81 protein-coding genes, 1 tRNA gene and 4 pseudogenes (1 of these 86 running past the window's edge) are annotated in these 96,213 nt (G+C 58.9%); 52 read left to right on the top strand and 34 right to left on the bottom strand.

Going from position 1 to position 96,213, the window contains the following annotated elements; genetic code table 11:
- The 5 genes from CEY09_RS23805 to CEY09_RS23825 all read right to left on the bottom strand — a co-directional run.
- On the bottom strand, nucleotides 1–520 hold the 5' portion of the coding sequence (locus tag CEY09_RS23805; RefSeq protein ID WP_006222871.1) for a LysR family transcriptional regulator. 389 nt of this gene lie to the left of the window's left edge; the window shows 520 of its 909 coding nt (coding positions 1–520); it begins with the start codon at nucleotides 518–520; the stop codon falls past the left edge of the window.
- A gap of 10 nt (nucleotides 521–530) precedes the next feature.
- Nucleotides 531–1,616, bottom strand: a complete 1,086-nt coding sequence (locus tag CEY09_RS23810) for an ABC transporter ATP-binding protein (RefSeq protein ID WP_006222872.1) — start codon at nucleotides 1,614–1,616, stop codon at nucleotides 531–533.
- Entirely contained in the window at nucleotides 1,613–3,325 is a 1,713-nt protein-coding gene (locus CEY09_RS23815; protein WP_088590509.1) for an ABC transporter permease, read from the bottom strand. Before CEY09_RS23815 ends, CEY09_RS23810 begins: the two co-directional genes overlap by 4 nt.
- A gap of 82 nt (nucleotides 3,326–3,407) precedes the next feature.
- Entirely contained in the window at nucleotides 3,408–4,733 is a 1,326-nt protein-coding gene (locus CEY09_RS23820; protein ID WP_088590510.1) for an ABC transporter substrate-binding protein, read from the bottom strand.
- A gap of 125 nt (nucleotides 4,734–4,858) precedes the next feature.
- Nucleotides 4,859–5,278: a FlxA-like family protein gene (locus CEY09_RS23825; protein WP_088590511.1), complete on the bottom strand. Its 420-nt coding sequence runs from the start codon at nucleotides 5,276–5,278 to the stop codon at nucleotides 4,859–4,861.
- A gap of 138 nt (nucleotides 5,279–5,416) precedes the next feature.
- Between CEY09_RS23825 and CEY09_RS23830 the strand changes: the two genes are divergently transcribed.
- Entirely contained in the window at nucleotides 5,417–6,739 is a 1,323-nt protein-coding gene (locus CEY09_RS23830; protein WP_006222877.1) for a solute carrier family 23 protein, read from the top strand.
- Nucleotides 6,740–6,762: 23 nt separating this feature from the next.
- Here CEY09_RS23830 and CEY09_RS23835 read toward each other — a convergent pair whose 3' ends face one another.
- The gene (locus CEY09_RS23835; protein ID WP_088590512.1) at nucleotides 6,763–8,382 is read right to left on the bottom strand and encodes a methyl-accepting chemotaxis protein; all 1,620 of its coding nucleotides are present in this window, start codon (nucleotides 8,380–8,382) and stop codon (nucleotides 6,763–6,765) included.
- 647 nt (nucleotides 8,383–9,029) lie between these two features.
- On the opposite strand from CEY09_RS23835, the gene greA reads away from it, so the two are divergent.
- On the top strand, nucleotides 9,030–9,506 hold the full coding sequence (gene greA, locus CEY09_RS23840; protein ID WP_006222879.1) for a transcription elongation factor GreA: 477 nt from the start codon (nucleotides 9,030–9,032) through the stop codon (nucleotides 9,504–9,506).
- Nucleotides 9,507–9,635: 129 nt separating this feature from the next.
- On the opposite strand, the gene CEY09_RS23845 is transcribed toward greA, so the two are convergent.
- Nucleotides 9,636–10,238, bottom strand: coding sequence for a YhbY family RNA-binding protein (locus tag CEY09_RS23845; protein WP_088590513.1), 603 nt, complete (start codon nucleotides 10,236–10,238; stop codon nucleotides 9,636–9,638).
- An 18-nt stretch (nucleotides 10,239–10,256) separates the two neighbouring features.
- Between CEY09_RS23845 and CEY09_RS23850 the strand changes: the two genes are divergently transcribed.
- The 5 genes from CEY09_RS23850 (at nucleotide 10,257) to CEY09_RS23870 (ending at nucleotide 16,222) form a co-directional block, all read left to right on the top strand.
- Nucleotides 10,257–10,889, top strand: coding sequence for an RlmE family RNA methyltransferase (locus CEY09_RS23850; protein WP_006222881.1), 633 nt, complete (start codon nucleotides 10,257–10,259; stop codon nucleotides 10,887–10,889).
- 219 nt (nucleotides 10,890–11,108) lie between these two features.
- On the top strand, nucleotides 11,109–12,998 hold the full coding sequence (ftsH, locus tag CEY09_RS23855) for an ATP-dependent zinc metalloprotease FtsH (RefSeq protein ID WP_088590514.1): 1,890 nt from the start codon (nucleotides 11,109–11,111) through the stop codon (nucleotides 12,996–12,998).
- An 18-nt stretch (nucleotides 12,999–13,016) separates the two neighbouring features.
- A complete protein-coding gene (gene folP / locus CEY09_RS23860) occupies nucleotides 13,017–13,862 on the top strand; it encodes a dihydropteroate synthase (RefSeq protein ID WP_088590515.1) in 846 nt (281 codons plus the stop codon).
- A complete protein-coding gene (glmM, locus tag CEY09_RS23865) occupies nucleotides 13,859–15,202 on the top strand; it encodes a phosphoglucosamine mutase (protein WP_006222884.1) in 1,344 nt (447 codons plus the stop codon). Before folP ends, glmM begins: the two co-directional genes overlap by 4 nt.
- 213 nt (nucleotides 15,203–15,415) lie before the next feature.
- Entirely contained in the window at nucleotides 15,416–16,222 is an 807-nt protein-coding gene (locus CEY09_RS23870; RefSeq protein ID WP_088590516.1) for a GNAT family N-acetyltransferase, read from the top strand.
- Between the two features lie 203 nt (nucleotides 16,223–16,425).
- Here the strand turns inward: CEY09_RS23870 and ppx are convergent, their stop codons facing one another.
- The gene (ppx, locus tag CEY09_RS23875) at nucleotides 16,426–17,913 is read right to left on the bottom strand and encodes an exopolyphosphatase (protein WP_006222886.1); all 1,488 of its coding nucleotides are present in this window, start codon (nucleotides 17,911–17,913) and stop codon (nucleotides 16,426–16,428) included.
- Between the two features lie 219 nt (nucleotides 17,914–18,132).
- Here ppx and ppk1 point away from each other — a divergent pair, with 219 nt between their 5' ends.
- The 6 genes from ppk1 to CEY09_RS23905 all read left to right on the top strand — a co-directional run bounded on the left by ppk1 (nucleotide 18,133) and on the right by CEY09_RS23905 (nucleotide 24,714).
- Nucleotides 18,133–20,208: a polyphosphate kinase 1 gene (gene ppk1, locus CEY09_RS23880; RefSeq protein ID WP_035212371.1), complete on the top strand. Its 2,076-nt coding sequence runs from the start codon at nucleotides 18,133–18,135 to the stop codon at nucleotides 20,206–20,208.
- 219 nt (nucleotides 20,209–20,427) lie between these two features.
- A complete protein-coding gene (gene pstS, locus CEY09_RS23885; protein ID WP_088590517.1) occupies nucleotides 20,428–21,468 on the top strand; it encodes a phosphate ABC transporter substrate-binding protein PstS in 1,041 nt (346 codons plus the stop codon).
- 159 nt (nucleotides 21,469–21,627) lie between these two features.
- Nucleotides 21,628–22,644, top strand: coding sequence for a phosphate ABC transporter permease subunit PstC (gene pstC, locus CEY09_RS23890; protein ID WP_035212374.1), 1,017 nt, complete (start codon nucleotides 21,628–21,630; stop codon nucleotides 22,642–22,644).
- A 26-nt stretch (nucleotides 22,645–22,670) separates the two neighbouring features.
- Nucleotides 22,671–23,525, top strand: coding sequence for a phosphate ABC transporter permease PstA (gene pstA, locus CEY09_RS23895; protein ID WP_006222890.1), 855 nt, complete (start codon nucleotides 22,671–22,673; stop codon nucleotides 23,523–23,525).
- 48 nt (nucleotides 23,526–23,573) lie between these two features.
- Nucleotides 23,574–24,350, top strand: coding sequence for a phosphate ABC transporter ATP-binding protein PstB (gene pstB / locus CEY09_RS23900; protein WP_006222891.1), 777 nt, complete (start codon nucleotides 23,574–23,576; stop codon nucleotides 24,348–24,350).
- Between the two features lie 287 nt (nucleotides 24,351–24,637).
- Nucleotides 24,638–24,714: transfer RNA gene (locus CEY09_RS23905), tRNA-Pro, on the top strand.
- A gap of 68 nt (nucleotides 24,715–24,782) precedes the next feature.
- Here the strand turns inward: CEY09_RS23905 and CEY09_RS23910 are convergent.
- On the bottom strand, nucleotides 24,783–25,499 hold the full coding sequence (locus tag CEY09_RS23910) for a hypothetical protein (protein ID WP_113914610.1): 717 nt from the start codon (nucleotides 25,497–25,499) through the stop codon (nucleotides 24,783–24,785).
- Between the two features lie 450 nt (nucleotides 25,500–25,949).
- On the opposite strand from CEY09_RS23910, the gene CEY09_RS23915 reads away from it, so the two are divergent.
- Nucleotides 25,950–26,132 (top strand): helix-turn-helix transcriptional regulator, encoded by a 183-nt coding sequence (locus CEY09_RS23915; protein ID WP_088590519.1) that lies wholly within the window; start codon nucleotides 25,950–25,952, stop codon nucleotides 26,130–26,132.
- A gap of 316 nt (nucleotides 26,133–26,448) precedes the next feature.
- On the top strand, nucleotides 26,449–27,012 hold the full coding sequence (locus tag CEY09_RS23920) for a rolling circle replication-associated protein (protein ID WP_088590520.1): 564 nt from the start codon (nucleotides 26,449–26,451) through the stop codon (nucleotides 27,010–27,012).
- Nucleotides 27,013–27,146: 134 nt separating this feature from the next.
- On the opposite strand, the gene CEY09_RS23925 is transcribed toward CEY09_RS23920, so the two are convergent.
- Nucleotides 27,147–27,533, bottom strand: coding sequence for a hypothetical protein (locus CEY09_RS23925; protein WP_234818380.1), 387 nt, complete (start codon nucleotides 27,531–27,533; stop codon nucleotides 27,147–27,149).
- Nucleotides 27,534–28,201: 668 nt separating this feature from the next.
- On the opposite strand from CEY09_RS23925, the gene CEY09_RS23930 reads away from it, so the two are divergent.
- A complete protein-coding gene (locus CEY09_RS23930; protein ID WP_088590522.1) occupies nucleotides 28,202–28,531 on the top strand; it encodes a helix-turn-helix domain-containing protein in 330 nt (109 codons plus the stop codon).
- On the opposite strand, the gene CEY09_RS23935 is transcribed toward CEY09_RS23930, so the two are convergent.
- The 4 genes from CEY09_RS23935 to CEY09_RS23950 form a co-directional block, all read right to left on the bottom strand.
- Nucleotides 28,528–29,460: a recombination directionality factor gene (locus tag CEY09_RS23935; RefSeq protein ID WP_088590523.1), complete on the bottom strand. Its 933-nt coding sequence runs from the start codon at nucleotides 29,458–29,460 to the stop codon at nucleotides 28,528–28,530. The two genes, CEY09_RS23930 and CEY09_RS23935, sit on opposite strands and share 4 nt — an antisense overlap.
- 33 nt (nucleotides 29,461–29,493) lie before the next feature.
- Nucleotides 29,494–30,483: a YqaJ viral recombinase family nuclease gene (locus tag CEY09_RS23940; protein WP_088590569.1), complete on the bottom strand. Its 990-nt coding sequence runs from the start codon at nucleotides 30,481–30,483 to the stop codon at nucleotides 29,494–29,496.
- A 102-nt stretch (nucleotides 30,484–30,585) separates the two neighbouring features.
- On the bottom strand, nucleotides 30,586–31,551 hold the full coding sequence (locus tag CEY09_RS23945; protein ID WP_088590524.1) for a DUF932 domain-containing protein: 966 nt from the start codon (nucleotides 31,549–31,551) through the stop codon (nucleotides 30,586–30,588).
- 119 nt (nucleotides 31,552–31,670) lie between these two features.
- Complete coding sequence (locus tag CEY09_RS23950; RefSeq protein ID WP_088590570.1) at nucleotides 31,671–32,006, bottom strand: hypothetical protein; 336 nt, start codon at nucleotides 32,004–32,006, stop codon at nucleotides 31,671–31,673.
- A gap of 504 nt (nucleotides 32,007–32,510) precedes the next feature.
- Here CEY09_RS23950 and CEY09_RS23955 point away from each other — a divergent pair.
- From CEY09_RS23955 to CEY09_RS23960, 3 genes and pseudogenes are all read left to right on the top strand, one after another.
- On the top strand, nucleotides 32,511–34,067 hold the full coding sequence (locus CEY09_RS23955; RefSeq protein ID WP_088590525.1) for a tetratricopeptide repeat protein: 1,557 nt from the start codon (nucleotides 32,511–32,513) through the stop codon (nucleotides 34,065–34,067).
- Nucleotides 34,068–34,558: 491 nt separating this feature from the next.
- Nucleotides 34,559–34,669, top strand: a pseudogene (locus CEY09_RS32825) (hypothetical protein); the annotation flags it as partial.
- A 49-nt stretch (nucleotides 34,670–34,718) separates the two neighbouring features.
- Nucleotides 34,719–35,348: pseudogene (locus tag CEY09_RS23960) on the top strand (transposase); the annotation flags it as partial.
- Nucleotides 35,349–35,592: 244 nt separating this feature from the next.
- On the opposite strand, the gene CEY09_RS32010 reads toward CEY09_RS23960, so the two are convergent.
- Nucleotides 35,593–36,120, bottom strand: a complete 528-nt coding sequence (locus tag CEY09_RS32010; RefSeq protein ID WP_143219574.1) for a hypothetical protein — start codon at nucleotides 36,118–36,120, stop codon at nucleotides 35,593–35,595.
- A gap of 790 nt (nucleotides 36,121–36,910) precedes the next feature.
- Here CEY09_RS32010 and CEY09_RS23970 point away from each other — a divergent pair.
- From CEY09_RS23970 to CEY09_RS23980, 3 genes are all read left to right on the top strand, one after another.
- Nucleotides 36,911–37,273 (top strand): hypothetical protein, encoded by a 363-nt coding sequence (locus tag CEY09_RS23970; protein WP_088590526.1) that lies wholly within the window; start codon nucleotides 36,911–36,913, stop codon nucleotides 37,271–37,273.
- Nucleotides 37,270–37,641: a hypothetical protein gene (locus CEY09_RS23975; RefSeq protein ID WP_088590527.1), complete on the top strand. Its 372-nt coding sequence runs from the start codon at nucleotides 37,270–37,272 to the stop codon at nucleotides 37,639–37,641. The genes CEY09_RS23970 and CEY09_RS23975 overlap by 4 nt, the downstream gene beginning before the upstream one ends.
- Nucleotides 37,642–37,895: 254 nt before the next feature.
- Nucleotides 37,896–38,867, top strand: coding sequence for a hypothetical protein (locus CEY09_RS23980; RefSeq protein WP_088590528.1), 972 nt, complete (start codon nucleotides 37,896–37,898; stop codon nucleotides 38,865–38,867).
- Nucleotides 38,868–38,959: 92 nt separating this feature from the next.
- On the opposite strand, the gene CEY09_RS32200 is transcribed toward CEY09_RS23980, so the two are convergent.
- A complete protein-coding gene (locus CEY09_RS32200) occupies nucleotides 38,960–39,379 on the bottom strand; it encodes a hypothetical protein (RefSeq protein ID WP_158218682.1) in 420 nt (139 codons plus the stop codon).
- A 323-nt stretch (nucleotides 39,380–39,702) separates the two neighbouring features.
- Between CEY09_RS32200 and CEY09_RS23990 the strand changes: the two genes are divergently transcribed.
- The 4 genes from CEY09_RS23990 (at nucleotide 39,703) to CEY09_RS32800 (ending at nucleotide 44,488) form a co-directional block, all read left to right on the top strand.
- Nucleotides 39,703–42,066: a KAP family P-loop NTPase fold protein gene (locus tag CEY09_RS23990; RefSeq protein WP_088590530.1), complete on the top strand. Its 2,364-nt coding sequence runs from the start codon at nucleotides 39,703–39,705 to the stop codon at nucleotides 42,064–42,066.
- Nucleotides 42,067–42,246: 180 nt separating this feature from the next.
- The gene (locus CEY09_RS32020) at nucleotides 42,247–43,500 is read left to right on the top strand and encodes a hypothetical protein (RefSeq protein WP_143219575.1); all 1,254 of its coding nucleotides are present in this window, start codon (nucleotides 42,247–42,249) and stop codon (nucleotides 43,498–43,500) included.
- A gap of 233 nt (nucleotides 43,501–43,733) precedes the next feature.
- Nucleotides 43,734–44,282: a hypothetical protein gene (locus CEY09_RS32025; RefSeq protein WP_143219576.1), complete on the top strand. Its 549-nt coding sequence runs from the start codon at nucleotides 43,734–43,736 to the stop codon at nucleotides 44,280–44,282.
- Nucleotides 44,213–44,488, top strand: coding sequence for an HNH endonuclease (locus tag CEY09_RS32800; protein WP_377785575.1), 276 nt, complete (start codon nucleotides 44,213–44,215; stop codon nucleotides 44,486–44,488). The genes CEY09_RS32025 and CEY09_RS32800 overlap by 70 nt, the downstream gene beginning before the upstream one ends.
- A 91-nt stretch (nucleotides 44,489–44,579) precedes the next feature.
- Here the strand turns inward: CEY09_RS32800 and CEY09_RS24010 are convergent, their stop codons facing one another.
- Nucleotides 44,580–45,209: a hypothetical protein gene (locus CEY09_RS24010; RefSeq protein ID WP_143219577.1), complete on the bottom strand. Its 630-nt coding sequence runs from the start codon at nucleotides 45,207–45,209 to the stop codon at nucleotides 44,580–44,582.
- A 126-nt stretch (nucleotides 45,210–45,335) separates the two neighbouring features.
- A pseudogene (locus CEY09_RS24015) lies at nucleotides 45,336–45,599 on the bottom strand (transposase); the annotation flags it as partial.
- Nucleotides 45,600–46,286: 687 nt separating this feature from the next.
- On the opposite strand from CEY09_RS24015, the gene kwaA reads away from it, so the two are divergent.
- A complete protein-coding gene (gene kwaA, locus CEY09_RS24020) occupies nucleotides 46,287–46,874 on the top strand; it encodes an anti-phage protein KwaA (protein ID WP_088590536.1) in 588 nt (195 codons plus the stop codon).
- Complete coding sequence (gene kwaB, locus CEY09_RS24025; RefSeq protein WP_088590537.1) at nucleotides 46,871–47,839, top strand: anti-phage protein KwaB; 969 nt, start codon at nucleotides 46,871–46,873, stop codon at nucleotides 47,837–47,839. The genes kwaA and kwaB overlap by 4 nt, the downstream gene beginning before the upstream one ends.
- Before the next feature lie 160 nt (nucleotides 47,840–47,999).
- On the opposite strand, the gene CEY09_RS24030 is transcribed toward kwaB, so the two are convergent.
- The 4 genes from CEY09_RS24030 to CEY09_RS24045 form a co-directional block, all read right to left on the bottom strand.
- On the bottom strand, nucleotides 48,000–48,797 hold the full coding sequence (locus CEY09_RS24030; protein ID WP_088590538.1) for an endonuclease: 798 nt from the start codon (nucleotides 48,795–48,797) through the stop codon (nucleotides 48,000–48,002).
- Entirely contained in the window at nucleotides 48,794–50,068 is a 1,275-nt protein-coding gene (locus CEY09_RS24035) for a DNA cytosine methyltransferase (RefSeq protein ID WP_088590539.1), read from the bottom strand. The genes CEY09_RS24030 and CEY09_RS24035 overlap by 4 nt, the downstream gene beginning before the upstream one ends.
- A gap of 81 nt (nucleotides 50,069–50,149) precedes the next feature.
- Nucleotides 50,150–50,560 (bottom strand): very short patch repair endonuclease, encoded by a 411-nt coding sequence (locus CEY09_RS24040; RefSeq protein ID WP_088590540.1) that lies wholly within the window; start codon nucleotides 50,558–50,560, stop codon nucleotides 50,150–50,152.
- Nucleotides 50,561–50,776: 216 nt separating this feature from the next.
- A complete protein-coding gene (locus CEY09_RS24045) occupies nucleotides 50,777–52,186 on the bottom strand; it encodes a tyrosine-type recombinase/integrase (RefSeq protein WP_088590541.1) in 1,410 nt (469 codons plus the stop codon).
- A gap of 2,629 nt (nucleotides 52,187–54,815) precedes the next feature.
- Here CEY09_RS24045 and CEY09_RS24050 point away from each other — a divergent pair.
- The 5 genes from CEY09_RS24050 to CEY09_RS24070 all read left to right on the top strand — a co-directional run bounded on the left by CEY09_RS24050 (nucleotide 54,816) and on the right by CEY09_RS24070 (nucleotide 64,038).
- A complete protein-coding gene (locus tag CEY09_RS24050; protein ID WP_045953033.1) occupies nucleotides 54,816–57,746 on the top strand; it encodes a DEAD/DEAH box helicase in 2,931 nt (976 codons plus the stop codon).
- A 201-nt stretch (nucleotides 57,747–57,947) separates the two neighbouring features.
- On the top strand, nucleotides 57,948–58,574 hold the full coding sequence (locus CEY09_RS24055; RefSeq protein WP_197541467.1) for a hypothetical protein: 627 nt from the start codon (nucleotides 57,948–57,950) through the stop codon (nucleotides 58,572–58,574).
- A 21-nt stretch (nucleotides 58,575–58,595) separates the two neighbouring features.
- Nucleotides 58,596–59,705, top strand: coding sequence for a helix-turn-helix domain-containing protein (locus CEY09_RS24060; protein ID WP_045953034.1), 1,110 nt, complete (start codon nucleotides 58,596–58,598; stop codon nucleotides 59,703–59,705).
- A gap of 1,401 nt (nucleotides 59,706–61,106) precedes the next feature.
- Entirely contained in the window at nucleotides 61,107–63,368 is a 2,262-nt protein-coding gene (locus tag CEY09_RS24065) for a PhoX family protein (RefSeq protein ID WP_088590571.1), read from the top strand.
- 190 nt (nucleotides 63,369–63,558) lie between these two features.
- Complete coding sequence (locus tag CEY09_RS24070) at nucleotides 63,559–64,038, top strand: ArsR/SmtB family transcription factor (RefSeq protein ID WP_223283384.1); 480 nt, start codon at nucleotides 63,559–63,561, stop codon at nucleotides 64,036–64,038.
- On the opposite strand, the gene moaA is transcribed toward CEY09_RS24070, so the two are convergent.
- From moaA to CEY09_RS24090, 4 genes are read right to left on the bottom strand one after another with little or no spacing between them, the layout of a single operon-like run.
- A complete protein-coding gene (gene moaA, locus CEY09_RS24075; RefSeq protein WP_088590543.1) occupies nucleotides 64,035–65,129 on the bottom strand; it encodes a GTP 3',8-cyclase MoaA in 1,095 nt (364 codons plus the stop codon). The genes CEY09_RS24070 and moaA overlap by 4 nt on opposite strands.
- An 8-nt stretch (nucleotides 65,130–65,137) precedes the next feature.
- A complete protein-coding gene (locus CEY09_RS24080) occupies nucleotides 65,138–65,467 on the bottom strand; it encodes a c-type cytochrome (protein ID WP_006224616.1) in 330 nt (109 codons plus the stop codon).
- Nucleotides 65,468–65,495: 28 nt separating this feature from the next.
- Complete coding sequence (locus tag CEY09_RS24085) at nucleotides 65,496–67,979, bottom strand: arsenate reductase (azurin) large subunit (protein ID WP_088590544.1); 2,484 nt, start codon at nucleotides 67,977–67,979, stop codon at nucleotides 65,496–65,498.
- A gap of 14 nt (nucleotides 67,980–67,993) precedes the next feature.
- Nucleotides 67,994–68,524, bottom strand: coding sequence for an arsenate reductase (azurin) small subunit (locus tag CEY09_RS24090; protein ID WP_088590545.1), 531 nt, complete (start codon nucleotides 68,522–68,524; stop codon nucleotides 67,994–67,996).
- Between the two features lie 282 nt (nucleotides 68,525–68,806).
- Between CEY09_RS24090 and CEY09_RS24095 the strand changes: the two genes are divergently transcribed.
- From CEY09_RS24095 to CEY09_RS24115, 5 genes are all read left to right on the top strand, one after another.
- Nucleotides 68,807–69,574: a substrate-binding domain-containing protein gene (locus tag CEY09_RS24095; RefSeq protein WP_234818383.1), complete on the top strand. Its 768-nt coding sequence runs from the start codon at nucleotides 68,807–68,809 to the stop codon at nucleotides 69,572–69,574.
- Nucleotides 69,571–71,088, top strand: coding sequence for a sensor histidine kinase (locus CEY09_RS24100; protein ID WP_088590547.1), 1,518 nt, complete (start codon nucleotides 69,571–69,573; stop codon nucleotides 71,086–71,088). The genes CEY09_RS24095 and CEY09_RS24100 overlap by 4 nt, the downstream gene beginning before the upstream one ends.
- Nucleotides 71,089–71,105: 17 nt before the next feature.
- The gene (locus CEY09_RS24105) at nucleotides 71,106–72,434 is read left to right on the top strand and encodes a sigma-54-dependent transcriptional regulator (protein ID WP_088590548.1); all 1,329 of its coding nucleotides are present in this window, start codon (nucleotides 71,106–71,108) and stop codon (nucleotides 72,432–72,434) included.
- A gap of 33 nt (nucleotides 72,435–72,467) precedes the next feature.
- Nucleotides 72,468–72,959 carry a MarR family winged helix-turn-helix transcriptional regulator gene (locus CEY09_RS24110; RefSeq protein ID WP_088590549.1) on the top strand — a complete coding sequence of 164 codons (492 nt, stop codon included), beginning with the start codon at nucleotides 72,468–72,470 and terminating at the stop codon, nucleotides 72,957–72,959.
- A gap of 105 nt (nucleotides 72,960–73,064) precedes the next feature.
- The gene (locus tag CEY09_RS24115; protein WP_088590550.1) at nucleotides 73,065–74,342 is read left to right on the top strand and encodes an FAD-dependent oxidoreductase; all 1,278 of its coding nucleotides are present in this window, start codon (nucleotides 73,065–73,067) and stop codon (nucleotides 74,340–74,342) included.
- An 87-nt stretch (nucleotides 74,343–74,429) separates the two neighbouring features.
- Here CEY09_RS24115 and CEY09_RS24120 read toward each other — a convergent pair whose 3' ends face one another.
- From CEY09_RS24120 to CEY09_RS24145, 6 genes are all read right to left on the bottom strand, one after another.
- Nucleotides 74,430–74,849 (bottom strand): universal stress protein, encoded by a 420-nt coding sequence (locus CEY09_RS24120; RefSeq protein WP_234818384.1) that lies wholly within the window; start codon nucleotides 74,847–74,849, stop codon nucleotides 74,430–74,432.
- 192 nt (nucleotides 74,850–75,041) lie between these two features.
- Entirely contained in the window at nucleotides 75,042–75,794 is a 753-nt protein-coding gene (gene arsH, locus CEY09_RS24125) for an arsenical resistance protein ArsH (protein WP_088590551.1), read from the bottom strand.
- A 10-nt stretch (nucleotides 75,795–75,804) separates the two neighbouring features.
- Nucleotides 75,805–77,004, bottom strand: coding sequence for an MFS transporter (locus CEY09_RS24130; protein ID WP_205736601.1), 1,200 nt, complete (start codon nucleotides 77,002–77,004; stop codon nucleotides 75,805–75,807).
- A 60-nt stretch (nucleotides 77,005–77,064) separates the two neighbouring features.
- Nucleotides 77,065–77,490, bottom strand: a complete 426-nt coding sequence (gene arsC / locus CEY09_RS24135; protein WP_088590553.1) for an arsenate reductase (glutaredoxin) — start codon at nucleotides 77,488–77,490, stop codon at nucleotides 77,065–77,067.
- A gap of 8 nt (nucleotides 77,491–77,498) precedes the next feature.
- Entirely contained in the window at nucleotides 77,499–78,584 is a 1,086-nt protein-coding gene (locus tag CEY09_RS24140; protein ID WP_088590554.1) for an ArsO family NAD(P)H-dependent flavin-containing monooxygenase, read from the bottom strand.
- Nucleotides 78,584–78,907: an ArsR/SmtB family transcription factor gene (locus CEY09_RS24145; protein WP_088590555.1), complete on the bottom strand. Its 324-nt coding sequence runs from the start codon at nucleotides 78,905–78,907 to the stop codon at nucleotides 78,584–78,586. Before CEY09_RS24145 ends, CEY09_RS24140 begins: the two co-directional genes overlap by 1 nt.
- Nucleotides 78,908–79,018: 111 nt before the next feature.
- Here CEY09_RS24145 and CEY09_RS24150 point away from each other — a divergent pair, with 111 nt between their 5' ends.
- The 11 genes from CEY09_RS24150 (at nucleotide 79,019) to CEY09_RS24200 (ending at nucleotide 89,492) form a co-directional block, all read left to right on the top strand.
- A complete protein-coding gene (locus tag CEY09_RS24150; RefSeq protein ID WP_088590556.1) occupies nucleotides 79,019–79,468 on the top strand; it encodes an ArsR/SmtB family transcription factor in 450 nt (149 codons plus the stop codon).
- A 100-nt stretch (nucleotides 79,469–79,568) separates the two neighbouring features.
- Nucleotides 79,569–80,591: a phosphate ABC transporter substrate-binding protein PstS gene (pstS, locus tag CEY09_RS24155; RefSeq protein WP_088590557.1), complete on the top strand. Its 1,023-nt coding sequence runs from the start codon at nucleotides 79,569–79,571 to the stop codon at nucleotides 80,589–80,591.
- A 96-nt stretch (nucleotides 80,592–80,687) separates the two neighbouring features.
- Nucleotides 80,688–81,677: a phosphate ABC transporter permease subunit PstC gene (pstC, locus tag CEY09_RS24160; RefSeq protein ID WP_088590558.1), complete on the top strand. Its 990-nt coding sequence runs from the start codon at nucleotides 80,688–80,690 to the stop codon at nucleotides 81,675–81,677.
- A complete protein-coding gene (pstA, locus tag CEY09_RS24165) occupies nucleotides 81,674–82,534 on the top strand; it encodes a phosphate ABC transporter permease PstA (protein ID WP_088590559.1) in 861 nt (286 codons plus the stop codon). The genes pstC (CEY09_RS24160) and pstA (CEY09_RS24165) overlap by 4 nt, the downstream gene beginning before the upstream one ends.
- A gap of 67 nt (nucleotides 82,535–82,601) precedes the next feature.
- On the top strand, nucleotides 82,602–83,378 hold the full coding sequence (gene pstB / locus CEY09_RS24170; protein ID WP_191295212.1) for a phosphate ABC transporter ATP-binding protein PstB: 777 nt from the start codon (nucleotides 82,602–82,604) through the stop codon (nucleotides 83,376–83,378).
- A 61-nt stretch (nucleotides 83,379–83,439) separates the two neighbouring features.
- Nucleotides 83,440–83,802, top strand: a complete 363-nt coding sequence (locus tag CEY09_RS24175) for an ArsR/SmtB family transcription factor (RefSeq protein WP_165867852.1) — start codon at nucleotides 83,440–83,442, stop codon at nucleotides 83,800–83,802.
- 12 nt (nucleotides 83,803–83,814) lie between these two features.
- Nucleotides 83,815–84,321 (top strand): arsenate reductase ArsC, encoded by a 507-nt coding sequence (locus CEY09_RS24180; protein ID WP_088590561.1) that lies wholly within the window; start codon nucleotides 83,815–83,817, stop codon nucleotides 84,319–84,321.
- A 78-nt stretch (nucleotides 84,322–84,399) separates the two neighbouring features.
- Complete coding sequence (gene arsD, locus CEY09_RS24185; RefSeq protein ID WP_088590562.1) at nucleotides 84,400–84,759, top strand: arsenite efflux transporter metallochaperone ArsD; 360 nt, start codon at nucleotides 84,400–84,402, stop codon at nucleotides 84,757–84,759.
- Nucleotides 84,760–84,769: 10 nt separating this feature from the next.
- Nucleotides 84,770–86,554, top strand: coding sequence for an arsenical pump-driving ATPase (arsA, locus tag CEY09_RS24190; RefSeq protein ID WP_088590563.1), 1,785 nt, complete (start codon nucleotides 84,770–84,772; stop codon nucleotides 86,552–86,554).
- Between the two features lie 63 nt (nucleotides 86,555–86,617).
- Nucleotides 86,618–87,898 carry an arsenic transporter gene (locus CEY09_RS24195; RefSeq protein ID WP_088590564.1) on the top strand — a complete coding sequence of 427 codons (1,281 nt, stop codon included), beginning with the start codon at nucleotides 86,618–86,620 and terminating at the stop codon, nucleotides 87,896–87,898.
- 148 nt (nucleotides 87,899–88,046) lie between these two features.
- Nucleotides 88,047–89,492: an IS1182 family transposase gene (locus tag CEY09_RS24200; protein WP_088590574.1), complete on the top strand. Its 1,446-nt coding sequence runs from the start codon at nucleotides 88,047–88,049 to the stop codon at nucleotides 89,490–89,492.
- A 340-nt stretch (nucleotides 89,493–89,832) separates the two neighbouring features.
- On the opposite strand, the gene CEY09_RS32030 is transcribed toward CEY09_RS24200, so the two are convergent.
- Nucleotides 89,833–90,948, bottom strand: coding sequence for an SAVED domain-containing protein (locus tag CEY09_RS32030; RefSeq protein WP_108627538.1), 1,116 nt, complete (start codon nucleotides 90,946–90,948; stop codon nucleotides 89,833–89,835).
- Nucleotides 90,949–90,953: 5 nt separating this feature from the next.
- Nucleotides 90,954–92,519: a nucleotidyltransferase gene (locus tag CEY09_RS24205; protein WP_158218684.1), complete on the bottom strand. Its 1,566-nt coding sequence runs from the start codon at nucleotides 92,517–92,519 to the stop codon at nucleotides 90,954–90,956.
- A gap of 590 nt (nucleotides 92,520–93,109) precedes the next feature.
- Between CEY09_RS24205 and CEY09_RS24210 the strand changes: the two genes are divergently transcribed.
- The 3 genes and pseudogenes from CEY09_RS24210 to CEY09_RS24220 form a co-directional block, all read left to right on the top strand.
- A complete protein-coding gene (locus CEY09_RS24210) occupies nucleotides 93,110–93,583 on the top strand; it encodes a JAB domain-containing protein (protein WP_088590565.1) in 474 nt (157 codons plus the stop codon).
- Entirely contained in the window at nucleotides 93,510–94,760 is a 1,251-nt protein-coding gene (locus tag CEY09_RS24215; RefSeq protein ID WP_088590566.1) for an IS256 family transposase, read from the top strand. Before CEY09_RS24210 ends, CEY09_RS24215 begins: the two co-directional genes overlap by 74 nt.
- Nucleotides 94,761–95,030: 270 nt before the next feature.
- Nucleotides 95,031–96,213: pseudogene (locus CEY09_RS24220) on the top strand (phage tail protein); the annotation flags it as partial.

Here is a 96,213-nt window from a genome sequence, read left to right on the forward strand (position 1 = left end):
GTTCCTTCGGCATGGCGATGCGGTAACGCACGCTGCGCAACGGCAGCCACAGCACACCCCGCGGCGGGTTGGCGGCAATCGTCAGCGCGGCGGGAAGGCGGCCCGTGCTGACCTGTTCGGCCAGCGTGGCGGCAGGTAGCGTCTGGGTCTTCAGTTCCACCAGCGGCAGCCGCTGGTTCACGGCGGAGGCCAATTCGCCCAGGCGCAGGAAATCCGGCATTTCACTGGGCACGCCCAGTTCCACCACCCCGTGCAGGCTGCCTTGCAGTTGCTGCGCTTCGGATTTGAGTTGCGCGCCCAGCACCAGCAGGGATTCCGCCGTGGGCAACAACACTTCGCCCGCCTTGGCCAGCGCCAGCCGCCCGCCACTGCGGTCGAACAGCGCCACGCCCAGGCTCTGCTCCAGCGCCTTGATCTGCGCGGTGACCGCAGGCTGGGTCAGCGACAGCGCTTCGGCCGCCTTCGTCAGGTTGCCCAGCCGGGCGACCGTGACGAAGGCGCGGATCTGATAGATTTCCATGGCCGCAAGTTTAGGCCGCGAGCAGCCGGACTTGGGTAGGTTCCAACCCGATCGAAACCGGCGCGCCGGCAGGGAAGGGCGACAGCCCGGCCAGGTGCGACTGGTCTGCGGTCAGCCGCTGTTCGCCGATCAGCACCTGATAGCGCGTGAATTCGCCCAGGAATTCACTGCTTTCGACAACGCCCGGCAGCCAGACGTAGCGTGCGTCGCCCAGGCCGTCGGCCATTTCGATCTGCACCGTGTGGGGTCGAAAGCTGGCCGCCAGCCGGGAGGCCGCCGGCGCCTCGGCGGTCAGCGGCAAGTGCAGGTCGCCAATGCCTTCCACCGCCAGCACCACGCTGCCGCTCGTGCGCTCGCGCACATCGCCTTCCAGCACGTTCATCGTGCCCACGAAGTTGGCGACGAAGCGGTTCACCGGATAGTCGAACAGCGTGCTGGGCGCGCCGATCTGCTGCACCACGCCGTGGTCCAGCACGGCCATGCGGTCGGCGGTGGTCATCGCCTCTTCCTGGTCGTGCGTGACGAAGATGGTTGTGATGCCCAGCCGCCGCTGCAAACTGAGCAGGTCCTGGCGCATCTGCACGCGCAGCTTCTTGTCCAGGTTTGATAGGGGCTCGTCCAGCAGCAGCACCTGCGGCTCGATGACGATGGTGCGGGCCAGCGCCACGCGCTGCTGTTGCCCGCCCGACAACTGGTTGGGGCGGCGCTTGCCGTATTGCGACAGGCCCACGAGCTCAAGCGCCGCTTCCACCTTGGCGCGGATCTCCGCCTTTGGCAGCTTGCGCTCGACCAGACCGAAGGCCACGTTGTCCCACACCGTCATGTGCGGCCACAGCGCGTAGTTCTGGAACACCATGCCGATGTTGCGGTCCCAGGGCGGCGTGCCGCTGATGTCCTTGCCGTCCACCAGCAACTGCCCCGCGCTATGCCGGTTGAAGCCGGCGATCAGCCGCAGCAGCGTGGACTTGCCCGACCCCGACGGCCCCAGCAGGGCGAAGAACTCGCCGGGCTCGATGTTGATGTTCACATCCTTGAGCACTTCCGTCTTGCCATAGGACAGGCGGATGTTGCGGCATTCGACGCTGACTTTCTTCATGCGGATTCCCCTTCATTGCGTGCCGGACGCTGGCGCGACTGCGCGCGCTCCACCAGCAAGTGCGATACATACGTGCCGATGGCCACCGCGGCCACCGCCAGCACGCCGAGTGCGGCGCCCGGGCCCCGGCCCGCCGCGCTTTGCATATACAGATAGATGCCGTAGCTCATGGGCGCCTGGCTGTCTTTCGTGACCAGCATGATGGTGGCTGACAGTTCTACCGCGGCCGTCACGAAGCTGGTCACGAAGCCTGCCAGCATGCCGCCGGCCATCAAGGGCACCACCACGCGCCGTATCGTGCTCATGCGGGTGGCGCCCAGCGATTGCGCCGCCTCTTCCAGCGAGACGTTGATCTGCTGCAGCGACGCCACGCATGACCGCAGCGCGTAGGGCAGCCGCCTGACCGAGTACGCGATCATGATGATGATCCACGACGAAGTCAGCAAGGTGCCGGTACCGGGCAGCTCGATGCCGCGGAACGTGCGCAAAAACCCGATCGCCAGCACGATGCCGGGAATCGCCAGCGCGGCCGATGCCATGAAGTCCAGCCATTGGCGCGCCGGCAGGCGGGTGCGCAGCATCAGGTAGGCGATGGCAGTGCCCAGGATGACGTCCACCCCCGCCGCCAGGCCGCAATAGAGCAGGGTGTTGGCAATCATGCCCTGGGATTCGGAGAACACGGCCGAGTAATGAGCCAGCGTATAGCCGTCAGGCAGCGGCGCGAAGCTCCAGACGCTCGCCAGCGACAACAGCAGCACGCCCATGTGCGGCGACAGCACCAACATCAGCACCAGGATGATCCACCCATAGGCCAGCACGCTTTCCACCGGGCGCAGCTTGCGCTTCTGGATGGAGTTGCCGCCCTTTTGCAGGGTGGAGTAGTCGCGGCCCTTGAGCACGCGCGCCGACAGCCACAGCGCCAGGATCGAGAACGCGATCATGATCACGCTGATCACGTACCCCAACGGGTCTTCCAGCCCCACCTGCGTGATGCGCAGATAGGCCTGCGGGGCCAGCATGTTGGTCGTGCCCAGCACCAATGGCGTGCCCAGGTCGTCGAACACTTTGACGAACACCAGCGATGTGCCAGCCACATACCCCGGCAACGCCAGCGGGAAGATCACGCGACGGAACAGGCGGAACCCGCGTGAGCCCAGGTTGAAGGCGGCTTCCTCCATGGCACCGTCGATGTTGCGCAGCGCCACGACGAGGTTCATCAGGATGAACGGGAAGTAATGCAGGGCCTCAACGAAGATGACGCCATTCAGCCCTTCCATGAACGGGATCGTGAAGCCGAACCAATCGTTCAGCAGCAGGTTGACGCTGCCCGAGCGGCCGAAGATCAGCTGCATCGCGACCGCGCCCACGAAGGGCGGCATGATCAGCGGCAGCACGCCGAGCGTCTGGATGATCAGCGCGCCGCGGAACTCAAAGCGCACGGTGAAGTACGCCAGCGGAACGGCGATCAGCGACGCCAGCAGCGCCGACCAGCCCGCGACGTACAGGCTGTTGAAAAAGGCTTCCTTCATCAGCGGCTGGTTGAAGAACGCGCCGAAGTGGCCCATCGTGAAGCTGCCGTCGGCGTTCACGAAGGCGCTGTAGAACACCGTGCCCACGGGCACGGCCAGGAAAAGCAGCAGAAAGCCGAACACCAGCAGCGCCGTCAATACGGGGCCGGCGGGCAGGCGTGAGTGGCCCGAAGAATTCATCGAGATTCCCGAAATCGTTGCCAGGGGACCGCGGCGCGGCGCACGGGAGCTGTCCCGTGCGCTGCCGCGCGCGTCATGCGGGTTAGAGCGCTGCGGCCTGTTTGGCCAGCTTGACCGCTTCTTCGTAGTTCGCCTTGGACTTGCCGTTCCACTCACCTTCCAGCTGGGTGATCTGCTGGTTCACGGCCGAGTCCTTCTTGTTGCCGGCGAAGATCGCCAGGAAGGCCGGATCGGCGGCTTTCTTGCCGTCGACCAGCGGGGCCCAGGTCAGCTTGCGGGCCTGCGCCAGCAGCTCGGCGGCGCGGCCGCTCTTGGCCTTGTCGCCCAGCTTGGCTTCGGCGTCGTAGATCGCCTTGGTGGCAGCCTGCAGTTCCTTCAGGCGGAACGTGACGGTCTGGTCGTACAGCGATTGCACGACGTAGTAGCGCGTCTGCGACAGGTCGGCGTTGAACTGCACCTTGCTGCGTTTGGCAATCTCAGCCGGGTCGGGATAGCCCGCCGGCACCTTGCCGGCCAGCGCCGAATACGGCAGCACCGGCAGCCGCGAGATCTTCGGTTCAAGCAGCAGTTCCTGGCCGGCCTGGCTAAGCGTGAAGGCAATGAACTTCTTGCCTTCCTCGGTGTTCTTCGCGCCTTCGATCAACGCGATGTTGGCGGGCACGATGGCGGTTTCGGAGGGGTAGACGAATTCCACCGGGAACTTGGAATACTTGCTGGACAGGCCGAAGAAGTCGATGACCGGGCCGGCGCCGAATTGGCCGTTGTTCACGCCATCCGGCACCCCGAACGACCGCTCAGTGACGGCGCTGCTGTTGCCGGACATGCGCAGCAAGGTGCTCCAGCCCTCATCCCACCCTTCGCCCTGCAGAATGGTCTCCACGGTCAGGTGCATCGTGCCCGAGCGCGACGGCGAGGTGATGCCGACATGGCCGAACCACTGCGGCGACAACAGGTCCTTCCATTCCACGGGGGCCGGAATCTTGTGCGCCGCGATATAGCGTGTGTTGTAGACGATGCCGTAGCCCGCCAGCGCCTGCCCCAGGTACATGCCGCCCGGGTCGTTGATGGGGTAGTTGCCGATCTTGTCCGGCACGTCTTTGTTCGCCACGTCGGACGATTTGGCCAGCAGCTTGTCGCGGCCCAGCACTTCGAAGGCGTCCGGGGCGCTGGCCCAGAACACTTCCGGGCGTTGGCCGGCGGGCGTTTCGCGCACATAGGCGATGCCCGACACCGTATTCTTGTTCAGGATTTCCAGCGTGATGCCGGGATTGGCCTTTTCAAAGGCGCTCTTGTAGGCCTGGGTCAGGTCTTTGGGAAACGACGTGATGACCGTGACGGTGCCGGCCAGGGCCGGTGCCGCGCAGGCGGCCAGCAGGGCTCCTGCAAGGGCTGTGCGCATTGCATGCATGGTTTGTCTCCGTAGTTTTTGATTTGTCCGGAGACAGTAATGTCTGACCTGCTATGCGTCCAATCAGAAATTTTGATGCGCGTCATCAGTGCGGGCGCCGGAGAGCCGGCACCCGCCGTCGCGTATCAGGCCGTCGTCGAAACGCCGCCTTTTGCGGCGCGCGCCTGTTGCGCCATCACTTGCGCGATCTGGCCTTGGATCTGCACCGCTTGGCCGTTCAACGCCAGCAGCTGTTGCGCCTTCATTTCGTCGGACATCCCGCTGGCCTTGACCTTGGCGATCTGGTCCATGACCCGCTTGAGCTGCTTCTGGAGTTCCTTGATCTGGCGGGTGTACTCATCGTCATTGTCGGTTTCTTCGCTGGCGCTCGTGGCGCCCACGCCCATCCCGCCCGGCGCATTGACGCGGATCTTGCCGTCCGCGGTGAGCGAGGTCGCGTCGCCGGCCGTGGCCGACTTGGCTTCCTTGTTGGCCTGGATCCGTTCGGCCCACAGGTCGGCCAGCGGGTTGTTCCGGGAGATGCCGTTGATGGGGGTGGTCGCCATGCTTGCTCCTGCTGCCAAGTTGGATTTCGGGGTTTCCACTAGTACGGCATTCTGGCGGCAAACTTAAACATTGCCGCCCCTTCGCGGCCCCCTTTACACTGGCGCCCGCTCATACCCAACACCTATTTTGGGAAACCCATGTCCAATTCTTATTTTCCGCGCTGGCGCCTGGCGGACGACGCCGAGCCGGGCGTCATCATTGCACCCGATGAACGGCTGTCCTGGCCCAAGAACGTCGCCATGGGCGCGCAGCACGTGGTGGCCATGTTCGGCTCGACCGTGCTGGCGCCGCTGCTGATGGGTTTCGACCCCAATGTCGCCATCCTGATGTCCGGTATCGGCACGCTGATCTTCTTCCTGTTCGTCGGCGGCCGCGTGCCCAGCTATCTGGGGTCCAGCTTTGCCTTCATCGGCGGGGTTATCGCGGTGACGGGGTATGCCGGCGGCGGGGCCAACGCCAATATCGGCGTGGCGCTGGGCGCCATCATCGCCTGCGGCCTGGCCTACACGCTGATCGGCGTCATCGTCTGGATCGTCAATGCGCGTGCGGGCGGCGGCGCCAATTGGATCGATACGCTCATGCCGCCCGTCGTGACGGGCGCCGTCGTGGCGGTCATTGGCCTGAACCTGGCCCCGATCGCCGCCAAGGGTGCCATGGGCGCCTCGGGCTTCGACACCTTCATGGCCCTGGTCACCATTGTTTGCGTGGGTGGCATCGCCGTCTACACGAAAGGCATGGTCCAGCGCCTCTTGATCCTGGTCGGACTGATCCTGGCTTGCGTGGTGTACGCGGTGCTGGCCAACGGCATGGGCATGGGCAAGCCAATCGACTTCTCGGGTGTGGCCGCCGCAGCCTGGATCGGCCTGCCGCATTTTGCCGCGCCGGTCTTCAAGGCCGAGGCAATGGGCCTGATCGTGCCGGTGGCCATCATCCTGGTGGCGGAAAACCTGGGCCACGTGAAGGCGGTCAGTGCAATGACCGGCCAGGACCTGGACCGCTACCTGGGCCGCGCCTTCGTGGGCGACGGCGTGGCTACGATGGTCTCGGGCGCCGTGGGCGGCACCGGCGTCACCACCTATGCCGAGAACATCGGCGTAATGGCGGTGACCCGCATCTATTCCACGCTGGTGTTCGTGGTGGCGGCCCTGATTGCCGTCGTACTGGGCTTTTCGCCGAAGTTCGGCGCGCTGATCCAGACCATTCCGGGTCCGGTCCTGGGCGGCATGTCGGTGGTGGTGTTCGGGCTGATCGCCATCGCCGGCGCTCGCATCTGGGTCGTCAACCAGGTGGATTTCAGCGATAACCGCAACCTGATCGTGGCCGCCGTCACACTGGTGCTGGGCGCGGGCGACTTCACGATCAAGCTGGGCGACTTCATGCTGGGCGGCATCGGCACCGCCACCTTCGGCGCCATCATCCTGTACGCCTTGCTGCGCCGCAGGAAGCCGGCGGCGGCCTGATCCCGGCGCGGGGGCCGCGGCGGTCAGGACCGGGAAAGCCGCGCCGCCTGCTTCACCCCGGACACCCGGGCCGGGGCGGCCTCGATCACCTGACCTGATTGCGTCTTGAACACCGCGGTGGCCTCCGACAGGCGCCGCGCCTGTTCCTCCATCGCGGAAGCGGCGGCCGACGCCTGTTCCACCAGCGCGGCGTTCTGTTGCGTCACCTCGTCCATTTGCGATACGGCCATCGTGACCTGATCGATCCCACCTGCCTGCTCGGTCGACGCGGCCGAGATTTCGCCCATGATGTCTGTTACGCGCTGCACCGACGCCACGATTTCCTGCATGGTCTGGCCAGCGGCAGACACCTGGGCCGAGCCGGCCTTGACTGTGTCCACCGAGGCTTCGATCAGGGCCTTGATCTCCTTGGCCGCCTGCGCGGCGCGCTGCGCCAGCGTGCGGACCTCGCCCGCCACGACGGCAAACCCCTTGCCCTGTTCCCCAGCACGGGCAGCCTCCACGGCGGCGTTCAACGCCAGGATGTTGGTCTGGAAGGCGATGCCGTCGATGACAGACACGATGTCGGAAATCTTGCGCGAACTCTCCGAAATCCCCTGCATGGTGGCGACCACCTGGCCCACGTTGTCGCCGCCGCGCTGCGCGACCTGCATGCTGACCGCGGCCAGCTGGTTCGCCTGGGCGGCGTTTTCGGCGTTCTGCTTTACGGTGGCGGCAAGCTCTTCCATCGTCGCGGCAGTCTCCTCCAGGGCTGCGGCCTGCTCCTCGGTGCGCGTCGACAGGTTGGCGTTGCCGGCAGCGATCTCCGCCGCGCCCACATTGATTTCCTCGACGCCTTGGCGCACGGACACCACCGTGCGCGTCAGGCCCTCCTGCATGCGCTTTAACGCGGCGAACAAGGTGCCGATCTCGTTGTTGGAGCGGGTTTCGATCCGGGTGGTCAGGTCGCCGCTGGCGATGCGGTCGAAGTGCCGGCCAGCCTCCTGCAGGGGCTGCAGCACGCCGCGCCGAATGAAGGTCCAGCACAGGGCGGTCAGCAGCAACGCAACCGTCAGCAGGGCGATCGCCGAGATCCGGGCATTGGAATAGGTGGCTTGCGAACTGGCCAGCACGCCGTCGCTGCGCTCTTGCACACGGGCCAGGAAGGTCTTCATGTCCCTGACGAAATTGGCGTCGGCCTGGCGGGTCTTGCCGACGTCCTGCTGGTACTTGGCCGGCGCGCGTTCCTTGATGGCCGCGCTTAGCGTGTCCAATAGCGATGCATATTCCGTGAAACGCCCCTGCAGGATCACCGCCAGCGCCTGGCCGCGTTCGCTCTTGGGTACTTCCATGTATAGCGCGAAGCGCTCACGGGCCTGCGCCAGTTCCCGCCCGGCCTCCTGTTCGGCCGTGCTGGCCTGTTCGGCGTTGCCGGCCAGGATGCCCGCCAGCGCGTCGTCCAGCGCCATCCGCGTGCGCAGCAGGGCGCCATTGGCTTCGTATAGGGGATCGACCTGGTGCACCGCCACGGTATTCAGGTCTTCGATCTCGCGGACGCTATTGTCCGCGTTCATCCAGCTCAACCCGCAGGCGAGCGCCAGCGCGATGACAAAGCACGCCAGCACCAGCAGCATGCCCGTTCGGACTTTCAGTTTTTCCAGCATGAGAGCTCCTCTTTCATGAACGCGATCTTCAGCGTGCAGGCAGGCGTTGCCCACCGGCCCTGCGGCTGAAGGGGGCGGACGTCGAGCCGGATGACTGCGATGCGTCCGCCTGAAACTTGCAAGCACGCACAATCCATCGTTCGCGCGGCAGCATCTGCCGCGTAGCCCGCAACACTTGAATTAAGAGAAGCGCCGGTTACTGCTGTTTGTATGTAATTGTTATTAGTCTTGCTAGTTGTTATTTATACCGTCGATATCGAGGTTGCCGGGCGGGTTTTTTTGTAAACCCACTATTGGGAATACAAAAAACTATCGACAAGTATCTTTTCCGCAACGCGAGGGGCGGGTGCCTAGGCGCGGCCAAGAGGTGCGCTCAAGGATTTTGGGGAAAACCGCCTGTTTTAGCGGGTTACGGCGGTGAATTGCGCCGAAAAGCACGTTTTCTGCCCCGGCTTGCAATTCCGGTGGACTTTGACCACAATATGACCTTGATTGCCCCGGTTCCGACCCGAGCCGGGGTTTTGTTTTGGTCGTCCGCGCCGCAGGTCCTGCCCACAAGGCAACAGACCCCATGCGCGCGCCTGGGTAACGACCTTCACCGAGAACGCTCCTTCGGGGCGTTTTTCTACTTTTGTTTGGGAAACGACATGTCTGCCATTCCTTTGACCGTGCGCGGGGCCGAGCGCTTGCAAGAAGAGCTCCACCGGCTGAAAACCGTGGAACGTCCTGCCGTGATTAACGCGATCGCCGAGGCGCGTGCGCAGGGTGATCTGTCGGAAAATGCCGAATACGATGCCGCTCGCGAGCGCCAAGGTTTCATCGAGGGTCGGATTGCCGAACTCGAAGGCACGCTTTCCAATGCCCATCTGATCGATCCGTCTTCCCTGGAAGCCGAAGGCCGCGCCGTGTTTGGTGCCACCGTCGACATCGAAGACCTGGATTCGGGCGACCGCGTCACGTACCAAATCGTCGGCGACGTTGAAGCCGACATCAAGTCGAATCTGATTTCCGTGTCGAGCCCGGTGGCGCGCGCGCTGATCGGCAAGAGCGAAGGCGATGTCGTCGAGGTCAAGGCCCCGGCTGGCGTTCGCGAGTATGAAGTTCTGGGCGTGCGTTACATCTAACGCATCCACCCAAGCAGGTAGCTGTCAAAACACCATAGTCCGAACCCTGCGTTCGTCTTGATTCCGCGGTACAGTCGCGGATCGCTATGGTGGACCGGGCGCGTAAAGCGCCCGTTTTTGTGCCCAGCCTTACCTTTTCGACGTCTTGCGGCTGGTGCCGCTGCGTGCCCCGGCCCGAAGGCTGAGTGCGCTGCCGGCGCGACGAGGAATGCCGTGGCCGCTGTCAGTAGCGCGTTTGTTGCTGGGACGCATGGGCTTGCCGTTCTTATTGAGCTGGTCCTGCGGCACGAAGCGGGTTTTGGCCGGCTTGGGCTCTTCGGACTCGCTGCGGCGCGGACGTTTGCCCAGGGTCTTGCCTTCGGCGGCCAGCTTCTTGGGCGTGTAGGGCTCGGAGGCGCGGCGCTTGGCAGGGGCTTCGGGCTCCCTGGCGGCCAGCGCGGCAGGCTTGACGTTGCCGGCCAGCGGGCGGAAAAGAATCAGGGTCTTGCCCAGGTGATGCACCGGGGCGCAGGACAGAGTGTCGCAAATCGTCGACAACATGGTGTCGCGGGCCTCGCGGTCGTCGCCACCGGCGCGTACCTTGATAAGGCCGTGCGAAGACAGTGCCAGGTCGATTTCCTTGAGCACGGCTTCGGTCAGGCCATTGTCGCCAATCAGGACGACGGGGCGCAGGGGGTGGGCGGCGGACCGAAGGTCGCTGCGCTCACGAGAGGTAAGTTCTAATATAGGCATGCGTGGAATTGTACGGTAATGGCCAAGAATAAATTCTCTAAAGACTGGATTCACCAGCACATCAATGATCCCTATGTGAAGCTGGCGCAACAGAAGGGCTATCGGGCCCGTGGCGCGTTCAAGCTGATCGAGCTTCTGGATAATGAAAAGCTGCTGCGCCGGGGCGACCTGGTCGTGGACCTGGGTTCATCGCCCGGCAGCTGGTCCCAAGTGGTGCGAGAGCGCCTGACGGGGCCGGGCGGGATCGTGGACGGACGTATTATTGCGCTGGACATGCTTCCCATGGAACCCATTGCGGGCGTGGAATTCATCCAGGGCGACTTCCGCGAAGATGAAGTCCTGAAACAATTGGAAGACATGGTCGGATCGCACGCGGTGGACCTTGTTATTTCAGACATGGCCCCCAACTTGTCAGGCGTGGGGATTGCCGACGCCGCGCGCATCCAGCATGTTTGCGACTTGGCGATGGAGTTTTCCCGCGCTCACCTCAAGCCCGACGGGGTGCTGATCGTCAAAGCTTTCCACGGCAGCGGTTTTTCGCAGATCGTGCAAAGCTTCAAGCAGCACTTCAAGCGGGTGGTCGAGCGCAAGCCGAAGGCGTCGAGGGCGAAGTCCTCTGAAACCTTTCTGGTTGCCCGCGATCTGAAGTAACCCCGGTCCGGGGCCTGTTGCTCCGGAACCCAAAAAAAACGCTACCTGCTTGGCGAGACAACGACCTAACAAATCACGAATCAGACGTAAATACACGGGCCCCAGGGATCCCAGGACGCAATTGGGTCCAACAGGGTAGAATGGGCTATTGACATACTTGTGACTGTGCCATATGCGGGTGCGCGGTCGCCGGTCGGAATCGAAAGCAGGAGATCGACCTTGAATAATTCATTTTCGAAAGTCGCTGTCTGGATGGTGATAGCCCTCGTGCTATTTACCGTCTTCAAACAGTTCGACGGACGCGCTCAGACCCAGGACGGCGTGACCTACACGCAGTTCATGGACGACGCCAAGGCGGGACGTATCCGCAAGGTCGACGTTCAGGGCGACGTGCTGTACGTCACCCCGGACGCGGGCCGCGCCTATACGCTGACTTCGCCGGGCGACCTCTGGATGGTCTCCGATCTGCTGAAGTACGGCGTGCAGGTGTCCGGCAAGCCGCGCGAAGAGCAATCGCTGCTGATGAGCATCTTCGTGTCGTGGTTCCCCATGCTGCTGTTGATCGGCGTTTGGGTGTTCTTCATGCGACAGATGCAAGGGGGCGGCAGGGGCGGCGCGTTCAGCTTCGGCAAGTCCCGCGCCCGCATGCTTGACGAAAACACCAACCAGATCACGTTCGCTGACGTCGCCGGCTGCGATGAAGCCAAGGAAGACGTCCAGGAACTGGTCGACTTCCTGCGCGACCCGAGCAAGTTCCAGAAGCTGGGCGGCCGTATTCCGCGCGGCGTGCTGATGGTCGGCTCGCCCGGTACCGGTAAGACGCTGCTGGCCAAGGCCATCGCCGGCGAAGCCAAGGTTCCGTTCTTCAGCATCTCGGGTTCCGATTTCGTTGAAATGTTCGTCGGCGTGGGCGCTGCCCGCGTGCGCGACATGTTCGAAAACGCCAAGAAGCACGCTCCCTGCATCATCTTCATCGACGAAATCGATGCGGTGGGCCGTCAGCGTGGCGCCGGCCTGGGTGGCGGCAACGACGAACGCGAACAGACCCTGAACCAGATGCTGGTGGAAATGGACGGGTTCGAATCCGGCCAGGGCGTCATCGTGATCGCTGCCACCAACCGTCCCGACGTCCTGGACCCGGCCTTGCTGCGTCCGGGCCGTTTCGACCGCCAGGTGGTTGTGCCGCTGCCCGATATCCGTGGCCGCGAGCAGATCCTGAAGGTCCACATGCGCAAGGTTCCGCTGTCGCCTAATGTCGACGCGACCATCCTGGCGCGCGGCTGCCCCGGTTTCTCGGGCGCCGACCTGGCCAACCTGGTCAACGAAGCCGCTCTGTTCGCCGCGCGCCGCAATGGCCGCACGGTGGATATGTCCGACTTCGAAAAGGCCAAGGACAAGATCATCATGGGCGCCGAGCGCCGCTCCATCGTGATGCCCGAAGAGGAACGCAAGAACACCGCGTACCACGAATCCGGCCACGCGATCGTTGCCCGCATGCTGCCCAAGACCGACCCGGTCCACAAGGTCACCATCATCCCGCGCGGCCGTGCGCTGGGCGTGACGATGCAGTTGCCCGAAACCGACCGCTACAGCATGGACAAGGGCCGCTTGCTGTCCACCATCGCCGTGCTGTTCGGCGGCCGCATCGCTGAAGAGCTCTTCATGGACCAGATGACGACGGGCGCCTCGAACGACTTCGAACGTGCCACCGCCATCGCCCGCGACATCGTCACGCGCTACGGCATGACCGACGAACTGGGCCCCATGGTTTACGCCGAGAACGAAGGCGAAGTTTTCCTGGGCCGCAGCGTCACCAAGACGACGCACATGTCCGAAGCCACCATGCAGAAGGTGGACACCGAGATCCGCCGCATCATCGACGAGCAGTACGGCGTGGCGCGCAAGATCCTGGAAGAGAACCGCGACAAGGTCGAAGTGATGACGTCGGCCCTGCTGGAATGGGAAACCATCGACGCAGACCAGATCAACGACATCATCGAAGGCCGTCCGCCGCGTCCCCCGAAGACGCCGCAAGGCCCGTCGGATTCGGCCGACACGCCGCCGACCACCGGCCTGGCAGCTGGCGGTAGCACGGCAGCAGCTGTCTGAGGTTTTTTGTCCTGAGTTATGGCAAATAACTTTCTTTGCGGGCGCTTCGAGTTTGATCTCGAGCGCCCGCTTGTCATGGGTATCGTCAATGTCACGCCGGATTCCTTTTCCGACGGCGGCCAGCACGACGATACGGATTCCGCAGTGGCGCATGCGCGCCAGTTGATCGAAGAGGGCGCGCAGATCCTGGATCTGGGCGGCGAGTCCACGCGCCCGGGCGCTGACCCGGTCTCGGTGGCGGACGAACTGGACCGGCTGCTGCCGGTGATCGAAGCGCTGCGCGATTGCGGCGTGCCGTTGTCCATCGACACTTTCAAGCCGGAAGTCATGCGCGCCACGCTGGATGCGGGGGCGGACATGATCAACGACATCTACGGATTCAGGCAGCCTGGCGCGATCGAGGCCGTGGCGCAATCGCGCTGCGGGCTATGCGTGATGCATATGAAGGGCGAGCCTCGCACGATGCAGGCCAGCCCGCCTGAATACGCCGACCTGATCGGCGAAATCGGACTCTTCCTGGGCGCACGCGCGCAAAAGCTGCGTGCGGCCTGGATCGATCCCCGCCGTATCGTGCTGGATCCGGGCTTCGGTTTCGGCAAGACGGCGGACCAGAATTTTCAATTATTGCGCCGGCTATCCAGCCTGCGCAGCACGGGTTATCCATTGCTGATCGGCCTGTCGCGTAAAAACATGATCGGCCAGGCCACTGGCCGGCCCGTTGGCGACAGGTTGTCCGGCAGCATTGCCGCTGCGCTTGCCTGTGTGTCCCGGGGGGCATCTATCGTGCGTGTGCACGATGTCGCTGCCACCGTGGATGCCCTTAAGGTATGGCACGCGGCTGAACAAGGAGCAATCAGTTCATGATTCGACGCAAGTATTTTGGTACGGATGGAGTGCGTGGTGAAGTCGGCGGTCCGGTGATCAACGCCGAATTCGCCTTGCGCCTGGGTTACGCGGCTGGCCGCGTGCTGGCGCGCGAACACGCGGCGCGCGGCGGCAGCCGTCCGCAGGTCGTGATCGGCAAGGACACCCGCATTTCGGGCTACATGCTGGAATCCGCCCTGGAAGCCGGCTTGTCGGCCGCGGGCATCGATGTGTTGCTGGCCGGGCCGATCCCGACGCCCGCCGTGGCCTACCTGACCCGGGCGCTGCGCCTGGTGGCGGGTATCGTCATCAGCGCGTCGCACAACCCTTACCAGGACAACGGCATCAAGTTCTTCTCGGCGCAGGGCATGAAGCTGCCCGACGAGATCGAAGCCGACATCGAAGCCGCGTTGGACGAGCCGCTGGGCTGCGTCTCCTCCGAGGGCCTGGGCCGCGCGCGGCGCATGGCAGATTCGCAGGGCCGCTACATCGAATTCTGCAAGAGCACGTTCCCCAACGACCTCGACTTGAACGGCATGAAGATCGTGGTGGACGCCGCGCATGGCGCCGCCTACAACATCGCGCCGCACGTGTTCCGGGAGTTGGGCGCCGAGGTGCATGCGATTGGCGTGCACCCAGACGGCTTCAATATCAACAAGGGCGTGGGTGCCTTGCACCCCGAAATGCTGGTGCAGGAAGTGAAGGCCCGTGGCGCCCAGCTGGGTATCGCGTTGGACGGTGACGCCGACCGCCTGCAGGTAGTGGATGGCGACGGCCGCATCTATAACGGCGACGAACTCCTGTACGCGATCGTTCGTGAACGCATGCAGCGCAACAAGGTGGACGGCGTGGTCGGCACGCTGATGACCAACTTCGGTTTCGAGCGTGAGATGGAGCGCCTGGGCGTGGGCTTCGAGCGCGCCAACGTGGGCGACCGCTACGTGCTGGAGCAGATGCAGTCGCGCGGTTGGCTTTACGGCGGCGAAAGCTCCGGCCATCTGCTGTGCCTGGATTGCCATTCGACGGGCGACGGCATCATCGCTGCGCTGCAGGTGCTGACGGCGCTGCGCCGCAACAACGTGTCAATGGCGCAATGGGTCGGCGATCTGCGCATGTATCCGCAGAAGATGATCAACGTGCCGCTTGCCCCGGGCCAGGACTGGAAAACGCATGCTGGCCTGACCGCCGCGCGCAAGGCGGTCGAGGCTGAATTGGGCGGCCGCGGCCGCATCCTGATCCGCGCGTCGGGGACGGAACCGAAATTGCGGCTGATGGTCGAAGCCGAGGATGAATCCCTTGCCGTGTCGTGCGCCGAGAAGCTTGCCGCCAGTCTGGGGTAAGTGCGATAAGCCTATTTGGACGAAAGCCACCCACCGTCAGCGGGGGTGGCTTTTGTGCATTCAGGGTCGGTATTCAATTGTAAAGTTTTGTCGAGATTTGCCTAAAGTTGACCTATCTCCCCCGAACTAAACTTCATAGTCACGTAACATATTGGTCAAGTCTTTGACATACAGGGCGTCCACACTGACTGGACTCTCTAGGAGCTTCGCGCAATGCTGGAACTAGCACGCATCAACCCAAGCCGTAATCCCGCCGAACCATTTACGGGCGCCGCCCCGAAGGTGCTGGCGGTCGGCCTGGCGCGCACAGCTGAAGAAATCGAGCAGATTCAGCGTCTGCGCTACGAGGTCTTCACTGAGGATATGGGCGTGGTATTTCCCGATGCCCAGGATGGTATCGAACACGATCGCTTCGATCCCTTCTGCGAACACCTGATGGTCCGCGAGATGGACACGGGCCGCATCGTCGGCACGTACCGGATCCTGACGCCTGAAAAGGCGCGGGAGGCGGGTGGGTACTACTCGCAATCTGAATTCGATCTATCGGGCCTCGGTTCAATCCGCGACAACCTGGTCGAAGTCGGCCGGTCGTGTACGCACGCGGACTATCGCAACGGCGCCGTCATCATGCTGCTGTGGTCCGGCCTGGCCGAGTACCTGCGCCGTGGCGGTTACGAGTACGTGCTGGGTTGCGCAAGCGTCAGCCTGCGCGACGATGGCGTGACCGCCGCGGAAGTCTGGCGCACCATTTCCAAGCAGCTGCCGCAGGACAATGAGCCGCGAGTCATGCCGCTGCACCGGTATCCGGTGGAAAAGCTGAACAGCTCGTTGCCGGCCCGGGTGCCGCCGCTGATCAAGGGTTACCTTAAGCTGGGGGCCAAGGTTTGCGGTGAACCCGCCTGGGACCCGGATTTCAATGCCGCGGACTTTCCGGTTTTGCTGAAAATGGACCGCATGGACGAGCGTTACCGCCGCCACTTCGGCCTGGATCAACCTGCTGCCGTGAACGGCCAGCGCTGATCATCATGCGCCGCCTGATCCGTCGTATGAAGATCAGATTGATACGGCGGGCCACGCGGCCCTTGCGCATGGAGCTCAAGCAGCTCCATCGCCAGACGGATCTGTCGCCGTTCTGAAGAAAAAAACGGGCGATGGCTTTGCAGCCATCGCCCGTGTTGTTTTTACCGCCAAGCCGCCTTTTCGCCGGCTTGACGGCTATCCGATCAGAATTCCAGCAATTCGAACGAAAACCCCACCTTGTTCCATTCCGCTTCTTCCGCACGCAGCGTGAAGTCGCTTAACGGGTGCTGGGCCAGCCATTCGCGGTTGACGCGCACCACGATGGAGTTGTCGCGGACCGAGGCGGTCAGCGGCAGTGGTTCGATTTCGCCGCGGCGGCGGAACAGCAGGACGGCCAGGCGCAGGCTCAGGATGGCCTTCCACTGCGGACGCGTGCGGATCAGCGGTTCCAGCTTGGTCAGCTTGCCTTGATGGCCCAGCGCCAACAGGGCCAGCAACTGCTGGTCGGCGCGGGAGAAGCCTGGCATGTCGGCGTTTTCCAGCACGTACGCCGTGTGCTTGTGGTACGCGTTGTGCGCGATGGACAGGCCCACTTCGTGCAGGTCCGCGGCCCATCCCAGGGCCGGACGCAGCTCGGCGCGCTCAGGGCCTTCGGGGAACATGGCGTCGAACAGCGTCAATGCAGCGTGGCGCACGCGGCGGGCCTGGTTCACGTCGACGTGGTAGCGCTTCATGAACTGGCGCACCGATTCGTCGCGCTTGTCGTGTTCGTCGTCGCGGCCCAGCAGGTCGTACAGCACGCCCAGGCGCAGCGCGCCGTCACCCGTGTGCATGACCTCGATGCCCAGTTCATCGAACAGCGCGCTCATGATGGCCAGCCCGCCGGGCAGCACGTCGGAGCGCTCGATCTTGATGCCGGGCAGTTCGGACGGGATGACTCGGCCCGAACGCACGATGCGGTCTTTCAGCTTGGCCAGGCCCGCGCGGGTGATGCCGCGGTCGGAAAAGCGGCTTTCGGTCAGGATCGCGAACAGCGCCTTGGCAGTGCCGGAAGAGCCATAAGCCTCTTTCCAGCCCATCTTGCGGTACTGCTTGGCGATGACTTCGATTTCGCGCCGGGCGGCCAGTTCGGCCTGCTTCATCTGGTGCGCATCCACCACGCCGTCCGAGAAGAACTGGCGGCTGTAGCTGACGCAGCCCATGTACAGCGAGGACATCAGACCGGGTTCGTGGCCCTTGCCGATGATGACTTCGGTTGAACCGCCGCCGATGTCGATGACCAGCCGCTTGTTGGGCGAGGGGGGCAGGGTGTGGACCACGCCCGAGAATATCAGGCGGGCCTCTTCGCGGCCGGCGATGACTTCGATGGGAAAGCCCAGGGCGGCTTCGGCGCGCGGCAGGAAGTCCCGCGTGTTGCGGGCGACCCGGAAGGTATTGGTAGCAACCGCGCGGACGCGATTGGGGTGGAAACTGCGCAGGCGGTCGCCAAAACGTTCCAGGACGGCGATGGCGCGCTCGATGGCGTCGTCGCCAAGGCGCTTTTCGGCATCCAGGCCGGCGGCAAGCCGGACGGTTTCCTTGAGACGATCGATCTGATAGATCTGGGGCGTACCGTCCTGTTGAACGATGCGTCCGATGGAGAGGCGGAAGCTGTTGGACCCGAGGTCCACCGCGGCCAGAAGTTGATCCATGCGGCTCGTGATTTAGGCTTTGAGGTGGCCTGATTATAGAGACCCCATATGACAGTGCCCTGAGCTACGGGTTTTCGCTTATGGAACAGGGGCTTGGCGGAAAGAAGGCGTGCGCTATACGTCCCGATTTTGGCGTACGCTACGCTTTTGGCGTCGTGTCATAGAACCGTCACTTATTTGCAGTAAAACTCCACGCTCCCTTTACGTATGGAATCCGGTATGCCCACACGCCCGCCTGGCGAGCCCTTGCTCATGAATCGCGAGTTGTCGCTGCTCAAATTCAACGACCGTGTGCTGGCGATGGCGGAAAATCCGAAGACGCCTTTGCTGGAACGTCTGCGGTACGTGTGTATCGTCAGTTCGAATCTGGACGAGTTCTTCGAGATCCGGATCTCCAGCCTGAAAGAGCAGCAGCGCCAGTCGCCCAATATGGTCGGCCCCGACGGCATGACGCCCGACCAGGCGTTCGAAAACGTCCAGCAGGCGGTGCACGCCCTGGTTGCGCGTCAGTACAACCTGCTGAACGACGAGATCCTGCCGGCCATGCAGGCCGAGGGCATCACCCTGCATCACGCGTCCGAATGGAACGCCGAGCAGCAGGAGTGGGCGCGCGACGTGTTCAACCGCGACGTGATGCCGCTTTTGACCCCGATCGGGCTGGACCCGGCGCACCCGTTTCCCCGCGTCTACAACAAGAGCCTGAATTTCATCGTGTCGCTGGCCGGGGCCGATGCCTTCGGCCGCCAGGCCTCGATTGCCGTGGTGCAGGCGCCGCGCGCGCTGCCGCGCCTGATCAAGATGCCGCCGGCGCTGTCCGGCCACCCCGAAGGTTTCATCCTGCTGACGTCCTTGCTGCGCGCCTTCGTGGGCGAGCTGTTCCCGGGGCTGGAGATGCTGGGCTGCTACCAGTGGCGGGTCACGCGCAACAGCGACCTGTTCGTGGACGAGGAAGAAGTCACCAACCTGCGCCATGCGCTGCAGGGCGAGCTGTCGCAGCGCAACTTCGGCGCCGCCGTGCGGCTGGAAATCGACAAGCTGACGCCCGTTGAGCTGGAAACCTTCCTGCAACGCGAGTTTTCGCTGACGGCCCAGGACACCTACCGCGTGCCGGGGCCGGTGAACCTGTCGCGCCTGATGCAGCTGTGCAATTCGGATCTGCGGCCCGACCTGCTGTTCCCGGACTACCGTGCGCCGGTGCCTGCCCCCTTCGACCGGGTAGGCGACAAGCCGTCCGAGCTGTTCGAAGCGGTGGCCGAGCAGGATCGCCTGCTGCACCATCCCTACCAGTCTTTCCAGCCTGTCATCGACTTCCTGACGGCGGCCGCGCTGGATCCGGACGTGATGGCGATTAAGCAGACCATCTACCGCACCGGCGAGGATTCCGAGCTGATGAAGATCCTGCTGGCCGCCGCGCGCGCCGGCAAGGAAGTGACGGTGGTGGTGGAGCTGATGGCGCGCTTTGACGAGCAGACCAACATCAACTGGGCGTCCAAGCTGGAAGAGGTGGGCGCGCACGTGGTGTACGGTGTCGTGGCGCACAAGACCCACGCCAAGATGGCGGTGGTGCTGCGCCGCGAAAACGGCCGTCTGCGCCGCTACGCGCACTTGGGCACCGGCAATTACCATCCGCGCACGGCCAGGCTGTACACCGACTTCGGGCTGCTGACCGCGGACCCGAAGCTGTGCGAGGACATGGACAAGGTTTTCGCGCAATTGACCGGACTGGGCGCGCGTCGTTCGCTCAAGGCCCTGATGCAGTCTCCTTTCACCATGCACGACGGGATGGTGGCGCTGATCCGCGCCGAGGCCCGCGCGGCCAAGGCGGGCAAGCGTTCGCGCATCATGGCCAAGATGAATTCGCTGCTGGAAGAGCAGATCATCGAAGAGCTCTACAAGGCCAGCCAGGCTGGCGTGAAGATCGACTTGATCGTGCGTGGCGTCTGCGCGCTGCGGGCCGGCGTGCCGGGGCTGTCCGAGAACATCCGGGTGCGCTCCATCGTAGGGCGCTTCCTGGAGCATTCGCGGGTGTTCTATTTCTATGCGGATGGCGAGGAAACGGTTTATCTGTCGTCGGCGGACTGGATGGACCGCAATTTCTTCCGTCGTGTGGAAATCGCTTTCCCGATTTATGACAAGACCTTGAAGAAGCGCGTGGTCGACGAGGCGTTCACGTATGCGCTGCGCGACAACCAGCTGGCCTGGCAACAGCAGCCCGATGGCGATTACGCCCGGGTCAAGAGCCGCCGCGAACCGTTCAACCTGCATCTGTACCTGATGCAGAAACTGGGCGTGTAACCCGCCTGCCTGTCACACGGGGAATCGTCCCTGAATATCGCGGCCGCCCTGTTTTTCAGGGCGGCCGCGGTGTTTTTAGGGGGTGAAAACGGTGTCGCATGAAGCGTATGTGACTGTCACTATCTTGTCACGTTGGGCTTCTAAGATGCGAGGGTCGCTGAAAGACAGGCACCGAAAAAGCCTGACCAGACTCCTCCAACGAGCACAGAAGGAACCCTGATGTTCAAACGTGTCTTCAAACAAGTTTCCCTGGGTGTCGCGCTGAGCGCCGCCGTCTTCGCCGTCCAGGCCGCCGATGTGACCGGCGCCGGCGCATCGTTCCCGTACCCCATCTACGCCAAGTGGGCTTCCGACTACAAGGCTGCCACCAACAACGCGGTCAACTACCAGTCGATCGGTTCGGGCGGCGGCCAGCAGCAGATCATCGCCAAGACCGTCGATTTCGGCGCTTCGGACGATCCCATGAAGGCGGCTGACCTGGAAAAGAACGGCCTGCTGCAATTCCCGGCCGTGATCGGCGGTACCGTGGCTGTCGTCAACGTCGACGGCGTCGAACCGGGCAAGCTGAAGCTGTCGGGCCCGGTGCTGGCCGACATCTTCCTGGGCAAGATCAAGAAGTGGGACGACAGCGCCATCAAGGCCCTGAACCCCGACCTCAAGCTGCCCTCGGCCGACATCATCGTCGTGCACCGTTCGGACGGCTCGGGCACCACCTTCGGCTGGACCAACTACCTGTCCAAGGTGTCGGCTGACTGGAAGTCGCAAGTCGGTGAAGGCAAGGCCGTCAAGTGGCCCGTGGGTCAAGGCGGCAAGGGCAACGAAGGCGTCGCCGCCTACGTCGGCCAGCTCAAGAACTCGATCGGCTACGTGGAATACGCCTACGCCAAGCAGAACAAGCTGGCCTGGACGCAGCTGCAGAACAAGGAAGGCAAGTTTGTTCAGCCGGAGCAGAAGGCATTCGCCGCTGCGGCCGCCAACGCCGACTGGAAGAGCGCGCCGGGCATGGGCGTGGTCCTGACCGACGAGCCGGGTGCCGATTCGTGGCCCGTCACCGCCGCCACCTTCATCCTGATCCACAAGTCGCAAGACAAGCCGGCTCAGGGCAAGGCCGTGCTGGAGTTCTTCGACTGGGCGTTCAAGAACGGCGCCAAGTCGGCTGAAACGATGGACTACGTGCCGCTGCCGGAAGCCGTCACCAAGGAAATCCGCGCCGCTTGGGGCGAAGTGAAGGCTGCCGACGGCAAGGCCGTCTGGAAGTAGGATGGGTGTAGCGCGCGAGAACTCTGGCAAGGACGCAGATCTCTCCTCGCGCGCAACCCATCAAGCGGCCGCCCCTAGCACTCTGCCAGCAGAAGAAAAGGGGCGGTCTGCCGCAAGACCTCCCGTTGTTCCCCCAGGTTACCTAAGGAAAGTCCATCCATGAGCGCGGTAATGGATAATAGTGTGCCGCTTTCGCCCAGCGTGGCGGACTCCGTGACTACCGGCACGCCTTCGCCTATGAAGCAAAATAAAAATGCGCTGATGGATGCGCTTTTCAAGAATCTGACCCGCCTGTTCGCCTTCCTGGTGTTCATCCTGCTGGCGGCGATTCTCGTATCCCTGATCTACGGCAGCCGCGAATCGCTGGCCAAATACGGCCTGTCGTTCCTGTGGCTGAACGACTGGGATCCCGTCAATCAGAACTACGGCGCGGTGGTGCCGATCATCGGCACGCTGCTGACCTCGGCCATTGCGCTGATCATCGCGGTGCCCGTCTCGTTCGGCATCGCCATCTTCCTGACCGAGTTGTCGCCGACCTGGCTGCGCCGCCCGCTGGGCACCGCCGTGGAAATGCTGGCCGCGATTCCGTCGATCATCTACGGCATGTGGGGCCTGTTCGTCTTCGTGCCGGTGTTCCAGCAGTACGTGCAGCCCTTCCTGATCGCCACTCTGGGCAGCGTGCCCGTCATTGGGGGCATCTTCGCGGGTCCGCCGTTCGGCATCGGCATCTTCACGGCTGGCCTGATCCTGTCGATCATGATCATCCCGTTCATCGCTGCGGTGATGCGCGACGTGTTCGAACTGGTGCCGGCGATGCTGAAGGAATCGGCCTACGGCCTGGGCAGCACGACCTGGGAAGTGATGTGGCGCGTGGTACTGCCCTTCACCAAGTCGGGCGTCATCGGCGGCATCATGCTGGGCCTGGGCCGCGCGCTCGGCGAGACGATGGCCGTCACGTTCGTGATCGGCAACGCTTTCAAGTGGTCCGGTTCGCTATTCTCTCCGGGCAACTCGATCGCGTCGGCCTTGGCCAACGAATTCAATGAAGCGGGCGGCATCCAGAAGTCGGCGTTGCTGGAACTGGGCCTGATCCTGTTCCTGATCACGACGATCGTGCTGGCCCTGGCCAAGGTGCTGCTGGTTCGCCTGTCTGCCGGCGAAGGCAAGAAGACCTGACCCGACGCGAGCACAAGGAAAAGATCATGGCTGTCTCCGTACTCAATATGCAGAATGGCATCTACCGCCGGCGCCGCGTGGTCAACCGCATCATGCTGGCGGTGTCCCTCGGAACCCTGGCGTTCGGGCTGTTCTGGCTGTTCTGGATCATTCTGACACTGCTGACCAAGGGCGCGCCCGCGCTGTCGTACACGCTGTTCACGGAGATCACGCCGCCGCCGGGGCAAACCGGCGGCCTGATCAACGCGATTTTCGGCAGCGTGGTGATGGCAGGCGTGGGCACGCTGATCGGCACGCCAGTCGGCATCCTGGCCGGCACCTACCTGGCCGAATACGGCCAGCGTGGCTGGCTGGCTCCCGCGACGCGCTTCTTGAACGACGTGCTGCTGTCGGCGCCGTCCATCATCATCGGCCTGTTCATCTACGCCGTGTACGTGGCGCAGGTGGGGCACTACTCCGGTTGGGCGGGGGCACTTGCGCTGTCCATCCTGGTGATTCCGGTGGTGGTGCGCACCACCGACAACATGCTGCTGCTGGTGCCCAACAGCCTGCGCGAAGCCGCGGCGGCGCTGGGTTGCCCCAAATGGCGCATGATCACCCTGGTGTGCTATCGCGCCGCCAAGACCGGCATCATCACCGGCGTGCTGCTGGCCATTGCCCGGATCTCGGGCGAGACCGCGCCGCTGCTGTTCACCGCGCTGTCCAACCAGTTCATGTCGTTCAACATGAATGCGCCGATGGCCAACCTGCCGGTCGTGATCTACCAATACGCCGCCAGCCCCTTCAAGGACTGGAACGACCTGGCCTGGGCCGGGGCCACGCTGATTACGTTGCTGGTGCTGGGCATCAACATCATTGCCCGCAACATGTTCCGCAAGTAAAGATCGCTTTGCCGGCGCGCATGGCGCGCCGGAGCCAAGGGAAGAGAAATGGAAAACACCGCTACCGCCGTCAAGAACAAGATCGAGGTCAAGAACCTGAACTTCTACTACGGCAAGTTCCATGCGATCCGCAATGTGAACATGTCGATCCAGGAGAAGAAGGTCACGGCCTTCATCGGCCCGTCGGGCTGCGGCAAGTCGACGCTTCTGCGCACGTTCAACCGCATGTTCGAGCTCTACCCGGGCCAGCGCGCCGAAGGCGAAATCATGCTGGACGGCGAAAACCTGCTGACCACCAAGACCGATATTTCGCTGATCCGCGCCAAGGTCGGCATGGTGTTCCAGAAGCCCACGCCGTTCCCGATGAGCATCTACGACAACATCGCCTTCGGCGTGCGCCTGTTCGAACGCCTGTCCAAGGGCGAGATGGACGAGCGCGTGGAATGGGCGCTGAGCAAGGCCGCGCTGTGGAACGAAGTGAAGGACAAGCTGCATCAAAGCGGCAACAGCCTGTCGGGCGGCCAGCAACAGCGCCTGTGCATCGCGCGCGGCGTGGCCATCAAACCGGAAGTGCTGCTGCTGGACGAGCCGTGCTCGGCGCTTGACCCGATTTCCACCGCCAAGATCGAAGAGCTGATCGCCGAACTGAAGAACGACTACACGGTCGTGATCGTGACGCACAACATGCAGCAGGCGGCCCGCTGCTCGGACTACACCGCCTACATGTACCTGGGCGAGTTGATGGAATTCGGCCAGACCGACCAGATCTTCGTGAAGCCTTCGCGCAAGGAAACCGAAGACTACATCACGGGCCGTTTCGGCTGATCGCGTTTCGGATCGGTTCCAGATGCAAAACGGCGCGCCTGATGGGCGCGCCGTTTTGCATTGGGCGCATCGGAATCAGGCGGAGGTATTCGCCATGTGTTTCCCGATGAATGTCGATGCGTGGTTTTGCCCGAAGGAGGGCCCCCGGCCATGCGACAGCAGCTGCAATTAATTCAGGCTTGAACTATATGGGTGTCAGCCAGGGGGTCGGAAGTCCGGCTGGCTGGGACCGATTTGGCGGGGATGCCTCCCCGCCCGGGTGGGATTCTGGTATAGTTGCCACCCTTCGGGGCGTAGCGCAGCCTGGTAGCGCATCTGCTTTGGGAGCAGAGGGTCGTGAGTTCGAATCCCACCGCCCCGACCAAAAAAATCAAGGCCTTACAGAGGTTGCTCTGTAAGGCCTTTTTCTTTTGTGGGTTTTTACCCCACCTTTTACCCCACCCGTTTTCCGGGCGGGCTACCTATGCCCGGCGCACGATGAACGGCATCGAGAAGTAGCTTGTCGAAGACCTCCTTCTTCGTCATGCCCCACGTCGCTGCAAGTTGCGCCAAAGCTGCTGCTGCTTCGGCCGACAGCAGGACATTGGTTTGCTTCTTCCCAACTTGGTTTTTCTTGGTCTCGAGGTTCTTCCAGAATTTCTTGATTTGCTCTAAGTGATGACGACGCTCGCCTAATCTTAGATCAGCGGCATCCCAGAAGGATGCGAGTTCATCGTAGTTCTGGAACGGGGCTGCCGGGAGTGGGCCGGTTGCGTCTAGTGAGTTGGCTGCACGCGCGGCATACCACTCCCACGCAGTCTTGCATCGCGCCTTCTCACTAGGCCCGTGAAACCATCGAAAGTGTTGATCATTGTGGCGCAAGCTGGCCCAGTCAGCTTCCATGCGCTGCAGCATGGACAGCTTGTACTCGCAAGCTCCAAGTTCGAGGTCAATGAGCGCAACCAACGTTTCCCAGTCACTAAGGATCCGTGGGAGCTCTTGCAATGCCGGATGCCTGCGCTTCGCAAACTCGTTGATCATCCACCTAACGGCGCGGGAATCGTTCTCGATCTTTGGTAGCTTGGCAGCCGGCAGCATCTCTGCGGGCTTCTTGTGTCTGAGTCGCTCGATGTGCTGACTACCGATGCGCTTACTGATGATCTTACCCATGTCTGGAGCTAGGTAGTCATCTGGCCCGAGTTCCACCTCATGGCGCGTGTGCCACCACAACCACAGAAGGTCGCGCTGGTCCAGTTCCCAGTCTGGAAAGTGGTGGCTTAACGGGGCCTTGTTCGTAGGTGTTCTCCCGTACTGGCCAACTCCTCGATATGTGACTGCCATCTAATTGTCCAACAAGAAATGCCAGGAAATTCCTTAATAGTAGCGAAGAAATTCAGGGGGAATTCGTAGGAAATAGACTAGAAATACATGCTTAATCTGCCAATTTTTGTCTATGGAGCAGCACTGCTACAGGCCTCTATGCTGCGGAGATGGCTCGTCTTCACCTCGGTCGCGTCGGCTGACTGAGAGCAACCTGATCGTTTGAGCTGCTGAGGATTTGATCGAGCAAAAAAAACACTGGTCGCTGATGGTCTGGACCAACCAGACAGGATCGCTACCATGCGCCTCATTCGACTCTCCGACGTTAGCCACGCAACAGGCTTGCGCCGATCAACCATCTACAAGTACATCGCCGATGGGCTCTTTCCCAAAGCCGTTCCTCTTGGGGGCGGCCGTGTCGCATGGGTAGAGCATGAGGTTCAGGACTGGATAGTGAAGCGCGTCCGCGCACGGGAAGCGTGAACAATCGTGTTTGGCATAGCTGTGGAGCGCGTGCGCCACAGCTATGCCGATATGCCGCTATCGAAAATAAGTCTCCATGTGGTCGGGGACCTGGATAGGTCAGAAGGCGCGGGCTCTCCAGCGATATCGCCCTTTGTCCCCATCGGCATCTGAGCATCCTGCTGTTGCTTCCTATGGAATAGATAGATGAGGATGGTAGTTGGGACTCCAAAGAGCGAAGCTGAGGCGCCTAATGACTCCGGCTGAGGGCTCGCTAAACGCAAGTTGCTTTTTATCGCCACGACCAATCTGTTGAGCAAACACATGGAGCCTCAACATGAACGGAACGCGGCAGCCCCCTCTTCTGGAGCAACGCGGCATCGAATTGGAGAAACGACTGTACGAGATGCGCTCGCGGTATCTGGTCCTGTTTCTCACGCTGAACTACAAGCCTGAGCATCGAGGGCGCATCACTCTTGACGATCTGCGCCGCCATCGCGATCAGCTGCTGAAAAACGCGCAGAGCAATGCGCTACTTGGCGGGATCAAGGCCTACATCTGGAAGATCGAGGAGGGCGGCAAAGCGGGCCTCCACCTTCACTTCCTAGTTTTCTATTCGGGGGCATATCGAGGCGATGTCCACATCGCCAAGTCTATTGGCGAGTACTGGGAAACCACCGTTACGCAAGGGCTGGGAGCCTACTGGAGCAGCAACAGCACCGCTAGTAAGGAGAGGCTCGCCGAACGAGGGCTGCCCGTTGGCGTAGGGCAAGTAGATCGAAAGGATCAGCAGGGACGGGAAGGCGTTCTCCAAGTGATTCGGTATCTTGCTAAGCCTGGTCAAGAAATTGATGGGCGCCCAGGGCATGGACGCACGTTTGGCATGAGCCTCATGCCGTGAACGTAGCCGATGTGGGTAGCACCTGACTTCTGCCAAGTAAGTCGCAGCAGGTTGCCCTGTCATGAAATCGCGTCTCCCTGTGCAAAGGAAGACGCAATCCTTTCCGGACCTGGTTCAGCGTGGGGTGCGCGACCTCAATCGCAGTTACGCAGATCCTGAAGATCGAAGTCGGAGCTCTTGGCCCATCCAATGACCTTCCCCGCAACACTGTCCGGGTTGGCCAGATCGTAGTCAGGAACGGTGACAAGCTGGATGTAGCCACCCTTTGCTGCGGCCTTCACGGAAAAGGCCATAAGGGCTTGGAGAGACTGCTTACTGGAGGATTCGTCCGGGCTGGTGTAGATGAAGACAGGACGCTTGAGCTTCATCATCCCGGCTTTGGTGATCTCCGTCTTCGGGAAGACGCATTGACCCAGGTAGCTCGCTGCCTGAAGAGGGGAGGTCATAAGAACGGCACCTGAGATGGTGATGACTGCAATGAGACTTTTCATTTTTGCTGTTCCGTAAAAGAAATCAGCCATGCGTGAGCATGGCTAATGGAGAAGATGCCTGGGGCATTTCTGATGTTTCTATTTTTCCGGGCAGCGCGAGTCAGAAAGTGAACTTCCAATTCTGGCCGCCTGCCGTAACCACGACCTCTGCGACCGTACATGGCTCAGAAAAGACGTCCGTGGATTGGCCGACTTTCAAATTTCGCGTCACTGTCGGGTTTCGGACTTTGCAATTTCCTCTGTTTACCTGGACGTTCTCGATGACGACTTGATCCGCTCGGGCTGTGATGTGAATTCTTGCGCTGCCAATCGGGCTCGATGGATTGAACGCTTCTATCGTGATGGGCGCTTCAGATTGGCTGCAAGCGCTTAACGTGTACGAGAGCATGGCTGTTGCAAGCAGGCCTCGGTAGGCGAATGTATTACTCATTTTTCATCGTGCGTAAAAGGTTAAGGTCAGGTCGTGCGACTGCTAGGTCAAGCGGAAAAAAGGATCTTGCGAACGTGCGTTGGCCCAAGGCCTGGCGGACTCTCTGCTCTAGCCTTGCATCCTGGTTCTTCGTCATACCCCACTTCGTCAACGGAGATCTGGCCATGACAAGCGGAATTGAATATGACTAATTGTAGTGTATACACATCAATAACTGATGTGTATAAAACGTCGTTAATTGGACTACGAAAGGGCAGCATCCCCTTTCATGTCTACCAATCGCCCTGCCGTCTCTAGTGCCCAACCGGCCCCCATCTCCGTTGCTCTCGGCAAGCGGCTCAAGCAATGCCGTCACGCTGCTGAAAAATCTCAGGAGACCTTGGCGTTTGAGGCCCATGTGGATCGGACCTACATTTCGGCAATCGAGCGGGGGGTAGCGAATCCCTCGGTCGAGACATTGGCGAACATATGCCATGCCTTGAACATGACACTGGCTGAACTGTTTGCGCCATTGGACGAAGTGCCGCTGGCGCCTACAGGTGATCGCCGGACAAACGCGGCATCGCCGCCCGAAATCAAGCGAAGTCGGTTTCGCTAGGTGAGAGATGCATCGACACCGTGTCTTCCGATAGTGGCTAGTTGCTCGGCCTTCGTCTTGAGCTTGCTTGCCAGGGAAGGGTTCGTCGGCATCGTAGACGTGGTTTCGGAGGTGGGTCCGTCTGTTTGCTGATCAGGAAAGAATTCTTCCACTACGGCGGGCACATCCTCGACAGACTCTTCGAAGGACCCGTTGGCGAACCCGCGGTGCGCTGCTTCGTCCAGCGCAGCCTGGTCGAAGCCTGCCTCTTTCCGTCTGGCATCCCTGCGTTGCGCCTCTTTGATGGCATATTCGAGTGTTGTTCCAGCCGCCACGACCAGATCGACGTAGTAGATCGCGGTGCGGAAGCTCGGCGTGGTTGATTTGCCGCGCAGGCGCAGCTCCAGTGGCATGCAAGCCAGCAGGCCCCCAGAGACGGCATGGAAATAGCGCATTCGTGCCGCCAGCGTCCTGATCGAGTTGTAGGAGGTGGTGCGAAGGACAAATGCGCCCAACTCGTCTTGGTCTCCGATAACGACATACAGCCGTCCATACGGCTTGCATTTCCGATTGTGGAAGGCGCAATTCTCGGGAGTATGGCAGGGCAGCGTCTGCATTCCTTCGTCGGTGTCTCGCCGGCAGTTCTCGCCGTTGCCTACGCAAATCGGCCTTCCGTTTTCCCGGTTGAAGTAGGAATACTGGGCGCGCAGGTTCAGGTCGGGGTGGTTGAAGGGGAGCTGGATGTCGATGGTCCTTAGCTTGTCCCCGCCACGCATCTTGCGCTGTACTTCGTCCTGGGGATGAAGGAGCCAGCCGTCGCGGGTTTGCACCTGAGTTGTGATGGTGAACTGATCTTCTTTCTCGGGGAGCCGCTTGCCATTCTTTTCGACAATGCGGCCAATAGAAATCCGCCCAACCACGGGCGGGGTGATCGCCAAGCCCTTGAGCATGGGGGTCTCCTGTGAAAGTTGCGGTGTCTGGTGTCAATCCCGGATCAAAAATCGGCGCGTCCCGGGCTTGGTGGTGGCGTATTCGACAGCCAGCTCGGGATGGTTCAACAGCAAGAGGTCGGTATTGATTGTCGTGCTGTCTTGGCTGCGCCTATACAGCACGCGGCCCGTCTCAAAGCGGGCCTCGGACGAATCCCCCATCGCCTGCTGAATACGTTGCTTGAGCCTTTCTGCCTGTTCCTCCCGCACCTTGATGTCAGCACGCAGATTGACTAAATCGGCAAAGATTGCCGAAAGCGTGCGGTCGTCGCAGAAGTCCACCGCGGAAGCATTGCCGGGGTACAGCACGCGCAGGGCACGGTCTGCCGATTCGGAGCCATCGGCTGGGGGCGGAGTGTCGCTGGTAACGTACTGCCAGAACCTGGCCTCCAAGGTGATGAGACGTGAGATCAGGTCGTCATCGCGTTTGATGTGATGGACCTCCAGTCGCTGACCGCAAATCAAGACGGCCACGTCAGCCGACAGCTTGCCGGTGACAGCGAGTTGGTGCTGTACTTGTAGCTGCACGTATTCTGGTACGCCGTCTTGCCAAAGCCTGGCTCCAAACTCGCCCGCCGTTTTGCATTCCAGAACTTGCACGAGGGGCGTCCCGATCACCTCCCGGTCGAGGTTGGCGAGCATGAAAGGGAACTGCGGATGTTGCAGGACGGCATTGACCTTGCGGACTCTGTTGCCAGTCTGTTGGGTATAGGCCGCTGCGACGATGGGTTCCAGGAACGTTCCCCAATACGTCGGATGGGTCGTATCTTTGGGGTCTGGTTTGGGCAGCGCGGCGTCACGCCCGGTTTTCTCCATCCAAAGCTCAAGAGGAGACTTGTAGGGGGAGAGGCCTACGGCAGCGGCAGCGTCGGAGCCGCCGATGCCGGTCTTGCGCACTTCCAGCCAATCGGTGCGTTCGATCTTGCGGGTGTCGATCAGGCGTAAGGCAGGCCGGTTTTCGGGGTGGCGTTTCGGTAAAGCCATGATGGGAACCTCCAAAATAACGAAGCCCGGCCAGCGCATAAGCGCTGGCCGGGCTTCATAGGGGATGACGGGAAGGGGGAGCGGTTTCGGCTGTGCCGATATTCACGCCACAAGCTTCAACGCCTCGTCCAGGGCCTTCTGCTTGAGAGCCGCGCCAGCGCCAAACCACGCTGCGTCCAAGCGGTGGTCGCCGGAGCGAGCTCGCCGGTGATGATCGATGAATTCCGTGACGCTGTTGAGCAAGCCCCAGGCTGTTCCGGATGCCGAGGCCATCTCAGAACCCTTGCCGCGTCCGGCGTAGAGTTCCAGCACGGTCTTCAAAGCTCGGTCGTTGACGGCGGTCGTGCTGCCCTCAGCGGTGGGGTTGATGGGGTAGGTCAGCACTCGGCGCAAGATGACTTCCACCGCATCGTCCTTCACCTTGCATTCGGCCATAGCCTTCATGCGGGCCATGAACGCATCCCAGGACGAGACTGCAATGCCAAGTTGGCGTTTGACGGCCTGCGGGTCGAACTGGCTACGGTGGGGCACCTTGACTACGCCATCACCGTTACGCAAGGCAATCGCGAGCGTGTTGTTGCAGACCACGCGAACAGACGTGAATTGGGCCGTGGTCGCGAGCGAGCCATCGCAGGCGGTAGCCAGTAGCAAGTAACCGTTCACCCGGTCACGGCCCTTGAGGCAGGCCGATTGGCCGGTACGGGCGAGCGCCCACAACTTGCGGCCTTCCTTGAGAACGCCAGCGGTTTCCAGTTCGAAGCCGCCCGCTTCGGTCAGATCGCGGTAGAACTCCAATACGTCATGAGGTTGTACGACTTGGAAGCGCTTGGAGACGACCGATAGTGGGGCCTTGGTGTCCGAACGGTAGAGCACTTTCTGCTCCGGGAATGCGTGGATTGAACCTAGCCCGTTATCACTGGCGACATAGCGGACGTCTGCCGATTCGATATGCCAGGCCATACCGGCCTGCTGCGCCCATATTTCTAGCGGCGAATTGGGTGAAAGTTGGTTTCCCAGCCCGTGCCAGGGTCGTTGGCCAATGTAGGCCATCGTTTGTACGAGGTGCATGGTTGCCCCTTGGATGAGGTGACGTTGTGGGGATAAAAAGGGCAAACGGCCCACAGCCCTAAAAAGGGGCTGTAGGGCATTCGCGAGGGGGAGAGGAAAAAACGAAGTGGTGGCTAGCTCTATACCCGATGTCGTTTGCCAAAGGTATGGCCGCAGGCCTGGCAAGTATGGTTATCTAGCAAGGCTTCGTCGACTTGCTCGCCGAGGGCTGCGCCAGCAACGCCGCCCGCGGCGCCACCGATCAAGGCGCCCATGATGGCGCCGGCCATGCCGCCGAATAGCGAGCCGATTGGCCCGACGATCAGGCCTAGCGCGGCCCCGGTTTCTGCGCCGCCCAGGGCTGTAGCGATACTACTAGCTGCGCCAGCAGTGGAGCCGACAACTGTGCCGGTCTTACGGCCATAATCGTGGGTAATGATGTGCTGCGAACCGCAGCGGGGGCAGGACTGGGACATATCAACCTCTTGGATAGTGAAAGCAGACCGGCGCTGCTCAAGCCTCGGAGAGATGCTCGAATAAGTGATATGTGAGTGAAAATTTCTAAAGTGAAAGTGCATCTCCGGGTTTCGGACCCGACAAAAATAGTTCGTCCTAGGTTGTCTGCGTTCGAACCGAAGCGTTGTCACTTCCAGCGCCATGGTCACTACGGACCAGGCTTTGCGATGCACTTACTCAGTTCCCTTGTCGGCAAGAGTCAGTGAACCTGCAGTCTGCAAGCCGCCGCAAAACGCACTTGACGATTCAATAAGCTGACTGCCCGTCTTATCCCTTGATTCTCTAGCAGATCTGCTCTAAGGTATGGCCTCTGGCTAAGCGGCTCGAAGAGCCTAAGGTGAGCCGGGGCATCCCTCCCCTACCGAATCGCCTTCTGTGACACCAGCATCTGAGCTCAATGCAGCTCGCATATTGCTATGGTTCTAACTCGATATTGGGGGGGGGATTAGATATCGGAGTTAGCCATGATCGACAAAGATCAGTTCAGCTCGTTCGTTAAAGCCCTTCAGCAGTACCTCAAGCAACACTATCCTGACTTCGATCACAGCCTCAGTGCTGTACGCGAGCTCGTGTCTCATGCGCTTGCAGACAGGCCCAGCAATGGGCTCATGAATGATCAGCTCAAACACTCCCCTATCCCCTTCGGCGCTGCGGCATTCGAACGCTTGAGCTTCGCAGTAAAGCAGGCGTATGGGATCTCGATGCCAGAAGAAATCTGGCGCTGGCCACTTCCCGCGGCCTTTAAGCTCAGCCCAGCGGAGCGCATTGAGATCTGGCAAGCCGCGCTGAAGCACACCCTGAGCAAGACGGAGGTCGACGGCGTGTGGCGTGACAGCTTTGTCGACGCTGAGCCGTACATAAAGCCTATGGGTGATGGCAAATGGGCGGTGTGCAGCCGCTCGCCAGTGCCATTCTGGCTCTGCCGGGATGTGTTCACTCCGGAGTGGGTTACTCGTCGAGACGCTGATAATTCCATTGCCGATGACACCGCAGGACGCGAGCTGAAGGATCGCTCATTCCACGCTGGACTGTCAGCCCTTTGGAAGAAAGACTACGGCACGGCCCGTCAGCGCTTTCAGGAAGCACAGGAGAAAGGACATCCTGCGGCCGCCTTCAACCTTGGCTGGATGTACAGCGAAGGGTTAGGCCAGGGCCGTGATTTCACCAAAGCAGCCGAGCTGTACCAGCGTGCAGCCGAACTCGGGGTTCTCACTGCCCACCACAACCTGGGCCGGATGTACCTGGAGGGGGGGGAGCTCTTTCCCAAAAGCATCCCCGACGCTATCCAGCATTTTGAGCTGGCTGCTGAGGGCGGCATCGCCGCTTCGATCGGCTGCCTGGGAATGATCTACCTCAATGGCAATGGGGTGCCCGAAGACCGGAATCGTGCCATCGACTTGCTGATGCGTGCCGCTTCTCTGGGCGACGATCACAGCCTCAATACGGTAGCGACCATCCTCGACCATCAGAACGGTGGCGCCTCCACACCTGAGTCCTTTGCTCTGTACCGGATGGCTGCTCGCTCAGCCCGTGAGCTCAATCACGTCATGCCTATCTACAATCTGGGGTTGTGCTTCCTGCATGGCAACGGAGTTGGCAGAAATGTCGTGAAAGCGCGGCGACTGTTCCGTATAGCTGCCAACGCGGGCGATGCCGACGCTGCAATGAATCTGGGCCTGATGTACCTAAACGGCGAGGGCACCCCGGTTGACTCGCTTGAAGCACGGTATTGGCTCGAAATGTCTGCAGCCCATGGGAACGCCGATGCGCTCAATGCGTTGGGCGCGATCGAATTCAATGGTCAGTGCGGTGCGGCGAATCATCGCTTGGCCTGGCTTCTTTTCTCGAAGGCCGCCCAAATGGGCTCCGCAATCGGGCTGACTAACCAAGCGCGGTGTCTGGTAACCGGCCAAGGGGTCGAGCAGGATGTTGGGCTGGCCTATGAGCTCCTTAAACAGGCGGAAGCCCAAGGGTACCCAATGGCCCGTGAAATGCGTATCCAGTGGCAGGCCCAGATATGACATCCTTCCTGGATAACGTCTTTGACGGCGTAGAAGTGGCGGACGAGGGCCTCACCTGCAGCCAGTGTGGTTGTAAGTTTTCGCTGCATGAATTCGAGTTCGTTGACACAGAATTTGACGATGTCGAGTGCCGCTGTCCGAGCTGCCAGTTCTGTGCTGACCTAGATGGTCATCCCTGTGATTACTGCGCAGAGCCTGCAGCGCACGCCTTAGGCTCAACTTTCTACTGCGAAGAGCACTTTGAAGATCTAGTGGGCGACTGATCCCATCAAGTGCCGACACTGCCGCCATCCGCCACCGACATGGAGGGTGGCGGAATCTCACTGAAAAAAAGGGATGGATTTATTTTTCCGGCCAAAACGCGTGCTACCGGCCGACAGCAACTCTCTCCCACCGGCTGATTCTGGCCGATTCTGTTGAAAAACTCGCGGCCGTCTCGGTCGTCTGGCAGAATTTGCAAAGCGCCAACGAGTTCGGAGAGCACCGACATGATGGGTCATCAAGCGAGCGGGCAAGAGCGGTTGTTCTACGCCTTCAACCTTGAAGACGTCGTTCCGCCGACCCATCTTCTTAGAGCCATCGATCGCTGTCTGGATCTGAAGGAACTCCACCAACACCTGGCGGAGCACTACAGTCATACGGGCCGTCCGGCAGTCACGGTGGACGGCCGCCCCAGGCGGTCCCGCATTCTTCGCTTATTCGACAAACTATCTGATCGATACCGAGCATGGCGTGATCCTCGACGTCGAAGCCACCCCTGCACATCGCACCGCAGAAGTGGACTCTACCAAGACGATGGTGGATCGTGTCGAGGAACGATTCGACATCACCCCTGAACGGCTCATAGGCGATACCGCTTACGGCATGGCTCCGATGCTGGCGTGGATGGTGCAAGATAAGGGGATCGAGCCGCACGTCCCCGTCTGGGACAAAACCCAGCGCAAGGACGACAGTCTATCGAGCAACGACTTCGAATGGATGGCGAGGCCAACGAATATCGTTGCCCCGAGGGCCATGCACTGCGCAGCGAGCGGCGCATGTTCAAGATCGAACGCAATCATGTCACCAAGGCGGGCACCGTAATCTACCGAGCCAGCAAAACGGACTGCAGTAAGTGCTCGATGAAGCCGCAATGCTGCCCCTATACGCCGATGCGCAAGATCGCTCGCAGCATTCACGAGGATGCACGCGATGTAGCCAGGCGTATTCACGCTTGCAGCAGCCGTTCAGAACCTACGTCGTCTTGCGATGCTTACCTCTCCGGGGCCACCGGTTCAGGGCACAGGTGCGCCCAGTTCTCCTAGCTTTAGAGGTGGCTTCTGCCCGGTGAGTTTGCCTTTGTTCCATGGCACACGATGGCCAACGGTGACATTCGTGGATTCCATGACAATCTCCTTTCGCGTAAAGGGAGATTCAGTGTGCTCCTACGGAGGGTCGCTATCCGACCCTAGTCAGACGTTCAGGAATGTAGAGGTGAGCCGCCTGCGGTGCTTGTCGCTCAGGTCCGCGACTGCAAAGCTAGGCATTAGGTTGTAAACCCTACCCAACGATTTTCAAGCGAATATCGAAGCCATGTGCCGTCTCGCGCATGCAGCCAGTAACCGACCCAAGAATTGTCTAGGTCAAACTCATTCAAGAAATCATCTCGTACCGAGATAAGTACCCCAGAAAACTCTGTGCCAAGATCAAAGATTAGTCGCACGCGCTCGTTGGCCTCAACGGTGAACCCAACCTGCTGGAGACTCAAGTCCCATATGTAGAGCCCGTCAATGCTGGATGCAATGTTGGGATTCTTTGATGTGGCTACCCGAGGATTCAGGCTCGTCGCCACATGAGGGTTGATGCTTGAGGCATCTCGGTAATTCAAGCTCGTAGCAACTCGCGGATTGTAGCTGGTTGCAACATTCGGGTTTAGGCTCGTGGCGACAAAAGGATTCTTGCTGGTAGCCACATTGGGATTGAGCGATGTAGCAACATTGGGGTTAAGCGAGGTAGCGACAAATGGATTTCGAGAGCTCGTAATGGCAGGATTTCGGCCCGATGGAATCTTCATGTGTGGTCCTTGGTGACGGCCGATGCTTGGCATAACTAGAACTGGGCGGCTTCATTTGGCTCAGTATGACGCAAGCGTTCCAGCAATAGGTTAGCCGCTCGACGGCTCGAAGGATAGCGGACTGCGCAGTTGTGTCGAGAATGAATGCAGGAGCCTGAGGTTGCAAGTCTCTGGCTGACAGTGCTTTCCATGCAACAATTTCTAAGATGTAGTAGAAGGTTTATCTCTTCGCAGAATTCGGCGAAGGAGGTGTTTGTTTCTCCGCTCGGAGTTACAATGTCTTCTGGATTGAGGGGCGCGTTCACACAGCTTCATCCGGATCCTAATCTCTACGGAAGTGGAATAGCGCGGCCGCCATCGACATAGATCGATCGCGGTAACTCTCTGCGGCCGTAACAAACTCTGGACAGGCCAGAAGTGCATGGTTATTCAATACAACGTCAGCAGGTTTGGGTTCATATTGAAATATCACACCGGTGATCGTTCCTGGTCGCAGCCCGCACTGCTGCTCTTGTGGCCCTGTCGCGGCTAACCGAATCTGCATCGTTGTGAAGCACAGCTAGCCCATAGGTTTAAATCAACCACTCCAACGAAGAACTGCACAACCCTCAGCTGACATTTGGTTGACGCTCCAAGCCTGCCGTTCACGGAGCAGGTAAGCTGATTGCTTAGCAGGTTATAGTTAGTGTTTGTAACAGCTTCCTCACGAAATTTATCTAGTAGATGAAGGGGGATGAATCAGACATGCCGGTTTTGGTTCGCCTGCATCAGAAGCCACTTTGAGACTTCAATGACTGACGCACAACTTGCCTTTTACTCGTCCTGGTCTTCCATTATTTCTTTCTTTGTCGCGTTGATCTCACTCGCCTACGTGAGAAGCATAAAGACAAACATCGTTAAATTCCGCCGAAAGCAGCGACTTCGGCAGTTGGTAGATGAGGTTATGAGAATTCCTGACGACGCAATTCCTCTGAGTTCGGCGTCCACGACAAAGCTTGCCGCTTTGAAACGCAACATTCCGACCCGCATTTGGTATTGCTGCACGTCACGCGGAAAGGCAACCCTTGAAGTGCATAGGCACATAGATGGTGGCGATATTGTCGCCCTCAAGGAAGCCATCCATGACTGGTCTTCGTATTCGGAGGAGGCATGAACAAGTACGAAACACTGTTTGAAGAAATCGTCAAGCAGACTAGGACTAGTAAGCTTCGGTGGAAGCAGATCCGCCGCAACTCCAATTCAGATTTGATTTTCAATCCAAGTCTGGTTTTTCGGCAATTCTCTACTTGTTTCGAAAGGGCGGGCAATGACTTCACTCTTCTGCTACTGGAAAAGAAATACGATGACCCCGAGCAAGATTTTGCCTTCGAAAAATACTTGCCTGAACTTTTGGTGATTGACCACGATGGCGAGCTAGTGGCCACCATCACGGATTCAGTTATTGAGCGTACAGACATGATCCGACTCGCAAACCTTGTAGAAAATCGGAGCGATAAGGCCAGTAAATTATTTGACACCTAAGGTTGACGCCTAATTCGGCGGTCAACGAGGCAATAGTATGTACTGCCGTCCGCAGGGCTCGCTTTTGAGTGTCCGACTCCCCCTAACGTCGGCGTCTGACCCTAATCTCGATTTAGTCCGGATGAGAAGTAGAGATCTCCGGCTCGTTGTAGGTAGCGCTTCAAAATTTGTTACGCTCCGTCAATCTTGAAGGGGGCATTGTGGCAGTCGATTGGAATTGGTTTTTTAGCTCTGTAGCACAATCAGCGGCCGCTATGGTCGGCGTCATTGCGGCGTTCCTCATCGCAAAGGTCTTGTCGAATCAGGCCGCTTTCCGTGAGAAAAGCGATCAGTTACCTGGCCTGCTCGCGGAATGCGATCGCATTGCGGATCAATTAGCCCACTGCGGGTTCGACTACATTGAAGAGACGCACTTCATGGATTGGGCTAAGGAGGTTGCGAGCGACTTTGAGGAGAACGGGATGTCCAGCCCCGAAACGGTGTACGAGCGGCTCAACATGGAAGAGCAAAGAGACTATTGGTTAAATAAAGCCGTCGTTCTGGATTGGATAAAGGCCCGGCTTGACTTACTACAGGCGAGGAAAGAGCGGATCGAGGAAGAGCAAAGGGAGCAGCGGCGAAAGCGCCAGGAACGGCTCGAGGCGCAGCGCACGAAACAGCCGGGTGGGCTTGGAAGCATGCTCGCTAGCATGAGCGGCATGCCGGATTCTCTCGACGCGGAGATCCGTGTGATGCCCCAACCGTCGTTTGTGTCAGATACGATTTATCGCTGGAAGAGGATACCTGAGTATAGAAAAGAGATTTCTCAGGCCACCTTGGCGGCGCGCCACAACACCCGCAAGGTCAACGTCTACCTGAACAGCATTGCGGGCGATCCAGAACGGTCGCATTTAGTGACCTTCACCCTGGTGCTCTTGGCTTTTCTATTTTTCGGTGGGGTTGTCTACCCACTCAGCTTCTTGCCGGCACCGACCAATGGCAACATAGAGCTGTCTCTTGCTGCGTTCTGGGAAATTCTCTTCTCTCTGAAGGGCCTAGTGTTGGCCATATTGTCCGCCGGTGTGATCGCAATCTTGGCGGTCTTCGGGTTCATAAATTTTTCGCTTACCCATAGATCGGATGCTCTTACGCGCTTGCGTGGATACACAAATATGGGGGCCTACTCTGGCCGGCTTTCCTATTGCGATGCACAAGGCGAAGAGCCGGTGAGTCCCGCTGCCGAGTGAAGTAGTAGGCGAGCGCAAACGGAATGGAAGTTCGTTCCGCAAAAGGGCGGGACGAAACGGTGATCGTTCGGCTCCCGCAACATGGGCCCCAGCTAGATTGGGCGATGCCCCAACATGAAGCGGACCATCTGGCTTTGGCGAAGCCAATCGATCGTGTGCGCACACCGATAAGAAACGATGTCTTCAATCCGGCTTAGATCGCCGTGCAAATTGCGTTGGAAGATAGGTTCGTAATGTGCGATGCGATTACGAAGGGCTCGAACTTGAACCAGCCGCGCATGAATGTCTGTTCGTATTTGATGGGGTTGCAGGCCCGCCGGGGCATGAAGGAACGCAATTTGAATCTGAGAATTCCAAATTGTCGGTTGGTAGCGAGACTCTTCAATCATCGCCTTGGTCGGTGCTGAGAACTTCGGATCGACCTTGGCCGCCGACTTCACAGGCTTGTAGCACACCGTGCCGCGCGGCACGCCGAACCATCGGCACAGCTTGGCGACCACCAAGGACGACAAGTCGTACCGCCGCCGGCTGACCACGGCGAACTTCCGCTTTTGGCCGTAAGCGGCCAGTTCTGGTGGGTGTGAGACTAAGGCGCTCGTGAGCTGGTCAGGACATTAGATGCCCAAGTTAAGTGAACTTTTTGGTCGAAAATCCCACGTTAAATGAACCACGGCGAACAAAGTGGATGAACTAAATCTCAGTAAGTCCTTGATGTGTATGGTGTGGTGACTTCACTTTCAATGAACTTCGACAGCATGGCTATTCCACAACGATTCAAAGCAATGCAACTGGGCGTCTTTTCGGCTAACGAAGAAATTTAGGTGAACGGAGCGAAATGACCGGACTCTGGAAATGGTGGGCCCGCCGCGCGGCCAAGATGAGAGCGAAGGCTATGAGGGCCGAGCAACCGGACACTGGACTGGGCGCAGATGCACCGATTAGGAATGTGGCCCAAGACCGCCTGAAGAGGTCCGACTTCGCTGGCCGCTTAGCGGGCGTGTTGTCGGAGCGCAATTTGCGCGAGGGCAGGGTGTTCGCCATTCGAGGGGGCTGGGGTTTTGGCAAGTCATCCCTTAAAAATCTAATCGCTGAGCGGCTCGATGAGAGACAGCAAGGTGCAGACTGGCTCGATTTCAATCCGTGGCAGTGGGGCGATAGCGATGCGATAGTCCGTGAACTCTTTGGACAGATCGCAGATCGCCTCGGGGGCGACCAGTCGAAGGCTGCACGAGGCCGCGCTGAAGCATTGCGGCGCTACGGGGCGATCGTAAGCGGCATCGCGAAGCCCATTAAGACGGCCGGAGGGAATAGTCAAGGAATCTCGACTGTCCTGACTAGCGCGTCGGTGATTGCTGTGGCTTCGGCAGTAGGCTCTGATATGCCTGCGGTTACTACGGTGGCGGCTACCCTCGCTGGTTTAGCAATTTGCATGACCGTGCTCGGGCGCCTAATGGTTTACCTCGGCCGTGATAGGTCTGGTGACCCGTTAGACAAGGTGCGCGGAGATCTGGAGACTCGTCTTCGTAAGCTGGATCGTCCGCTGGTGGTCTTTGTGGACGACATCGACAGGCTGGAGCCGGAGCAAATCAGGCTGCTCCTGCGCCATGTGAAGGCCAACGCTAACTTGCCGAACATCGTCTTCGTCCTGCTGTTTCAACTCAACATCGTGGAGCGAGCACTTGATCCTGTTGCCGACAACGACGGTCGCGCCTTCCTGGAAAAGATAGTGCAGGCGAGTTTCGACCTGCCGGTAGTACCGGTCGCGGCTGTGCGCCGCATCTTTCTGGAGGAGCTGGCCGAGGTAGCAGGACTCTACGCGACAGAAGAAAATGGTTTTTCCGAGATCGAGTGGAGTACAGCCTTGGTCGACTGTATCCAACCGCGGCTGCGCAACCTCCGAGACGCGCGCCGACTTATCTCGTCCGTTGCCGCGCATCTGCCATTGCATGGGGCCAATGATGCGTTCGAGGTAAATATATTGGATTTTCTGGTCCTAGAGACCCTCCGGGTGTTCGAACCTAGTCTCCACGGCTCGCTCTTTCGAGAGAGAGGACTTCTGTTGCAGGAGCTTGGCCGGAGGAGCCAAGAACAGCCGAAACAAGACGAGGCTGCAGAAGAGCGCCTGTTAGAGAACGTTCCGGATGAGCGCCGTGCTATCGCTCGAGTGACGATCCGCCATCTCTTTCCCCCTCTTGCAAATGCTGTTGGGGGCGTCATTACCACGCGCGAATCACGAGCACCATGGAGTGCAGGTAAGCGGATTTGCTCAATTCGGCACTTCTCGCGGTACTTCGAACTGCAGACGGCGGATGGCGAAATGTCCGAGCAGCGCTTCTCTGCATTCCTTGCCGCCACGGAGACGCAGGAGGGATTAGCCGGGTCAATCTTCGAACTTGAAAACGAAGGTTTGCTGCCTGCGCTCGCTGAGAGACTATACGAAGCTGCCGAGCGGCTCCCGACGGACAACGCCGCCGGGTTGATCTCGACCATGTTTGGAATCGCAGAGAAGCTCCGGGATCAACATGCCGGCTCCCAATTCAGATCTCCGGATTTTTCAATGGCGATGGCGGTGAACGCAGTGTTGGGACGCGTGCCGGAGGCCGAACGACGTAGTCTGGTGCTGGAGGCGCTTCGCAGCAGCAAATCGTTGTCCGTCGCTGCGACCCTTATCAACTCGAACACTAAGCTTAAAGAGCGCTTCCGCAGTGATTTTGAGCCCAAGTTGGACCATGATTCCGTCGAGGCTCTGAAGAGTGAGTGGTTGACGCTGGTGAGGGGGCGCGCTGCGGAGGGAGACGGAGCATTAATAGCCGACCCTGATCTTATTTTTCAGCTTTACAGGTGGCGAGACTATTCCGGGTCCCTCGATGAACCGAGAGCCTGGGTCGCCAGGATGATCGAGACAGATGAAGGCTTCATGCGCATTGTTGTGCGCATGAAGCAGAAGATCCTGAGCCATACTTCAGGCGACCGTTTCACCACAGAAAGCAGCCGCTTCTATAGGGATGCAATTGAGGACTTCATCGGTATTGATGTCGCATGGGCTCGGTGCCAAGCTATCGACCCCTCACAGTTCCCGGAGAGCGAGGACGCATTACGCGGCTTGCGCAACTCCATTGCGGCTTGGACGGGACTCGGAGTTCGCAGAGATCGCCACACGACGCCTGACGGAGGCATGTCCAGTGCCGATCTAAATTAGCGCTGCCTCTGCAGGCCATTGCGCACGTATGTCGAGGAAGCCTAGGGCGACCTCGCTATTGAATGGCACGGCTTTAGTGCCGGACTTTACTACCTGAGCGAAGAATTGGATCAGCATCTCCTCACATGCCTGCAAAGTCTCTGGACTGCGGTGCGCAGCCCTTACGATGACCTTTGGTCCATGCCAGAGTTCAAGCGCGTCATTGAAGCTTGTCAGCCGTATGTTCGGAGCGGCAAGCGAGGATTCAGCGATGCGTTTGCTTTCAGCAATGCTCTGAAAGCGCTGGGGCTTCCGTTTGGCGGCGCCCCGGATAGTGTGGACTTGGACCTGCGGACTGTGGCTTCACAGCTGATCGGTGCGTGCCAGAGTACAGTGCAACAGCGAACGCACTTTTGCCCTCTTGACCTGGCAGGCGAACTACCTCGGCTCGAATTTGGTACGGCGACCGTCCGCAGCTTTTCACGGGAGGAGCTTGCTATGGCCTTCGAAGTTGACCGTATGGCGGCACATCATCCATCTGGCAAATGGGATCTCGAAAGACTCTGCCAACTCCAATGGCTGGTCGTTCGCGAAGAGATACTCGTCCGAGACTCTCCTTCTGGCCGAGCTTCGCCGTTCTTTGAGGAACCATTCAATCCTGACTGGGGGGCAGTGCATCCCCATGAGAATGGTTGGCCAGAAGCAGTTGCAGACGCCGTGTTTTTTCTCCTATTGGCTCCGTGGGAACGATGGACCGCGATGCCCAGGACCAACATCTTCGGATTTCAGATTCCTTGGATTTACACAATCGATTCGGACCCGTTCAAGCTCCCGGCTGCGCCACCATCGGCCGACAATCTCTCTTTTTCCCCCGAATTCTGGACCGATCGATGGGGTGTTGAGCATGAGGTTCAGGCGCCTGCTCGAGTTGGCTTTGACGAAGCAGTCTCCGAGGAATTGCCGCTCATGAACCAATCGGCGTGGGCGAGCCTGCAACTAGCGCAGACTTCTCCCCTCTTTGACACGCCTGTTCAACATTTCTTGGTACGTGCCTTTCAGGCAAACGGTGTAGATGAGTTCCTCGGTCACATAACTGCAATTGAGGCGGCCGTGGGGCATATTGATGATCACCGTCCAGGGAAAGACCGCGCCAATCCGAGAGCTCGCATGAAATCGACAGAGCGTGTAGCGGTCCGGCTTGCGGCCCTCGTCGGCGACGGTGCCGCTGCTGCGCAGTTTCGCCATATTTTCGATCTTAGAAGCGCCTTTATCCATGGGCGAGCCGACCTCAACCCGATCTCGACCAAAGAGCGGCTTACGGCTCGTAGCTTAGCGCGCCGCGCTGCCCGGGGTCTCGTTGACCTGGCTGTAGGTCAGCCCTTGACAAGAGAGGTCGCCCTCGAGCAACTGCTGGAAGCTGGCATTCAACTTACTGCTCGACCGACCTCAGCATAGCTCTGCTCTTGAAGTCCTATTCGATGTGTCGAAGTTTGTTCTGGGGGACGTCCATGTGGCAGCTGCCACATGCACAGATCGGCGGCTTCGGTGCGAGAAAATCACCACTTGACCCTTTGCCGCAGCGGAGTCCGCCTCCCCCATGGGGGGACCACAACGATACTCACGTCCTTGCGCGGCTGCTCATGTGAGATTTGAGCGCTAACATGTTCCAAACTCACCTGAGGAGGGCTATGACATCGATAACCATCTTGTACCGAGCCGTGCATACGAAGACGCGGTGGCGAGAAGCGCATGGTCACACTTCACTGAATAACGCGCTGCATGGGCGCAATGACGGCGCGCCTGGCTTGTTCGCGCATCGCGCCCGCATTAATTACACGAAGCACGGTGAGCCGCTTTACGCAGTCATTTGGGAAGATGGAGCAACCGTCGGCTTTGTGGTGAAGCCAGATACCTCAACCAGTGAGGGAACTGCTTACGTACGAGTTCCGGTCGATGTGCTTCTTGCATACGAGGCCCGAAAATGCGCCTCTCCAACTGAACTAGAGGCCCACTTCCAGGCGCCAGCCGACGATGATTCGATGCGGACGCTGCATATATTTGAAGAGCTACCGCGCCATTCACAAGGTGAGGAAGGGGGCACTTATTTAAGAGAGCATCTTGTCCGCGAACGCGACTCGGCACTCGCCGACGCAAAAAAAGGGACATTCTGGAGGCTACGGGCCGGCTTGCTTGCGAAGCTTGTCGGTTCGACTTTCGAGTTGCGTACGGCGAACTAGGTACAGGATTTTGCGAGGTACATCACTTAAAGCCTTTGGCCGGTCGTAGCGAAAGCGAAACGACGTCTTTCGAGGATCTTGCGATCCTTTGTTCCAATTGCCACAGCATCATCCATAGGACCTTACCGATGTGGTCGGTGACTGAGCTTGCCGCGCACATCTCGAGTAGAAGGGCGGTGGATGATACTCAACTCCCCCTTGACTGACTGCCGCGTTAGCGGATGTCTCGCCAATGCACAGGCGCGCTGGCGACGCCAACGCGTTCGGCCTCTTCGACCTCGCCACGCAAGCGCTTGGTCAGGATAGTTGAACGCCCAGCAGGGCTAGAGCGTCAGCGGCATGCCGAAGCGCCTCGGTTCGCTCCTGCTCGAGCCGCTGGGGGTAAGGCGGGTCGATCTCGTGGGTCGTGCAAAGCGGGTTGTTGCATTGACAGGGCCGGATGGCGTTCACCCTGATGCCTTCGTCGAGCGTCATGCGCAGCGTGTTGAGCTTCGTCGAGCAACTCGTGAGCTCCGCCGAGACACGCGCGTCAGGGAAGGCGTGGCTTGGCGGCACGCGCGAAATGATCGCCCCCAGGCGGTCGCGCCAAATGCCAGTGTTAAGGGCCCCTATGGTGTCCGCGATGGCCTGCCTGAATGCCGGCATAGAGCTCTCACAGTGGATAGGCGTTTGAAAAGCAGGCCGGTCGAACAGCCGCGCGACAAGCAAACCAGCCTCTTTCTCGGTCGCAGGATCGAGCTCCAGCGTGAACTTGCGAAGCTCCGCCTCGTCGTCGGGCAACTCTTCCCCGTTGAAGAAGCGGTGAAGTACTGACGGCGCGTGAAAGCGCAGGTGCTCCTCGAAATCCGGGCCAGACCACACCTGGCAAATCTTGATCTTCTTGGAGTCCGCGTGGACCTTGCAGTTGTCTTTGGTCTCGGCACTCACGTTCCCCCCGGCTATCACGATGACCTCATGGGGCGGCTTGGCTTGCGTGTTCGTCAGTCGGTTGATGTTTTTCTTGGCTTTGGCCAGCGTGAACTTCTGCCAGTTCGCGCCGCTTGGCGGCCTTCAGACTTTTTTTCGCACCGCCTCCTGCAGGATCTGCTTGTCCAATGTCAGATCAGCGACGATGCGCCGCAGCCGTGCGTTCTCATCCTCGAGTTGCTTGAGCTTACGCAGTTCGCTTACACCGAAGTCGGCGTACTTCTTCTTCCAGGTATAGAAGGTCGCCTCCGACACACCAAGCTGCCGACAGACGTCGACCACCGGCGTACCGCTATCTGCCAGTCGCAGCGCATACGTGATCTGCTCTTCGGTAAATCTCGACCGTTTCATGGCTTCTCCTCGCCCCGCTTGGGGCGCTGAGAAGCAACCATACCTCTAGTTTTGACCTGTACGGATATTCCGGGGGCACGTCACCTCTCCAATCACACGAGCCGCTTGAAGTAGGCTTTCTGGTTTGGCTCATGCCACCATTTTCAACTCCCTCCAGGCAGCGGCCAATCGCGAATTCAATTTCCACAGGTGGGATGGCGAGCAGCTACGTCAGAGTAATCTGCCACGGCACGCGAAAGTTCAGGCAAGGGGTCTCAGAGGGATCGACCTTTCGATCTTGCCCCGTTGGCAAGTTAACGACACCTAAGCTTCTGGGGGAGAGGCTCGATAAGGTGTGTATCGGTGAAAGTTTTTCAAGTGCAATGCCCGAGAGCTGCGGAAAACTGGTGCGAATTGGGTCTTCAACGATCAGCGTTTTCAGTCTAGGTCGTATCCTGAGAGCAGAGACTGTGTAAAATTTTTGCTGTAATCTAGCTATATTTAGATACAATTGGATCGAGCAGTCTACTCGATGCGCATGGGTATCTGGTGGGGTGCGCTGTTGAATTTCGCTGTCACAAGAACTGAAGGACGTCAGGAGAAATGGTGAAAAAAAAACAGTCGTACGATTTTCCCAAACACCCGTTAGTTGCGCGGGAATAACCTCCTTGCGCTTTGGGGCGGCGCCGGACACAGCGTGGTTACCTCATGACTTCCAACCGAATTGCCGAGAAATTTGAGTTATACATTATTTCATTGTGGCTTCTATTTTTGCTAATCATAGTCGTCACGATTGATATTCCGATCTGCTTCCAGCCTGAATGCAGTTTTATCGGTATGGGGGAGCTGGCGCGCCGGAATGTTGTTCCGGCCATTGCTCTTCTGCTAGTTGGGCTAGGAGGTCTTTACTATTTCCGATTCAACTACAAAATTGCTGGAAGTAAATCGATACCGGTCGAAGTAAATTCGGTTGAGGATATCAACTATGAGCATCTGACTTTTCTAACCACGTACATTATTCCGCTTATTTGCTTTAATCTGACAAGTGAGCGCTATCTAATTGCTCTAGTGCTTCTTCTGATCGTCATCGGTATTATCTATGTCAGAACAGATAAGTTCTACGCAAATCCTACTCTTGCGGTTCTAGGGTTTCGCCTATATTCCGTGAAGGTGACTCGCCGTACCGGCGAGGAAGTGAAGGTGGCATTAATAACGAAGGACCAAATCAAAGATGGAGACAAGATCCGATTCTTGGAATTGGACGGTCGCGTCTATTTTGCAAAGAGGAATTCATGAGCCTTGACGCGCTGCGAGCGAGAATATCAGACGTAATTTCAGATCCGGCCTGCTCTGCCGAGTTCTACTTTCTGCTTGAGGATGACGGTCAAATCTCTATCAAGCGGGCAGACATCGATGAGGGTGCTTCTGATGAGTTGACTCGAAACTTCATCGAAACGATTGGGAGCACGGTTTTGTTGAACGACGAACTCTCGCTGCTGAACATTTCCGGAGCGGATGATCGTGCGAATGCAATCTATCGATATGACTTGCCCGAGGTGCCGGCTCAAATCCAGAATTTGGCTACTGTTCTTCAGCGAGACGACTTTGAAGTCTTTAATTTCGAAGCTGACGAATTAGCTCATTTGGAGGGGATATTAGTAATTCTAGGGCATGGTCGGCAGCAACTTGCCTTATATAAACATCAATACCCAATAGCGCTACTCAAGCGCGATAGTGCCTTTAGCCTAGTTAGAGTAAGAAATCAAAATAGGCTTGTTAAGCTTGAGGATGACATTCTTCGTATCAACTCAAAATTTGAATTCATGCGCATTGGCGACGAATATTTCATCGTTGATATTAAGACGCTGGAACGATTCTTCGGCTTTCATGAGGCGGTGCGAAATATCGCCACGGAGGGAATAGCCAATATTGATCGAGCAGACATAGTCGTCGATACGGCGGCGCTCACGGCTAGGCTTGACGATATTTCATTCTCGCGAAAACTCATTCGCGCAGCAAGGGAGTCACCGGTTCTTGGTGTTATTCCAAACGCTCAGGTGATAACTTTCGTCAATACTCATCCGGCGCTTCAGGGGAGATTCCGGCTAAGCGATGACGGTTCTAAGCTCAAGCTGGATACAAAGGTCTCACAGGACCTTTTCCTCAAGCTCTTGAATGACGATTTTCTGCAGTCTGAGCTAACGAAGCGCTACTACGCTAGTCTGGCGAAAGACAATCTTGCGACGGCCGCGGTGCCGTGACTTTTCTTGCAGATGGAGGAGGGCGCGATGCTAGTGTGCTGTCCCGCAGATACGCCCGCACGGAAACCTCCCCTAGCCGCCATGCGTTGTTGAAAATCCTTGCGATATCTACGGGGCGCTGCGGTTTGCGCGCTCGGGGCTGCGTTTTAGCTCGAGTTTTTCAAATGCGGTAGTCGACAATTTCTTTGCGATCAAGTTCGCCTGCCGGCACTAACTTGTAGTGGCGTTCCTCTACGACCTTGAGTTCGTCATCATCGATTTTTAGCTCAAACAAGGCAATTTGTTCGCTGCTGATGAATTGAGCAGATATGGCGCGGCATCTAAGGGTCGGATATTTTTGCTTGCACCAGGCGGTGTCTTGAGCTGTCTGCACGGCAGAGATTTGATCGCTCCCGCCTTTTGCCTGTACCGGAATGACATAGTGACAACCGTATCTATCGAGGCCCACGTACAGCTCATCGATCTCAATCTGCCCGATGCCCTTTACGCTCGTCCGCAGGTGGTTTTGCAGCGAAAATGTAGTTAGACCGAGGAAGATGTCGATAAGGCGGTTGTATCGTACTTTGGCCAACAACGCCTGTTCGTCGTCAAGCGCATAGGCGCCAATAATTTCAGGGGTATTGTCGGGAATACGAATAACGGCTAAGTTCGGATTGGGAACGATGCGATTGGCTGTTGCTAGCCGAAAACGGTACTTGGACCGTCCTATTAACTCAATGATCCATTCACGACCTTCCGGCTGCGTCGCCAGTATTCGTGCGGGCATTGGAGTGCGGAAGCGAATCGAGTAGATTACATCGCCAAGATTGTCCGGTAGAGCGATATCGAGTTGTTCTGCCGCTTCCTTCAGCGCCTTGCGCTCAAAAGGGATTTCGGTCATCCCCTCTACAAACTTATCGAAAAATATTTTCTCGATAAGTTGGTGATAGCGGCTTGGCGTCTTGATGCTCTCGTTCATAGCGTGGCGAGTTCTAGTTCTTCGGAGGATTGAGAAGCTGTAGGCGTTGCCGAACGTTTACGCTGAGCAATCACCGTGCGCGACACGCCGAACATTGCTGCTGCGTCGGTCATCGAGATGCTGACTAAACTCTGGCTACCTAGAGCGAGTGACTCGGACGGCCTGACTGGCTTCTTTCCCAGGGCCTTCATTAGTTGGCCTCCGACAGCACGTGCCAAAAGGGGCGGAACGCTGTTGCCAATTTGTCGAAAGCCGTGCCACTTCGTGGCGTGAAAGCGAAACCAGTCGGGATAAGAATGCAGCCGCGCCGCCTCGCGGACGGTGATTACACGCGGCACAGTCGGATGAATGGGGCGTGGTGACGTGAATGCTCCTCGGTCGCTTGCAGTGCCTGCGCGCAGGGTGTTGCAGAGGCCGTCAAGAGCTAACTTCTTGAATCGGCTGATAGGTTCCACATCGTTTGGAGCAGTGGCGGCGAAGCGCTTGCGCGACAGCTCGGTGTGCTCGGTCAGCAAGGAGCACGTCAGCAGGCTCGCATCGAACTGACGAGGATGGCCGAAATCAGTTGGATCGTCCACTTTTCCGCGTAGGTACGCAGCGTAATTGGACGGTTTGCCATATTTCGCCTTAACCCAATCCCGTTCCCATAATTCAGGGAAAGTCTCCGCATCGGGTATATCTCCTATAGCGTCGCCCACAGTTGTGCGCCCGGTGGGCTCCGGGTACGCCGGGAGACGAAGACCTTTGCGAGCCCCCATCAGAATCAGACGGCGTCTATCCTGAGGAACGCCATAGTCGGCCGCGTTAAGCACCTTGTAATCTGTTACTACATCGTAGCCACCGTCCTGAAACGCCTCGATGATTTCTTGCAGAAACTGGCGGTGTTTTCCGACGGTCAATCCTTTAACGTTTTCGAAGACGAAATACTTGGGCTTCAGCTCCATCACCACGCGGACGTAGTGATACACAAGTTGATTGCGCGAATCGTCGAGCGCGCGCTTTCCGATTAAAGAGAAGCCTTGGCATGGTGCGCCACCGACTACAACATCGAGGTCGCGCTTCCCAATTCCTGCGACACGGCGCAGTTCGTCCCCTGTCACGTCAATGATGCTCTTGCACACGGTTGCGCAGGTGGGGAAGTTGAACTTGTGCGCAGCGGAGTGAATCGGGTCGATCTCTACGGCCGCGACGATGTCGAAGCCGGCTTGCTCGAAGCCGAGGCTTAAACCTCCTGCTCCAGCGAACAAATCGATCCCAATGGGGCGTGCCATAGCTGAGTGTCCTTCTCGTTCATCGAGTGCAGATTGGAAGCCCGAATCATACCAAAAACGATCGCTTTATCGATCGTTTTTTTAGGCGTGATCCAGAACGTCCCGTAGGCGCGCCTCCAAGGCTTCGATATCACGCAGCTCGCACTGCCACACAACGACAACGCGCCAGCCGTTCTCTGCTAAAGAGGTCTCCTTGCGGTAGTCGCGGGCTCGATTGGTCTCGATCTTCGGCCGCCAGTAGTCGAGGCGAGATTTCGGGAGTTGCCCAATTCGACAGCCATGGCCATGCCAAAAGCATCCGTGTACGAACAATGCCACACGGCGGCTCGGAAATACGATGTCCGGAGTGCCAGGTAAGTCTTTTCGATGCAGGCGGAAGCGGTAACCCAGGCTGTGGAGCAAAGAGCGGACCGTTCTCTCAGGCTTCGTGTCCTTGCTTCTGACCTGCTGCATCAGGTAGCGACGACGATCAGGAGCAAGTCTATCAGTCATGGGGATCGACTCGCTTGGCCGATGAGCTGAGAGGGGCGAACCGTGTTGTGGCGCCGCGATAGCGCGTTTCCGACCGGCTCCACGCTACGATGCGCAGTGCGGCTCGGGATCATTGTCAGGACTGTATCATGTTGCTCTTTTGGGGAACCGCCGGCATCCGACCATGCAATGCTGCCCTGTCAGGCGTCTATCAGGCGCGGCGGCAATAGCACCGGATTAGCGGCTGGCGGCGGGCATCTTCGACTGTTGAGTCAAGACTTCCGTGAGACGCTGTCCAAGCCGCTCCCAGGCGTCGGCCTTTTCTTCGGCGTAATTATGGTGCAAGTAATGCCTCCGCACCTTAGATCCCGCCAATATGTGGTTCTGGCAGCGGTCAATGATGTCCAGCGAGACTCCCAGCTGTTGCATCATCGTCGCCCCTGTGCGACGTAGGTCGTGGGGTGTCCAGTTCCCATTCTTCCCGCCGGCCAGCACGAGAGTGTTGTCGTGCTTACGGCGCTTGAGCGGCTTGCGTTTCATGAACCGTTCTTGCCGGTCTCCGACCTGTTTAGAGACGGCAGAAACGCTCACATGCGAATCAGTCAAGTTGCGAGCGGGGAAGCACCAAGCAGTTTTTCCCGTGAGCTCGTGAAGGGCTTGAAACCGATGCAGCACGAACGATGAGAGCCGTACATAATGGTTCTGCTTCTTGCCCCGCCGCCCTTTGACATTCTCCTTCGGAATGAACCATGTGCCCGCCTTGAGGTCTACATGCTCCCACCGCGCCATCAGTAGTTCGCCGATTCGGCAGAGGGTGCCTAGGCTGATCCATACGGCAAGTTGACTTTCCTTCTTGAGTGGTCGTTCATGCTTGTACTTGGTGCCTGGCGCGGCCGCTTCGTAGTTTGCCGCCATGTCGGCAAAGATCTCGTGTAATTCTCGAATTTCATTTGGTGAGAGCACGCGCGTGCGCTCTTCCTCATGATCGGGGGGGAGGATCGAATCTTCGCTGATTAGATCAGCCGGGTTTCCATCAATCAGTAATCCGCGCCACGGCTGGCGCTTCTCGGCCCAAGCCAACATCTGCTTGACGCCGAGCAACATATGGGTGGCCTTACTGACCGTTCCTGCGTCGATGGCCGCCCGAAGTAAAGCACGCAAGGCAGACTCCGTCAGGCCACGCAGGGGAGTGACGCCAATGTGGGGCAAGATGTCCCGCTTGAACATCCGCGCGACCTCCTTGTTCCCATCTTTGCGGTTGATGCCCTCGACAATCCAGAGGTCGAATAGGTCCTGCACTGTGAGGACCTGCACCCGATCTCGCTCGGCCTCTGCCAGCGTGGCAGCAACGGCCTTCTGCTTTTCGATACGCGCCGCCTTCTTGGCGGCCGTGGGATCGATGCCCTCTGCGGCGGTCACGCGCACTCGGTCCCGTTCCGCTCGGATGTTTGCCAGGCTCTTCTTCGGCCAGGATCCCAGCGCGTGGTCGCGCTTCGCTCCACCCAGCTTGTACTCATAGCGAAAGGAAACGGTCAGGCCCCGCGTGCCCGCCCGTACGCGTCCTACGATGCCTCCGTCTTCGCGAAGGATACGACCGCCGTCAGCCGCGGTCAGTGCTTCCAACTCTCGGTTGGTGATCTTGCTCATGCTTCTATCCTTCGATATTTTTACCCCACTTTTACCCCACCTAAATGTCCGGCTTGGGATGGATGGAAGTGGACAGTTCTGGATAGTCTATCAGCTTGAAACCAGCATGAATATTGGATTTACTGGAATCCAGGAGTGTCCGGAATGATCCATAGCTATCCACCAGTTATCTTCTTTGGGAGCAGAGGGTCGTGAGTTCGAATCCCACCGCCCCGACCAATAAAATCAAAGGGTTAGCTCAATGTCGTTGAGCTAACCCTTTTTCTTTGCTCGGCATATGGGACAACATATGGGACAACGAACTTGCAGTTGGCGGTGAGCAAGTTCAGGCGGCATCAAGCCAAGGATGTGCACTCGGTGGCAATAGCCCATCTCGGGACTTGCCGGGTCTCTGCTTGATTGGGGGGGGCGGGCAGCTCGCCGCACTTTAGGCTCATCAGGCCAATTGGGTGGGTTCTGGGGACTGTTGCGCTTGGGGCAGGCCAAACCCCTTCATCTGAGGCTGTGTGTGCTGGGGCAGCAAAGCGAGAGTTCCGAGCCCAGGTCGCAGAGCATCGGCGGCACCACGCGACAGTTGAATCGTTACGACCCCTCGGCCCTTCCATCCTCGCGGCGTTATTCGTTAGCGGAGCAAATGCCGAGCTGTGCTGTGGACCGGTCTTTCGCGGTTGCACTTTTAAAGCGTCGCGGCCTGTACTCTGTATGTGCTGTGTGCATTGCACTGAGACCATACTGCACACCTCAGTGTCAAATGCGCTCTGAGCTGCGCTGAGAGAAATTAAAGTCGACGGTCTATCCGACCCGAACTGCGGAGACTTGGCCTAGTACGGGAATGAGGGGATAGGGCATCCTTTAACCTAGTACTGATACGAGGGGTGCCCTTTCGACAATGGAAGTAGGAGTTGCCAGCGCAATGTCTGAATGGCTGCGACTGGAACACGGAGTCTTTCAGGCGGCTAACAGATTATTTCGCTGAGTCGACTCCGAGCTGGCCGCGATCCCGCGTATGAGGCGCTGAAACTTGTCCGCAGGTCCGTAGATTTCACCCCGCCGCAACCGTCCGCACTTGTGAATCGTGGGGGGCCTTGGTGGATCCTGCTGTACCGAAGGAGGGTGGGGCGCGATTAATGCTCAGAAACACGGACCGTGGGTCGCAGCAAAAAGGTCGGCAATGGCTGGACCAAGCGCGGTTCATGTCGCGGAGGAGTTAGTGGCTTGAATTGCCGACAGGGTATTTGAGTATCTCGGCCTGGCAAATAGTTCCCAGTCAAAAGAGTCAGGCTCGTGGCGTTGCAAAAATAACTCCCACCTTGAGACGCCGGCGCCGGACAGTTGCCACCCTAGTCACGCACGTCTGGAACATCATCAACCGTCGATCGTTCCAGCTTCACTGACGGTGGGCGAGGGGCGGGGCGGCTGTCCAGTTGTGGACCATCGAACAGATCCGGAGTGCTTGGCTGGCGTAGAGATCAAGTGTTGACGCCATCAGTCAAAGCCCTTTTCAAACACTCTATCAAAATCCCTATCAAATATTCCGAATGCGCGGGGAAGCTTGGCGCCCCGGTGGGCATCGATTCTTGCCATGGACAAAAGGGAAGGCTGGCTCGGCGGTCTCACGTTCTAGCGAGCGAAGTCGTTGGATTGTGCAATACAGGACTCTGGCCACACCCTCCGACTTGCCCACTTTCTTTTGCACGGCGCCAACCGTCTTCTAGACCCTGCAAGGCAAAAACTCGGAGATTCGACTCGCGTTTCAGGAACAGAGCGCGAGACTGCGCAGAACGCGCTCTGGGTGGCAATGACTCTAAAGTGGCTGCTACCCCCGTCACCCGAGGTGTTTCGACCGCTCATGCGGGCTGTGGACGCGTCCAAGCACCATCGCTGCATCTACGAGGGCGTCCCATCTGGAATTGGTCCGGCCTGTTGTGGCTTATCAGGTCAGACAGCGGCGCAGACGCTGTTGACACTGGCGTAGCCAGTAAAAGATTTGGGATTGGGAATGGGATTGGGATTGGTAGCTTTGCATCCGGTTTGCACTGGGTTCGAAAATAAAACCTGGCCATAACCTGCTGGGTTTCCGCTACAGGCCCCCGTTTCCCTCGCTTCGTGGGTATTTCTCCTATGAGGATGGCCATGGATCCTGTGTCAGCGGCGCTCATGGACCTCAAGATCTGAGCAACTGTGCAGGGGCACAGCGCGCTCCTTTACGCCGTGTTTCAGAACCAAATTGGTCGAGTGCCGCTCTAGGTTTTGATGTGAGAACCGGCGGTTAACCAAGTAGGAACCCAGCAGGATCCCAACGGGTTTCCTGTTACGAAAGATGTTGCGTTGCGCTGCGGATTCTCAGTTCATATCCGGCGGTGATTGCTATCATCAGGCGTACCGATAGGGCTGTGTTTGTGGAGAAAAGCGTATGGACTTGGGTACTACGGTGATGCTCGGAGTACTTGTAGCTGTTATCGCATTCGGCCTTTGGGTCGCGAATAACATCGCTCGTTCCGAAGGGCGCAACAAAGAAGACCATCAGACCTGAAGCGGCAATAATTCGGAGTAGGTCTCAAAAATTAGGCTGGCTTGTTATGTTCTTTGAAGTAACAATTGGTCATCTAGTTCATTCCGGGAGGGGGACGTGGCCGATTTCTTCATTGAACATAGCCACATGCTGGCTTTGAAACCCATTAGCAGTCCGAACTCGGGTTTTAGGCCAGGCCAGTTGGGCGCTCTTCATTCTGTGGCGGCCCACTTTTCGGTCTACGACGAGCCGGCCATAGTGTCTTTGCCGACTGGATATGGGAAGACTGCCGTGATCATGGCGCTTCCTTTTTTGTTGGGCTCAAACCGTGTGCTGGTGGTGGAACCCACGGATGTGCTGAGACGACAGACCTCGGCCCACTTCGGTGAACTGTCGACGCTACGCAAGCTCAAGGTCTTCCCGGCGGAGGCAGGAAATCCTCATGTACATCCACAGAAGGGCAGGCCATTGAGCGCCGATGAATGGCTTGCCTTTCGAACTTTCGATGTGGTCGTGTCCACGCCAGCGAGCACATCGCCGGTCCTGGAGCCCGTAAGTCCCGCAGATCTATTCGATTTGATTATCTTTGACGAGGCGCACCATGCTCCAGCAGACACTTGGAGTGCGTATCTCGGTCACTACTCCCGCGCCAAGTTTGTCTTCTTGACGGCTACTCCATTCAGGCGCGATAAAAAGGCAATTCCGGGTCGTCTGGCATATAGCTATCCAGTTTCCAAGGCGTCTCGCGAACAAGCGTTCGGAAGCGTCTCCTTTCGTCCAGCGCCTGTGCATAACGATCACGATGAGGACGAGGTGGACCTTGCCATCGCAAGGGTGGCGATTGCACAGCTGCGGGAAGATCAGGCGCAAGGATTCGACCATCGACTGTTTGCGCGAGCATCCTCGATATCCGCTGCTAGGAAGCTGACGGGGATTTACGCCGGGCTGGGGGCGAGGGTAGAAGCGATCGACAGCGGAATTTCCAAACGGAGGCAGGAGCAACTGGAGGTCTCCTTGCTCCAGGGGGAGCTGGAGGGAATAGTCTGCGTTGACATGTTCGGGGAGGGCTATGACTTTCCAAAGCTGAAGATCGCAGCACTCCATGCGCCGCACCGCTCCCTGGTTCCAACGATACAGTTCATAGGGCGGTTCGCGCGAACAAACGATGAACGCACGGGAAACGCTACTTTGGTGTCGACTGTGAGTCGTCTGCAAGATGCCACTGCACGGCTCTTTCAAGAGGGAGTGGACATCGCTTCCCTTATCGACGAAGAGGCGAGGCGACAGCTCGCCGAAGGGGCTGCCGATGAATCGATCTTGGAGATCTTGAAGCCGAAGAGGCAGACAGTCTCTGACTACGATGCCGTGTCGCCAATGTCATTTGAGCTATATGCCCATGCTCGAATCTTTCAGTGCGACGAGGCCCCGGACTTCACTTTGTTTGAGGCATTGATAGGGCGACGGCTTCACTTGGCTAAGCAGTGGATCTCGGATGATGGATTGATCACACTGCTTTTGACCGTCGACAATGAGCCGCCGAACTGGGCGACTGCTGACGTACTTGTAAATGTACGACACGACGTTTTCCTGCTGGCCTACAACGCTGCTACGCGATTGTGCTTCATTGGCTCCACTCGTAGAACAGATCGCTTATATATCGCACTAATGCAGGTCGTGGCCAAGGATCACCATAGGCCTTTGAGCTTCGAGGAGACCATCCGTGCGCGCGCCGGCCTCACGGATATGCGCTTCTACGCTGTTGGCTTGCGTAACACGGCCGTAAATTCGCAAGCAGAATCCTATCGCATGCTAACTGGACCTCGTGCTGAGCGAGCGGTCACGCCGGGCGATGGGCGCGCCTACGTACAAGGACATTACTTTGGGAGTGGATTGGAAGATGGCGAGCGTGAAACCATCGGAGCAAGCAGTAACTCGCGTATATGGAGCAATCAACGTCTTTCCGTATCGCAATACCTTGAGTGGATATCGAAGCTGAACAATCGCTTGAATGGCGACGAAACGCTAGCAGAGTCTCAGCTAGATCTCGTCCAGCATTCGCGGACGTTGCGGCGAATCCCAGATGTTGTTATTGGTGGAAGTTGGTCGCGCAATGCCTACAAGCAGGCGCATCGGTTGAGATATCGACGTGTTGGGCAGCAGCAGTGGCTCTATCGCCAAATCACTGATCTAGAGCTCTCGTCATTCGCCTCAGGACCTGATGGCCTGGATTTCGAAATCGTCTCGGACTCAGATGCGGTGCCCTACCGCATGTCTTTAGCCGGGGGCGCATTGTTTCGACAGCACGGCGCGGGTTGGGAAGTCGAAATATCTAGCACGCACGATGACTGGTTGGATTTTGACCAGTGGCTTTCTATGCACCCTCCAATCTTTTACGCAGCCGACAAGTCATCGTTTGAAGGGATGAACTGCTACCCGCCTCCGAAGCTGGCCAGCAATCGGCTTCTTGATGAGGACGTCGAGAACCCTGGGTGGGCTGGCTGTGAGATCGGTAGAGAGTTTGACGCCGATAATCCCGAACGAATGACCGTCCACAGACATTTGGAATTGTGGATCAGGGCGAAGGAAAATCTCGAGGTCCTCGTTTATGACCACAGGACTGGGGAGGCCGCCGACTACATCGCGGTCACACGAGAAGAAGACGACAGAGTCCTCGTGAGTCTGTATCACTGCAAGGGAGCTGGGGGCGAACCAAATGGTGCCCGTGTTGACGACGTCTACGAAGTCACCTGCCAGCTACTAAAATCAGTTGTTTATTGCGAATCCCGTGTGTTGGTCGAGCATGTGGAGCATCGGATAAATGAAAGGCGGCATAGGCGTCCGTCAGTCTTCAAGGTCGGCAATCTTGCAATGTTGCAAGAGATCTTGCTGAACCGGAGCGCGGACAAAGTCAGTTTCGCCATCTATGGCGTGCAGCCGGGGATTTCGAAAGGACAGATTGATGCCCACCTCGCTGATCTTATGGCCTTCAGTATTGACTACGTGAAAAGAGGGGGCGCGGCCGTTGGGAAGTGGTTGGTGAATGCGTAAAAGGGACTTCCATCGGGTGGCTGCGCTCCGCATGCGGCTTCCGGGGCCGCCCGTGCCAAAGAAAGGGCCGGTCCGAGCGTGGCAATAAAACAACCAGCTTCCGGTTTTTGCTCCTCTGTTGGTGGTAGAATTTCCGGAAGTTAAGGCCGAGGAGGCGCCGTGTTTCTACAACCATCTTATAAGCCGCAGCAACCTCTGGTCTTGAGCGACCCGCTGGACGTGCAAAAGCGTTTGTATGAGCTTGACCCGTCGTTGGATGAGGCGTTGTTGCAAGAAGCAAACCTACGCGGCTATGAGGCACGGCTGGGTGCGACCCTTGCCCATGCTCCCACTGCGGCGGGTACCTATCATTGGCATGAATTTGTGGCGGCGCTGCGACAAGCCTTGATTCCTAAGGGCTGGGCTGCACGGGATTACAGGAATTGTCCTTGGGTGGTATCGCCTGATGAGCGCATCATGCTGTCTGTGATTACTGGTGATATCGACACCGGCAAGCCAGAGGGTAGTCCCACCAACCAGGCGGAAAAAGGGTCCGTCCTCGATGAGGCGATTCAGCAGAATCAGCTGTTCTCGAACGATGCTGATGTTGGCTCTGGGACCCAGCTGTGGGTGCTCCTCTATCACGTGGAGAGGAGCGCCACCGGGTATCGAGAAATTCGTACTGAACTATCGTTGCCATCGCGCTTCGCGCGAGGGAAAATTGAGGGTTGGTCGGAACGTATTGTTCTGGCTTCCACGCCTCTTGACCCGTATGTGGGTGGCGGCATTGATGTAACTCCTCCGGCGCAACCGATCGACGTTCCTGTCGAGCGGCGTCGCGTGGGGTAGTAAGTAAATTGGCTGCAAAGAATGTTGAACCCAGCAAGACTCGGATTTGCTCGAACACGTCGAGCATGGACAAAAGCGCGCCTGGCTCGAGAGCTGGGCGTGCAAGTCCGCTCTATTCAGGGCTATGAGTCCGGAGAGTACGCACCTGAGGCGGACAAACTAGAAAAGATTGCAGAGCTGCTGCGTTTCCCGGTGTCCTTCTTCGAGGGGGATGACATTCCTCTCATCGCAGAACACACGGCTAGCTTTCGTTCCATGTCCAAGATGTCTGCCGGGCTAAGAGACAAGGCTCTAGGCTCAGGAGAATTGGCATTTCTTCTCAATGACTGGATCGAAGCGCGTTTCAAGTTGCCTATCGCGGATTTGCCCGATTTGCGGGATCTCTCGCCTGAGGATGCCGCAGCAACGCTTCGAAGGATTTGGGGATTGGGTGAGGCGCCCGTTGAGAATCTAATTCATCTGTTAGAAGCTCGGGGAATCCGCGTCTATTCGCTGGCGATAGACGCTCGTGAGGTCGACGCGTTCAGTGTATGGAATGACAATCGGCCATTCGTATTTTTGAACACCATGAAGTCTGCCGAGCATAGCCGTTTCGATGCGGCTCATGAGCTCGGCCATTTGGTGCGTGATCGCTATAGCATGCTGCATGGTGGAGAGCACACGCCCGAAATGGAAAGGGAGGCGAACGCCTTCGCATCAGCGTTTTTGATGCCGCGAGGGAACATCATCGCATCTAAGCCGCGCGTGCCCACCATCCCCGGGCTGATAGAGCTTAAGCGGGTTTGGGGGGTGTCTCTGGCAGCTTTGGCCTATCGTATGAACCAGCTTTCCCTATTTACGGAGTGGGGATATCGAAGCTTGTGTATCCAAATTGCGAAACAGGGCTATCGAACGAAAGAACCTCGGCCCATGCATCGCGAGGTTTCCCAAGTTCTGGTTAAGGTCTTTGAAGCGTTGAAAGCGGAGGGATTTACTCGCGCGGATGTGGCTCGGGAGCTCTGCTTGTATCAGGATGACATTGATAATTTGACCTTCGGTCTGGTGCTGTCGTCCGTCCCAAGCGCTACCGCGACGACGGCAGAGCCTAAGGCCAGGAGTATTTCTCGCCCGTCGTTGCAGTTAGTGAAGTAAAGCGCGAAGGCCGAGGCTGGTCCGCCCAAGGGCTCAGGAAATCAAGCCGCACGTCGTCCGACAGCAGTACAGCAAATGGCGATGGTTGCCACATGGCGAGCTGCACTTGTGCCCCTTTTAAAAGTAGACTGGGCCTGCATGGCAGCAAGTCGTATCATCGGGCGTTTTTATCAATTTAGATAAGGTGGCGATGAATCTGGGTGGCGACAATTCTGGCGTTGGGGGCGGTAGTGCAATTGCGATTGCATCAGTCGGGTTTGTCATTGGTCGACACGACCGTTTTGACCTAACCCTGCATCGGTAAATCAGGGGATAAAGCTCTGTTTCGTTGCGGACCACGGAGGTGAACGTGGTCCAACTTATCCGTCGAGTCGTCTGCGCTTTTAAATGACGCGTGAACTTGTCGCCCTTGAGAATTCCTACCAGGCGACATGCGCCAGCGACAGATAGACGGATTACGCGGCCAAGACGTGGTCCAGTGTTCGGGAATTTTTCTTTGCTAGGTGCCTGCGGAAGGTGCCGGTGCCGTTAGCTAATTGCGAGACGCGAAGACTAAACGAACAATCCAGGAGACATACTTCACTCTGGAAGTTCCGTCCCGTGGCACCGTCAGAGCAGGTACGGTTGTACCTCCCAACCCCCAAGTACCGTACATTCCTTCATGTAGGTACGGTATGGCGGCGTAGCTGCGGCTTGCGGGGGGGGATCGCCTATGTCTTTGATCCACGAAGAAAATTCCCGCAGTCGTACCGCTGTCCTCGCTTTGCGCCGGACTCGGCAGCACCAAGGGAGGTGTCGAAACTCATCTGACTTGGGATTTGCGCTATCGAATTACGGAATCGAGATTTTTCGATATACAAGTGCTGCTGCAGCCTCCAGCCGGATTTAGCCTTCGGAGGTCCGATTTCTGTGCCAAATTTAGGGGGACGCGCCGTCATGCTCCGAACGCAACTATTGCGTGATGCTGGCGAGGCGCCTAGTCGGTACCCCCACGTCCGTCCGTTTCGGTATTGGCAATCCATGCCGGAAACAGCAGCCCAACGTTGATTGCTCTCGACATACCATTGTTTACAGCGGGCCGCTTTCGGCCGAGGCTGTGTGAAAATTCACCGTGCTGCGGGTCATGTCGTAAGTTGGCTTCGCAGGTCAACTCAGGATCGACGATCGGAGTTGAGGGAAGGGTTTGATTACCCCCGAAAACATGTCCATCACGAGTTTTTACACAGCCTCGACCCCAAGCGGTCTGTCGTCCAGTACCGCTTCGTATAACCACTCCTTCTCGTGCGGTTAGGCTCTATCACCTAGCCCACTACGGCTTGAAAAGAAGGTCCGATCCGTCATGAAAAAGTAATTGGCGCCGCCTACATTCATTACTTCGTTAAATCCGGATAAATGGACAATATGAAGACCAACATGGATGCGCCCGTCGTGGACTTCAATGACGAGGACTCGAACACATCGCCAAATCCGACATTCGACGCGGTGCTACAAACCCGCTTGAGTCGACGCCGGATTCTGAAGGGAGGCATGGCAACGGTGGGCTCTGCCCTGTTCGGGGTTGGCCTGGCGGGCTGTAATGGCGACGGAGACGACGACAGCGATGTCGATAGCCCGGACACGCCGCCCACAGGAGCACCTTCCACGGAGCCCCCGGAAAAACTGCTCAATTTCGGCGCGGTTCCGAAATCATTGGCAGACGCGGTCAGCGTTCCCTCCGGATACACCGCGCAAGTGCTCTATGGCTTGGGTGACCCGCTCGCCGCGGGAGTGCTTGCCTACAAGAACGATGGCACGGACAACGATTTCGACAAGCGTGCTGGTGACCACCACGATGGCATGGAATGGTTCGGCCTTGGTGCTGACAACCGGCCGTCGGCAAGCTCGACGGATCGCGGGCTGCTGGCGGTCAACCATGAGGCCACGACGAACGAAGGGCTCAGTTCGTTCTTCCTACATGCAAATGGGGGCACGAGTACGCTACCCCGGCCAGCCGCCGAGGTTGACAAGGAGATCGCCATTCATGGAGTGTCGGTTGTCGAGGTAAAGAAAGCCGGCAATTCCTGGGTCACGGTTCCCGATTCGGTGTTCAATTTCCGACTCACGGCGCTTTCCGAAATCGAGATCGCCGGCCCCGCCCGCGGTAACCCGCTGCTGGTGACGAAGTACTCGCCCGATGCGACGCGGACGCGCGGCACCCTCAACAACTGCGGCACGGGAAAGACCCCTTGGGGCACCTTTCTGACTGGCGAGGAAAACTGGTACGGTTATTTCACGCGAGACGCTGCGGACGATGCAGCCCGCGGGAATGACAAATCTGTCACCTCGCTTCGGCGCTATGGACGCAATCAAGGCGCTGCGTCGCGCCACGGCTGGGAATCGGCCGGCGCGGACGACCGATATGCTCGCTGGATAATCAGCCAGTCTGGCGCGTCGGCTGACGGTAGCGACGACTACCGCAACGAGATGAACGGCCAGGGCTACGTCGTCGAGGTGGATGCTTACGACCGCAGCAGAAAGGCGAAAAAGCGCTCGGCTTTGGGCCGGTTTGCCCATGAATCGGCCGCTTTCCGCACGGCCGTCGCGGGTCAACCGATCATCGTATATATGGGCGACGACGCTCGTGGCGAGTACCTCTACAAGTGGGTCTCGTCGGCCAATTGGGATCACGCGGACGCAGACGCGATCAGTCGTATCGCTGTGGGCGACAAGTATCTTGATAACGGCACACTCTTTGCGGCCCAGTTCTCAGAAGATGGAACCGGCTCGTGGTTGGAACTGTCGATGCAGAACTCGGCGGTCAGCGGGTATGCGACCTACCCCTTTTCCGATCAGGCCGATGTGGCAGTTAATGCCCGCTTGGCGGCCGATGCCGCCGGTGCAACCAAGATGGATCGGCCCGAATGGTGTGGCGTGAACCCCGCGAACGGCGAACTCTATTGCACGTTGACGAACAACAGCAGCCGCCGCGTTGATCCCACCGGCTCGCAGTATGAGCCCGACTCCGCCAATCCTCGCGTGTACACCGATATGAAGGGTGGCGCTAGCCAGACTGGCAACCCCAACGGACACATCATTCGTATCAAGGAATCGGCAGCGGCCGGTGATGGCGATCGCTTCGAATGGGATGTGTACCTGTTCGGCGCGCAAGCCGACGCCGATGTCACGACCGTAAACCTGTCCAGTCTTACCGATGACCAGGACTTTTCAGGCCCGGATGGTCTGGTGTTCAGTGCGGTAACGGGTCTGTGCTGGCTGCAGACCGATGACGGCGCCTACACCGACGTGACCAACTGCATGATGTTGGCCGCGCGCCCCGGGCAGGTTGGTGATGGGGCGAAGAAATCCCTGACTTATCCCAAGGGAGACGGCAGCACGCTTACGGTGGATACCTACGTCGGTAAGCCGCCAGCGGCAGAGCAGCTCAAGCGCTTTCTGGTGGGCCCGGTTGGATGCGAAATTACGGGGTTCTGCGAAACACCCGATGGCAAGGCCATTTTTGTCAACATCCAACATCCTGGCGAAAACACGGACCAAGCCAACCTCGCTGATCCTTCCAAGTACACCAGCCAATGGCCAAGCAATGCTGGGTATGGAGCTGGCAAACGGCCCCGCTCCGCGACGATCGTAATTACGAAGGATGACGGCGGCCGTATCGGAACCTGATACCCAAAACCATAAGTAGGGCCAACATCGTCGATTCGTCGACAACTTTGCGGGGCGATGCTGGGGGCTGGCATTCGCCCCATTTTTTTGCGGCGGCCGCTTTCGCATGTCAAATGTTGCTGACACTAATCTGTCATCTATGCGATATAGTCTGTCCGGATATACAGAACTACCGACTTATCGAATTTCCATGCCCATCGCCAGCACGTCCACGCCTTCACCAGCGGTTGCCAGCCATTTCAACCCGGATTTACCTCGGGACGGAGTGTCTTTCCAGCACGCGCTAAGCGCATTCCACGCCCTTTCTCAGCCAACGCGGCTCGAGATTTTTCGCCTTTTGATGGCGCGCGAGCCGGAAGGGGTGCCTGCGGGCGCCATCGCGGAAATGGTGGAGGGCCCCCACAACACGGTGTCGCAGCATCTGTCGGTGCTTGCCCGCGCGGGCTTGATCTGGGGAGACCGCCAGGGGCGAAGCATCATATATCGTGCCGACGTAGGCGTCATGGGCTCGTTGATGTCGTTCATGTTGACCGATTGCTGCCATGGCCATCCCGAGGCTTGCGCGCCCGTCATCGCTGCGTTGGCGGGCCACTGCGACTGCGACATCATCCCGAACAAAAAGCCACTTCGTAGCGCCAAGAAAAAGGCTGGCGCCTCGGCGGCTACCTAGCCGCCGATGTAGCTCATCTCGATCTTTTGTTGGCGTGGTTGTAACGTTCGAACCTCTGAGTATCGATCGTTGCGGGATCGCCACCGCTCAGCCAAGCCGTTGATCAGCATTTGTGGATTCGACTCCGACCTCAATTGCAAACGTATGTCATCGCCTTGTTCGGCAAACAGACAGGTATAGAGCTTGCCGTCGGCCGAGACCCTTGCCCTTGAGCAATCGCCGCAGAATGGGTGGCTGACGCTAGAAATCAAACCGATTTCTCCTAGCCCGTCTTGGTAAGCCCAGCGGCGAGCGACTTCGCCGCGCACCGTTGGCGCCAAGGGCGTCAGCGGGAAAACGGCATGTATTCTCTTGAGGACTTCGTCGGATGGCAGCACGGCCGAGGCATTCCAACCATTGGTCGCACCGACATCCATGAATTCGATGAAGCGCAGCGCGTGCGCGGTTCCGCGAAAGCGCCGGGCCATCGGCAGGATCTGATCGTCATTCACACCACGTTGCACCACCATATTTATCTTGATGTGCGGGATGCCCGCAGCCTGGGCTGCGGCTATACCCGCCAATACATCATCCACGGAAGCAGTCGTGTCCGCGACCCGCGCAAAGATGGACGGCGAAAGCGCGTCAAGGCTGACGTTCAGACGCCGCAACCCGGCGGCGGCCAGCCCCTGGGCCTTGCGTGCCAATAAAGACCCGTTGGTGGTCATGGCCAGATCAATCGGCGCGCCGGACGGCGTACGCAACGCCGCCAGTCGCGCAATAAGATGCTCCACGTCTTTGCGCAGCAGCGGTTCACCCCCGCTGACCCTGACCTTACGTACGCCCAGGCTGATGAAGGCGCTTGCGACTCTCTCAATCTCATCAAAAGTCAGCAGCTCTTCGCGGCGCAGGAATGAATGATCCGCGCCGAACTGATCTCGGGGCATACAGTAGGTGCAACGAAAATTGCACTGGTCTATGACCGAAATGCGCAAGTCATGCAGAGGCCGACCGTGCCGGTCTTCGGGCGGGCCGTCCATGCCTGACGAGGCGGTCGATGTTGACCGTAGCGAGGGAGATTTGCGGCGATCCAACAGCGGAGCTTCGATCATGTTCTGCGTCAGCCTGGCGCGCCGGCAAGTATCCAGTCGACGACCTTTTTCGCGTCCTCGGCTGAAATTCCGGGGTTCGGCGGCATCGGCACAGGTCCCCAGGTGCCCGCACTGCCATTCTTGATTTTCCCTAGCAGCAGGGCAGCGGCGCCGGGTTCGTCCTTGAACTTGGCGCCCACGTCCTTGTATGAGGGGCCGACGACCTTGCGGTCAACCGCGTGGCACGCCAGGCAATTGTTCTTGGTCAAGATCGCTTGGATTGTGGCGTCCGGGGCCGCAACACAGGTCAGGCTGGCAGATGCCAACCCGACCGACACGAACAGCTTGGTGATACGCATAAGGGGCGGTGCTCCTTTGATTGAAAAATCAGCCCAGGGTGAATCGGCGGCTCTTGAAACTGATGGTGTTCCTGAACTCCTCGACGGAGCCCACTTTCCGGATGTTCCCCCAGGTGCCTTTGTAGTAGGGAATGATGTTGCGGTCGGTCCACTCGGTCGTGACGTCGCCCTGGATGCCGTTCACGTAGCCGAACATCATGAATGTCTGGCCGCGCTTGATCTCCGGCACCGGGTACACCATTGCGTAAGTCGACCCGTAATCGTTGTAGACCTCGACCACGTCTGAAGCCTCGACGCCCAGCTCCTGGCAATCGGCGGGATTGATCTCGATGTATGCCATCGGATAGCGGTCCTGGGCGAAGCTGTTGTACTGGTCGTGATAGGCCGTTTGCCAGATCTCGTTGTTGCGGCCGTTGTTCAGCCAGAACTTGTACTTCTTCTTTTGGGCGGCCACGGGCTCGGGCAGGCCTTTCCACTGCGCCGGCTTGAAGTGAGCTTTTCCGTCGGCGGTGTCGAACTTACCGTCCGTGTAGAGCATTTCGGTGCCTTTGAGCTTCCCGTCCGCGTAGGCCTGAACGGGTAACTGGACGCCGTTATTGCCGGCGGCGAGCAACCGTTCGTAGGTCACCAGGTGACCGGTATCTCCACCCTGGCTGTCGATCTTGGGCGCGTCCTTCTGGCCCGCCCGACGAAACCCATCATTGAACGCATCCTCTTCCGTCTTCCAGTCGAATCCGGCGAAACGTTGCGCCATCTTGCTGTTGCCTTCCTTCTCGTACATGGCTTTCAGCGTGTTGGCGATTCGCGCGGCGATCAGGCAGTCCGCTTGCGCTTCCCCGGGCGGGTCCATGAACTTTTGCGACAGGCGAATGCGCCGCTCGCCATTCATGGACGTCAGGTTCGTTTCGCCCGGGTGCGCCGCTGGAAGCAGCAGATGGGCAGCCTCGGCCAGCTTGGTTGGATAGAGATTGATGCTTGCAACAAACAGTCCGCCTCGTTGCGTGGCCGCATAGATGATGTCGACCATCTCTTCGGTTGAAGCGCCGCGCGCTTTCTGCATGGCTTCCTTCACGATGGCGGACCGCTTGAACACCGCCTCTCGGAGCGCTTGCGCGTTATTGCTGGTCTGGAAGTTGTTGGACCCCCACCAGGTCATCATCCTGCCCTTGCCTTTGATGAGTTCCTGGTCAATGTAGATTTTCTTGTCGCCAGGGTAGGGGGGCCTGGCATAACCCTCTTGGTGCCCCCCCATGCGTACACATCCGGTGCCACGGCGCCCCACGTTGTGCGTGGCGATGACCAGATCCAGCAACGCCGACTGAATGACGTAGTTGTCGTTGCCCCAGATGATGCCTTTTTCGTAGGCATGCATCGTGCGCGGAAGCTGCCCTGTCTTCTTCGGCTTGTACGACCACTCCGCCGCCTTCTTCAGGTCGTCGACCGGCACGCCCGTGATCTTGCTGCATTCCTCCAGAGGCATGCGATTCGCCTTAACGGCCTCATCAAATCCCGCCGTGTGCGCCTTGATGAACGGCTTGTCTACCCAGCCCTGTTCAACCACGTAGGTAAACAGTCCGTTGAACAACGCGATGTCAGTGCCGGGTTCGATCGCCAGATGCAGCACTCGATCTTTTCCGGCTATCTGTCGGGCGATCGCGATGGAGGGCGTGTCGCGCGGGTCCACGAAGACGATGCGGGTAGTTGGAAGATCTTCACCCGCGAAGCGCGCCTTTTTCTTGTCGACCGTCTGCCCGTACAGATTCGGAACCCAGTGGTTCAGGAAATAGTTCGTCTGGGACTCGTAAGGATTATTGCCAATGGACCACAACACGTCGGCAAGCTCGGCGTCTTCGTAGGCGTTGTTGAGTTCGCCGACGCCCATCTCGCGCGTGGCGTGGCATTCCGAGTTGTACGCCGGGCGATTGTGGATACGCACCATCGGCGTCTGTAGCGCGGTGAACATCAGCTTGCCCGTGCCCCAGGTGTTCTCGAACCCTCCGCCCGCCCCGCCGTGGTCAAAACACGAGAACACAATGCCTTCCGGGCCATCGGTATCCAGCACCTTCTTCAACAGCCCGGCGTACAGCGCCAGGGCGTTGTCCCACGGAACGTCCACCCATTGGTCGGCGGCATACATGCGCGGCTGTTTCAGGCGCGCCTTGCCATCGCCATCGGGCGTGTACATATAGCTGGCCATCCGGCCGCCACGGGTCGAACTCAAGCCGCTGTTGACCACGCATTCCTTGTCCGGAACGATCATGATGTTGTGACGCGAGCCATCCCGCTGCGTGATGACGTTGGTCATCGCCGGGGTAAGCGTCAACGCGAAAGGCGGTAGCTGCTGACGAAAGTCCTGGCCCAGCGCATTCTCCTCGGGCGCCCGGCCTCCCTCGCTTTGCTCGGGCCATTTGTAAACGTGGTACCCACAGCCGACGATACAGAAGTGGCACGTCATATTCGTGCGCGCGGCATCCTTCGGCGGCAAGGTGATGCGGTCTTTGGGTGCGGACATGAGCGTCTCCCGACTTACAGAATGTTGGCCTGGCGGCCGTAGATCAAGCCTTCGACCCCAACCGCGGATATCCCGTCCGAACTGGCGTCATAGCGCAGCAGAATCCGTGGGAGGTTTTCGGTGGCTTGCCCGCAGATCATCTGGCCTGCCTTCTCGGCGTCAAACTCGCTGAAGTGGCACGGGCACTTGAACGTTTTTGTTTTGTTGTCGAAAACTGTGGGGCAGCCCATATGCGTGCACATCGTGCTGTACGCGACGATGTCGTGGTCAGGGCCAACGCCGCCGGGAACGGGATGCCCGAGCTTCACAGCGGTACACGGCGAGGCAGCGTCGGGATAGGCGAACTGCAGGGGCGTGTCGGCCGTGAGCTTCTGCGCGACGGCGATGGACTTCACGGGGTAGGGCAGCGTGGTTCCGGTGTGCGGCGCCGTGGCCGGTTGGGCTTGGGCGGGCATGATCGGGATGAGTGTTGCGGCAGCAACAGCACCGCCCGTTCCGCTCAACTTGAGGAATCCGCGCCGGGTAAGGATTTGTGGCTCTGACATGTCGATATTTCCTATTGAAACGAAATGACGGCTTCAGTACTCTGTAGAGCGATAAGCAAAGGGCATGCCAAGTGTCTCTGGCATTGCCCTACACAGGAGGAGACCAAGACCATGGGCACAACGCGATGCCGGAGAGGTAACGTCCAGGCGCCCCAACAGGGGCTGGCGTTACCGTTCGGTAACCGCCGCAGCTTTCTCGCGGCCGGCGTAGCGTCTATCGCGGCCTGTACCTTGCCGCGCAACGCAGCGGCGTCCGCGCCGCTTAGGTTAGGCACGACCGCGGTGTTCCTGGACGACCAGCTCCAACTGCTGGATATCTGGCGGGCCGATCTTCAAGCAGCGCTTAAGCAGGACATTCAGTTCGTCCAACGACGCAGCTACGGGGAAATCGTGGACCTGCTGTTGCGCGGCCAGATCGACGCGGCATGGATCTGTGGCTACCCTTACGTCTTGAACGCCGACAAGCTCAAGCTGCTGGTGGTGCCGCAGTACCAAGGCAAACCGCAGTACCGGTCGTACCTGATCGTGCCCAAGGAGGACCGAAGCACGGCAGGAATTGCAGACTTGCGCGAACGGGTCTTCGCCTACAGCGACCCACTTTCTAATTCCGGCTTTCTGGTGCCTCGGACGGAACTGCTTGCCGAGCATCAGGACCCGCTACGGTTTTTCAGCAAGGCTTTCTTCACCTTTGCGCACAGCAAAGTTGTGGAGGCGGTCGCGGCGGGGCTGGCCAGCGGCGGGGCGGTCGATGGATACGTCTGGGACAGCATTGCGTCGCAACATGGCGCGCGCGCCGCCGGCACCCGCGTCGCATGGCGATCCCCGGAATATGGGTTTCCGCCCGTCGTGGTCGGCGAGCATGTTGCCGACGACACCGCGCTTGCGCTGCGCGATGCTTTGCTCCAGATGCACGCGCGTTCGGATGGCCGCTTGATACTCAAGCGCCTATTCCTCGATCGGTTTGTTGAGGGGCCCGATAGCCTGTACGACGGCATCCGTGGGTTGGTGCGCACGTCAGCGGGCGAAAACCCGGCACGAGATTCTGCATGAAGTCGGCCCGTTGGAACCCCTGGTCCAGAATCAGCTATCGCTACAAGGTGCCGTTGGCCTTGGCCGCCGCGATCGTGGTAACGGAACTGGTGGTTACCGCGACGCTGATGCGAACCGCTTACGTCGGCATGCTGCGAGACACGCGGCAAAGCGCGATGGCGTTAACGCAGGTTTTATCCTTGTCGGTGCGCGAACCCTTGATGCGTGACGATCTGTGGCGGGTCTACGAGGCGTTGCGCATACCGCTCACGGCAGGAGATGGCGCCCCAGGCTTGCGGTCGATCATTGTGCTGGACCCCGGCTTGCATGTGTATGCGTCATCCGATCCGCATCGCTATCCGGTGCTGACGCCCGGCGCCGGTTTGCCCGCCGAGCTGGCTGCTGCGGCGCAAACCCTGCGTGACGATCCGCGCACCTTTGTATTCAATACCCCCGATAGCCTGGACGCCACGTTGGCAGTCGCCGGCGCCGCAGTTGTGTCGGAAGATGCGGGATTGGCTGGATACGTGCTGGCGTCTTACGACGCTAGCATCTGGCGCCAGCGCCTGTACGACCTGGTCAGCCAGGTGCTGCTGGTCAGCATTCCCGGGCTGCTGTTGCTACTGGCGCTGGGCTGGTTATGGGGAAACCGCATCGCACGGCCGCTGCTGTCTTTGGCCCAGGCGACTCAGCGTGTCGGGCGCGAACCGGCGGCCAACATCGGACTTTCCTTGCGCAAGGAAGGAAGCGACGAAATCGCGGTGTTGGGGCGCAGCTTTGCATCCATGCTGACGCAACTGGAACGACAGGAAGCGCTTGAACAGGAAATCATTGCCGCCGAACGGCTGGCAGCGGTAGGCCGAGTGGCTGCCGGGGTCGCGCACGAGATCAATAACCCGCTTGGCGGCATGCTCAACGCGTTGGATACCTTGGAAAAGCACGGTTCCTACGATGAATTAACCCAAAGAACAGTCGGCCTGACGCGACGGGGCTTGATGCAGATTCGACGTACCGTCGGCGCCTTGCTGGTGGAAGCACGCCTGGATTCGTCCTTCATGCACACAACGGATTGGCAGGACCTGCGCCTCTTGATCGAGCCCGAATTGTCAGAGAAGAACGCCACGCTGCTGTGGGACGTCACCACCCGGGACGAATTGCCGCTGCCCGCGCATCTGGTGCGCCAGATGGTCTTGAACCTGCTCATCAACGCAAAGAACGCCGTGGAGCGCGGCGGGAGCGTCAGCTGCACCGTGACCGGAACCGCCGACCGCCTTTCAGTAGAAATAGCAAATTCCGGGCAGCACATTCCACACGATGTGCTGCCCCATTTGTTTGAGCCTTACCGGGTAGATGCCCGGGGAGCGGGGCGGGCAGAGGGCCGCTCCCGCGGACTGGGCCTGTGGGTGACTTACCAAATCGTCACGCAATTGCAAGGCACGATCGAAGTGATAAGCGAAGAAGGCTATACCGCCTTCACCATCACACTGCCTTGCGGCGCACCCATTGAAAAAACGAACTTGGAGCTGACGCCGTGATACAGCCATATGTCTGTTTGATCGAAGACGACGCCATCATGGGCGAATCCATTGTGGAAAGGTTTCGTCTGGAGGGAATCCGTGCCGACTGGTTTTCCAAGGCGTATGAGGCAAGGGATGCCATCCACGCCAATGCCTATGGCGTGGTGATCAGCGATGTCCGCCTGCCAGACTTGGATGGCGACGAACTTTATCTACAGTTGGTGGCGCAGGGCGGTACGTTGCCACCGTTCATCCTGATGACGGCCTATGCCACGGTGGAAAGGGCCGTGGATTTGCTGAAGCTCGGCGTCAAGGACTACGTGACCAAGCCTTTTGACATCGCGACGCTGATCCAGACCGTGCGCGATGTTGTCCCGGCGCAGGCCTCGCCGGAAAGCGATACGGAACTAGGGGTGTCGCAGGCGGCCCAGAATCTACGCCGCATGGTGCCCCGGCTGGCGGGCCGTGCGTCGGCCGTCCTGTTGGTTGGAGAGTCAGGGGTTGGCAAAGAGGTATTGGCACGACTGATCCACAGCCAGGCGGGGCCGGACCTTACCGCGCGGCCGTTCGTAGCCGTGAACTGCGGCGCCATTGCCTCCACCATCGCCGAAGCGGAATTCTTCGGCTATGAAAAGGGGGCTTATACCGGTGCGGACAAGCTGCGCAAGGGTTACTTCGAACAAGCTGACGGCGGCACGCTGTTCCTGGATGAAGTCGGAAAGCTATCGCCGGCGCTGCAAGGCGCGCTGTTGCGGGCGATACAGGAAAAGCGTGTCCGCCGACTGGGTGCCGAGCACGACACCCACACCAAGTTCGACCTGGTCTGCGCCACCAACCGAAACCTGGCCGAGATGGTCAGCGCCAAGTTGTTCAGGGAAGACCTTTACTACCGGATCAACACCGTCACCCTTGAGGTGAAGCCGCTGCGCGATCGGCCTGAAGACATCCTCTGGCTGGCCAAACGGTTTGCCACCAGCATCGCCGAGCGCCTGGGAGAGCCTGCAAAAACCCTGCACCCGTTGTCGCTGGCCAAGATGCAGGCGTACCCCTGGCCGGGCAATATCCGCGAATTGCATAACCGGATCGAACGCGCCTGTCTGGTCAGTCAGTCCAGCGTCTTGTTGCCGGGGGACATCTTTCCTGAAGGTCCGGACGGCGACCATTTTCACGATGAGCCGCAAGTTGGGGAAGAGGCCACGCTCAACGCCTACCAACAGGTCTGTGAGCGGCTGTACATCGAAGAGGTGTTGCGCCGGCACGGCGGCCGCATTCAAGAAACGGCCGACGTCTTGAGCATATCCAGGAAGAACCTATGGCAAAAAATGAAGCGCTACGGTATTGACCTGAAGCGCCGAAGCGAATAACGTTGGTATCAACAACTAATTTGGCCACCAAGAATGAATTCAACAAGAACACGTCTGGCCAGTCGGGACGCCGAAGCGCTCTATGAAGCGGTGAACCAGCTGATCAGGGTCCATCAGTTCCGCGATCGCGATCGCATTTGTTGCTATGACGTGTCCGTGGCGCAGTGCTATGCCTTGGAAACCCTGGTCAAGCAAGGGCCGCTGCGGTTGCAGGCGCTTGCGCAGGTGATGTTCCTGGACAAGAGCACGGCCAGCCGAATTGTTGATTCGCTGGAACGCAAGGGCTACGTCACAAGGATCGAAGATGCCGCCGACCGCCGGGCGGTGCAGCTTGAGCCGACCGCGGCGGGGCGCAAGCTGTATCAGACCATTCGGGCGGATCTGGTTGCCGAAGAATTTGCCATGATCGAACACATGAAGCCCGAGGTCCTGGAGGCATCGCTTGATCTGCTGCGGCAGTTGACGCGCGCCGCACAAGCACGTTGTGGCGTCGCCTCGACGTGTGCCGTGGAGTTTGAGCCGTAGAGTCCAAGCCGTAGAAATTGCGGCTTTTTTTTAAGCAAATAGTTGCTAGTACCAATTAAATACGGCTTCGGCCGTGTCCCAACCCCATGAAGAGAGGTACCTGGAATGCGCATCAATGACCACCCCGTCGCAATCATCGGAGCCGGCCCCGTCGGGCTGAGCGCCGCCGCTCATCTGCTGGACAGAGGCATACCCTTCGTCGTATTTGAAGCAGGAGACCAGGCTGGGGCAAGTTTGAGCCGGTGGAGACATGTACGGATGTTCTCTCCGTGGGGCTACAACATCGATAAGAAAGCTGGCGAGTTGCTCGCGCAGTCGGGGTGGGTTGCCCCGCCCAGTGACGCTTATCCCACCGGACACGAATTGCTGACGCAGTATTTGCAGCCCTTGTCGGAAGTGCAGTTGATCAATCGCTGCCTGAGAACCCATCACCGGGTGTTGGCTGTCAGCCGCGTCGGGCACGATGTCATGAGGAGCCATGATCGGGCTGTCGCACCTTTCCTGCTGAGAGTCAGCGGACCCCACGGCGAGCGGGATGTCCTGGCGCGGGCCGTTATCGATGCCTCTGGTACCTACAACACACCAAACTGGATGGGCGCGCACGGCATCCCGGCCTTGGGAGAAGAGCGGTTCGCGGCCCAGATCGCCTATGGCATTCCCGACATTCTGGGAGACGCCCGGCAGCGATACGCCAATCGTCGAGTGTTGGTGATTGGCGGGGGCCATTCCGCCTTCAATGCGCTTCAGGACCTGGTGGAACTGGCCAGCATCGAACCTGGTACACGGGTTTATTGGGCGATCCGCGGGGCTTCAACCGATCGGCTTTTCGGAGGCGGAGAAAATGACCAGCTTGAGGAGCGCGGCAGGTTGGGAACGACAGTCAAACAGCTTCTGGACGAGGGAAGGATAGTGCTTTTCACCGGCGTCGACGTTGACCGCGTGAGCGATTCCGACGAGGGCTTGACGGTTCACAGTGGCGTCAAGGCGCTTGCCCCCGTCGACGAGATTGTCGTCGCAACGGGATTTCGTCCCGACCTTCGCTTGATGGCGGAGCTTAGGCTCGAACTAGATCCTGCAACGCAAAGCCCTATCCGCTTGGCTCCAATGATCGACCCGAATGTGCATAGTTGCGGGACAGTTCGGCCCCATGGCGCCTCGGAACTGGGACATCCCGACGAGGGGGTGTTCGTCGTTGGAATGAAAAGCTATGGGCGTGCGCCTACGTTTCTAATGCTGACAGGCTATGAACAGGTCCGATCTGTTGTGGCCGCACTAGCCGGCGACTTGGAAGCTGCAAAACGAGTGGAGCTTGTGCTTCCTGAGACCGGTGTGTGCAACACGCAAGTTCGTCGTGCAAGCGCTGAAGCAAAGTGCTGCACCTAATCTGCAATTGTCATCGGAGGGGCGCAGGCGGAGGTTCAATCTGCGACCCCGCTGCCGATGAAAACGGTCCACGTCGACGAGGAGGTTTTAAGGAAGGATCAGGATGGCCACATCTGCGCGCCCTAAAAGCTCTTTGCACGGGACTCCCAGAATGGCGTTCTTGAGGCCGCCGCAGTGCGACTTGCCTGCGACGATTAGGTCGGCGTCCATCTCACGCCCGAATGCCAAAAGAGACTCAATAGAATCGCCCGCAAGGATATGAAGACGCGGCTGCAATTCGCGTTCTCGAGCTGCGGACAAGAGCGTAGCCCACTCGGTCCCAATCTGCTTATGCACATCAGCGAGGAATGACTCCTCGGATTCGCTCAAAAGCTCATCCAGCTTTGGGCGCACTGCGAGGAACGTCAATGCAGCATGGTTGGCTTGTGCCAAGTCCAAGAGCGCCACCAACGATGGCCGACTCAGGTGTGCGAGGTCGAAATCCACCAGAATGCGCGTAAACATCATCTTCACCCATGAGGCCAGGCAACGTGATTCGCCAGCGTCCCTCAGGCTGATCGGAACGTCGATAGGCAGGATAACCGGTCCGATCCCACCCGCATTTCTTGAAAAGAACGGAAGCTATTCCGTATGTCCAGGTATATGGAAATAAAATCCGTTCGTCAAGTTGATGAAGATAAGGAGAGGAGGGCGTAAACCTTATTGGGTCTCCGTCTCATGCGTCATCGCTTCACGAGCCAGGCGTGCGATCTCCGCGGCCATGCCCTTGCGCTCGCTATATCGGTCCGTGAGATAGTCACTTCGGTCCCGCACCAGCAGTGTGAATTTATAGAGTTCTTCCATGACATCCACCACCCGGTCGTAGTAGGGCGAAGGCTTCATGCGGCCGGCTTCGTCAAACTCCTGAAACGCCTTGGCGACTGAGGACTGGTTCGGGATGGTTACCATGCGCATCCAGCGGCCCAGCACGCGCAAGGCGTTTACCGCGTTGAAGGATTGGGACCCGCCCGAAACCTGCATAACCGCAAGCGTGCGGCCCTGTGTCGGCCGCACACTACCCGTCTCCAGCGGCAACCAGTCGATCTGACTCTTGAACACACCCGTAAGCGTGCCGTGCCGCTCGGGGCTGCACCATACCTGCCCCTCGGACCACAGGGATAGTGCACGCAATTCAGCCACTTTTGGATGGTCCGCGGGAACACTATCGGGCAAAGGCAAGCCGCTCGGATCGAAAATCCGGGTCTCGGCGCCGAGCCGCGTCAAAATTCGCGCCGCCTCTTCAGTGAGCAACCGACTGTACGAGCGTTCACGCAGGGAACCGTACAGCAGCAGTATGCGGGGCGGATGCGTCGCGCCGGCCGTCAGCGACAGCTTGTCGTGCGTGGGGACGTCCAGCAAAGAGTCATCCAGGCTCGGAAGATCGAGGTCAGAGGGTGAAGAATACGTCGTCATTGCAATACACTCACTCGGGCAAAAATTGTAGTTTTGGGCGGCTGAGCCACGCTGCCAGCCAGAAGCTTGCGGCCAGTAATAACGCCACCACCAAGATTGAGACAAGCACTCCGTCGTAGGAGGAACCAATGGCCCAAAGGGCCGCGGCGCCCACCGGGGCGGCGGCGCGCGCAAATGTCATCGGCACGGTCAGGAGCCCGTTGATGGCTCCGTAGGCATGTCGGCTCAACATTTCAGGCACAACCATGCCACGAACGATCGTGAATATGCCGTTGGCTCCGCCGTAAACCACGCAGATTGCCGCGACGACAATGAAGTCCGTGTGCAAGTAGGCGAGGGCGCCAAAGGCGAGCGGGAAGACCGTCACCACCGCTGTACCCACCATTCGCATGGAGGCGCGTGCCGCGAAAATGCTCACGACGATTCGGCCCGCCACTTGGGCGGGGCCGATCAAAGCGATGGCTTGAACAACCGAAGCGGTGTCGATGCCTCGCTCGCGCAGCAAGGGGTACATATGGAACGTAAAGGCAGAGAACATGGCCGCGTATGCTGTCAGCGACAACAGCAGCGCCCAGAAAACAGGCCGACGCAGCGCTTCCTGAACAGCTACGCGATTTCTTTCGCGCTGTTCACCTGGATTGACGTTGTCGGTCGGCCTGGCATCTCGGGCAGGCTGAATAAAGAGCAGGTAGGCGCCGGTGCAGATGATTGCGTTGACCGCAGCTAGTGCGATCAATGCTTCACGCCAGCCCCATTGATTCAACAGCCATTGCACCAGCGGGATAAAGACAGTACTGGCAAAGCCACCCCATAGCGTCAGAGCGGTAATGCCCGCCCGTGAATGACCCGGACCCACGCGGCGCGCGATCACGGCGAAGGCCGGCTCGTAAAGCGTGGCTGCTTGCAACGCGCCCAGGGCTGCGACAAGGACGTAGAAAGCCGGCAGGGACGTCACTTGAGACCAAAGCAACAGCAACCCTCCCGCGAGCAGTGAGGAAAGGCCCATTACCCAACGACCGTGTCCACGATCAACCGCAACACCCACCGGATATGCGGCCAGCGCGGCGAGGATCAGCCCGAGCGTGGCAGCGCCGTATAGGTCGGGTTTGCTCCAGCCAAGCTCTTTGCCCATCGCCTCGGCAATCAACGGAAAGCTATAGTAGAGCGATCCCCAGGAACAGATCTGTCCTATCCCCAATGCTGTGACCAATCCGTGCGCCTTGTCGGATGGATGCACAGTGTCCGCGGCTGTCGAAGGACTTGGCATGGTTTAGCGCACGCGCTTTCCGCTGTCGTCGATGACCACTTCGCCATCTTCTTTGGTGAACGGGCCGCGCTGGGGAGCCTCGAGGATGTCCAATACCTCCTCGGAAGGCCGGCACAGGCGAACACCCGAAGGAGTCACGACAAACGGGCGGTTGATCAGAATGGGATGCGCCAGCATGGCGTCGATCAACGCATCATCGCTTAAGGATGCGTCGTCCAGCCCAAGCTCGAGATACGGCGTCCCCTTCTGGCGAATAGCGTCACGAACGGTCAAACCTGCTTGGGCGATCAGATCAACGAGGGTGGCGCGATCCGGCGGCGTTTGTAGATATTCGATAACTTGCGGTTCGATCCCCGCGTTGCGTATCAGCGCTAGCGTGTTCCGGGAGGTTCCGCATTGGGGATTGTGGTAGATGGTAACGGTGCTCATATGTGTGATCAGGAGGTGAGGGAAAATGCGTTTTCAACAAAAGCGGCCACTTCGGCCGCAGTGGATTTGGCGGTTCGCATGACGCCAATGAGGGTAGCGGACGCAAAACCCGTCCATTCGCCATAACCGACGAGCCACAGGCCTGGAACATCGGCAACCTGCGTGCCAGAAACTCGAACTTTGCCATCGGGGTCGATGATGCCTAGTGCGGCAAGATGTGCCAATGCAGGCCGGAATCCGGTGCACCACACGACAGCGTCGACCACTGAAGAAGAACCGTCGGCCCACACGACGCCATCGCGCGTAAAGCGCGAGAATGGGCGAACCGATTGCAGTACTCCGCGCTCACGCGCCTTGCGCACGGGTGGGACCATGACCACATCACCAAATCCGCCTGGAAGGTCTTCGGGTTGCTCGCCCGACTGCATCGCCTGCCAACGCGCGGTAGCGCGTTCAAATAGAACCCGTCCATCAACGTCATCCGGCAGGAACAGCGGTTCGGTGGACGTCACCCACGTGGTTTGGGCGACCTCGGAAAGTTCTGCAAGGATCTGTGCTCCGGAATTACCGCCGCCAACGACCAACACGCGCTTGCCCGCGTAGGGGGCTGGCGATTGGTAGTGCGCGGAGTGGACCTGTTCGCCACGAAAGATGTCCCGGTCGTCGTACGGAGGGATGAATGGAGCGCTCCAGGTGCCTGTGGCGCTGATCACGGCCTTGGCATGCCAAGCGCCCTTGTCAGTTTCGACGAAAAATCCTGACTCCCGCTTGCTGATGGACGCAACTGCTACAGGCCGCTCCACCGTGAAGCCGTACCGTTGTTCATAGCGCGCGAGGTATTCAATAACCTGATCTCGCGCCGGGTAACCTTGTGTCGGGGGCATAGGCCAGCCGGGCAGGGAGCTCCACTGTGCGGGTGAGAACAGGTGCAACGATTCCCATCCATGCCGCCATGCACCGCCCGGACCCACGCCAGCGTCCAGAAGAATTACCTTCAAAGCGGTACGCCTGAGGAAGTAGGCAACGGCGAGGGCACTCTGGCCACCCCCAATAATGACCACATCCGCATGGCGGTCAGGAGCGATCTCAGACATCAGGCGTCCCTCAGATTTTCAGGGGAAGTGGGCGCTGGAATGCCGCTGCAGCATTCCGCGGTGAGATAGCTCACCAACTCGTTCATCAAATCGATATTCGCGCGGTAGCGCATGTACCGCCCCTCTTGCTCGACGGTGAGTAGACCTGATTGCGTCAGTGCCTTTAGATGAAACGACAGGTTAGTGGGCGGCAGGTTCAATTCCGCCGCGATCTGCCCCGCGACGCAGCCGACTGGGGCGGCGCGCACGAGAAGACGAAAGATGTCCAGGCGAACGCCGGAGGCAAGAGATTCAAAAACGCTTACGGCCGAGGTTTTATTCATTCGTCAATACTACAACAATAATTGAAGTGTTGAGAAGATAAATTTAGACTGTCATCGAATCGTCATATGACAAGCACAATATGTCGATAAATCAAGACATATGGACTTTATATGGAAACCCTCGATTGGCCCTCAGGGCGCCCGCAAGCCATGGTCTCAGCGCTCTCCTCTCCAATCGCCTCGGCAGCGAATGCAGCGGAAGCTGTCTCGGTGTTCACTGCGCTGAGCCACTCGACGCGCTTGGCCATTTTCCGGATGTTGATACGTCAGGAGCCGCGCGGAATGGATGCGGCGCAGATAGCTGCCGTCGTCGGCGGGCCGCGCAGCACGGTGTCGCAACACTTGGCCGGGCTTGCGAGAGCAGGCTTGATCGTCGGCAGTAGAACAGGCGAGGGCGTTCGCTATCGTGCGCGGCTCGGAGGCATCTACGGGCTACTTGAATTCATCCTGGAAGACTGCTGCGCGACACATGCGTGCGGCTGCTTGCCTGACGACGCCGAGCTTGTCATTGGCACGTCGGGACAGGACAGGCAGGAATTGGAGACTGTCATAAACCGTTAATGAATTTGATTCATTATTTCCATAAATCACGACAGACAGATGTGTTGTGACCAGGGAGTCAAACGGACTTCCTCAATGCACCCTCAAGTGGAGAATAAGCATGTTTGCACAGGCCAAAAGATACGCTGCCGGATTGGGCATTTCCTTCGCACTCGGCATGGTTTCAGCTCAGGCCGCGGATATCACCGGCGCCGGATCGACGTTCGTGTACCCGATCCTGTCGAAGTGGTCCGACACTTACAACACCAAGACGGGCAACAAGATCAACTACCAATCGATCGGTTCGGGCGGCGGTATCGCGCAGATCAAGGCTGGTACGGTCGACTTCGGCGCGTCTGACAAGCCCTTGCCCCCCAAGGAACTCGCTGAGGCGGGCTTGGGCCAGTTCCCGGTGGTTATCGGCGGCGTGGTTCCCGTCGTAAACATCGCCGGCATCGAGCCGGGCAAGCTGCGCTTCACCGGTCCCTTGCTCGCTGATATCTATCTGGGCAAGATCGAAAAATGGAATGACAAGGCAATCGCCGACCTGAACCCTGGCGTGAAGCTGCCCGACGCGAAGATCACGGTGGTGCATCGTTCGGACGGCTCGGGCACGACCTTCAATTGGGTCAACTACCTGTCCAAGATCAGCCCGGAATGGCAGACCAAGGTGGGTGAGGGCACGTCCGTGCGGTGGCCCGTTGGTGTGGGCGGCAAGGGCAACGAAGGCGTCGCCGCGTACGTGAAGCAGATCAAGAATTCGATCGGTTACGTTGAACTCGCGTACGCGCTGCAAAACAAGATGTCTTACGCGGCCGTCAAGAACTCGGACGGCAAGTTTGTCGTGCCCAGCGACAAGACGTTCCAATCCGCTGCCGCGCACGCCGACTGGAAGAACTCGCAGGATTTCCATCTGGTGATCACCAACGCGCCGGGTGACGACGCCTGGCCCATCGCGGCAACGGTGTTTGTCATGATGTACAAGCAGCCCAAGGACGCAGCGCGTACGGCCGCCACGCTGGACTTCTTCAAGTGGGCCCTGGAAAACGGCCAGCACGAAGCCGAGGCATTGGACTACGTGCCGCTGCCCAAGGAACTGGTTGCCCAGATCGAAGGCTACTGGGCCGCGCAGATCAAGCGTTGATCCCAGGGAGTCGGTCTCGCCCGGCGGCGCCTGCAGGATCGGCGCCGCCGGGCGAGACCGACGGCCAATTGGCTGCGTTCTTACAGGTTGACGTAAATGTCGAATAATCCGGGTCTTAACCCCGCGCTGGATTTCCAGGCCGAAGAGTCGCGATCGCGCCGCGATGCGTCTTCGGACAAGGTCTTTCGCCGCATTGTTGCCGTAGCCGGCATTTTTGTATTGGTGTCGCTGAGCGGGGCCGCGCTATCCATGCTGTGGGGAGGCAGGCTCGCCTTCAGCACCTTTGGGTTCGAATTTCTCTGGTCCAGTGATTGGGATGCGGTCAATCACAAGTTTGGCGCGTTGGTGCCGATCTACGGAACCTTGGTGACGGCGTTCATTGCGATGCTGATCGCGGTACCGGTCAGCTTCGGTATTGCGTATTACCTGACTGAAGTCGCGCCCAAGTGGCTGCGCCAGCCGGTAGCGTCGGCGATCGAACTGCTGGCGGGCATCCCGTCCATCATCTACGGCATGTGGGGCCTCTTCGTCTTCGTGCCGGTGATGGCTGAATACGTCAATCCGTGGCTTGACGAACACATCGGCACGCTGCCCTTCATCGGCGTGCTTTTTTCCGGTCCACCCCTGGGCATGGGCATGCTGACGGCCGGCATCGTGCTGGCCATCATGGTGGTGCCGTTCATCACATCCGTCATGCGGGAAGTGTTCCTGACGGTGCCTCGCCCATTGAAAGAGTCCGCCTACGCCCTGGGTTCCACCACCTGGGAAGTCGTCTGGAACATCGTCTTGCCACACACGCGCTCGGCGGTGATCGGCGGCGTATTCCTGGGGCTGGGCAGGGCGTTGGGCGAAACCATGGCGGTGACCTTTGTATTGGGTAACGCGCACCGGCTGACGCCCTCGTTGCTGGAGCCGGGCAATTCCATTGCGGCCACCATCGCTAACGAGTTCACCGAAGCCGACTCGGACATTTACCTGTCGTCGTTGATCGCCCTGGGCTTCCTGCTGTTTGTCGTGACTTTCGTTGTGCTGGCCATTGCCAAACTGATGCTCAACCGCCTCAACCGTCAGGAGGGAAGGCTATGACCCCGCAAGGCCTGCGTCTGCAACGCATGCGTACCGCGCGAAATCTGGTGTCGGTAGCGCTGTCGATGGCTGCGACCCTGTTTGGGCTGTTTTGGTTGATCTGGATCCTGTGGACCACGGCAACCAAGGGCTTCGCCGCGCTCAAGTGGGACCTGATCTTCAAGATGACGCCGCCGCCTGGCGCCGATGGGGGCTTGGCAAACGCCTTGTTTGGCAGCCTGTTGATGAGTGTGGTCGCAATTCTGCTCGGAACCCCCATCGGGATTGCCGCCGGAACGTACCTGGCGGAATACGTGAACCGCCATCGGATCGGCGCGGTGATCCGCTTCGTGAACGACATCCTGCTTTCTGCGCCTTCCATCGTGTTGGGCCTGTTCGTCTACGAACTGGTCGTCCGGCAAACGGGGCATTTCTCCGGCTGGGCGGGCGCCATCGCGTTGGCATTCATCGTTCTGCCGGTTGTGGTCCGTACCACCGACGAAATGCTGCAACTGGTGCCCAGCCAAATGCGCGAGGCTGCGCTGGCATTGGGGGTGCCCCAATGGAAAGTGACGGTTCAGGTCTTGTTCCGGGCGGCGTTGCCGGGCATCACAACCGGCGTGCTGTTGGCCCTGGCGCGCATCAGTGGTGAAACCGCGCCCTTGCTTTTCACGGCGTTGAACAACCAATACTGGAACGCGGACCTGAGCGCGCCGATGGCCAGCGTGCCCGCCGTCATTTTCCAATATGCAATGAGCCCCTACGAAAGCTGGCATGCGTTGGCCTGGGCTGGTGCCTTCGTCGTCACGATGTTCGTGCTCCTCCTGAGCCTGCTATCCCGCGCTATCTTGTCACGCAACAAGGTGAATCATGACTGAATTTGCTTTCCCGTCATCGGTATTGAACTCCTCGGCGGCCGGGGCCATTGCGGCCCGCAGCGCCTCCCTGGACAATCCGGCCACCGCGACGCAGCCTAAAGTGGTGACTCGCGACCTGTGCTTCTATTACAAGGGTGTCCAGGCGCTGAACAACGTCAATATCGAACTGGCTTCCAATCGCGTTACCGCGCTGATCGGCCCGTCCGGTTGCGGCAAGTCGACCCTTTTGCGTATCTTCAATCGTATCTACGCGATTTATCCAGGGTTGGAAGCGCGCGGCGAGGTCTTGCTCGACAACCAAAACATTCTGGACCCCGAGTATTCGATCAACCGCTTGCGTAGCAAGGTGGGGATGGTGTTCCAGAAACCGGTCCCGTTTCCGATGTCGATCTATGACAACGTCGCCTACGCAATCCGGCACTACGACCGCTTGCCCAAGGCCGAGATGGACGTCAGGGTGGAAGCGGCCTTGCGCAACGCCGCGCTCTGGGACGAGGTCAAGGACAAGCTGGAGCAGAACGCGCTGGGGCTGTCGGGCGGCCAGCAACAGCGGCTATGCATCGCCCGCGCAATTGCCCTGAGCCCCGACGTGTTGCTGCTGGATGAACCGACTTCCGCACTGGACCCGATCTCCACCGCAAAGATCGAACAGCTGATTGCCGAGCTGAAGAAGGACTACACCGTCCTGATCGTGACGCACAACATGCAACAGGCTGCGCGTTGCTCTGACTACACCGGGTTCATGTGCGCCGGCGAACTGGTCGAGATGGGCCGGACCGACGACCTGTTCACCAAACCGAAGCGTGAACAGACTTCCGACTACATCACCGGCCGCTTCGGCTAGCCATCACCCGCGACCCTACATTAGGGTTTACAGCTTTCTACTATTCCACTACAGTCGAACAATGGAAATGAAAGATGCTGTCAAAGCCCTCGCCGCGATCGGGCATGAATCGCGCCTTGCCGTCTACCGCCTGCTGGTCCAGGCGGGGCCGGAAGGTCTGCCTGCCGGCCAACTGTCCGAAAAGACGGGCATCCCCCCCTCATCGCTTTCTTTTCACTTGAAAGAGCTGGTGCATGCCGGCTTGTTGACGTCGCGGCAGGAAGGAAGGTTTGTCATCTATGAAGCTCGATTCGAGTCGATGGCGGAACTGTTGGCCTACCTGACTGATAACTGCTGCGGCGGCCAACCTTGTGCCCCGACAAGCGTCACCGCTTGTGACCCACCTGCAGCCGCTCGCGCGCGGCGCGTGAACAACCTCTCTTGAAGAGTCCGCATCATGACCGAGAAAGTCTATAACGTTCTATTTTTGTGCACCGGCAATTCGGCGCGCAGCATCATGGCGGAAGCCTTGCTCAATACGCTGGGGAAGGGCCGCTTCCATGCGTACAGCGCGGGCAGCTATCCGGGTGGCACCGTGAATCCGTTCGCGATCGAGCGGATTCAAGTGCTGAACTACCCGACGGACCAACTGCGCAGCAAAAGCTGGGACGAATTCGCCCCGCCGGACGCACCCCAGATGGATTTCATCATCACCGTGTGCGACAACGCCGCCGGCGAAGTCTGCCCGGTCTGGCCAGGCCAGCCGATCTCTGCCCATTGGGGCTTCGAAGATCCCGCCGCCGCCGAGGGCACCGATGAAGTGAAGCGCCGCGTCTTCGAAAAAATCTTTCGGCAGATCTCCGCCCGCATCAATATTTTTGCCAACCTGCCCATCGCGGCCCTGGATAAGGCAGCGATCCATCGCGAGTTGAAGCAGATTGGTGAAAGCAAGCCGGCCGAGTAATGCCGGGCTAATGCTCATGCCGCCTGTCCATGGGCCATTTTTTTTGACGGACATTTCGAAAATTCTTGGAGCGTCAAAATGAAAACCATACAGATATTTGACCCGGCCCTGTGCTGCAGCACAGGCGTGTGTGGCGTGGACGTGGATCAGGCCTTGGTAACGAGCGCGGCCGATATCGATTGGGCGAAGCGGCAAGGCGCAAACATCGAGCGGGTGAACCTGGCCCAACAACCGCTGGAGTTCGCGCAGAACGCGGTGGTCAGCGCGTTTCTGACGCGTTCAGGCGCCGAAGCGCTTCCTTTGACCTTGGTTGATAACGAGATTGCGTTGGCCGGCAGATACCCCACGCGCGAGGAACTCGTGCGATGGACAGGTATCGAAGCCCCCGCCGACGCCAAACCGCAGTCGGGTTGTTGCGGCGGCAATCGCACCTGCTAAGGGGACGGCCATGAACTTTCTAAATGCAGCTCCCCGGTTTTTCTTCTTTACCGGCAAAGGCGGGGTCGGCAAGACCTCGCTGGCTTGCGCGGCGGCCGTCTTGCTGGCGGAGCAGGGCAGGCGAGTGCTGTTGGTCAGCACCGATCCCGCATCGAACGTGGGCCAGGTATTCGGCGTTGACATCGGCAACCACATCACCGCGATTGCCGCCGTGCGCAACCTGTCGGCGCTGGAAATTGACCCGCAAGGCGCGGCCCAACAGTACCGGGACCGAATCGTGAACCCGGTGCGCGGCGTCTTGCCCGACGATGTGGTGCGGGGCATTGAAGAATCCTTGTCGGGCGCCTGCACCACGGAGATTGCGGCGTTTGACGAGTTCACCTCTTTGCTGACGGACTCAAGCCTGACGTCGGACTTCGATCACGTCATTTTCGACACGGCGCCCACCGGGCATACCATCCGCCTGCTGCAGTTGCCGGGAGCCTGGAGCAGCTTTCTGGACGCTGGCCAAGGCGATGCGTCATGCCTGGGGCCGCTGGCCGGCCTGGAAAAGCAACGTTCCCAGTACCGCGAAGCGGTCGCGGCGTTGGCGGACCCGCAACGCACGCGCCTGGTGCTGGTCGCGCGCGCGCAGCGGGCCACGCTGGAAGAGGCCGCGCGGACCAGCCTGGAGTTGGCGGGCATCGGGCTGTTGCAGCAGCACCTGGTCATTAATGGTGTCCTGCCTGCCGCGGCCGTCCAGCATGACGATCTGGCCGCGGCCGTCTATGCCCGAGAGCAGGCAGCCATCGAAGCCATGCCCGCACCGCTTGTGGCCTTGCCCAAGGACCAGGTCACCTTGAAAGCCTTCAACGTCGTTGGGCTGGAAGCCTTGCGCCACCTGCTCACCGACGCCGCGCTTGATGCCGACGAGCCGAACCGTGTTGACGTTCCCAAGATCGAAGCCCCTGATCTGGCATCGCTGGTTGATGGCATTGCCGCCGACGGGCACGGCCTGGTCATGGTGATGGGCAAGGGCGGCGTGGGCAAAACCACGCTGGCCGCGGCGATCGCGGTCAACCTTGCGGAACGCGGCCTGGCGGTGCACCTGACCACGTCGGATCCCGCGGCGCATCTGGCACGCACGCTGGAAGGCACGCTACCCAATCTGACGGTCAGCCGCATTGACCCGCGAGTCGAAACCGAGCGCTACCAGCAGCACGTATTGGCGACCAAAGGCGCCAAGCTGGACGCGCACGGCAAGGCCTTGCTGGAAGAGGATTTGCGTTCGCCATGCACCGAGGAAATTGCCGTGTTCGGCGCGTTTTCCCGCATCGTGCGCGAGGCCGGCACCAAGTTCGTCATCATGGATACCGCGCCCACCGGCCACACCTTGCTGCTGCTGGATGCAACCGGCGCCTATCACCGGGACATCGCCCGCCAGATGTCGGGCAGCAATGTCCACTACACCACGCCGATGATGCAATTGCAGGACCCCACGCAGACCAAGGTGTTGCTGGTCACCCTGGCGGAGACCACGCCCGTGCTGGAAGCCGCCAATCTTCAGGAAGACCTGCGCCGCGCCGGCATCGAGCCCTGGGCCTGGCTGGTCAATAGCAGCATCGCCGCGGCGGGGCCGACATCGGCCTTGCTACGCCAACGCGCCTTCAATGAACTGCGCGAAATGGACGGCATCGCCAAGCAACACGCGAAGCGATACGCCGTCGTGCCATTGCTGAAGACCGAACCCGTCGGCATCGAGCGCCTGCGGCAATTGGCCAGCCACCATCATGACGCCGCGCCAAGCCTTGCGTAGTTACCCACGTATTGACCCTTTATCGCTTCAACCTTCAATCCACAAATAAAAAGAGTTCGCCCAATGTTTGCTGCAATAGCAATTTTTGTTCTAACGCTCGTGCTCGTGATCTGGCAGCCCCGTGGCCTGGGGATCGGGTGGAGCGCCAGTTTGGGCGCGGTCGTTGCGCTTATCGCCGGCGTGGTGCACATCGGCGACATCCCGGTGGTGTGGAATATTGTCTGGAACGCCACCGCCACCTTTATTGCCGTCATCATCATCAGCCTGTTGCTGGACGAGGCGGGCTTTTTTGAATGGGCTGCGTTGCATGTGGCACGATGGGGCAAAGGTAGCGGCCGGGCGTTGTTCGCGCTGATCGTCTTGCTGGGCGCGGCGGTCGCTGCGCTCTTTGCGAACGACGGCGCCGCGCTGATCCTGACTCCCATCGTCATGGCCATGTTGCTGGCGCTGGGCTTCAGCCCCGCCGCCACCTTGGCCTTCGTGATGGCGGCAGGCTTCATCGCGGATACCGCCAGCTTGCCGTTGATTGTGTCCAATCTGGTGAATATCGTTTCCGCCGACTTCTTCGACATCGGCTTCAACCGTTATGCCGCGGTGATGGTGCCTGTCAATTTCGTTGCGGTGGCAGCGACCTTGGCGGTGCTGATGCTGTATTTTCGCAAAAGCATTCCCGCGCGGTACGACGCTGGCCAGCTCAAGCAGCCCGTGGCTGCCATCCGCGACGCGGGTACCTTTCGCGCCGGCTGGGTCGTGCTGGTGTTACTGCTGATCGGTTTTTTCGGCCTGGAGCCACTGGGCGTGCCAGTTAGCGCCGTGGCGGCCGCCGGCGCGGCAATCCTTCTGCTGGTTGCGGGCCGTGGCCATATCATTAGCACCCGCAAGGTCATACGCGAAGCCCCGTGGCAGATCGTTATCTTCTCGTTGGGGATGTACCTGGTCGTTTACGGCCTGCGCAACGCCGGGCTGACCCAATATCTGGCTGATCTGCTGAGCGGGTTCGCGGAGCAGGGGATCTGGACTGCCACGATCGGTACGGGCCTGGTGGCGGCATTCCTGTCGTCCATCATGAATAACATGCCGACCGTGCTGGTAGGCGCCTTGTCGATTGATGCCAGCCAGGCCAGTGGCGTTGTCAGGGAAGCGATGGTCTACGCCAATGTGATCGGGAGCGATCTGGGGCCGAAGATCACCCCGATCGGGAGCCTGGCGACTTTGCTTTGGCTGCATGTGCTGGAACGCAAAGGCACCGTGATCTCGTGGGGCTATTACTTCAAAGTTGGCATTGTGCTGACGCTGCCGGTGCTTCTGGTGACGCTGGCTGTATTGGCAATAAGGCTAGGGTAAAGAAAGTCTGGGTGCATGCATGTCAGATGAAGACCGCTTCTGGTCGGTCGCAGACCTTACCGGCCGTTCGCTCCCGACCGAGGCTGTGTGAAAACTCTTCACGGCTCTCACTAATTAAAATTGGCCAACCCGTTTGAGCGAGATGGCGATGAAGCGATTCATCGAAGGCGAAGTCCGAACCCAGGTCACATTATTGCCAGAATGCCTGGACGACTACATCGACGAGGACAATCCGATACGGATTGTCGATGTCTTCGTCGATGAGATTGATCTCCTGTCGCTCGGTTTTAGTGGCGTCGATCCTGCTGCTACGGGTCGGCCCGCCTATCACCCCGCCGTTCTGCTGAAGCTCTATATCTACGGGTACCTTAACCGTATCCAGTCCAGTCGTCGTTTGGAGCGGGAAGCCCAACGCAATATTGAGTTGATGTGGCTGATTGGCCGGCTGGCTCCACACTTCAAGACTATCGCCGACTTCCGCCGCAACAACGGCGTCGGCATACGCAATGTCTGCAAACGCTTTATCGCCATGTGCAGGCAATTGAAGATCTTCTCGCAAGCCATGGTTGCCATCGACGGCATCAAGTTTAAAGCAGTCAACAGTCGCGACCGCAACGTGACTCCAGGCAAAATCGACCGGCGCCAGGAACAGATCGAACAGAGCATTCAGCGTTACCTTGATGCACTGGCGACCGCCGACCGCACCCAGCCAGCGGAAGCCGAGGCCAAGACCGATCGGCTACGGGAGAAAATACGAAAGTTGCGCGAACAGATGCAGCAACTCGACGGGATGAAGGAGCAGTTAAAGAGCCTGCCCGACGGACAGATATCCCTCACAGATCCCGACGCGCGCTCAATGATGTCCCAAGCCACGGGGTCAGGCCTGGTCGGCTACAACGTCCAGACTGCTGTTGACGCAGAGCACCACATGATTGTTGCGCACGAGGTGACGAACATAGGCAACGATCGTGCGCAGCTAAGCAAGATGGCGAGTGCTGCCGGTGAAGAAATGGGGCACCAGAACTTGCAAGCATTCGCGGATCGGGGCTACTTCAATGGCCCAGAGATCAAGGCCTGCGAGGATGCTGGAATAGCGGTATTTGTACCCAAGCCAATGACATCGAACGCCAAGGCGGAGGGGAGATTCGACAAGACCGACTTCATATATATCGCGCAGGACGACGAATATCAGTGCCCGGCAGGCGAGCGCGCGATCCATAGATTCGCTACGGTGGAGAAGGGACTTGATCTGCACATTTACTGGCCCAGCGCTTGCCCCCGATGCCCGCTCAAACAACAGTGCACGACCAGCAGCTATCGACGTATCCGCCGATGGGAGCATGAAGATGTGTTGGAGCGAGTTCAGGAACGTCTTGATCGTAAGCCCGACGCGATGACGTTGCGGCGCCGCACCGTCGAGCACGTATTCGGCACGCTGAAACACTGGATGGGTTCAACACACTTCCTGACCCGGACGTTGGCGCATGTGAGTACCGAGATGAGCCTGTATGTGCTTGCCTATAACCTCAAGCGGCTAATGCGCGTTTTGGGTATCGCGGGAACGATGAAAGCAATGAGATCGGTGGGGGCATGAGCCTTTTTAAACGCTGATGAGCCTCCCAGCTACGACTAGGCACGAGAAAAGCACGAGGGGGCCGATCAATATATGACTGGATGACGCTGCACGTGCAATGAAGCTCTTGAGCCCGAGCACTCGGCATATTCCTGCATCGCATGCGTTTCCACACAGCCTCGACCCGTTGCGGACACTCAGTCGGCGTAAAGTGGCTCATGGCCCCATCGACTGAATACGTCGACCAGGTCCCGACGCTCGGCATAGAGAGCCTTCATGTGGCGCAAATGCAGCAGGAAGTTCCCGTCGGAAATAAACTCCGTAACAGTCATCGGGATGGTTGGGCCCTAGTTGCTCCAAATTAAATGGGGGCTCCTGTCAGCGTGCAAATTGCAACGGGGATCGCGTTTCCATGATCTGGCATCCGCACCGCCCATGGATAGGGTACGGGGTCTGTACGTTCGTATTGGTACACGAGTAGTTCCGGCATCAAGCGCTCGTCGTAAGTCGTACCCAATCGAATTGCCAAGCTCGCAGGAGAAGCCAATACGAGATGGATTCGCCTGATGCCCTTTTCCATCAACTGTTGGATCGCGTCTCTGAACGACGCGGCGATTGCCCGTTGCTTCTCTTCAGACCAATAAACATCTGTGCGTAAAAGTACCGCTTGCAGATGGGAAACGGAAATACCGGGGAACGCTTTTCTTACGGCAGGTATGTCCACCGGATAAGAGAGCGAAACCGCCAGAACTACTTCGTCTTGATTCAACGTAAGTTCGCTGACATCTAACGGTAGCGTTCGATGACTGTCGTCCGGGCCATCAATTCCGCGCCAATGGCCAGTATTTCGATCCCAGTCGTAAATCGCGATTCTAGACTCATCCTCTAACAGCATTCCGGCCAAAAATAATGCTGGGACCGCTGCGAGGCCGCCTACCGCAACGGAAACGTCGCTACTGTCGCGACCGGCGGAAAGCGTTTCCACTGAAGATCTAAGTGTCGAGAGCTTTTGAAGAAGAAGTTTTGGACTCACTCGTTCACCTTCCGCACTCGGTCTGAAGTCGAGCAACACCCAATTTCGATTGCTGGGTAGCGGGCCAAGGTCCGCATCTTTCGCTGGCGTATCAGGACTTAAATGGAGTCCTCTGAGCTCAACCACAATGGCAATCTGACGCGAGTTCTTCCTCGACTCGCGCCAAAAATCGAGTAGGTAAACGACTAGTCCAATTGCGATGAGAAGGGCGCCAATACAATAAGCGAAGTTTGATAGAAATTGAGAAACGCTGTCGCCCGTTGAAACAGCGAATGACCACTCCGCGTCGGAGCTTCGATACGAGAGCTTCGCGATCCAGCTCACGCCAATTGTCGCCAAAATTATGGCTACCCCAAATCCAACCAGCCTGGGTCCAAACGTCCGCGGCCGATAGAAAACGTAGTCAATGAGACGACTGAAGAATTTATGAATGAGTTGTCTCATGGTACCTACTTAACATTAACGACAAAAGCGCCGCTGCGTGCTGCCAAATGGCGGTTCTTGACGATAAAACACTCTATGGTGTGTGATCCAACATACGCGGCGTCTTCTTTATGAGTAATGTCCCCGCGCTCCACCTTGCCTTGGTCGAATCCTCCTCGGAGTTTTCCCGCAGCAGTAGCTTCGGCCCCCGTATTTACGACCTGCCAGTACACTTCATATGGTTGCGGTATGTCAGTTGTCACTTGAAAACTCAAGGAAGCCCCTTTGACTAGCGGCTGGCCGTTCGAATGCAAGCGCATGGGCCTGGAAAATCCTTGACCCGTCCATGTGACTTTAGAGATCGACACGCTTCCGACCTGTCCTTTGGGCCACGGTGCCGACTGCTTGTGAGCGGCGGCGAAAAGGTTAACGGCAGCACCATAGATTCTTGCGAGACTGGTCGATCGTCTGCCTGCCCCTCCGCTTGCGGCGCGGGCTTGACGTTCGCCGAACGACTGGCTAGCTGCCTCGACAATTCTCTGAGGGTTTTGCTGCGCGGCGATTATGGAAATGTCTTCGCGGACTTTGCGAAGCCAGGCATAAAAGCTTGCGCGCTTCTCCGGCGCATTTTGCCAACGATCAGCAAAATTTTCTTGCGGATCTGTAGGATTGCAGATCCGCACATTGCCCGCCGGATCAAAGGAAATGTGTGACTCCATCCTTTGGAGAATTCCTAATACGGCTTCTACGGCAGTTCTTTCGCCAAAGTAGGACAGGCCAGCCAGCGTTGTAATAATGACCGAAATCGGCTTGTGCTCAGGCCTTCCCGCGAACATGACATCGCGGTGCCGCTTTAGAATCTGCACCGCTTGTTGTAGTGGAGTCTTGACTGCGTACGACGGGATTTCTTCAACGTTGGCTTGGGCCTCTAGGGCCATGGCGGCTCTGATTTGACGATAGTTAATCGCCATCCTTGAACGAAACCACTTGGTATAGCCCCTAGGATTGGAATGTGGCCATTGCGCGGTAATGGACCGATAACGGGGGTGATCCTTGTCGGTAATAGCTATGGCTGAGGACGCCCAAGCATCGCTAAGATTGGCCTCAATTAGAAGTTGCCGCTTGATCTTTCCGTCAGGAAGCGCAGGCAGCGCATCAAGGTGAAATTGCGCGCCTTCTGCGTAATCCAGCGTCCAGCAACGTCGGCCTTCACTTGGCTTCTGCATGTTATGGGCTTCAGCATAAAGCTGCATCTCGTGCCCTAGCATTGCCTTCAGATTGTGCTGGCTGTAATCGCCCTTGGATAGCGAAAGCTCGCAGACCAGATCAATGTCGTAATGCTCGTCATCGCTAACAGGTCGAATGGGAGTCCCCAGACGAAACGACCCTTGAACGTACACATCCGGGTTGAAATCCTTTAGCGTGGACGCATCACGACAAAGCCAACTTCCTACAGAGTCGTAGCGCTTTGATGCTTCCTGATAACGCGAAATGGGAACGTCTAGTTCTTCTGCAAGGCGCTCCAAAAACTGCGTGCCCTGAGCGGTCACAGGCTCTTTCTCCGCAATCTTCAATCCCCGGCTCGCGTTCATACATTCTCCTTTTCGGGTAGCAGTAGTGGGATGAAGCTGTCTAAGCGTCGACCACTCCCAGTCGAACGCGGTGAGATAACTCCCCCCTCGGGCTTAAATGTAGCAATTATTTTCGGCTCGAGATAATTGGTCTAAGGTGGAGCGTTGGAGATTCTCGGAGCGTTAATCGGCCCGCTTGCTTCGTACAAGGATGCACAGCCGTCCACTTCTGGCCGCGCGCAGCCGTTGACGACGGGCCCTTTCCGTCCGGCGCGGGCGTGGGCACGCTCGCGGCGCAAAAGTGGGGCAACGGTCGGCACTCGCAGCGCGGGCCCGCAGTCGGGACGAAGGAAGGTGAGCAGGTCGAGAAGCAGCCGACATTCCCGGGCTAGGGATAAGTAGGCGAGGGTTTTCTCACCGCTAAGCAGTGGGATGCGCTTGCTTCAGGTCAGCTCAGCATGGGCACTGGATCCTTGTGGTGGGCTCCAGATAATGACCATTGGCCATTGGCCAGAGCCAACGGCGCATGGTGACGCCAGATTCGACACCTCCCTTTGTTGACGACCGATCACCAATGGGTTGGTAGGCGACCCTCGCTTTTGGAGAGAGCAATGCAACTAAGTTTCAGTAGTGCGTGGGCAGGAGAAAGGCGGGTGCAGGAAGATGTCCAAGACGCACCTGTGGTACGCGAGGCTGGCGGCCTCTATCGAGCCGCAACCCCGGAAGAGCTGTTACGCGCGGCTGCGCAGCAATTGGAGGGGGCGCTGGGTAGTCGCTTGCCAGTGGCCAAGCCATCCGCCGCCATCGACTATATCGTGACGCGGCTGGCGCTGTCGGACGTCGAGGTGTTCGGCGTAATGTTCCTTGATGCGCAATTGAGAATGATCGCCTTCGAGGAAATGTTCAGAGGCACGCTGTCGGAGACCAGCGTGTATCCGCGTGAGGTCGTCAAGGCCGTGGGTCTGTCAGTAATTTCGTGTTTAGGGCATAACATACCGCCAAGGAGTATGTATGCCACGCAAACCCAAGACCCCGCTGGCCGAGTTGCCGAGCATTCCCGCAGATTTACTGAAGTCGTTCGGTGACGGCCCGATGACGGCTGAAGCGATCAATGCCGCGTCGTTGGCATTTAAGAAGGCGCTGATCGAACGTGCGCTGGGGGGAGAGCTCAATCACCACCTGGGCTATCCCTCTGGGGCGGCTAAGCCCGCAGCGGCTACTAACCAGCGCAATGGCAAAGGTGCCAAGACCGTCATGACCGAGGACGGCTCGATCCGTATCGAGGTCCCTCGCGATCGAGACGGCAGTTTTGCTCCGTTACTCATCCCGAAGCACGAACGGCGTTTTACGGGCTTTGATGACAAGATCATTGCCATGTATGCCAGAGGCATGACGGTGCGCGAGATTCAAGGTTTTTTGCAAGAACAGTACGGCACCGAGGTCTCGCCCGAGTTCATCAGCTCGGTGACCGATGAGGTGATGGCAGAGGTGACCGCCTGGCAAGCCCGTCCGCTCGAGCCCATGTATCCCGTCGTGTTTTTTGATGCGCTGCGTGTAAAGATCCGCGATAACGGCGTCGTGCGCAACAAGGCCATTTATCTGGCCTTGGGTGTGCTTCCCGATGGCACACGCGATATCCTGGGACTGTGGATCGAGGGTACCGAAGGCGCCAAGTTCTGGATGCGGGTCTTCAACGACTTAAAGACCCGCGGGGTCCATGACATCCTGATCGCCGTCACCGACGGCCTCAAAGGGATGCCCGAGGCGCTGGGTGCGGTCTTCCCGGCCACCACGTTGCAGACCTGCATTGTCCACCTGATCCGCAATAGCCTGGACTATGCAAGTTGGAAGGATCGCAAGGCACTGGCCGCCGCCATCCGCCCGATCTACACGGCCCCAAGCGCCGAAGCCGCTCTGGCCGAACTCGAGACATTTGAGCAAGGGCCATGGGGACAGAAATTCCCCGTCGTGACCCGCGCATGGCGCCATGCGTGGGATCGCGTCATACCGTTCTTTGCGTTTCCACCCGAGGTGCGTAAGGTCATTTACACGACCAATGCCATTGAGAATATTAATGCGCAGCTACGCAAAATCATCAAAACCAGAGGGCACTTCCCCAGCGACGAGGCCGCTACCAAACTCCTCTGGCTGGCTCTGCGCAATATCACCGCCGATTGGGGCCGTCCGGCCCGTGATTGGAAACAGGCCATGATCCAGTTTGCTATCCTCTATGAAGATCGCTTCGTCCGTCCTTCCGTTTGATTTTTAACCCGCCTTAAACACGGAATTTCTGACAACCCCGTCGGCCTTGATGCGTGCCGCGCTCGGCCGGGCAGCATCATCCGTGTAGCAGACCAGCACCTGGCCGGCCGCCGAATTGGTGGCCGGATTCGCTCCGCAACTTCGACCGTAATTACCGTCGATGCAGAACTTGGTGTGCGTCCGGGGGACCGCCTAACGGTGAACTTGCCCAGCGGCGTGTCGCAAACGCGGATCATCAGCACGGCAGTAGGGCAGGGCCTGACCGCCGACATGACCACCTTCACCGTCGATTCCACTGAACTGACGGCCGACATGGTGGGCTTGCCCGGTACGGTGCTGATTCTGACTGTGAGCGCGCCGTTTACCGAGGTGCCCGAGGCAGAGTGTGTGTGGACGCTTGAGTCGGAAACGCTTTCTGCTCAGCGGTTTCGAGTTCTCAGCATCAAGCGCAAGGATGGGCTGACCGCTGAAATATCGGCTATTCAGCATGAGCCGGGCAAGTTCGACAATGTGGATTTCGGAACCCGTCTTGATCCGCTGCCCATCACCGTTATCCCGCCTGGCGTTCAAGCTCCACCAACGGAGGTCACGATCACGTCTTACCCGGTTGTGGCTCAGGGATACGCCAGTCATACGGCAGTGTTTTCCTGGAAGCCTGCGGCGAACGCTGTTGCTTATGAGGTGCAGTGGCGTCGGAACAACTCGGAGTGGGTGAATCTCCCTCGCACTGGATCAACCAGCATCGAGGTGCCCAATGTGTATGCGGGCGCATTCCTTTGCCGCGTGCGGGCGCTGAACGCCATGGACATTGCTTCGATATGGGCCTCATCGACGCAGACGCAACTGGATGGCATTCTCGCGCCGCCAGCCACCGTGACGCACCTGGAACCGTCGCAGGGAACTTCAGCGATTGTGTTCGCCATTCAGGTGAAATGGGGCTTTGCTCCGGGGCCGTCCATCATTGAAAAGACGGAGATTTGGTACAGCAAAACTCCCGACTTTGCCGACGCGATTCCGCTGGGCGAGTATGCATATCCCCAGAACTCCGCTTTGCTGATGGGGCTGTCCGGTGGTGTACGCCTCTATTTCTGGGCCATCCTGCGCGATAAGAATGGCTTACCTGGTCCAAGGTTCCCGGCTGGCAACGGGGCGATGGGGCAGTCCAGCACCGAGCTTGGCGATATCCTGAACTACTTCAACGGAAAGATCGGACAGACGCAATTGGGCCAGGATGTACTTGCCCCGATTCAAAAGATTCCCGCTCTCGAAACAGGGTTGTCAGAAGAAGTCACCGTGCGGGAAGAGCAACACGACGCGACTGTCGAGTCCATCAGTGTCAGCGCCGATGTAATACTGACCCACCGCGTCGGAGTAAATCTGACCCACCTGGGCAATGATGGCGGCCTTTTGGCCGCCGACAATGTTGACTCAGGAGCAAGCAGTGGAGATCAAG

The organism is Achromobacter marplatensis, from assembly GCF_002209535.1.
In the GTDB taxonomy this organism is placed as follows: Bacteria; Pseudomonadota; Gammaproteobacteria; order Burkholderiales; family Burkholderiaceae_B; genus Achromobacter; species Achromobacter marplatensis.

Excerpts from the sequence above, each read along its gene's own strand:
- CEY09_RS23810 (WP_006222872.1), bottom strand. The coding sequence starts at position 1,616 with ATGAAGAAAGTCAGCGTCGAATGCCGCAACATCCGCCTGTCCTATGGC.
- CEY09_RS23815 (WP_088590509.1), bottom strand. The coding sequence starts at position 3,325 with ATGAATTCTTCGGGCCACTCACGCCTGCCCGCCGGCCCCGTATTGACG.
- CEY09_RS23820 (WP_088590510.1), bottom strand. The coding sequence starts at position 4,733 with ATGCATGCAATGCGCACAGCCCTTGCAGGAGCCCTGCTGGCCGCCTGC.
- CEY09_RS23825 (WP_088590511.1), bottom strand. The coding sequence starts at position 5,278 with ATGGCGACCACCCCCATCAACGGCATCTCCCGGAACAACCCGCTGGCC.
- CEY09_RS23830 (WP_006222877.1), top strand. The coding sequence starts at position 5,417 with ATGTCCAATTCTTATTTTCCGCGCTGGCGCCTGGCGGACGACGCCGAG.
- CEY09_RS23835 (WP_088590512.1), bottom strand. The coding sequence starts at position 8,382 with ATGCTGGAAAAACTGAAAGTCCGAACGGGCATGCTGCTGGTGCTGGCG.
- greA (WP_006222879.1), top strand. The coding sequence starts at position 9,030 with ATGTCTGCCATTCCTTTGACCGTGCGCGGGGCCGAGCGCTTGCAAGAA.
- CEY09_RS23845 (WP_088590513.1), bottom strand. The coding sequence starts at position 10,238 with ATGCCTATATTAGAACTTACCTCTCGTGAGCGCAGCGACCTTCGGTCC.
- CEY09_RS23850 (WP_006222881.1), top strand. The coding sequence starts at position 10,257 with ATGGCCAAGAATAAATTCTCTAAAGACTGGATTCACCAGCACATCAAT.
- folP (WP_088590515.1), top strand. The coding sequence starts at position 13,017 with ATGGCAAATAACTTTCTTTGCGGGCGCTTCGAGTTTGATCTCGAGCGC.
- glmM (WP_006222884.1), top strand. The coding sequence starts at position 13,859 with ATGATTCGACGCAAGTATTTTGGTACGGATGGAGTGCGTGGTGAAGTC.
- CEY09_RS23870 (WP_088590516.1), top strand. The coding sequence starts at position 15,416 with ATGCTGGAACTAGCACGCATCAACCCAAGCCGTAATCCCGCCGAACCA.
- ppx (WP_006222886.1), bottom strand. The coding sequence starts at position 17,913 with ATGGATCAACTTCTGGCCGCGGTGGACCTCGGGTCCAACAGCTTCCGC.
- ppk1 (WP_035212371.1), top strand. The coding sequence starts at position 18,133 with ATGCCCACACGCCCGCCTGGCGAGCCCTTGCTCATGAATCGCGAGTTG.
- pstS (WP_088590517.1), top strand. The coding sequence starts at position 20,428 with ATGTTCAAACGTGTCTTCAAACAAGTTTCCCTGGGTGTCGCGCTGAGC.
- pstC (WP_035212374.1), top strand. The coding sequence starts at position 21,628 with ATGAGCGCGGTAATGGATAATAGTGTGCCGCTTTCGCCCAGCGTGGCG.
- pstA (WP_006222890.1), top strand. The coding sequence starts at position 22,671 with ATGGCTGTCTCCGTACTCAATATGCAGAATGGCATCTACCGCCGGCGC.
- pstB (WP_006222891.1), top strand. The coding sequence starts at position 23,574 with ATGGAAAACACCGCTACCGCCGTCAAGAACAAGATCGAGGTCAAGAAC.
- CEY09_RS23910 (WP_113914610.1), bottom strand. The coding sequence starts at position 25,499 with ATGGGTAAGATCATCAGTAAGCGCATCGGTAGTCAGCACATCGAGCGA.
- CEY09_RS23915 (WP_088590519.1), top strand. The coding sequence starts at position 25,950 with ATGCGCCTCATTCGACTCTCCGACGTTAGCCACGCAACAGGCTTGCGC.
- CEY09_RS23920 (WP_088590520.1), top strand. The coding sequence starts at position 26,449 with ATGAACGGAACGCGGCAGCCCCCTCTTCTGGAGCAACGCGGCATCGAA.
- CEY09_RS23925 (WP_234818380.1), bottom strand. The coding sequence starts at position 27,533 with ATGGCTGATTTCTTTTACGGAACAGCAAAAATGAAAAGTCTCATTGCA.
- CEY09_RS23930 (WP_088590522.1), top strand. The coding sequence starts at position 28,202 with ATGTCTACCAATCGCCCTGCCGTCTCTAGTGCCCAACCGGCCCCCATC.
- CEY09_RS23935 (WP_088590523.1), bottom strand. The coding sequence starts at position 29,460 with ATGCTCAAGGGCTTGGCGATCACCCCGCCCGTGGTTGGGCGGATTTCT.
- CEY09_RS23940 (WP_088590569.1), bottom strand. The coding sequence starts at position 30,483 with ATGGCTTTACCGAAACGCCACCCCGAAAACCGGCCTGCCTTACGCCTG.
- CEY09_RS23945 (WP_088590524.1), bottom strand. The coding sequence starts at position 31,551 with ATGCACCTCGTACAAACGATGGCCTACATTGGCCAACGACCCTGGCAC.
- CEY09_RS23950 (WP_088590570.1), bottom strand. The coding sequence starts at position 32,006 with ATGTCCCAGTCCTGCCCCCGCTGCGGTTCGCAGCACATCATTACCCAC.
- CEY09_RS23955 (WP_088590525.1), top strand. The coding sequence starts at position 32,511 with ATGATCGACAAAGATCAGTTCAGCTCGTTCGTTAAAGCCCTTCAGCAG.
- CEY09_RS32010 (WP_143219574.1), bottom strand. The coding sequence starts at position 36,120 with ATGAAGATTCCATCGGGCCGAAATCCTGCCATTACGAGCTCTCGAAAT.
- CEY09_RS23970 (WP_088590526.1), top strand. The coding sequence starts at position 36,911 with ATGACTGACGCACAACTTGCCTTTTACTCGTCCTGGTCTTCCATTATT.
- CEY09_RS23975 (WP_088590527.1), top strand. The coding sequence starts at position 37,270 with ATGAACAAGTACGAAACACTGTTTGAAGAAATCGTCAAGCAGACTAGG.
- CEY09_RS23980 (WP_088590528.1), top strand. The coding sequence starts at position 37,896 with ATGGTCGGCGTCATTGCGGCGTTCCTCATCGCAAAGGTCTTGTCGAAT.
- CEY09_RS23990 (WP_088590530.1), top strand. The coding sequence starts at position 39,703 with ATGACCGGACTCTGGAAATGGTGGGCCCGCCGCGCGGCCAAGATGAGA.
- CEY09_RS32020 (WP_143219575.1), top strand. The coding sequence starts at position 42,247 with ATGCCAGAGTTCAAGCGCGTCATTGAAGCTTGTCAGCCGTATGTTCGG.
- CEY09_RS32025 (WP_143219576.1), top strand. The coding sequence starts at position 43,734 with ATGACATCGATAACCATCTTGTACCGAGCCGTGCATACGAAGACGCGG.
- kwaA (WP_088590536.1), top strand. The coding sequence starts at position 46,287 with ATGACTTCCAACCGAATTGCCGAGAAATTTGAGTTATACATTATTTCA.
- kwaB (WP_088590537.1), top strand. The coding sequence starts at position 46,871 with ATGAGCCTTGACGCGCTGCGAGCGAGAATATCAGACGTAATTTCAGAT.
- CEY09_RS24030 (WP_088590538.1), bottom strand. The coding sequence starts at position 48,797 with ATGAACGAGAGCATCAAGACGCCAAGCCGCTATCACCAACTTATCGAG.
- CEY09_RS24035 (WP_088590539.1), bottom strand. The coding sequence starts at position 50,068 with ATGGCACGCCCCATTGGGATCGATTTGTTCGCTGGAGCAGGAGGTTTA.
- CEY09_RS24040 (WP_088590540.1), bottom strand. The coding sequence starts at position 50,560 with ATGACTGATAGACTTGCTCCTGATCGTCGTCGCTACCTGATGCAGCAG.
- CEY09_RS24045 (WP_088590541.1), bottom strand. The coding sequence starts at position 52,186 with ATGAGCAAGATCACCAACCGAGAGTTGGAAGCACTGACCGCGGCTGAC.
- CEY09_RS24060 (WP_045953034.1), top strand. The coding sequence starts at position 58,596 with ATGTTGAACCCAGCAAGACTCGGATTTGCTCGAACACGTCGAGCATGG.
- CEY09_RS24065 (WP_088590571.1), top strand. The coding sequence starts at position 61,107 with ATGAAGACCAACATGGATGCGCCCGTCGTGGACTTCAATGACGAGGAC.
- CEY09_RS24070 (WP_223283384.1), top strand. The coding sequence starts at position 63,559 with ATGCCCATCGCCAGCACGTCCACGCCTTCACCAGCGGTTGCCAGCCAT.
- moaA (WP_088590543.1), bottom strand. The coding sequence starts at position 65,129 with ATGATCGAAGCTCCGCTGTTGGATCGCCGCAAATCTCCCTCGCTACGG.
- CEY09_RS24080 (WP_006224616.1), bottom strand. The coding sequence starts at position 65,467 with ATGCGTATCACCAAGCTGTTCGTGTCGGTCGGGTTGGCATCTGCCAGC.
- CEY09_RS24085 (WP_088590544.1), bottom strand. The coding sequence starts at position 67,979 with ATGTCCGCACCCAAAGACCGCATCACCTTGCCGCCGAAGGATGCCGCG.
- CEY09_RS24090 (WP_088590545.1), bottom strand. The coding sequence starts at position 68,524 with ATGTCAGAGCCACAAATCCTTACCCGGCGCGGATTCCTCAAGTTGAGC.
- CEY09_RS24100 (WP_088590547.1), top strand. The coding sequence starts at position 69,571 with ATGAAGTCGGCCCGTTGGAACCCCTGGTCCAGAATCAGCTATCGCTAC.
- CEY09_RS24110 (WP_088590549.1), top strand. The coding sequence starts at position 72,468 with ATGAATTCAACAAGAACACGTCTGGCCAGTCGGGACGCCGAAGCGCTC.
- CEY09_RS24115 (WP_088590550.1), top strand. The coding sequence starts at position 73,065 with ATGCGCATCAATGACCACCCCGTCGCAATCATCGGAGCCGGCCCCGTC.
- CEY09_RS24120 (WP_234818384.1), bottom strand. The coding sequence starts at position 74,849 with ATGATGTTTACGCGCATTCTGGTGGATTTCGACCTCGCACACCTGAGT.
- arsH (WP_088590551.1), bottom strand. The coding sequence starts at position 75,794 with ATGACGACGTATTCTTCACCCTCTGACCTCGATCTTCCGAGCCTGGAT.
- arsC (WP_088590553.1), bottom strand. The coding sequence starts at position 77,490 with ATGAGCACCGTTACCATCTACCACAATCCCCAATGCGGAACCTCCCGG.
- CEY09_RS24140 (WP_088590554.1), bottom strand. The coding sequence starts at position 78,584 with ATGTCTGAGATCGCTCCTGACCGCCATGCGGATGTGGTCATTATTGGG.
- CEY09_RS24145 (WP_088590555.1), bottom strand. The coding sequence starts at position 78,907 with ATGAATAAAACCTCGGCCGTAAGCGTTTTTGAATCTCTTGCCTCCGGC.
- CEY09_RS24150 (WP_088590556.1), top strand. The coding sequence starts at position 79,019 with ATGGAAACCCTCGATTGGCCCTCAGGGCGCCCGCAAGCCATGGTCTCA.
- pstS (WP_088590557.1), top strand. The coding sequence starts at position 79,569 with ATGTTTGCACAGGCCAAAAGATACGCTGCCGGATTGGGCATTTCCTTC.
- pstC (WP_088590558.1), top strand. The coding sequence starts at position 80,688 with ATGTCGAATAATCCGGGTCTTAACCCCGCGCTGGATTTCCAGGCCGAA.
- pstA (WP_088590559.1), top strand. The coding sequence starts at position 81,674 with ATGACCCCGCAAGGCCTGCGTCTGCAACGCATGCGTACCGCGCGAAAT.
- CEY09_RS24175 (WP_165867852.1), top strand. The coding sequence starts at position 83,440 with ATGGAAATGAAAGATGCTGTCAAAGCCCTCGCCGCGATCGGGCATGAA.
- CEY09_RS24180 (WP_088590561.1), top strand. The coding sequence starts at position 83,815 with ATGACCGAGAAAGTCTATAACGTTCTATTTTTGTGCACCGGCAATTCG.
- arsD (WP_088590562.1), top strand. The coding sequence starts at position 84,400 with ATGAAAACCATACAGATATTTGACCCGGCCCTGTGCTGCAGCACAGGC.
- arsA (WP_088590563.1), top strand. The coding sequence starts at position 84,770 with ATGAACTTTCTAAATGCAGCTCCCCGGTTTTTCTTCTTTACCGGCAAA.
- CEY09_RS24195 (WP_088590564.1), top strand. The coding sequence starts at position 86,618 with ATGTTTGCTGCAATAGCAATTTTTGTTCTAACGCTCGTGCTCGTGATC.
- CEY09_RS24200 (WP_088590574.1), top strand. The coding sequence starts at position 88,047 with ATGAAGCGATTCATCGAAGGCGAAGTCCGAACCCAGGTCACATTATTG.
- CEY09_RS32030 (WP_108627538.1), bottom strand. The coding sequence starts at position 90,948 with ATGAGACAACTCATTCATAAATTCTTCAGTCGTCTCATTGACTACGTT.
- CEY09_RS24205 (WP_158218684.1), bottom strand. The coding sequence starts at position 92,519 with ATGAACGCGAGCCGGGGATTGAAGATTGCGGAGAAAGAGCCTGTGACC.
- CEY09_RS24210 (WP_088590565.1), top strand. The coding sequence starts at position 93,110 with ATGCAACTAAGTTTCAGTAGTGCGTGGGCAGGAGAAAGGCGGGTGCAG.
- CEY09_RS24215 (WP_088590566.1), top strand. The coding sequence starts at position 93,510 with ATGCCACGCAAACCCAAGACCCCGCTGGCCGAGTTGCCGAGCATTCCC.